This window comes from Streptococcus suis, from assembly GCF_046032535.1.
Lineage (GTDB): Bacteria > Bacillota > Bacilli > Lactobacillales > Streptococcaceae > Streptococcus > Streptococcus suis_AK.
In genome coordinates, this window is the sequence record NZ_JARQPL010000004.1 from 1 (window position 1) to 109,384 (window position 109,384).

A 109,384-nucleotide genomic window follows, 5' to 3' on the forward strand; every position below is an offset into this window, starting at 1 on the left:
TCATTTGAACGCATCGTCATTGGTATGGAAGCCACCAGTCTCTACAGCTTTCACCCTGCCATGTTCTTTCATGAAGACAGCGACTTGAAAGCTCTAAAGGTTGAGGTCATGGTCGAACAGCCCAATAAGATTAAGAAATACCGGGAAGCCTTTGAAGAAAACAAGAATGATACCCTTGATGCCTTCTATATTGCCGATTATTTCCGTATCGAGCGATTCTCACCTGCTTTTCTCAAGGAAGAGAAATACATGGCGCTCCAGCACTTGACCAGAACCAGGCTTCAACTCATTGAGCAGTTGACCAAGACCAAGCAGCACTTTATTGAGAATATCTACTACAAGTGCAATACCTTATCAACTGAAATCAAGAATGAGAACCTCTCAACCAATCTCTGGTCTAGCACAATCATCTCTCTTATGACAGAAGACTACTCCCTAGACGAATTAGCCACTATTGCTCTCGAAGATCTGGCAGAATTTCTCCAGAAACTAGGAAGAGGACGATTCAAAGCTCCTGAAAAGCTAGCGAAAGCTATTCAAGCGGCCATTCGTGGTTCTTATCGTCTCTCTAAACTCCAACAGGATTCTGTCAATGTCATTCTTGGGCTATTAGCTCGAGAAATCAGAAATCTGGAACAAATGATTAAGGATATTGATAAAGCTATTGAAGACATGGTAGAAGTCATTCCCGAATACCAGTGTTTAACTTCTGTGCCTGGTGTTGGTAAAGTTTACGCTGCAGGAATTATCGCTGAAATTGGACAGATTGAGCGATTTAAAGATCATCCTCAAGTCGCTAAATATGCAGGATTGAATTGGAAACAGTATCAATCTGGGAACACTAACTCTCAAAATACGGAACTTGTAAAACGAGGCAATCGCTATCTTCGCTATTACTTGGTTGAAGCCGCCAACTCGGTGAGGCGACATGATAGTGAGTATCAAACCTTTTACATGAAGAAGTATCAAGAAGTTCCTAAACATCAACACAAACGAGCCATCGTCTTAACCGCTAGAAAATTTGTGCGTCTGGTGGATGCGCTACTACGCAACCGCCAACTCTATACGCCACCAAGGAGGCTTATGGAAGATAAGTGATTATCGGCACAAGTCCTTGGATAAGCTGGCGAAAAAAGCGTTTTTCGCTAGGTGTTTTTAGTGCACCCTTTTGTCTAGAAAATCATCTAAAAATTAATCAACTTTCTATTGACTTTTTACCACTAGACTTATACTTCTGACGCAAGCGCATCAAGCCGATAGAACAATAAAGTAAAACTGGTATATCCACCATAGCCATACCAATCATAACAGCTGGTAACTTCAAGATATAAAATAACAAGATAAAGAAAACAAACAAGGAAGTGGCCAGTAGAAACTGTCTGGTAATAATTCTGTCAATCATCTCGAACTTACTTTGACAGTCACTATAAAGCTCAACTTCTCCCAAACTCTCATTCTTTCTAAAGTATGAAAAATGATTGCAGTCACCGACATATTCCCAGCCATAATCTGCAAACATCTGGAGATATTCCTCCTTATCCTGACCATTGGGCTTAAAATCCAGTTGATAGATAACTTCTTCAGGCTGACATTTCTCAAAGATATAGAAAAAACCAAATTTATTTTTTTGAAATTTCCATCCCTGACGGTGATGCTCTGCCAGATAGACTTCTTCCGTTTCAAAATCAGGCAAGAAGAAGAAATGAATTTCTGTCCTAGTCTCCATAACTTTCCCCCTTACTATTTCGATAGAGCCGTTCAATCCGAGCCAATTCTATGTCTAGGATTTCTCGACCTGTTTCTGTTATCCGATAAAACTTCCGCTTGTCTTCTTCTCTGACAAAGGCAATCAAGCCGTCTTTCTCCATTTTCGACAGAGTTCCGTACATGGTTCCAGGGCTAATCACAACTTGCCCTGCCGTAACTTCCTTGGTCTTCTGGGTAATATCATAGCCATGCCGTTCTTCCTGTAAATGAAAGAGAATATAGAAGGCAGTCTCTGTCATGGGAACATAGACGCGTTTTAACTTATCGTTCATAAAACTCCTTTCGCACTACGATACATCGAAATTCGATGTATTTGTTATATCGCAGCTCGATATACTTGTCAAGAAAAAAATCAGAGAATATCCCTGATTTCATTTCTTGATTGTTTTAGAAAATGGTGTTTTATGTGTCGTGATAAAGTTTTCAAGCCAGCTAGCATCATCGTTCTCCGTCGCTACTTCTTCCCTTTCCTCATCCGTGTCCTGTTCTTCATCGTCTGAAAAATCAACTTTTCCAAACAGAACTACCTTGCCCTCCGTTTCAGCACTTGCTGAACTGCTATTAGTTGTTAGAAGCTCAAAAGTTACAAAACCTAGCATTGCAAGAGCACCTAAAACAAGTAATTTCTTCATCATTATTTCCTCCAAGATAATTAAGAACCTGTATTCATAGTTCAGCACTTCTAGCTAAGGCTAGTTTTTCAGCTACTCACCGCTCGTTTTTTTCAAAATACAGTTAGTATTCCCTCAAAAAACTGCCTTGGTTAGCAAAAAAACATCTCTTCTCTAAAAGCACTTTTCTTGTGAATACAGTTTCTAAACATTGTTTTGTAAAGTTGTAAAACTTACAAGTATTATCTTACAGGAAATGACGAGCCGCTTTAAATTCATTACATATCTGTAACTTTCTCAATTTCCTTATTGATCTGGTGGATTAAATCATAGCAATCTAAAAATTTGGCGATATGCAGGCATTCCTTCATTATTTCTAGGCCACCATCATTTCCATTCATGTAGGACAAGCGTGCTTTTAGGAGCTTAAGCAGCAAGCGATCCCGCATATTCTTTTCCATGATATTGACAGAGTCAAGAATTTTGAGAAAACGAATCGCAGCAATCTCCTCTCCCCTATCTAACAAACTACTCGAAATATTGATGAGTACCTTATAGACATTGTCTCTGTTTTCTGTGATGTCCATATAAAACTTTGTTCGATTGAGAACTTCCATTCCCAGAACTTCCAACATCTTGCTAGGAAGACCTCTGCTACAATTTCCGAAAATCCAGAGTTCAAATTTCCCCCAATCATCTATGGACATTAAATAGTCCGATAGAATAGCTTTTTCATCCTCAGAAACATCATAATCAGGATCGCACCATTGTTGCTTGAATATATGAAAGGCTGCGACCATTACCCTGTCAAACTGACGACCATCTCTATCATACTCTGCTTGATGGTACAAAATTCTATCATCCATATACTGAGCATTGTGACTATAAACTGCACGGACAAATTCCTCTGATGAAAACAAATTATCTATCTGAAAGTAGGACTGGTAGAGGGTAGAAAATTCGCCCTCTACCACATTCATCCGTCTCAAGCAATTAAAAAATGTATCTACAGAAAGATTACTCTTTCCATTTTCAAAGCGTGATAACTGAGCAGGTGTCACGAAATCCCCTGCCACTTCTTTTAGAGACATATTTTTTGATTCACGAATGAGTTTAAAAATTTTTCCGTAAGTTCCCATTATATTCTCCACGCGTTACATTTATGTAACAAAATTCGCTAACTTTTGAATCTAGTATATCATAGATTTATCATTTTTTTATAGAAAGGCAGGTAGTTATGTCATCTCTCTTATCTACCCAAGAATTATCAAAGCAATATGGGAAACAAAAGGCCGTTCAGCAGGTTTCCTTGACTATTAATAAAGGAGAAATCTGTGGCTTAGTCGGTGAAAATGGTGCTGGGAAAACAACGCTTCTCAGAATGTTATCGGGCCTCATTTCCCAAACTTCAGGTACCATTACTAGTTCAAAAGATTGTCGTATTGGAGCTTTAATTGAATCCCCTGCTCTACAACCTAATTTATCTGCGATCGATAATCTTCGTTACATGGCTCTGCAATTAAATCTCAAGCAAGCGGATGAAAAAATCTTAGAGACATTAGCAATTGTCGGTTTAGAGGAGGTGGATCCTAAGAAAAAATCCAAAGATTTTTCATTGGGAATGCGTCAACGTTTAGCCATTGCCTTAGCTATCTTAGATGACCCTGACTTTTTAATTCTAGACGAACCGATTAATGGTCTTGACCCTGTTGGAATCAAAGAAATGAGAAGTATTATTTTAAATCTTCGCAATCAATATGGGATGACCATCCTTATCTCCAGTCATATCCTATCAGAGCTTGAGATGGTGGTTGATCGATACATTATTATGCATAAGGGCCTTATCGTCAAAGAATTCTCAAAGCAAGAGCTTGAACAAAGCCTAGAAGAACAACTCTATCTACAAACGAACAACCATCCTATGACCTTGACTATCCTTGAAGAACAGGGCATCGCTTACAAAATAGATAAGGATTATATCAGTCTGTCATCAGATACGAATGTTATGAACCTCATTCATCTCTTGATAAACCATGAGATTGAGGTCAACGAAATTTTTAAACAACAAATGTCATTTGAAGACTATTACCTGACATTGATTCAAGAAGGAGAAGAGCATGATACATTACTTTAAAGCTGATTTATTTAAGATTCAAAAAGAACAGAGATTAACGATTTCATTGGGAATATTGACTTTACTGTCCTTTTTATCCGCTTTTTTGTTGCATGGCAACGAAGACTTCACTAGCTCTCTGATTCAATTGCTTTCTCAATTTATCACACTATTTTTTATCGTTCCAGCCAACCTATTCTTTGGAGAAGATTTTACTTACCGTACCATCAATAATATTATTATCAAGCAACAAACAAGAAAAGGGGTATTTTTCTATAAAGTCTTAGCAACCCTTGTACTAGATCTCGCTTATATCCTTCTAGCCTATTTATTGAGTAGCAGTGTTGGCTTACTTCTAGGTGATCGTATTGATGTTGCAGTGATAATACAAAGTTTCATTGTGCAAACACCTTTATTTATCTGTATCTCTCTGTTATCCATCCTGATATTTGTCAAGTCCAATAAGGTCAATCAAGCCTATCTTGCCTTTGGTTTAATGAGCCTTCTTTTTGACAATATCTCCAACCTCATTACTAGTAACCTACTCCATATGAAATTACCAACAGATTATTTTCTATTCCTTTCCCTCCAACAAGGGGAACATATTTCAAGGCTATCCATGGGTGTTAGCTTTATGGCTACCCTCATCTACCTTTATCTGAGTTACTTTATCTTTAGTAGGAAAGAGTTAAAATGATGTAGCTTAGATTTCATATATAAAAAACATGTATGTCACACATCAGAAAAAACGTATGACATACATGTTTTCATTTCGCATTTATTTCCCTTGGGCAATCAATTCTGCTCCGCGTTTGCGGTAGGATAGGTCGCCAACAGCTTCAATTAAGAGCTTGCCATTTTCGTATTTGAGGACGGTAATTGAACCGTTATCGAGGAAGACATTGGCTCCACGCTCTGGCTCCAATAGATGGGCCAGGGTGGCAATGGTCATACCATGACTGACCACAAGGGCATTGCCGCCGCCTTGCTTTTCCAAGTCTTGGGCAATGGCCTCAAAACCTGTCAGGATACGATTGCTCAAAACTTCCCATGATTCCGCCCAGTCAGCTGTATCTGCTTCTTGAATACCTGCTGCGATTTCCGCAAAGGACATGCCTGTCGCATCAACTGTCCCTTTCAAACGAGGCAGGACACCTTGGAAAAGCTCGGCATCATACATGCCCTCAAAACTACCAAAGCACCATTCACGGATACGCTTATCTTGGTAATATGGGATTTTGCCTAAAATTCCCAACTCACGCTGGGCGATGGTCATGGTCTGAACGGTCCGCCCCAGGTCACTGGATACGGCTAGTTTAAAATCAATACCTGCATCCTTGAGCCCCAAGCCCAGTTCACGAATTCCTTCCTCACCAGCCTTGGTCAGCGGTGTATCACACCAGCCCTGCACGCGCCCGATGGTATTAAACATGGTTTTCCCATGTCGAGAAATATATAATCTTACGTCTGCCATAGTGTTCTCCTTGTCTTTTCTTACAATTAGTATAGCAAAAAAACGACTGCTTGTCGCAATCGGTTTGGAGAAAAATTGGAGTCCCATTTATTTTATTCTATTGAATTATGAGCTTATTATAATATATAAAGATGTTTTTTAGGTGAATTTTTGTTCATATATTCAGAGTATCGACTCTAAATATGAAAAAAAGTTCATATAATTCTTGCAAAAAAGAATTAAATGAATTATAATTCATGTGTGGAAATAAAAAATTATGTTGAGGTAACAACTATGGCAAAAGATGATAATAAACAAAAATTAATAAAGGCTACAGACGCTCTCTTAAAGGATAGAAGCATAACTTCTATTACAACAAAAGAGATTACAAAGGCTGCAGGAGTTTCTGTGGGAGTTTTTTATAATTATTTTAGTAGTAAGGAAGATGTCTTTAAAGAATTAATCAAGACATTTTTCAACTATTCTTTAAAGCAAATGGAAGTCTTACGAAAAGAAGTTACAGGAAAAAATATTCGTTCAGAAATTAAATTCAAAGAATTTCTAATTAATGGAATAGATAATAATTGGGAAAATCGTTTTTTAAATAGTGATATTCTGTTACTTTCAAGAAAAGATGAAGAGTTTCAAGAATTAATGATGTATTTTAATCAAAAAATGGTTTCCATTGTTGTAGAGATACTTACAGTTATTAATCCAGAACTACAAGAAAATCCACCTTTTCTAGAAGCAAAAATGATTATGAATTTAATTCAGAATTCCTACCCTAGCTTTTCAAAATTTGGTAGTGAGGATGAAAAAGAGAGGTATATAGAAAAATTAGTAAATATTATTTTTAGTATTAGTTTCAATGAGTAAGAATTAGTTCTGATAATTTTAAAATGGATGGTTTAGAAATTCAAACTGAATTGATAAGAAAACAAGGTATGTTTAATATTAAAAAGGAATTATTAAAGAATGAGGGAAGAAATAATGGAAAATCTTTTAGAAGTCAAAAAACTATCAAAAACGTATAAAAACGGAAGAAAAGCATTAGATAATTTAAATTTTAATGTTACAAAAGGTGAGATTCTTGGTTTCCTAGGACCAAATGGTGCGGGAAAAAGCACGACAATAAATATTTTATCTACCTTATTACAATCTGATGAAGGCGAAATAATATATTTTAATAATGAAAATTTGTCCATCAAGGATGTAAAGAAACAACTCGGAATTGTTCCCCAAGAATTAGCGATTTATGAAGATATCTCAGCCTCACAGAATGTCAAATTCTTTGCTTCTTTATATGGAGTTAAAAAAAGTGAAATCAATGAAAAAGTTGAAAATGCATTAAAAAAAGTAGGACTTGAAGACAGAAAAGATGATAAACCGTCAACTTTTTCTGGTGGTATGAAAAGACGTCTGAATATTGCATGTGCAATAGCACACAGCCCTAAATTGATTATTTTTGATGAACCAACTGTGGGTATTGATCCACAATCTAGGAATCATATTCTAGATTCAATTAAGAATTTAAGGGATGAGGGAGCTACTATCATTTACACAACTCATTATATGGAAGAAGTACAACAAATTTGTGACCGTGTCATTATCATGGATGGAGGGGTAGTACTTTTGAATGATTCACTTGATGATATTTTAGAACATTATAGTAATTCTAATTATCAAGTTAGAGTAGATCAGCAGTTCTCTCCAGCAGTGTTAGATGAAATTCGTGAATTAACAAATGTTGAAGAGGTGAATCAAAACGGTGAGTTTGAGATAATCTTTAGTATAGGTGAGGAGGCCATGCCGATTAATGCTGTACTGGAGGTTTTAATCAAGTTCAATCTAAATATTACTAGTATTACAATGGTCAAGAAAAATTTAGAAGATGTTTTCTTGCTACTAACTGGGAAAAAATTAAGAGATTAATAGTGGGGTCTGTAATGTTAACAATAATGAAACAAGATACGATAAATCTTTTAAAGAATAAACCAATCATGATGTATCTACTAATTTATCCGGTTGTCCTGATATTAGTAACAGGGTTTGTATTCGGTTCGATTTTTAGTGACGATATTTTAACATCATATGATTATTATGGTGTTACGATGATGATTTATTTATCAATGGCAACTGTAATTATATTACCCGAATTATTATTTGGAAGTAACGTGAAGTATGCAAATTACAGGATTGTATATTCGCCGATTCCACGTTACAAGATTTATTTATCCAAATTAATCGTTTCTATTTCTATTTCGTATTTTATCCTAGCAATTTATATGCTTGTTTTTAATAGCACAGGGTTAGTAAACTATGGTAAAACTAATATCGCCTATAGTTTATTACTTGACTTAGCTTTGGTAACCTTTTCTATCACATTTGGAGGTGCTTTCTGTGTGTTACTAAAAAGCGAAGATATTGCAACAAAAATTTTAAATTTAGCTATTAATGTTTTAGCAATTCTATCTGGTTTATTCTTTCCGATGTATATATTTGGGAAAAAAGTTGCTAATTTGTCTACCTTATCTCCAATTTCAAAAGTGATGTCAACATTTTTTAGTATCATTTACGATAAAAATTATAGTTCATATTTTAATACGTTATCAATTTTGTTACTATGTTCAGTACTATTTTTAATTATCATTCACTTTAAATATCGGCCTGAAAATTTTGGAGAGTAAAATGAAATTTATTATCTTAAGAAATAACTTGCAACGTTTTTTGAAAGAAAAATCATATATTCTTATATCTTTTTTGCTAGTTTTTGTAACTATTGCAGCAACATCGTTTGTTGTAACAATGGAAAGCCAAAAGGTAAAAATCGGTGTAACAAAAACTGCAATTGAACTATTAGAAATGAGCAATACCAACATTTCTGTCGAGGAAGTAGAAAGGGACAAGGATTACTATGTTAATTTAATAACTGGTAAGTACGACGCATATATTAGTAAAGAGGATGGAAAATATAAAGTAACTACAGTAAGAAATTCAACTTTAGGCAAGAAATTAAGTCAGTATTTAAATAAAGGAAAATCATTAACTGCTTCTACTTCTAGCGGTAATAATCATTATAAAATTATTATTACTGTTATGGCTATGAGTTCTATGATACTATCATTAATACTGTATAGATTCTATTTTGATGATAGAAATGGTCTAGATAAACGAATCTATCTAAGCGGAGTATCAAACTTTTCTTATGTTCTACAGCAGGTAATGTTTAATTTTTTAATTTTATCTATTACGAATTTATTAAGCAGCTTAATTTTATTCCCATTGTTTGATCTTGATATATCGTGGAACTTAGTACTATATATCCTCCTAATTGAGGTATTTTCAGCAAACTTTGGAATGGTTTTATCCACCTGGACTAAAAAAAATCAAGGGGCGCTATTAATAGGAACAATGGTATCTGTTCTGACTATGCTTCTTTCGGGTGCATTATTCTCTGTAAAAAAAGGTTCTATACAAGATAAGATACATTATATTTTTCCTCAGTATTATATTTCAAATTTAGGAAAAAATATTGATGGCCACTCAACTAATTTGACTCAATCGATTACAGTCATTGTAGGATATACACTTTTGTTTTTCCTAATTGCAAATTATATGCAAAATCAAAAAGTAGGTGAATGATATATTTTAAATTGATAGTTCTCCCTTTTATCTGACTTTCGAGGAATAAACTAAATTCAATTTCTAGACTCAAATATCAAGAATCGCTTACCTGACAATATGCCCCCTCCTAATGTGAGTCTAACTACATCATCTTGTAAGTTACCTGAGACATTTGCCTCTATTCAAATAGGCTCCCTAAGCTTAGTAATGGTTTTACCCACCACTGTCTTAGAGAGCCTATTTTTCTTGCATTTCACTTTATAAAACGAGTACTAATAATCGGTCTTCTTTATTTATGACTTGTAACATGCCAGGCATGACAAGCTGGACAAAGATAAGATCGCACTAGGTTTCTTTCTCCGATTTCCTTTTTTAATCGTTGGCATTTTATAACAATAGTTCAGCTTTAATTCTATCAGGAAAACGAGCCCTCCCAGAATAACACTCTTAAGCCGTTCTTTTTTAAAAGCCTTCAAAGATTTCTGACGACGACTTCTTGTCATTTCGCTTCCCATCTCAAATCGACCTAAACAATCAATTTAGTTCTTAAAGCTATGAATTGGGGCTGGAATTTGTCCGCCACGATTAATAAAGTCAGCAGACGAAGCTTGGTTGACCTTCATGACAGGGGCTGTTCCCAACAGACCACCGAATTCAATCATGTCCCCTTCTTTTCCAAGCGGAATGATACGGACCGCAGTGGTTTTCTGATTGATAACCCCAATGGCTGCCTCATCCGCAATCATAGCCGCGATAGTTTCAGCAGGCGTTGTTTCTGGAATGGCAATCATATCCAAACCAACTGAACAGATAGCCGTCATGGCCTCCAATTTTTCAAGGTTAAGTGAGCCATTTTGCACCGCAGCAATCATGCCCTCGTCCTCAGACACAGGGATAAAGGCACCTGATAAACCGCCGACTTGATTGCAGGCCATGACACCACCCTTTTTGACTGCGTCATTGAGCAAAGCCAGGGCAGCAGTCGTTCCGTGCGTACCTACGGTTTCCAAGCCCATTTCCTCCAAGACCCGAGCCACTGAGTCTCCAACAGCTGGCGTTGGAGCAAGGGACAGGTCCACGATACCGAACTTAACACCCAGGCGTTCGCTGGCCATATTGCCGACCAACTGACCGATACGGGTAATCTTGAAGGCCGTCTTTTTGACGGTTTCTGCCACCACATCAAAGCTCTCGCCACGCACTTTTTCAAGGGCACGCTTGACCACACCAGGCCCAGACACACCGACGTTGATGACCACATCTGCCTCGCCGACACCATGGAAGGCACCCGCCATGAAAGGATTGTCCTCGACCGCATTGGCAAAGACCACCAGCTTGGCCGCCCCCATATCAGAAGCTTCCGCCGTCTCCTTGATGATCCGCCCCATATCCCGCACGGCAGTCATATTGATGCCCGTCTTGGTCGAGCCGATGTTGACCGAAGAGCAGACTTTGGTCGTTTGGGCCAATGCCTGCGGTATGGAGTTGATGAGGATTTCATCACCTTTTTGGTAACCCTTTTGAACCAGAGCTGAAAAACCTCCGATAAAATCGATACCGATCTCATGAGCCGCCTTGTCCAAGGCATGAGCCAAGGGAAGATAATCCGTGGAATCCGTCGCCGCACCAATCAAAGCAATTGGAGTTACCGACACCCGTTTGTTGACAATGGGAATCCCCAGCTCCGCCGCAATCTCATCACCGACCGCTACCAAGTTCTTAGCCTTGGTTACAATTTTGTTGTACACTTTCTCCGCAGCCTTATCAATGTCCGAGTCGATACAGTCCAAAAGGGAAATCCCCATGGTAATGGTCCGAATATCGAAGTGCTGCTCCTCAATCATCTCAATAGTTTCTCTAACCTGTCTAATATCCATGACCGCTCTCCTTACAAGTTGTGCATAGCATCAAAAATCGCCGCACTTTGAATGTTGATTTTCACGTTCAAGGATTGACCAAAGGCATCCAATTCTGAACGAAGTTGCGTGAAATCTTGCTTCTCATCTGATGACACCACCGCCATCATGGTAAAATACTCATCCAAAACTGTCTGAGAAATGTCATCAATATTGAGTCCCAATTCCGCAATCTTAGTCGCAACACCTGCAACGATTCCTGACTTGTCCTTACCGACAACTGTAACAATAGCTTTCATCTGAACACCTCTTCTAAATTTTCATTTATTTTAACATAAATATGCAGAAAAAGGTAGAAATCGTCTAGTTTCTACCTCTAACGTACGTGTTTATAAGCCCTGCTTTTTCTTGTAATCGGTCACGGTCATGTCAGTCCATTTCTTGAAGGCACAGCTGAAGGCATTGACCTCGCTGTAGCCAATCTGACTGGAAATCTCCTCTGCTGGTAATTTCATCTTGAGATAGGAGAAGGTCATAGCCTTTTGAACAGCTTGCTGTTCCTGTTTGAAGCTGGTATTTTCAGCCTGACCAAGTTCTTCGCCGTAAGTACGCATGTTTTCTTGAATAGCTGCCAAGATTTCCAAGCGTTCTGCGATTGAAACTTGTGTCCAAGCTTGTGGGTCTAAGTGGTTAAATGCTTCTTGATCTGTGAGTACCATATTGCGTTCCTCTATTTCTTAATTTGTTTTACAAGAATGATTATAGACCTCTGACAGAAAAATCTGAATGACAGTTGGCGACTCGTGTTTACCAATTTACGCCAAAGATAAAAACTCCCCAATCCGAAGATGAGAGAGTCCAATCTACTAGTATGGCACTGGAATGACAACTAATACAATAAATTGATTTGATTTAACACTAATATTTAGATGTCCTTTCAATTTCGTAACCCTATCATAAATACTTTTTATTCCTATACCTTGTCTATCTGGCGATTTGATAGATTTCATACCATCATAATGAATAGCCACATTAGTTTCTTTGATAGAATTAGCTATTTTAAAAACCAATTTGTTATGCTTAAAGCGTAATACTATGTCAATTGGGGTCTTTAAGCCGTTACGTCCAATTTCTTCTATAGCATTATCAAGAATATTCCCAAGAATAGCACACAAATCAATAGCAATAGTACTTAAATCTAAATTATACGGAACTTGTAAATCTAAATTATATAGGATATCATCTTTTTTCATCTTAGATATTTTTTGATTTAATATTGCATCAATAGGGATACATCCTGTAATTTTACGATTAAATACTTCCTGTCCCAATATCTCTTGAGTTATTGTTTGGATGGTCTCACAATCGTTATTATCAGCATAAAAATCAATTGAAGAAATAATATTTTTCAAATCGTGTCTAAGGATGGCTAACTCATTTTCTTGCTTTATAATCTCACTCGTCATGTTATTTTCATCAGAAGCTATTTTGTTTTTGATAATATTGTAGTTTTTTTCACTCAAGTAATTATAAAGTACAATTATAACAATATTAATTAACCACAAACAGCTGTCAAATAAGAGAACTTTACCTAGAGATAGCGGTACTTTATATAATAGTAAGGCAATCGAAATAAAAGGAGTGACTGAAAGAATACCATATTCTATTTTGTTCAGACCTATTAAATTGTCTACTTTGAATCGTCTCAATCCTAATACAAATAGCAGAGTCAGCACCATCAGGAAAAATTGAACAAAGAAGATAGCAAATGTTTTAGTTTGTGGTGCATGGTTAAATAGTAAAACAACAATATCTTCTTGAATCAATAACCAAAAAATCAGAAATAAGAAATGAAATATTTTTTTTACTATATCTCCAGATAAAAAGAAGAAGAGAATCAAAAAAGTGAAGAACAGGGAAAAAATTTTCAAATCAATAAAGGTATTCTGATTAACAATTATTGACGTCCTGCCAATAAAATAGATGAATACAATAAAGCAATAGAATCTCAGTTTAGGAATTCTGATAACAAAAAAATGCTGTAAATAGATCCAAATTATAAAGCTTTGAAATAAAAAAAGAGAGAGGAGACCAGTCGTTTTAAATAAACCAATCATAATCCAAAACTCCTCTCAATAAACTGATTATAGGCTGTAACTACCACTTTCTTTCGACTCCTACTGATAGCGATACAATTACCATTTACCATTGTTACTTCATTTCTATTAAAAGATGCAACATAATCTAAATTAATTATTGTGCCACTATTAACTCTAACGAAATGTGTTTGAGGCAACCCTTCTTCAATTGCCGATATCTTCCCATAAAATGACACACCACTATCATCAGCCAATTCAAGGTGGATTTTTCGACCAAATTCAGAATATAAGCAGACAATATTATCTAAAATCACTTGAAAATGTTCCTTACCTACTTGATAAAATAAGAATTTTTGTTTAGCAGTCAATTCTACAAGAACATCCTTAAGAACAGCTCTCAGTTTCTCAATAGATACAGGTTTTATTAGATAACGAAAAGGAGAGACTTCAAAACTTTCTAAGGCATATTGTTCATAACTTGTAACATAGATTAAGATAAAATTCCGATCAATATCCCTCAATAGTTTTGCAGTCTCAATCCCATCAATTCCTTCCATTTCAATATCCAAAAACACCAAGTGATAACTATCCTTCTGAGTCCTCATCGCTTTCACTAGACGCTCCCCTTTATAATAACCATCAATCTCATATTGAATGTGGCTCTCATCAAAACACTTCGAAATTTGAGTCTCCAAATGACTAACCTGTAAGCTATCATCATCACAAATTGCTATTCTATACATCTATTTCTATAAATTCCTTTTTGGAATATTATATCACTCACAATGCTTTCTTTTCAAATCCTTTCATGGTAGCAATCAATAATAATATACACATCAAAAAATAACTTAACAAATGAGCAATAGACAAACTAATTGTAAATTGATAATTAGGTACAACAAAAAAATATCCAGGAATAAATTTAGAAATAACAGTAACATACGACAACAGTTGACATAAAAAATAGACACCTAAACTTATAAATGCAGCTACTATCGCTGAAACATGTAGTGATAAATAAAAAGCAACGCTAGCAAGCAAAATAATAAAACCTAAATTTACCAAACTAATGACTATTGACTGTACATTCGTAGCATGTAATTCCAAAAAATTCTCATAGCCATATTCACTTCTAGATACAAAACAAATATAAGTGGCTAGTGATGATAAGCAGTTCAGTACATACAAAAATAAGATTGATAAGATGACAACTATATATTTAGAAATAATCAATGTTTTCCTACTAGATACTCGGTTTACTTCTAGTAAAATTTGCCCACCTTGGATTTCTCCTCCTAAAATAAAGGAAGAAGTATACAAAATTAACAATAAGGGAATGGTTAAGATTAGTAAGAACGTCCACATCGTCGTGATAAAGGTAACTAAATCTAATTTAGCACCGATTTTCACAAAATCCCAATGTAAGAAAACACCCAATCCGTAAACTAAGGACCATAAGGATAACACTGCTAATACGATAAAATTTTTCCGTTTCAGTAATTTATAGAGTTCTGCTAAAATAATAGATTTCATGATTTTACCCCCTAAATAATTCCTCGATAGAATCTTTTATTGTGATATCTTTGATTTCACCGTTATACTTGTAAATAAGTTTTAAAATTGAATTTAGCGTTGACACATCCTGCGGTAGAATTATCTGATTTTCTTTTATATCGACTAAAACTTTCAAACATTCCTCTAGCTCTGGCACTACATGATCCAAGGTTATAATCATTTTATTTTCTCCCAGTTTAGAATGCATTTCAACACGCTTTTCATTTATAAATAAGAAATAATCACAAATTTCTTCAATTTCGTGTAACTGATGTGATGAGATTAGTATTGTAACCCCCTTTTCTTGACGTAGCTTTACAATATAATCTAGAAGAATCCTAACTCCTGCGGGATCCAAACCAACAAATGGTTCATCTAAAATCAAAAATTCAGGATCATCCAACAATGCTAAAGCCAAACCCAATCTCTGTTTCATACCAAATGAATAAGATTTTACTGGTTTTTTACTATTATCTAAACCAACAAATTTTAACAACCCATCAATTCGGTCATCTAAATCTTTTTCACTGAATGTTGAAGAGTACATAGAGAACAATTTTAAATTATCATATGCAGAGAAATCTTCAAACAACCTACAATCTAGGAGGAAACCAATTTTATTCAATGCCTTTCTTTTAGTATGATAATTCGAATCCCCTTCAAATTGAATATCACCTTCAGTTCGTGATGTGAGACCCAATATCATCTTCATAAGAGTAGTCTTCCCACATCCATTTTTTCCAATCAAGCCAACTATATCTCCTGATTGGATGTCAAAATTGATATTAGTTAACACTTCTTGTGAACCAAACGATTTACTTAAATGACATGCACTTAGTATCTTATCCATAAGTAATACCTCCGCTAGTTTCAGTATGCACTAAATAATTATCGAACTAAATCTTTTCAAAAGAGATTCATCTAAATTATAAGAAATCATTATGATATTTTTTGAATACAAAAATTTATAATCTATTACTTTTGAAGATTGTTCATCTAAAGTAAGCTCAACTTCATCAAGTTGATGTTTCTAGTATAGCCCAAATAAGCAAAACAAAAGCTCTTTTGTACTAATTTGTATGTTTACTTGTAGTATCTGGTAATTCATTCTTTTACTCACATTATTGATTATTTGATTGGGGATTCTCCCCAATCAAATCAAAAAACTCGCTTTCGCGAGTTTGATTGTTTATTTTACCAATTGCGACCGATTGGCATAGGCTTTCCAGTCAATCCCACGCGCTTCGCACCAGTTTTGTACATTTGGAGCCAAGACCAAATCTTTCTGACGGAGTTCCGCAATGTTTTTAGCCCCCAACATGGTCATGATTTCAGCCATCTGCCATTGATAAGTCTTAATAGCCTGCAAGCCGTCGTCAAAACGATGCCCCTTACCATCCTTGACATACTGGAGGAAATGGTTGGACATACCAACAAGGTCTGCACCGAGGGCCAATGATTTGACAATATCTAGTGGCGTCTTAATACCACCAGATGCAATCAGACTTGGACGAACTTCTTCAGGGACAGACATGGCTTCCACCAAGGATGTCACAGTTGACTGCCCCCAACCCTCTAAATAGGCATAATCATTAAAGGTACGACGGGCATTTTCAATCTTGGCGAAATCCGTCCCCCCAGTACCAGACACATCAATGGTCTTGACACCGACAGAAGCCAGTTGGGCCACTGTTTCACGGCTCATACCAAAACCAACTTCCTTGACAATGACAGGTACTTCCATCTCCCGCACCAAGGTTTCAATATTCTTCAACCACATGGTAAAGTCACGGTCTCCCTCAGGCATGACAATCTCCTGGGGTGCATTGACATGGATTTGGATGGCATTGGCCTCCAACAAATCCACCGCCCGTTTGGCGTTCTCAACACTATGATGGGCACCTAGATTGGCAAAAATAATGCCATAAGGATTTTCCCGACGCATAACAGAGAAGGTTTCCGCAACAGACGGATCCTTGATCGCCGCACTTACCGAACCTGAAGCCAGAGCAATCTTCCCAAAATGCCCCATAATTCCCAACAGACGATTGATTTCCCGCGTCTTCTTGCTTCCACCGGTCATGGCATTGATAAAGAAAGGAAAGGCAAAGTCCAAACCAGCTACACTGGTCGAAATATCCACTTCATCTACCTTGGTCTGAGGTAGGGAATGATGGACAAACAAGGTCTCCGTAAAGTCCTTGGCCGGTGTGGCACTGTATTGCTGGTTGGCCAAGCCAACGTGTTGATCCTTGCGGTCTAAACCAAATTCTCCTAGATAAAACATAGGGTTCTCCTTATTCTCTACTTGTGATCTTTAGTTGGAGTGGAAGAATGCCGGCTTGTTGCCAAGCCTTCTCAATCGCTACTTTTTGTTCCGTACTGTCTACCAAGCAAATGCCGCAGTCACCACCACCTGCACCAGATGATTTGGCCACCGCTCCATAAGTCTGGGCCAGGTCACAGAGTTGGCTCAGTTGAGGCGTTTCAATGACCAAGCCCATTCCTCTCGCAAAGTCTCGTAAGAGCTTGCGGTTCTGAGAAATGGCCTGTCTTACTGACGCTGAGTCATTTGTCTGGCAAGCTAATATCATCTGCTCTACACAGGTCTTGGAGTCGGCTAGAAACTGGCTATGAATGTGCTCTTTTTCTGCCTGACTTTTTTGGCTTTCCATCTGGGAAACCAATCGGTCTGTCGAAGCCGCCGACCCTGTCCAGCCAACCAAGAGTTCTAAGCCTTCTGGTAGCTGGATAGGGCTGATGGACAAACCCTGCCAATCACTTTCCACCAAATCAAGCAGAGACAGCTCTGCCATTTTCCCTAAAAGCCAAGAACGGTCCAAGGAATGATAGGCGATCAAGCCACCAAAACTGGAAGCCGCCAAGTCACCGAAGGAACCCGTCATGCCTAGCTTGGCCTGAACCAAGGCTGCCAGCTTGTAGGTCAGCAGGGCATCTGGTCGGTGACCGTAGTAGGTCAGCAGGGCCTTGACCGTCGCTACCGTCACTGCCCCTGACGAGCCCAAGCCATACTTGGCACCTGAAGTCTGGTCATCCAAATCAGATTGGACCACTAAGCTGTAGGTTGCTTGACAGGACTGACCTTTGGCTATCAAATAGGCTTCTGTTACCTGCATGGCAGTCTCAATCAGAGCATAAGGATGGTTCCCTTGGACATGAACGACACCTTCCTGACGTTCCCAGGTCAGATAGAGGTCTGCTTGCTGGCTGGAATGAAGAAGACCGTGGTCACTTGGTTCAATGGTGACAGTCAGGTATTGGTCAAGGGCCGCAATCACTGCGGGATAGCCTGCCTCGACGACTGCATATTCCCCTGCTAGAAAGAGTTTTCCAGGTATCTTTACTTGTACTTTCATGCTACAAGCCCTTTTCAAACGCTACTTGCGAGACCTGCCACTCGTCTTCGCTGAGGACGTAGGCCGCAGGACCAGGCTTGCTGGTAATGATTTTCTCTCTTGGGAAGACTTTGGCCAATGCAGCTACTAGCTCATCCATTTGACTTGCTCGGCAGAGGACCTTGACATTTGGTCCTGCATCCATGGTCATGTAGGCTGATAAGCCACTTGCCTCACGAACCTGACGGACTGCCTCTTGAGCCACTAGGCTATCGGCTGACCAGTAGGTAAATGGCGGATTGGCAGACAAAGTCGTTGCGTGCATTTTCATACCATTGTGCTCTGTGATTTGACCAAGTTTTTCAAAATCACGGTTGCCAATGGCTGCCTTGATGTCCACCAAGTCTTGTTTGGCGGTTTCTACCCAGGCTGTGTAAAATGGTGAGGTAGCAACCGTGTGGTCCATTCCCTCTCGACTGGCAATCTTCTTCGGTCCAGTATTGACAGCTAAGACGACCATGGCAATATCCCAATCGGCATCGTCAATGGGATGGGCCATAGAATCTTCCGAACCCGTTCCCATATCCCACTCGACAAATCCACCGAATAGGCTACGAGTGCTTGAGCCAGAACCCCTGCGTGCAAGGGTGGATAGGGTGGCAGGCGACAAATCTAAATCCAAGGCAGTTGCGGTTGCAAGTGCAAGTGCTGCGAAGGCTGATGCTGAGCTGGCCAAACCAGCCGCAGTCGGAACAAAATTTAGACTTTCCACTCGGGCAAATGCCCTTTCACCTATATATTCGCAAAACAAATCCAAAAATCGAGAAATTTTTAAAATTTCTTTTTCTTTTTGTAAGATTCCGTTGAGATAGAACTCATCCGCAGTTAATTCTGGGTCAAAAACGACCTTGGTATCGGTATAAAATGCGTCAAGGGTCAGGGATAAACTGGAATTCATAGGTAGGAATAATTCCTTATCGCGTTTTCCCCAGTATTTAATCAAGGCAATATTGGTATGGGCACGGGCAATGCCTGTTTGTTTAGTCATTGGTTTCTCCTAAGTACTGTATCCAGGTTTGGCGGGCGCCAGCTTGGTCAAGGATCTGTGCAAGTTTTTGGGCATCCTGGGCTGTTCTGGCTAGGGCAATCATGCAACCGCCTCGGCCACCACCGGTTAATTTGGCTCCGAGGGCTCCATTTTCTTGGGCAAGGCTGACTAGCTTATCCAGGCTGGGATCAGACACGCCTAATTCTTGCAGGAGGGCATGAGCTTGGTTCATTCTGCTGCCTAGAAGCTCTGCCTGGTCTGTGGCTAAATCTTCCTTGGCCTGTCGGGTCAAGTTACCCAGTTCTTCTACTAGCTTGATAGCCTCTGGCTTTTTCTCCAACAAATCCGCCACGTCTGAAATGGCTTCTAGGGTATTTCCCGTCACGCCTGTATCTGCCACTACCAAGTGGGCACGGAGTTTCAGCTCCAAGGGTTCGATGGGCTGGTGCTTGATAAAGAAGACGGGGGACTTGCCGCTGGTGGTCGCCGCATCAATGCCTGATGGATTGCCGTGAGCAATTTTTTCCGAAGACTGGACGATGTCCCAGAGTTCGCTGTCGGTCAGTTCTTTTTCATAGTAGGCAAAGAGGGCGCGTGCCACTGCAACTGCCACGGCTGCACTGGAGCCCATGCCGCGCTCGGCGGGAATGGTGGAACTAATCTCAATATGAATAGCTGGATCTGTCGGTGCACCAATACGATAGAGCGAAAAGCGAATGGCATGCTTGAGGCTTTCCCAGATTTTGGGCATCTTGTGAACCAGTCCTTCATAGAAGTCACAGGCTACACTAAGTGCCTGACCTTGGGCAGTCACCTGGGCTGTAATTTCCACAGCAGAAAATGGCATGGCAATTGCAGGCTGGCCATAAACCACCGCATGTTCACCCATCAAAATGATTTTCCCATTTGCTTTTCCTACTACCGACATACTTTTCTCCTTATACAATCACTACCATTATACCATTTTTGCCCGAGAATAGAAGACACGAAAACAGCCGACCACAGCCGACTGTCCTCTAGGAGATTATATGAAAAAGAAATTCGCTATTTCTAGCTTGGATATAGTATAAATCTTTGAACTTAAACAAAACTGAAAGTTTTCTTAGACTTTTCTAAAACGATTTCTCATACTTATTTACTTAAAACTTAACACGAAAACAGCCGACCGCAAAATGAGGCTGGATATTCCTCTTTACTTAAAGTTTCAAGGCTCAAATTTCTTATAGTCCACTGAACTGTAAAATTCATACAATTTTTATATTATCGAATCTAAAAAGTTGAATACAACCTAGAAACTCGGAACTGTTAGTACTTCTCATCTTTTTATACCAATCAAAAACACCTAATTCCGAATTATTCTGAGGAATTTAGGTGTTTTATCATTATCTAAACTGATTCCAAATTTTAACTTAGTATTACTGGTGGAATCTTATCTCCAAATAAAATCACATATGTAAGCAATAATACACTAAATTTAATTAATTTCTTTTTCATCTTGCGACTCCTGTTCCAATAAATCTATAAAGAATGACTGAGCTAAATTTTTTAAGAGCTCATCGCCTTCTAAGTCATAAACAACTATTGATTTTTTGACCATATCAATTGCTTCTGAAATAATGGAGCGTTTTGCTAATATGTTGGCTCTCATTAACAAAGTATTGCCTAACATAAATAAAGTATTTCGGCTCTTTAATATTTCTAGTGATTCTGCATTATAAACCAAGGCTTTTTCAAACTTGTTACACAGGTACAAAATTCTAGAATATCCGTATTGAAATAATACTTTCAACTCCCAATCATTTGACTCATGATAGTGATGAATAAGACTTTCATATTGGTTCATTGATGCTACATACTCTTCTAACTCCGAATATATTCCTGCAATAGCAATACCAACTCGTAAAAATAGATTAGCATTTTCAACCAAAGTAGGCAGCAACCCTTCCAAAATCTCTAAAGCCTCATTTGACTTTTTGTATTTCCCAAATAACAATACCCCATTAAGGTATTGTATATATGGCATTTGAATCGGAGATACAGAATCTTTTGAAATAAATTGTAAAAAGTATTCCAATGTATCATACTCTCTTCGGTAAAGAATGGATTTCAATTCATCCGTAAGAATAGATTCTTCTGTACTCTTCTTTAGTTGAAACAATTCCAATATCACACTAGAATCAATGTCTAATTTTTTGACGAGCTTAAAAAATAATTCGACTGATGGAGAAACTTCAGCTTTTTCAATTTTACTAATAACTGCTTGAGCACAAATACCCTCAGACAGTTCTTTTTGACTAAATCCTTTCTCCAAACGCGTCCGCTTAATAAGACTAGCAATTTTTTCTTTCACAATTCACATTCCAATTCATAGTATTTTCTCTATTGTACCACTATTCGGTTGAATTTCCCATATTTCATCGTATAGGCCTAAATCCGACTCTGAATAGTGATGAGCAACCTCAAAGATTGTAATTGGTAAATTGGCAAGTTTTTTACGAATGAGGGCTGAGGATTTTTTATCAATTGCCGACGTCCCCTCATCAACCAATAAAATTTTCTTATTATGAAGAAGGGCTCTGGCAATCTCAATACGTTGTTTTTGTCCTCCTGATAACTGCGCCCCATTTTCACCATAATATTTCTCTAAACAATCCTCACCTAGCTCTTCTACCAACCCCAGTTCTGAAAGCAAAGCTAACAACTCCTCCTCACGGACTAACTCAAGCTCCATTAGGAGATTCTCTTTTAAGCTTGCCTCAAAATAGTAGGGTGATTGTTGGATTCTTGCCATTTGAATGCTAGGATTACTTATTTTTTTCTGATGATTTAATACAGATATTTCCCCTTCCAACGGTTGCAGTACACCCTGTATGCTATCTAGTAAGGTCGTTTTTCCACTTCCTGAAGCTCCTCTAATAAGTATTTTACGACCATACGGGACTGTAGCATTAAAATTTTTGATAATTGCTGCTCCATGTCCAATGGCTACTCCTGAAAAATGAATCTCAGGCGTCAATATTGATTCATCAATATGATTTTCAGACACTTCCTGTTGCTGAGAATCCTGTAACATTTTCTCTAATTTTTTTCGAGTTGGCTCCGTTGATTGTATCATTCGTAAATAGTTCGAAACATTTCTAAATGGATAGATAACACGGTCACTGGCTAAAAATAAAGCGATAACAATACTAGCATCTAGTTTCCCTTGGGTTACAAATACTAGTGCAACAGTTATTGGAACAATATAACTTAACCACGATAGCATGGAAGAAACGAGATTAACTATGCTGTGTTTATTATTTAATGCCTCATTACTATTTTCTAAGTCATTGACAACTGTTTCAGCCATCCCTAAAAATTTACGATTCGCACTATATGTCCATAGAACCGAAAAACCTTGAAAAATATCTTTTATGCTACGAATAAATTTCTCATTCGACTTTGTAAAGTGCTCTGTTGCTGTTCCTAGATATTTGCTAAATAGTATTGCTGGCAACATTGGAAGAAATGAGAAAATAATAAATAATACAGAAATTGCAGGACTTAGATAGATAAGATATATCAATGAAACTGCCCCTAGAAGACTGTAGTATAAGCAATCAAAAAGGACGGAAAAATATTTATCTTCTACTAATTTTAAATCTACTGTTAATACCGCAAGAGACTCTGTAACATCTAATGCATTTCCCTTATTTCCAAGATAGTTTAACAGTTCCATCTTATACTTTTTATGCAGATTTTTTAGTAAATCGTTTTTTATTATTGAAACAAATAAATCTGATAATTGAATCAATAAATAGAACAATATACTGCAACCGGCGAATAGTAAAACATCTTTTACAGTTGATTCCGAGCTAAATTGGCTAACTCTCGAAATAACCTGAGACATAATAATCCCGTCAAAACTCGCTCCTACCAACGCAAGTAAGAGTAAACATATTTTAAACTTAGGCAATATTCTCCATACCTGTTTTAATCTCATAACCCATTCTCCATTTTCTAAAGATTTCATCAAGTAAATATAAAGCAAATTCTGAGGGTGCTGTTTGCACACCTTGCTTATATTTTACGTATCTATATAAGACGAGTATAGAATACTTTTCCAGAAAAATCAATTACTTTTTTGTTTATTTTATAATTTTTATAATATTTTTGAATTATATTCTGTTTTAGAGTGTCTTTTTACTAAAAATCTATCTAAAGAGAAAAATTCACTTTACAGATTTAACTAGATATAAAAAGTCTGAAAATGATTTTAGTTGAAAAAGTCTGTTAACAAAGATAGGGACACCTTTAGGTGAAAATATGGACGAATATAACTAAGCAAACTTCCAAAATGCGCCGAAACACGAAAACAGTCGACTGCAGTCGACTGTTCTCTAGAGATTATGTGATACCTAGCTCTTTGCCGCTTGCGACTTAGAGATGGGGACACCTTTAGGTGAAAAGATGGACGAATATAAACTAAACAAACTTCCAAAATATGCCGAAACACGAAAACAGCCGACCACAGCCGACTGTCCTCTGGAGATTATATGATACCTAGCTCTTTGTCGCTTGCGACTTAGAGATAGGGACACCTTTAGGTGAAAAGAATTTCGCTATTTCTAGCTTGAATATAGTATATAGCTACAAACTTAAAAGAAACTAAAAGTTTTCTTAGCCTTATCTTAAATTGATTCTTGTTTTGAATACCTATACTGAAAAAATAGCACCCCTGCTCGGAAGGCATTATCTAAAATCGTTGCAATCCAAATGGCTGACAAACCGATTTTAAAAAATGTTACAAGTAAATAAGCTATGCCAATCCGCACTAGCCACATATCGATAGTTGTGGCATAAAAGGGTAATCTAGCATTTCCCAAACCTTGCCAAAGAGCTGTCATAATAAGAGTGCCTGCTGTAAAGGGAACTCCCAACATGGCATAAAATAATACTGTTTGACTAGCTTGTACCGCTTGAATATCCTTAGTATAAAGACTGATTAGGAAAGGCCCCGCAAAATAAGTCACACCAGCCACCAAAAACATAAACAGCAAAGAGAGGCCAAAGCTTGTTCGAAAAATATGTCGAACCATAGCCTTATCCTGTCTGTGTTTTGCTGTAAGGATGATTGTAGCGGTAGCAATCCCTAAAGCCGGCATATAGTTAAACTGTGTCAGGGTTTCTCCAATCGCATTTCCAGCTACCATCGCTGTTCCTAAGCTGGTAATCAAAGCCACGACTATCACATCTCCCACCCGCATCATCAACCGTTCACCAGTTGCTGGCAGGGCAAGTCTAAGCAGTTCTTTATCAAAGGACCAGGTCCATGGTTTTAAAGAAATTGGTAAGCGAGACCAAAGCAGGCTACAACCAATCAACCGCGATAATACCGTGCCAATCGCAACTCCAGCTACACCTGCATGAAGCACAAAGACTGCAAATGCTGAAAATAGTGCATTTAGAACGTTTGAGAGCAGGCTGATATACATAGGAAAACGTGGTTCCCCCAAGGTTCGTAAGATTGCACTCAAACTTGTCATGAGTCCCAAAAAAGGTGCTCCCCCACCAACCAATATCAAATAAAGACCTCCAGCCTGTACCACTTCTGACTCTGCCCCCAAGCTAGTAAGTACTATTGGACCTGCCAGAACTGAAAAAATTCCTAAAAGGAGACCGATAAAAACTGTAAACTTGACACTTTCACTAGCAGTTCCTCCAATGCCTTCTGAACCCCCTTCACCCAAAGACTGAGCCAAACGAGAAGACACCGCTGCTGCTAGGGCAATAAAAACCGCCTGATAGACGGCTAAAATATTATTAGCAAGGGAAACTCCAGACAAAGCTACGATGCCAATACTGGCTACTAGATAAGAGTCTACTACTCCCATTAACATCTGGAGAAGGTTTTCCCCCATGGCTGGAAAGGCAATGGTTAAAATTTCTTTATAGGTTTGTTTGTTCATAATCACTATTTCAACTGTTTAATATCTACTATTTTATCACAAACCAGATTCAATAGCTCTTCATCGTGAGAAATTAACAAAACCAACTTATTCTTCATTTTTAAGTCTACTAAAGCGGAAGCAACTTGCTGCATTCGTCTCAAATCCAAACCGCTCGTCGGTTCATCAAAAATGAAAATTTCCTTATCTGCCAGTAAGCTGGCCACTATCATCACGCGCTGTTGTTCACCACCCGATAAACTAACCGGATGCCTCTCCAACAACTCCGATAGACCAAAACGAGCTACCAAATGTTCATCGACAGCTCTATTTTTCCTTCCAAGAGTAAGTTCTCGCTTAACATTTTCCGCAAATAGTTGGAGTCGAACATCCTGCATAACAAAAGCTGTTTTTTCCAATCTCTGGCGACCAGACAAGGTTTGACCTTGCCAAGAAATCCTACTCTTCTTATCTTCCGCTAAACCGACCAGATAACGAGCAAGGCTTGTTTTTCCAGAACCATTCGATCCAACCAAACCCACCACCTGTCCTGGTGCCAAGCAAAGTTTTTCAATCTCATAGAGAGTATTCTCTTTCTGACTTACCGATAAATTTTCAACAAGTAACCCCTCTTTATCATTAACAAACTGGTCCGCCAGCTCCGCTATTGCCCGCCCATAAGGCTCCGAGTCATAACAACGCAGTCCCATATCCTGACGGCATTCTTCTGTCCGACTTAAAAACTCATCTGCTAGATAATCCGTCACCACTTGCCCATCTTGAAAATATAAATAGCGATCTGCCAACTGACTGAGATAAGACAGTCTATGCTCGGCAATAATGATGGTCTTTCCTTGGCTTTTTAAAGTTTTCAAGATGTCCTGTACAATCGCAATCCCTTCCTGATCTAGGTTGGCAGTCGGCTCATCTAAAACCAAGACACCTGTCCCTTGCATAGCTGCAACGGCCAAGGCTAGACGTTGTTGCTGACCACCTGATAGACTGGAAATCGTTCGCTGGCTAAGAGAAGCCAAACCAAATAATTCCATAACCCAAGCCAGGCGATTCTCGATTTCTTCTCTTGACAAACCCTGATTTTCACAAGGGAAAACCAATTCCTGCAAGACCTGACTATGAAAAAATTGAGTAGACGGATGCTGAAAGACTGAAGCAATGTGCCGAGATGTTTCTTCCAGACTAGATTTTTGTAAATCCAAGTCCCCTAAGAAAATTTGTCCCGAAAGCTGAGCAGGATAATATTCTGGCGTCAAACCATTCAGTACCTTGAGAAAACTAGACTTCCCAGAGCCACTCTGCCCACATAAAACAACACACTGGCCTTCTGGAATGGTCAAATCCTCTATCTGCAAGGCTGGTTTATCTGCCCCTGAATAAGTTAATGCTACATTTTTTACCGTCACAGCCGGACGAGAATCAGAAAACCGAGACAACATAAGCAAAGACTCCAATCTAGCACGGTCCAAGACGACCGAATATATGCAGGTGATTTTGTAGATACAGCCAAACCTTTTGTCAGACTGGCTACTGTCAATTCCTGAGCTGTTCGCAAGAGAGACATCATCAAGGGAACCAAGAAAAACTCCATGTACTGGAGTGGCTTACAAACCACATCTCTCTTCCGTAAAAAAATTCCTCTAACCTTCAAAGAGGCACAAATCGTACGAGCATCCTGTTTAATGGCAGGTAGGAAACGAAACATTACTCCCAACGTCAAAAGAAATACCTCTGGCAGGTGCCATTTCCGTAAGCCATGAATGAGTTCGTAACCACTTGTCGTCATCAGCAATAGATGTCCTGCCAAAAGCGGAGGCCATGTATAGGTCAATACAAGCAACAAATGCGTCAGCCATGCTGGAAAAAATGTAATATAGGATAACAGACAAAAAATAGAATAGGCTATCGGACTCATTATAGCCATTTTCCGCTTTCCAGAAAACCAGAAAAGCAGGCTCAGTCCACAGACCAAGACTGCATTTTCCAGTCCGCTCAGCCGCATTCCATAAGTCAGACTGGTGAACACGACCAAGAGAATTTTACTGCGTGCATCTAATTTCATCAGACCAAACCTGAACGGTCAAAATAGCGTTTGACCATATATTGTCCAAAAAGGCCGCTCAGACTAGCTGCCAAGATAATGGTAAAAGATAACCAGAGGACATTTCCCGGTGTAAAGTCTAGCATAACACGAGCCACATATTCAGCCGACTTACCACGCGCCAAGAGATTGGCCTCATAAGCATCTCGCATGAGCCACATGAGAATAATGGGCCCCAAATTGCCAAAAGAGAAGACCGCAAAACTCAGGAGGTTGCTCCATTTGTTCTTATAAGCACCCAGCTTGGCCACCCAATCCCCCAGCAAGCCAAAGGTTAAACTAGGCAGAAAGGCCGCTGTCATATAGCCTGACAGGAAAAAGAAGCAGGCCATGACAGCACCGACCAGACTGATAGAGCCAAACTTGCCAACCTTGGCAATCAAGAGCATATAAACCGGACCAGCCAAGAGTGCCGCAAAAGCCGGAGCGTACATCATATTGCCTGACCGGTCAAAAAAGACACCAATCAAGGTCCCCAGACCCACACACAGAAAATACAAACCAGCAAAAGCCCCCGTCACCATGAGGTCCTTCATTTTTAATTGTTTCATTTATCGTTCCTTTACTAATTGTCCGTCTTCCAAGCGGAAGATTCTATCCGCACAAGCCATGGTTGAGCTTCTATGGGAAATCAAGAAGACCATGCCCTGACAGTGTGCCTTGACCAGCTGGATAAAACGAGCTTCATTGAGCGAATCCAAGTTACTGGTCGGCTCATCAAAGATATAGCAGTCTGCATTTTTGAGCAGGGCCCGCATGAGTTCCAAGCGTTGTCCTTCTCCTGCTGAAAAGTCACTGGCTTCTACAATCGTATCCAAGCCCTGCGGTGCTGCTAAAATCCGTTCTTTCATATGGCATTTTTCTGCCAAGTCCATAATGGTTTCATCCGACACATCCGTCCGACCCAAGAGGAGATTTTCTCGAATGGTCTGGCGGAAGATTTGCGGTACCTGAGGCACATAGGCAAAGGAGCCTTGTAAATGTGCCTTGTCCACCTTCCGACTATCCAAGCCAGACAGGTTGATTTGACCTTGCTGCCAGTCATACCACCGCATAATTAGTTTCATCAAAGTGGATTTTCCTGCACCAGACTCACCGACCAGACCGATGATGCCTCCCTGTTCAAACTGAACAGACAGGTTGCGATAAAGCCCTGTTTCTCGCTCATCATAGTCGAAGTCAACTTGCTCAATAGCAATATCCGTCACGCTGACCTCAACCAAGTCACCTGTTCGCTCTGCTTCTTTTTCATCCAAAAGAGCATAGATGTTCCGACCAGCATTCATAGCCCGCTTGAAACCAAGAGGCAGACGGCTGAGCTCCAAGAAGGGAGCAAAGGAACTGGTAAAGGACACCAGAAGGGCTACTCCCGTCGCTAAGTCCAAGCTCTGACTGCCGACCAAGTCAAAAGTCAGCCAGGCAAAGCCCATGATAGACAGGCCTACCACCAAAAAGGAAACAGCATACTGCATAAAGTTGGTCTGGGCAACCTTTCGCTCCTGACCATTGACCTCTTGACTTTTCTGTGTCAGATTGGCAAACCGAGCATCTGTCTGCTGGAACTGCATCAGGTCCTTCATGCTTTTGAGACTTTCGATAAAGTAGAAAACATAGCCCTTACGGCTAGCATTTTGTTCCTTGAGCAAGGGTTCCAGCTGCTTGGCAAACTGATTTGGAATAGCAATTGCCAACAGAGCATAGGTCACTAGAGCCAAGAGGGACAAGCCCCAGCTGGATAGCGCAAAATAGACCGTCAAACCAAGAGCCACTAGAATCCCTGTACAAATGGGAGCAATGGTATGGGCAAAGAAAACCTCCAAGGCCTCAATGTCCTCCCCAATCATCTTAAGCAGGCTACCACTGTCCTGTCGGTCCAATTTCCCAGGAGCCAAGGCCCGCAGTTTTGCGAAAATCAAACGACGATAGGCCGCCAGCGTATGAAAGGCCACATAATGACCAAAGTAATGCTCACCGTAGCGGAAGGCACCACGGAAAAGCGCTAGGAGAATGAGTATTCCCAAGGTCCATAGCGGAGCAGGATTGCCAGTAAGGGCATCAAAAGCCAGATAGACCAGCGTAACTGGAATAGCAATGGTCACCACCTGTCCCAAGACCGCAAAGCAAACCGCCACCGCAATCCGTGGCAAGAGGTGCTTCATGGACTGCAAGAGTCTCGGAATCAGCACACTTGTTGGCATTTCTTTCTTATCCATAAACTGCTTCCTCCAATTCTCTTTGTTGATCGACCAGCTGACCATAGGCCCAGCTAGTCTGATAAAGCGTAGCATGATTGCCTGTCACAGCCCCCTCCGCAGACAGGAAGAGGATGTCATCTGCCTGCTCCACTTGTTTCATCTTATGTGTAATAATAATCACAATCGCATCCTTGGCCACCAAGTTAATGAGGTCGTAAATCAAGCCTTCATTGTCCTGATCGACGCTGGACGTCACCTCGTCAAAGATATAGAGCGAGCGTTTGGCCAAGACCGCACGGGCACAGATAACCTGCTGGCGTTGACCAGGCGACAAGAAAGCACCGTCATCACCCACAATCGTATCCAAACCGTCTGGCAAATTCTTGACAAACCGCAAGACCCCATGCTGATCTGCCCAAGCCAAGATGTCCTCCTTGGACCAGTCACAAGCCATCCGCAAGTTATCATAGATAGACTGGTTGAGTAGGGTTGACTGGCCCGATACATAGAGGACCTGCTCATTCAGAGACAACTGGCTAACAGTCGAAATCTCCTGCTCACCCAAGAAAATAGCTCCCTTATCCGCCCGCAAGCGTCCCAAGAGCAGCTGGGCCAAGGTCGTTTTCCCCTGCCCTGACTCACCGGCCAAGGCATAGACCTTTCCAGCCGTCATGGTCATGGAAATATCTTCTAGGACTGGCTTTTCTCCGTAGGCAAAGGCCAGATTTTCCAGTTTCAGACTGTCAAAAGCAGGCACATGGGCAGCATCGATTTCCTGCTCCGCTGTCATGCTGTCCAAGAAACCAAAAATGCGATCCGCCATCTTGGTATTCATCATAACCAAGTGCATACCGTAGCCCTGCTCCCGTATGGGTGCAAAAAACTCCGTCGCAATGAGGACAAAGAAAAGCATACTAAAGAGGGAGAGATTACCTGCCGCTAGGCTATTAACCGCCACAAAACCAGACAAGCCAATCCCCAGATACATGACCGCATCCATGTAGCCCACCGCTTGCAACTGAAAGCTGAGTAGCTCCATGGTCGCATCGCGGAAGTCTTCAGCCTGCTCATTAAAGGTCTTTTCATAAGTCGCATCTGCCTGATAGGAATAGAGGGTGTTGAGACCATTGAGGTCATCCAGGAAAAGATTGCCCACATCCATGTAGGAACCCCAATAGCGATTCATGATCCGCTTGGACCGCTTCTGCATAGCGATAATGGAAATGGGAATTAGGGGCAAGGCCAAGATGAAAATGACCGCACCCAGCGGGAAAATCAGAAAAACCAGCAAAAGAACCGTCGCACAGTTGAACTGGGTCCGCAAGGAAGAAGCCATGTAATAAGAATAGTAGGTATCCAGACTATCAATCCCCTGGGAAGCGATGTTAAAGACATCCGCCGCTGTCGCTTTTGACTCAAACTGACCGTCCTTGGCCAAGAGAGCCTCGAAGAAGGACTGTTTGAGCGAATCCCGAGCAAACTGGGAACCCAAGCCCTGCAAACGCTTAGCAATCAAAGCCGCACCATAACCAAAGGCATTGAGACCTAGCAAGATGAGGACAAACCGTACTAAATCAACCTGTCCGCCCTCATAGTAGGTCACAAAACCCTTAGCAATCAGGTAGAAGGAAATAATCCGCATCAAAAATTGCACCCAGGATAGAAAGGCCGCCAAATAGACCAGCTTCATCTTGGGCTTGATGCGTTCTTTGAGCCGCTTCAAGAGGGCTTTTTTCTTTTCACGAGAAATTTTTTCTTCTTGTGCCATTGTTTACCTCTCTAAAACATATTCCATTATAGTATATCATTCTTTGAATTATCTGTAAATTTTAATTTAAACAACAAAAAGAAAACAAACTGTTCAAAATGAGCAGTTTGTCATAAAATGAATCGAAATTAAACACCCAAATAGCGTTCTACCTCAGCCTGCATAGCTGCTGCTGCAACAACGGTAGTGTGGCGGACAGGTGCTGTTTCCAAGCCGTCCACAGCTGGTGGCAGGGCTACACCTGAAATCTCATGCAGTTTGGCAAGGGCTTCAAAGTCAGTCAAGCCTGACTGGCCTGTCACCGCTTCAACCGCAACTACTGGGAACTTGTACGGACTTGCTGTAGAAGCAATCACAGTCGGAGTTTGGTCCCCCGTTTGCTCCACATACTGTTTATAGACAGCTGAGGCAACAGCCGTATGTGGATCTTCAATGTAGTCTGACTCGTCATAGACACGCTTGATTTCCGCAGCAGTTTCTTCTTCTGTCGCAAAGGCGGCAGCAAAGAGAGAGAGGATATCCGCGTCAGCCCCTTGAATGTCATACTGACCAGATGTGTTCAAGGCTTCCATCAACTCAGCTGTTTTTGCAGCGTCATTGCCAAAGAGGTGGAAAATCAACCGCTCCAAGTTCGAGGACACCAAGATGTCCATGGACGGACTGGTGGTCACGCGGAAGGTACGGTTCTTGTCGTAAACGCCTGTCGAGAAGAAGTCGGTTAGGACATTGTTGTCGTTGGACGCACAGATGAGCTTGCCAACTGGCAAGCCAATCTGCTTAGCGTAGTAAGCCGCCAAGATGTTACCGAAGTTACCTGTCGGAACGGTGAAGTTGACCTTGTCTCCTGCCTTAATCTCGCCAGTCTTAACCAGCTGAGCGTAGGCATAGACATAATAAACAATCTGTGGCACCAAGCGGCCGATGTTCATGGAGTTGGCTGATGAAAACTGGAGCTTCTTCGCCGCCAACTTGGCACGAAGAGCCTCATCGTTGAACATGTGCTTGACGTTGGTTTGGGCGTCGTCAAAGTTTCCGTCAATGGCCACCACGTGGGTATTAGCCCCCGTCTGCGTAGTCATCTGCAATTCCTGGACCTTAGACACCCCGTCGCGTGGATAGAAGACAATGATTTGCGTGCCAGGAACGTCTGCAAAACCAGCCATGGCTGCCTTGCCCGTATCGCCTGAAGTCGCAGTCAAGATGACAATCTCATTTTCCAAACCGTGCTTTTTAGCCGCAGTCGTCATCAGGTAAGGCAGGATAGACAGTGCCATATCCTTAAAGGCAATGGTTGAACCTCGGAAGAGCTCTAGGTTGTATTGACCTTTTAGCTTAACCACTGGGGCAATAGCTGGTGTGTCAAACTTGCTATCGTAGGCATTGTTGATACAGTAGTCCAGTTCATCTGCCGTGAAATCATCCAAGAAAGCTGACAAAATCAGTTTGGCAACTTCTTGATAAGAAGCGTCTTTGAGAACTGAAAAATCCAAGTCAACTGTTGGAATAGAAATCGGTGTAAACAAGCCACCGTCAGTCGCCAAGCCCTGCAAAATCGCCTGACTAGCCGATACGGTATTTTTGGCATCGCGTGTTGATTGATATACTAATGTCATGGTATCCCTCATAAAAAATCTATTTTTTCTATTTTACCATAAATTGACAGAAAATTGTGAAAGATAGATAGAAAAGTCTCTTTTTCTCGGCTAAACCCTAACTTTCCAACCACTTTCACTTTTTACAGAATCTCCACCATTATTTCTAAACAAACAATCCCCTATTTTTCAATAGAGGATTGTCTTACGATATTTGGAGGCAATTTACCTATAAATCGTACTCCATTCAACTGAGTAGGATACGATTTGCTACTCCTACCTAGACTTTTTCTAGTCCTAAGTCTTTCTAGGCAGATTGACGAAACTACCCAAACCATCAAGAGATGATTTTCTAAACGAGACAAGACGAACGACCGAAATAATTCTAGTCCTAAGTCTTTCTAGGCAGATTGACGAAACTACCCAAACCATCAAGGAATGATTTTCTAAACGAGACAAGGCAAAGCGACGTAGGCATAACTAAAGTTAGGCAAGGAGCTTTAACGATGTATCGTGACGAAAATCCTTACTTGATGCGACCTGGACGTTCTTTGTAACCGTAGTAAGCATCTTCGATGATTTCTTGCATGTGGTCAACCATTGCTAGACGTGGGTTAGCTGGGGTACATTGATCTTCGTAGGCAAGAAGAGCCAATTCGCGAGAGTGTTCTTTGAGTTCTTTCTCGTCGATACCTTGTGCTTTCAAGTTCATTTGGATACCGATGCGTTCACCGAGGTCGTAAACTGCTTGTGCGTATGCTGCAACAGCTTCTTCTGGTGTTGAGCATGGCAAGCCTAGAAGACGAGCGATGTCTTGGTATTTTTCATCTGCTTTATAGTAGTTGTACTTAGGCCATGTAGCTGTCTTAGCTGGACGAGTACCGTTGTAGCGGATAACGTATGGAAGCAAGATAGCGTTTGTACGACCGTGAACAGTATGGAAACGTCCACCAATCTTATGAGCCATTGAGTGAGAAATACCTAGGAATGCGTTGGCGAAGGCCATACCTGCCATAGTGGATGCGTTGTGCATTTTCTCACGTGATACAAAGTCAGCATTCTTCACTGAGCTTTCAAGGTTTTCAAATACTAGTTTGATAGCTTGAAGTGCTAAACCATCTGTAAAGTCGTTTGCTACTGTTGAAACGTATGCTTCTGTAGCGTGAGTCAATACGTCCATACCAGTATCTGCTGTAACGTGTGCAGGTACTGTCAATACGAGTGCTGGGTCAACGATTGCCACAGTTGGTGTCAATGAGTAGTCAGCGATCGGGTATTTACGGTTGTTTGCTTTATCAGAGATTACGGCGAACGGTGTTACTTCTGAACCTGTACCTGATGTTGTTGGAATCGCGATAAACTTAGATTTCTTACCAAGTTCTGGGAACTTGAAGGCACGTTTACGGATATCCATGAATTTTTGAACTAGGTCATGGAAATCAACTGTTGGTTGTTCGTAGAAGAGCCACATAACTTTGGCAGCATCCATTGGTGAACCACCACCGAGTGCGATGATTGTATCTGGTTTGAAGGTACGCATCAATTCTGTACCTTTATAAACCGTTGTGATGTCTGGATCTGGCTCAACGTCTGAGAAGATTTGATAAACAACTTTATTACGACGAAGGTCCAATTGTTCGATGATACGATCTAGGAATCCAAGTTCTACCATGGCACGGTCTGTAACGATCATGACACGTTCAACGTCACGGCATTTTTGGAGATATTGGATAGAGTCACGTTCGAAGTATGTTTTAGAAGGAACTTTAAACCATTGCATATTATTTCTACGTCTTCCTACTTTCTTGATGTTGAGCAAGTTCATAGCACTTACGTTATCACTGATTGAGTTGCGTCCGTAAGAACCACAACCAAGTGTCAATGATGGCAAGAATGCGTTGTAAACATCACCGATACCACCGAAAGTAGATGGAGAGTTCCAAATAACACGGATAGCACGTACGATTGTACCAAACTCTTTCGCCAATTCTGCGTCTTCCGTATGAATAGCTGCAGAGTGACCGAGACCGTGGAATTCAACCATTTGGCGAGCTGCTTCAAGACCTTCTGCACGACCATCAACTTTCAAGACGGCAATAACAGGTGACAATTTCTCACGAGTCAATGGTTCTTTTTCACCGATTTCAGCAACCTCAGCTGCCAAGATGTTTGTACCTTCTGGTACTGAGAAACCAGCTTGTTCAGCAATCCATGCAGCTGGACGACCAACGATGTCTGCGTTCAATTTACCTTCAGCACAGTTTTTGCTGTTAGCTTTCACACCGAAGCAGTATTCTTCAAGAAGAGCTTTTTCTTTCTTATTAACGAAATAAGTTTTGTAAGATTTGAATTCTGCTACAAACTCATCGTAAACTTCTTTATCAATGATAACTGCTTGTTCTGACGCACAGACCATACCGTTGTCAAATGACTTAGACATAACGATGTCATGTGCTGCCTGACGAATATTTGCTGATTTTTCAACATAGGCTGGAACGTTACCTGCACCTACACCAAGGGCAGGTTTACCACAAGAGTAAGCTGCACGCACCATTGCGTTACCACCAGTTGCAAGGATTGTTGCAATACCATCATGTTTCATCAACTCAGACGTTGCTTCCATAGATGGTTTTGTAATCCACTGGATACAGTTTTCAGGGGCACCAGCTGCCACAGCTGCTTCATAGACAACACGAGCTGCGTGTGCTGATGATTCCTGTGCAGATGGGTGGAAGGCAAAGACAATTGGATTACGTGTTTTAAGTGCAATCAATGATTTAAAGATTGCTGTAGAAGTTGGGTTTGTTGTTGGTGTGATACCACAAACAACACCGACCGGCTCAGCAATCAAAGTCAAACCTGTCACTTCATCTTCTTCGATAACACCAACAGTTTTCGTGTGGCGCATGTTATTGACAACGTGCTCACAGGCAAACAAGTTCTTAGTAGCCTTGTCTTCGAATACACCACGCTTGGTTTCTTCAAAGGCGTGCATTGCCAATTCACCGTGTTTATCAAGGGCTGCAACCGAAGCTTTCGCTACAATATAGTCTACTTCTTCTTGACCAAGTTTACGGAACTCATCAAGAGCAACCAAACCTTTTTGAACAAGCTCATCGACGTGCTTGCGCGCTTCTACCAACTTTTCTTCTGGTGATACTACTTTTTTATCAGCCATTGTGTTCCTCCAAATATACTCGCTAACTATTTGTTAACTTTTTCACAATGTTATTCTACTATTTTTTATTTTATTTGTAAAGAGAAATTGTTAATTTTTTCACATTTTTTCTGTTTTGTTTTGGAAAGCGCTTACTTTTTCCTGCTTTCAGAAAACATTCAGATTTGTTTCTGCTTTGTTTGGTCGAAAAATACATAAAGTAAGACAAATCTTTATCATTTATTCTTTCTCTAACATTTACGATACTAGTTTATCAAGAAAACGCTTCCATGTAAATAGATTTTTTTGAAAAAGTTTGGATAAATTTCTGGTTTTTTCCATTTATAGATATTAATTTAAATCTATTGATATACTTGCTTTATTTTTGTTTTTGTGATATTATTAACAAGAAAATATCTATATTAACACATTCAAAAAATGTGCTACAATAAATAGGAGGTCTGCCATGAAAGCAGTTGTTGTTAATCCAGAATCTACTGGTGTTGTCGTTGTTGAAAAAGAACTTCGTCCACTTGAAGCTGGCGAAGCTTTGGTCCAAATTGAGTACTGTGGTGTTTGTCATACTGACCTCCACGTTGCCAATGGTGATTTTGGTAAGGTTCCTGGTCGCGTTCTTGGTCACGAAGGTATCGGTATCGTGACTGAAATTGCTCCTGATGTGACCAGCTTGAAGGTCGGCGACCGTGTCAGCGTTGCTTGGTTCTTCCAAGGCTGTGGTATGTGTGAATATTGTACAACCGGTCGCGAAACTCTCTGCCGTACTGTAAAAAATGCAGGCTACTCTGTTGACGGTGGTATGGCTGAGCAATGTATTGTAACAGCAGACTATGCAGTAAAAGTTCCAGAAGGTCTTGATCCAGCTCAAGCAAGTTCTATCACTTGTGCTGGCGTTACTTGCTACAAAGCGATTAAAGAAGCTCACTTGGAACCAGGTCAATGGATCGCTATCTATGGTGCTGGCGGACTCGGAAACCTTGCTGTACAATACGCTAAAAAAGTGTTCAATGCCCACGTTATTGCTGTAGATATCAATAATGATAAATTGGAATTAGCCAAGGAAGTCGGTGCAGATGTCATCATCAATGGTCTTGAAGTGGAAGACGTGCCTGGCTATATCAAGGAAGTAACTGGTGGCGGTGCTCACTCAACTGTCGTAACGGCTGTTTCTAAGGTTGCCTTCAACCAGGCTATTGACAGCGTTCGTGCAGGTGGCTACGTAGTTGCAGTCGGCCTTCCATCTGAATATATGGATCTCAGCATTGTGAAAACTGTACTAGATGGTATCAAGGTTGTCGGCTCTCTGGTTGGTACTCGTAAAGACCTAGAAGAGGCCTTCCACTTCGGTGCTATGGGACTAGTTGTTCCAGTCGTTCAAAAACGTCCAGTCGAAGATGCCGAAGCAGTCTTTGATGAAATGGCTGCAGGTACTATCCAAGGCCGTATGGTACTTGACTTCTGCCACTCACACTAATGCGTTCTCCACTATTTTCAAGAAGTGATTATCCAATCGCTTCTTTTTTTGATTTCTAAAATAAAAAAGAAGCAGCCTAAACTACTGCTTCTCCAATTCTTCTAAAATACTTGCAAAATCTGTTTTGAGTGCTTCCAAGCTTGTTTCAACTTGACTTCTTGTCTGGTTATTTTTAACCACAACCTGTCCGGTTTCAATCTCACTTCCACCAAGTGTGATAATGGTCTTAGCTCCAAAGACATCTGCTGACTTAAACTGGGCCTTAAGCTTGCGGTCAAGGTAATCTCGCTCTGCTCGGAAGCCTTGCTTGCGGATGGCTTGAATCAACTCGAGTGCTCCGCCATTGGCCTCCTGACCTAAAACTGCGATGTAGACATCTAGCTGGGTGTCGAGAGGGAGCTCGATGCCTTGCTTTTCAAGGACTAGAATGAGGCGCTCAATCCCCATGCCAAAGCCAAAAGCTGGTGTTTCAGGTCCGTCAAAGTAGGTCACCAAACCATCATAACGACCGCCGGCACAGATGGTCAGGTCGTTGCCACCTATCTCTGTCATAAACTCAAAAATAGTATGGTTATAGTAGTCCAAACCACGCACCATGTTGGTGTCGATGGTGTAGGCAATTCCTAAACTATCCAACATAGTCTTGACCGCTTCAAAATGAGCTGTACTTTCCTCATCCAGATAGTCCAAGATGGACGGTGCATTTTCCACTGCAGCCTTGTCTTCTTTTTCCTTGGAATCCAACACACGCAAAGGATTTTCTTCTAAACGGCGCTGGCTATCTTTAGACAACTGTTCCTTGAGCGGCGTCAAATAGTCAATCAAAGCCTGGCGATAAGCGGCACGGCTCTCTGGATTGCCCAGACTGTTGAGGTGGAGGCGGATGTCCTTGATCCCCAACTCCTCAAAGAAGTGATAGGCCATAGCAATGGTTTCTACGTCTGTCGCTGGGTTATTGGAACCAAAGCACTCCACACCAATCTGGTGGAACTGACGGAGACGACCTGCCTGCGGACGCTCATAGCGAAACATTGGGCCCATGTAATAGAACTTAGCTGGCTTTTGCACTTCTGGAGCAAAGAGCTTATTTTCTACATAAGAACGAACAACGGGTGCTGTCCCTTCTGGACGGAGGGTGATATGACGCTCTCCCTTGTCATAGAAATCGTACATCTCCTTAGTCACAATGTCTGTCGTATCGCCAACCGAACGGCTGATCACCTCATAATGTTCGAAAATCGGTGTGCGAATCTCAGCGTAATTGTACTGTTTGAAAATGTTGCGGGTAAAATTTTCCACATACTGCCATTTGGCAGAATCCTGCGGTAGTAAATCCTGTGTTCCTTTAGGTTTTTGAAGTTTCATGGAATTTCTCATTTCTCTAAATCTTGTCCTTTATTTTATCATATTTTGGGCTTTTTTGGAAATGGCAGGGCAGACAAAAAGCCGTGCCTACTGACACGACCTTGTTTAAAAAGCTATTTCTTGTCTACAATCTGGAAATTCAAGTCAGCCACTTCGATTTCAACCTCAAGTTTTTCTTCTGAATTGAGATTGAGGAGGTTTTCTAAGGCTATTTCTGCAAAGACCGCTACTTTTTCTTGGCGTTCCACATCATTCAACACCTCCTCACTTGTCTTGTAAATGGCTTCTTGGGATTTATCATTTAGAAATTCCTGGGCCTTTTGTCCAGAAGTGAAGACATCGACCGCCTTGTCTAGCAGGCCATTGCTATTATTGCTGATTTTGATTTCTCCGTGTTGCTGAGAATCAACTTCGACAAGCACAGGTTTCTTGAAGGTCAAGGTATTATTTTGAATCTGAACATCTGACTGACCAATCCCTTCCAAGACCAACTTGAACTCCGTCTGCACAGGAATATCAACAGTCATCTCACGTCCTACAAAGAGCTTGGTAATCGGTTCTGTCCAGTCTGGCCATTCCTTTAATTTATTGTTTTCAAAGGTCTGGTTGGCAGTCGTGTCCACCTCAGCACCTGCTACAACCAGCTTGCTTTCCGCTTCAAACTTCTTAATGACAAACTCATATTGAACCTTATGGGTCCCCTGGAACCATACCAGAATACTATTTCTAAACCAGAAAATACCTATACCTAAAACCAGCAGCAAGACTAAGAGGCTAGCCAACTTTTTCGCAAAAAACTTTCCAACTGTTTTCATACAGTTCTCCTTTATATTGAATAATTGGAACTTGTCCTATAACCATTATATATATATGCTGTCAAGTATTTTCTTTTTTGACTATTTTAGCAAAGTCCTAGATTTTTTTCTATTTTAACCCTTCTCAATAAACATCACCATTCCAATTAACGGTAAAAGAAATCATTAAAAATTCCCCAAAACTGTCGGAATAGAACAAGCTTTTCAATAATTTTGGCAATCCAAAAAATCTTCCTACTATCCTTAGTAAGAAGATTTTTTCATTATAGCCATCTATCCTTGTTTGCGTCTTCTTGCACTTGCAAGACCAAGGCTAGACAATACTGACACACCTGCGAGTGCCAACAGACTTGTTTGCTCCCCTGTGTTTGGCAAGGTCTTAGCACGTTCTACACGTGAGTAAGTAATACCTTGTGGTGTGACGGTGACACCTGCTTGTGGGTTTGTCACCACAACCTTACCGTCAACAACCTTCACATCTTGACCTTTAGTAATAGCGTCTTTGACTGCATCAATGTTGATAGCTGGTCTTTCAACAGCAGTTGGTGCATCTTTTGGTACTGCAATCACTGTTCCGTCTGGAAGTGTTGCAATTACATTATCTTTTGCTTTGTCTTCAAGGTCTTTGAGTTTGTTGTACTCAGCTTGAAGTTCAGCCAATTTGCTTTCTTCTGCTGCAAGTTTAGCAGTAACAGTTTCAAGTTTGTTTTGTGCTGTTTCAGCTTTAGCTTGTGCTTCAGTTAGAGCCGCTTGCTTTTCAGTAAGTGTTGCTTGAGCGTTAGCAAGAATAGCTGGTGCTTCAAGATAACCTTTCAACTCAGTAGCAAGTGCTTTAGCTTCTTCAACCAAGCGGTCTTTTTCTGCAAGAAGAGCGTTTTTATCTTTATTCAAGCTATCAAGTGTAGCTTGTTGTTTAACAAGTTCAGTCTTAGCTGTTTCAAGAGCTTCAGCTTTTGCAGTAGCAGTAGCTTGTGCTTGAGCAAGGTCAGCCTTAGCTGTATCAAGTGCGGCTTTCTTAGTTGCCAAATCAGCTGAGAAATTGTCAACTGCTTTTTGTGCATCTGCCTTGCGAACTTCAGCATTTTGAAGAGCAATTGTTGCAAGACGTAGGTTATTTTCTGCTACCTGTGTTTGAAGCGGTGTTGCAGTAGCATCAGCAAGAGCTTTTTCTGCTGCGGTTTTTGCTTCAAGTGCGGTAGCGTAATCGGAACTTGCTTTTACAAGATTTGCTTGAGCAGTATCGGATGCGGCTTGTGCTGCTGATTGTTCAGCTTGTGCTTTAGTAAGAGCTGCTTGAAGTGTAGCTGGGTTGTTTGGATTGGTGATTGGGGTGCCTGTGTAGATACCAAATACGCTGATTGAGTATAACTCACCAGCAATGATACCAAATGATGCACCAAAATCAGATGCTCCTGTTTGGAGATTCTTTGAGTGACCCCAGTTCGATGGCGCATCCATAAAGGCTTGAACCATTACAAATTCGTAAATTGCTTGTTTCACATCGTACATAGTCATTGATGTGCCATATTTAGCCAGTGCAATTGGGCCACCGTTTTCGCCAAAGTAATCGCCTGGTAAATGACCAAATGTTAAGATATTTTTGTTGCGAGCTACGTACTTGTCCATTTGGTCTTGAGCCGCTTTTATTGAACCTGTATTTAATTCGAGTTTAGGCAAATCAAGTTGTTCACGAACAGCGTTTACGACTTGTAGATTATAAAGTGCAAGTTCTTGTATTTGTTCATCTGTTAAGGCATTAAAGTTGACAATTTTGTTTTTGTCAGCTGGACTAATAGTTGTGTTAAAACCTTGTGCCATTTTGACACCATCGCCGATCAATGTGTTTTTCCACAATTGGTCGGTTTTGTTTTGGTTCCACATATTGAGTGATTCTTTAAAATTGTCAATGTCTTGTTTAGTTCCTGTGAACGTAACAGTATCAACATTTGCAAGAGCAAGAGCATCTTGTGCTGATTTGACAGCATCATTTGTTTTATTGAGTGCGTCAGTTGTTGTTTTAGACTCATCTTGAGCAGCTGTCAATTTTGCTTTTGCTGTATCAACAGCGTCTGATTTTACAGCAACCTCAGTTTCAGCAGCTTTGATTTTTGCATCACGGTCTGCGTCAGCTTTCTTAGCGTCTTCAACGGCTTGGGTTGCAGTATTAACGTTAGCTTTAGCATCTGTAACAGCTTTGCTTGCATTATCAAGGTTAGCTTGAGCTTCAGCAAGTCCAGTTCCTGAGAGTGCATCTTGTGCTGCTTTTACGTTAGCTTCTTTAGCAGTGACAGTAGCATCAGCTGCGTCTTTTTCTGCTTGGGCAGTATCAACAGCAGTTTGAGCGTCTGCGACTTTACCAGTTTGGTCAGCAATTTCAGCGTTAACTTCATCTGTTTCTGTAGCGTTTGCTTGTTGGTCTGCAAGGTTAGCTGTTTGGTCAGCTTGGTTTGCAGCAATGTTTTCTGGTGTTGCGTTTACGGTATTTGCTTCAGCGTCTTTGACTGCTTGTGTTGCAGTATCAACGTCTGCTTGAGCAGTTGCAACCGCTTGGTTAGCGGTGTCTGCATCAGCTTGAGCGTTAGTTGCATCTTGAGCAGTAGCATCAACAACAGCTTGTTGTGCGTCAAGAGCTGGTTTAACATCAGCTGATGTTTTAGGTGTTTCTGCAACAGGTGTTTCCGCTGTTGGTGTTTCAGTTGTAACTGGAGCCTCAACAGTTGATGTTGTCAATGATGCTTGAGCTTCTTCATAAGAAGAGTAAGTTCCATTTGGTTCAGATTTTACAATTTCGCCTGTGGCGTGGTTAACAGTTTGCCACTCACCAGTCACACGGTTTAAGAAAATATCATATTGTGTGTCTGCTGATACGGTAGACGCACCAACGGTTGCAAGAGTGATAGCAGTAGTTGCCGCGATTGTGCCATATATATACTTGTTCTTTTTCATTATTTCCTCCTGTTTAAGCTAATAGGAAGGGCTTGGCCGAAGTGTCAAGCCCTGCTATACTAGTATAGCAGGGCTTTTGTCAAGTTTTTTGCATGATTTTTGAGAAGTTTGTCAAAAAATTTGGGGGGAAGAAAAATTAAGTGCAATACTTAAATAAAAATAGGAAAATACAATTGAACAAATTTTTTTCAAAAAATCTGTCAAGTAACTTTACTTTACAAAAAACTTTTGTTATACTGTTAAAGTTGGCGAAAGTCATACGCACTATTTTTAGATTTAAAAGGGGCTTGGCCCTGACATTTAATGGAGGAAGAAAGAAATGGCAGTACCTGCACGTCGCACTTCAAAAGCGAAGAAAAACAAACGTCGTACTCACTATAAAGTAGCAGCTCCAACTGTGAAATTTGATGAAAATACTGGAGATTACTCACGTTCACACCGTGTATCTTTGAAAGGATACTACAAAGGACGTAAAATCGCTAAGGCTGCTTCAGCTGAATAATAGAAGGGAGATACCATGCGCGTAAATATTACACTTGAACACAAAGAATCTGGTGAGCGTTTGTACCTTACTTCAAAAAACAAACGTAACACTCCAGACCGTCTTCAATTGAAAAAATACTCACCAAAATTGCGTAAACACGTTATTTTTACTGAAGTTAAGTAAGGGGTTCACTACACGTCATTAGACGTCAAAACATTGATTTAAAGCGATTTTTGATTTTTTGAATTTCAATAAATAGTGCTACAAATCAATTAAAACTCTACCTTTTACTCTACCTTTTTTAGATAAACATATCATTTGGATATTGAAGTTAAGCCCTGCTATCATTTCGATGGCAGGGCTTTTTAATATTTGGTACACTAACTTCTTATCTATATTTTGGTGGATTTTAAGTTGACATCTACAAAGTTTAATGTTAAAATTCATTCAAAAATATATTTGAATGAGGTGTTTCATGATTCAAAATGTTGTTACTTCAATAATCCTTTATTCTGGGACAGCCGTAGACTTACTTATTATCCTAATGTTATTTTTTGCCAAAAGAAAAAGCAGAAAAGACATCATTAACATCTATTTAGGACAATTTCTAGGCTCTGTTAGTCTAATATTGCTAAGTTTACTTTTTACATTTGTCTTAGATTATATTCCTAGTAAAGAGATTTTAGGTTTGCTCGGTTTGATTCCAATTTTCCTAGGCCTCAAAGTTTTACTTTTAGGAGATTCTGATGGAGAAGCTATTGCCAAAGAAGGTTTGAGCAAAGATAATAAAAACCTGATTTTTCTAGTCGCTATGATTACTTTTGCAAGTTGTGGTGCTGACAATATTGGTGTCTTTGTCCCATATTTTACTACCTTAAATTTAGCAAATTTGATAGTGGCTTTACTTACCTTTCTAGTCATGATTTATCTCTTGGTTTTCTCTGCCCAAAAATTGGCACAAGTCCCTTCTGTTGGAGAAACTTTGGAAAAATATAGCAGATGGTTTATTGCCGTTGTCTATTTAGGATTGGGGATATATATCCTGATTGAAAACAACAGCTTTGACATGCTATGGGCTGTGTTAGGCTAGGAGAAAAAATTATGAAAAAAGATAGTATCTGTCAAGTGGATGTTATTAATCAACAAAATGTTACAACCGCAACGAACTACCTTGAAAAGGAAAAAGTCCAAAAATCACTTCGCATTTTATCAAAGTTTACTGATAATAAACAGATAAATATCATCTTTTATCTCCTTGCTGTTGAAGAACTCTGTGTCTGCGATATAGCCTGTTTACTAAATCTCAGTATGGCATCTGCCTCCCACCATCTTCGTAAACTAGCCAATCAAAACATCTTGGACACTAGAAGAGAGGGGAAAATTATATATTATTTTATAAAAGATGAGGAAATCAGAGATTTTTTTAATCAACTAGGATAACAATGGATACTTACGCTGAATTAGCACCTCAACGAATGTTAGAAGCTGTGGGTATTTATCTTGAAAAGATTGCTGAACTAACGCAATAACTACTCTACCATTCACTCTACCTTTTACTAAGGAACATTACAAAAACGTTGATATATAAACGTTTCTAACAGCTAAAATAGACAATACTTAATCTTTACTGATGTGAAATAGGGATTCACTACACGTCAATTGGCGGTAGAAACCTTGATTTTAAGCGATTTTTGAAAGATGCACTTTCATTACATTGCAGTACAAATCAGTCGAATCACTACCTTTTTCACTACCTTTTTTGAAATAAGATTTTGATTCGGATAAGTAATAAACCCCACTGGCTAATTAAAGTCAGTGGGGTTTTTGAGTGATTGGAAAAGAGCAAAATTACTGATTAACAAGATCTACAACGATAATTTCTGGGCGATTAAAAAATCTTGGTACTCGTGTAGATTCTTTGGCCAGACCCCTGCTTACAATAAAATGCGAGTTTTCAAATTCATATAAACCACCTGCATATTTCGGAAAAAATCCTTGATTAGGTGCAAATACACCATTAACCAAATAAGGTATTCTCCATTGTCCTCCATGTGCATGACCTGATAATACTAAATCAAATCCATACTTTTGATACGTATCAACTAGTTCTGGGCGGTGCGCTAGTAAAATTTGAAAGTCGGTACTTATTTGCTTCCCTTTTATGTCTTCAAGTTGGTCTAGCAAATTCACACCAGTATCATACTTTTGAAAATATTCAGGATCGTCAATGCCTGAAATAGTGATTGACTGCCCCCTTATATCAACTCTACTAGTATTTCCAGATAATATGGCTACATTCTGTTGTCGCAGATGTTCTAGCATCTGTTCATATCGATTACTCCATATTTCATGATTACCTGACACATAGTAAGTATGATTAAATTTACTTAGCCCACTCAACAGTTCTAGTGTTTTTCTGTCCGAAAGTTCATCATCAAAAATATCTCCACCTAATAAAATGATATCTGGGCCTTCTTTCTCTAATACTTCCAAGATTTGTATCTGGTTTTTACCGTAATTTGATGAGTGTAAATCAGTAATTAGAGCAAGTCTGACTGGTCGAGATATTTTGGGACTAACAAGCCTGTAATGAGTTACTTGAAGCCGACTGTCAAAACCTAAAGCAAGAAAAATTAGGATACAAATAAGAATAAACCATCGTGGCTTACTATTTTTTAGTTTTTTCATCATATGAACTATTTTACCAAATTTCTGTAACGAGCAAACATTTTCAAAAGTTTACTCAATAATAATATCAAAATGTTTTGTATCAACTTCTTTAGGAGCGACGTAACTAATATTTCGTTTGGCATTGAATATGTCAGATTCTTCCAGTGATGTAGAGAGTCCGCTCCATGGTTCTAAAGCGATAAAAGGACTCTGATTTGTAGTTGACCAAATCACTAAATACGGAAAATCATCAAATGCAATCGAAAGAGTCTTCTGATGATTTTTGGATTTCAAAGTTACCTTTCGTGATACTAATTGATCCAATGTTATGGCATCGTGCTCAAACAGTTGATAGGACAAGTCCAAGATCTTTTGATTTTCCAAGAATGGACGGCGATCTCGCAGATCAAGTAAGCCAGTTTCTGGAAAACTTCTTGGAACTGTACAGGATTCTACTTTTTCAAATTCTAAATAATAGTCTTCATAACTCTCACCATCCAACAAAGGACAATTAAAACCTGGATGACCCCCAATAAAGTAAGGTAGCTTTCTATATCCTTCAAGATTTTTAACCCGATATTCAGTTCGGATTGTATTGCCAAGTAGTGAGTAGTTAATGGAAAGTTCAAATTCAAATGGGTAATTTTTTATGGTTTCCTCATTTGATGAAATAGAAAATTCCAAAGAATTTTCAGTTCTTCTTACATTTTTGGACATCATTTTTCGTACAAGTCCATGCCTTGGAATTGTACCTGTAAATGTCGGTCTTTCTGCAGGTTCAAAAATAGCCCAATCATTTCGTAAACTTCCACAAATCGGAAATAGAACTGGTGCTTGACCGCTCCAATAGGTCGGATCTCCTTGCCAAAGATACTCGACACCATCAGTATCTTTTATTGAAATAATTTGCCCACCTAATTCAGAAAATTGTACTGTTACGTTCTCATTTTTTAATTCGAACATAAAAACTGCCTCCCTTATATGAAAACAAGGATACTAACTTGAGCTAGGCATCCTTGTATTATTTTTATTCAATAACCTGTGTTTCCGCTACTTTTTTATACCAATAAGCACTTTTCTTTGGATAGCGTTCTTGGGTTTCAAAATCAACATAGAACAAGCCGTATCGTTTCTCGTATCCATTTGACCAAGAAAATACATCCATCAAGGACCAGATGAAATAGCCTTTAACATTGGCACCATCTGAGATAGCGTCTGAAATCACTTCTAAATGCTTTTTCACATAATCAATTCGACCATCGTCATAGACTGTACCATCTACAAATTCATCTTTATAACCTAGACCATTTTCAGTGATGTAGATTTTCTTATAGTTTGGATAGTCATTTTTCACACGCATAATTTGGTCATAAAGACCTTGTGGATAGATAATCCAATCCCAGTCCGTTTTTGGAATATCAACTGGGGACTCTCTACGACCAACTCCTTTGATTTGATACTTAGAACTTCCCTTTTCACCTTTGCCATTATGGATAATTTCAGTTTCTCCATCATGAGCTCTCATCCAATCACTCATATAGTAATTGATGCCCAAGAAGTCGTTCAAATCTTTTGCGGCATCTAAGGCAGCAAAGTCTTCATCACGAAGGTCTAATTCCCCACCATTTACTTTCAGAATATGGCGAACACCTTCAAGTGTTTTTTCAGAATAGTAACCCAAGTATGTTGCATCTAGGATAAATTTATTGTGAATAATATCTTCAAGTTCCGCTGCACGGACATCGTCTGGATTGGTTGGATCATAAGGATATTTCGTTGGCAATGCATGTACAACACCAATTTCTCCACTATAACCAGCATCCTTGTAGAGCTTAACTGCCTTGGCATGTGAGACCATCATATTGTGATGAGATTGGAATACTTTAGCTAAGTCATACTGAATACCTGGCGGGAACTTCCCAACAAGATACTGACCGTCACCAATTGGGCCAATTTCATTAAAGGTTGTCCAGTAATTAACTTCAGGGAATTCTTTGAAGCAAAACGCTGCATAATTGACAAAGTGTTCAATGTTATCTCGATTTAGAAAGTCACCATTAGAATGTAGTGTCTCTGGTGTATCAAAATGATGAAGCGTTACAAATGGTTCTACGTGACGTTTATGGCATTCCGCAAATAATTTATGGTAAAACTCTACTCCCTTTGGATTCACTTCTCCAAAGCCTGTTGGGAAGATACGAGACCAAGCAATTGAAATACGAATGCCGTTTACCCCAAATTGTTCACTTAGTTCTAAATCAACTGGATAACGATTATAAAAATCAGAAGCTGGTTCTGCAGTGTACCAGTAATTATCTTCTAGATACTTATCCCATGCAACACGACCTTTTCCATCTGTCTTTGTGGCACCCTCTGCTTGATATGCAGCAGTTGCTCCACCAAATATAAAATCTTTTGGTAATGTTTTAACCATATGCCTACCTTCTTCTATCAAAAATAAATAAAGGGGGAGGAGTTGGAGATTTATTACTCCCTCCCCTTTTGATTAAGAACCTGTATTCACAAGTGAAGTGCTTGTATATAAGAGATTGTTTTTCGCTAATCAAGGCAGTTTTTTGAGGGAATACTGACTGTATTTTGAAAAAAACGAACGATGAGTAGCTGAAAAACTAACCTTAGATGGGAGTGCTGAACTGTGAATACAGGTTCTAGAACTGTTGTTTGACAAAGTCAAGAGCACCTTGACCATCACGTGTGAGTTTAATGTATTGAGCCCCTTCAGTTTTGGCGAGTTTAATGCCCAATGCATCGGTTTCTTGTTTGATATCATCATAGTTCGATGCTACTTGTGGTGCAAGGATGACTAATTGATACTCTGGCAAAATCTCACGGTGCGCCCCATAACTTCCTGCTGTAGCTGTAACTGGAACTCCATATTCTTTTGCAGCTTTAGTTAGAGCGTTGGCAAGCAATCCGCTTGTACCACCCCCTGCACAAAGTACCAGAACGTTGGTTTGTTCAGAAATTTCGGTATCGACTGCAGCCTTTTCAAGAATAGCATCCGCTTTGGCGGTATTAAAGTTAGCCGCCACTTTCTCTTTCAAGCTATTTTCAACTTTCCCTGATTGTTCTTCAGCAAGAATTTGCTCATCGTAAACTTTCAAGAATGGATAATAGATAAGTACATCGACAACGACCAATAAGATAGCTAGTGCAAAGGCAAGTGGAGCAAAGTTTGTCCCCATTACAATCCCCAATGGTCCTGGAGTTGTCCATGGCAAGTTAACGCTGAAACTGTTCATTTTTAGCGTATCAACAAAGAATTTGAAAATCCATACGTTAGCAATTGGAGCTAAGATGAATGGAACAAAGAATACTGGGTTGAGTACAAGTGGTGCACCGAACAAGATTGGTTCGTTTACACCAAAGAAAGTTGGAACAACTGAAGCACGTCCAATTGCTTTATTTCGTTTAGACTTAGTCAACCACATAAACATGAATGGCACAACCAAGGTAGCACCTGTACCACCCATTGTCACGATAAACATTTGAGTACCTGAAGTCAGGATTTTATCCGCGTGTTGACCCGCCTGCAAAAGTTGGAAGTTGGTTTCAATATTGGCATAGGTAATGGCTGCAATTGCTGGCTCAACAATTGATGGACCATGAATCCCTACAAACCAGAACAAGGCATAGGCACCAAAGATAATGGTAATACCCACATAACCGTCTGCTGCTGTAAATAGTGGCTCAAATAATTTCAGAATAGCCTCAGCAACGTTTGTTCCAAGGAATTGACGTGTTACAAGATCGATTCCATACAAGACAAAGATAGACAATGCATATGGAATCACATCTTTAAACGCCTGGGATACGTTCGGTGGAACTTCGTCTGGCATACGAATGGTGACATTGTTTTTCACGCAGACCTTATAGATATTAACTGTAATGAAGGCGGCTAGAAAGGCTGTCAAAAGACCCTTAGTTCCCATGTAACCATTAGCAAACCCACCTTCAATACCGTCAGAAGCCAGTAATAGGAAACCTGAAATTGAGGCAATCATGGTTGAAATGAAGTTGATTTGATTGGTTTTTGGCAATTGACGGTTAAAAGCATCTGTCAAAGATTTTGCGGTCGTTCCTGCAACTAGGACAGCTACAATCCCCATTGTGTAACCGTAAGGTTTCATGATAGCCGCAACTGCTTCATCAGACCAAGTAAATCCAAAGATATTCGGCACGAAAGCTACCAATAGGAAGATACTTGAGAACAAAATAACTGGCATGGCTGCGATAAAACCATCACGGATAGCCCTTAAATAAGGGTTTCTCGAAATCTTTTCAAAGAAAGGCTTCCCTTTCTCAATGAATTCAATCAATTTATTCATTACTTATCACCTCGTTTGTACAGTTCAATCATATGACTCATCATATCTTTCAATAATAATGTTGTCATGAGATGGTCTTGACCATGCATAAGTGTCACACTAAAGGCTAAATCCTCACCAGCCGCTTCTTTTTGCAACAAGCTAGTCTGAGCATGATGGGCTTCAACAATACAAGCATTGGCAGCTTCAACTAGTTCTTCTGCTTTTGCATAATCACCTTTTTGAGCAGCAGCCAGTGCCTCCATCAAACGAGAACGAGCATCACCAGCGAACGCAACAATCTCAAAACCTAATAACGTAATTTCTTCTCTGTTCATAATATGAACCTCCTATTTTTTATGTACTCAATGTAAATTCAATTCAGACTAGCTTCAACAGTCTAGGAATAGACTGTTGAAGGTTGGAAATAAGACGAACGAGTTCGTATCGATATAACGCAGATAGAACTCTGTTCCCCTCTCATCTCAATGGAACAGGCTGAAAACCTCCACTGGAGCTTTTCACTCATCAAGTTGAGACAACAACGTCTGAATTGGATTTACGAAGAGTATGATTTACAATAACCGTTGAATATGTAATACAATATAGAACCTTTCACTGTCGTTTACAGGTTCATCAACCAATGATGTAATCATCTCAAAAATCTGACTACCTATTTGGTAAGCTCTTGGATTCTGGAGCTTGATATATTGTTCCAAACTAGCAATCGATTCATTTGACTGATGGGATCTATCTAAGTAATTCAGAAAATAGGACAGATGAATCATAAAGCGATCATAAAAATTGCTATTTTCTTTTGTGCGTTTAATCCCATTCTCTATCAAAATTTGTTCAACCTCAGCAATAATTTTCTTACTGATGTCATGTTCTTCACTAGTTGGATGAATTGTTTCACCTTTTGCATTGATTAAGTGAAGTGCAATTTTACCAATCTCATCATTTGGAAAATCATTTAGCAACTTTTCACGAAACATAGCTAAGGCTTCACGCGCCATTTTATATTCCAATGGATATTCGGCTGAAATATTGGGTAGCCTACTTTCTTGATAGGTATTCTTTAAAACCGCCTGATATGTACAACAGATATGATCTGTCAGTGTCACATAGAGATATTCTTGTACAGGGTAATGATAGGTTGCTACGAGATGATTGATAACCGTGTAGGTTGCCGAAATAAAATCTAAGGGAATATCTTTTAATAAGGTTAGAAAATTTTCTTTGGCTTCGTCATTTTTTAGCGAAAAGATGTTTTCTATCTTATCCTTAACAATTAAATCTCCTTTTTTCTTTTGAAAGGTTATACCTAATCCCATCACGACTGCCTGTTCCCCATGTTCATTTTTCACCAGAGCAGCGTTATTATTTAGTGACTGTATAATCCTAAACATATATTCCTCCTATATTTTTAAGCAAAAAAAGACTACAAACAAACCGAGAATATCCTACTCTCAAATCCATTTGTAGTCTTGCCTAATCGAATTAGTTACAATCCACTCTATTCTTGCTGATGAGATTATTATAGCATATTCTCAGAAAATGTAAACCCTTTCTTTAAGAAAAATGGTTATTTTTTCAATTATTTTTCTAACCAAGAAGTAGCTGTTTGAGACAAGACGGCATCAAGTCCCTCAATATTTTCACGACCAATAGTTCGTAACCATTCACGTGCTGCTTCTTCTCCTTGTTCGATGTAAACTGGCACAACACCAGCCCAAGTCGCACGACCACAGAGAACACCGTTAAATTTAGCACCTGCTTCATGTGCAAATACTAGAGTATCTTGGAAGAGTTTTGCAGAAACACCTGCGCTTAGATAAATGTATGGCAAATGAGTTGATGCTTCTTGTTGACGGAAATATTCGGCTGCTTCTTCTTTTGTATAAACGACTTCCCCTGTTCCAAAGCCTTCTACAAAATTCATGTTCACAGGTACTTCTACCTTAAGAACATCTACTCCAAAACGCTCAGCCGAAAATACTTTCATGGCTTCATTTACTTTTCTAGGTTTAACTTTGGCAAACTCAACGCTAGCATTATCTTCAATCGTTTCATCATAACTCAAAATCTCCAAGAAGAATGGCAAACCTTCTGCCTGACATTCTGAACCTAAGCGTTCAATATAAGCATGTTTTTGAAGATTAACGTATGGATTACCATCAACGTCATAGTAGAGTAGAAACTTAATGGCATCTGCCCCTTCTTCTTTTAATCGTTTGACAGACCACTCTACCAGGCAATCTGGCAAACGACTGGTGGAGCTGGTGTCATAGCCAGTTTTTTCATAAGCCAAAAGTAATCCACATTGTTCATCGCGGGCGCGTGAAGCTGGTAAGCCAAATTCAGGATCTAAAAGTATAGAAGAAGAAAACTGTGTTAGTTCTTCAGAAACTAGCGTTTTTAGCTCTTCCATCTGCTCCACTGTAGGTTCTTCTGCCTGATGTTTTGCCATCATTTTTTTCAAGGCTCCACGTTGGTCGAAGGCAAGAGCTGAAATGACTCCTGCTTCATTGCTGACTTTTTCCATATATTTTCTTTTTTCTGCTGTTACTACCATCTTAAACCTCCTCGACTTCAATTTGAGAATACAATACTTCTGAATGTTCTAAGTTAACATAACCTGTCTGTTCTTCCTGAGCATTTAACATGCCCAAAACGTTTGCTTTTTTTAGTAGTTCTACATCAGGTAATGCATGTTTCAAACTAGCTGCAATACCTGCAACAGTTGAGTCACCCGAACCTACTGGATTGACGACATTTATTTTTGGAATTTTCACACGATAGAACTTATCATTGTGTTTGGCAAAAGCCCCCTTGGCCCCCAAGGATACAACTATCCAATCAATTCCTTGGAATAATTGACCAGACAGAACTGCTTTCAATTCTTGAATATCATCTGTGACATTTTTGCCAATTAACTGTGATAACTCCTCTGTATTTGGCTTGATAGCCGTCGGCTTCTGCTGGCTTTCTAAAACGTTTTTCAGCGCCCCACCAGAACAATCCAGAACAACAGCAACACCACATTTTTTACAAAGTTCAATTACCTTAACATAGTAGTTGCTAGCAAGTCCCTTAGGCAAACTTCCTGAAATAACAACAACATCTACATTGTTCAGGATGATTTCAAGATGTTCGATAAAATTCAAGGCTTCATGTTCTTGAATAGTTGGTCCTTGTTCTAAAATCTCTGTCTGTTGGCCATCATGAAGGATCGCAATACAGTTACGTGTTTCGTTCCCAATTTCCACAAAGGAATTTTTAATATCATTTCGAGTGAGTTGTTTCTTTACATAACTTCCAATCTCACCACCAATGAAACCAGTAGCCACAACATCTTCACCGATTTGTTTCAAAACCCGTGTCACATTGAGCCCCTTACCACCAGCTGTTTTTTGAACTTTTTCTACTCGATTGACCGTATCCAAATGAAAGGTATCCAATTGATAGGCAATATCAACCGACGGATTTAAAGTGATCGTCAAAATCATGTGAGCCTCCTAGTCGTGGTATTCTCCACGATCCCACTTTTCAAGAAATTCCGTAAAGAACTCTGGATTAGCTTGCTCTTGATTGAGCGTTTCAACTGCAGCAATCTTTTCAATCAAACGTTTGTTTTCTTCAGTTGGTTTGTATTCTGCTTTAATAAAGGCTTCAATGATGTCGCACATGAGCAACTCACCCGTAATTTTGCCTCCAAAACCAATGACGTTGGCATTTAACTCTTCCTTAGCGTAGAGTGCGGAGGTCATATCACGAACCAGGGCTGATCGAACACCAGGAACCTTGTTTACAGCATTGTTGATTCCAACACCTGTTCCACAGATACAAATGCCCAAATCTGCTTGTCCGTTTGCAACAGCTTCACCAACTTTTTTACCAAAGATTGGGTAATGAGTGCGGACATTGTCATAAGTCCCAAAGTCCAAAACTTCATATCCTTGATTTTTCAAATAATCTACCACAGCGATTTTTTCATAGGTTACAATGTGGTCACAACCGATTGCAATTTTCATCTCTTATTCTCCTTTGTTTACAACAATTAGCACATTTTATTTAGCATATCGACACGAATTTGGTGACGACCGCCATCATACTCACCTTCAACAAATCCTTTAACGATATTTTTAGCAATTCCTTCTCCTACAATCTCACTACCGATTGTAATAATACGCGAATTGTTGTGTCCTCTTGTCATATAGGCAGAACGTTCGTCTGAAACTTCTGCAGCGATCATACCTTTGACTTTAGTTGCGGTCATAAATGGACCAACACCATAAGCATCAATCACAATACCAAGATTTCCTTCCTCTTGATTGACTGCTGCAACTACCGCCAAAGTAGTATCAACAAAATCACTTCCATCACTGACATCTTTAAAGTCATATGATTTTTCTAGCAAATAATCTTTAATAACGTCTTTTAGTTTTGAACCCGCTGGATCAGCACCGATAATGATTGTCATAACTTATCTCCTAACAAAAATAGAAAGTTGTAGCCATATTTGGCAGAAAATCTTTGTTTTGCAAAACTTAGAAAAAGCGTTTTCGCTTTTTTATGTTTAAATTATACAACCAAATAAACACAAAGTCAACATATTTTGTTTAATTTTTGTTTATTTTTTTCATATACAAACAAAAAACCAACATTTCGCTGTTGGTTTTGATAACTTTATGATTTTGTAGTGATAATTTCGATGTGCTTACTTAATGATTGGTAATTTTCATCCTTTGCAGTCATATCAGTCACTAGAGCAGTTATATCATTCAAATCACAAAAGGAAGTAAAATCATCTTTTCCAATTTTCGAGGCATCCAGCAGTAGATATTTTTCTAAAGAATGCTTAATGGCAATATTTTGCGTATAGGCTTCCGCTAAGGTTGAGGTCATGACATCAGTTCCCTTAAGTCCGTTACCTGAAAAGAAAATCTTGCTGAATCGCATTTTTTCTAAACTTGTATTGGTAATTTCTCCTACAAACGATTCTGTCACTTGGCGATATTCTCCCCCCAGAAGAAAGACCTGAAAATCCTCTGTCTTCTTTTGTGATAAGATGGTAAAAACAGGCATACAGTTTGTGATGACAGTTAGACGAGGATTTTTAATGGCTTCAGCCAGAAAGGCCACTGTTGTTCCTGGACCTAAAAACACCGTGTCTCCATCTTCTATCAGTTGTGCCGCCCTTTCTGCTATCTCTTGCTTGGCTTCCTTATTTTGAATGTGTTTCTCAGAATGAGAATATTCCCGATATTGAAAAGCCTTATTACTTCTAGCACCGCCATGGATTTTGGTTAAGACTCCCTGCTCTTCCAACTCTATAAAATCACGTCGAACAGTCATATCAGTAACATTTAGCAATTCAACAATCTCAGAAATTCGAACGGTGCCTTTTTTGTTTACCAATCGTGTAATTTCTTCTAGTCGTTCTCGTTTATTCATGTTTAATCCTTTGTTGTTTTTTTACATTATATCAAAAATAAACAAGAATATGTTGGAATTTTGAACAGTTGTTCAATATTATTTTTTAGTTGTATTTTTGTATAAACGAGAAGACTTCAGAATATAATGACTTTCATTTTGGGAATCATTTTTAAATACAATAACTCCTTGTTTGGTGTATTCTCCAACTACATCAGCATTACTATCTAAAATTTGCATTGTTACATTATTTACTTTATATCTTTGCTTATTAAATAAAATCTCATTATCTTTAAACTGAATTTTTTTAGATTCATCAACATTTTTTATACTTCTATTTTCCACATTGGCTAATACATAATCTCCTCTAAAATTTTTATGAACAAAAAGGGCAACGGAAAAATTGCAGGTCTTGTTATTGGCTTGACTTTAACTTCGCTCATCTAGGCGAAGTTTTTTGATTTATGATTTCCGTAAAACGATGGGTAAATTGGGCAGTCATTCCCCAGATATTTTCTGGTAGATTTTCATAAAAGGGGACGGAGCGTTTATGATGACTGAAAGGATAGTCAACCCCACCTCTCAAACGTTCAAAGGGAAAGTCACAATCTGGGACAATCTGTGAATCCAGTTGATAATAGACAGGGGCCGTTTTCAGCAAGGTTTCTAGTGGAACTGTAAAGAATCGAGCCACTTCATCATTGGGTTGAAGGGTCTGCCAGTCCAAGTGAAGTCGACCGACAAAACAGCGAATCGTTGAGCGACCGAAAACGAGATAATCGATTTCTCCCAGCAACTCAATTTGTTCCTGTTGAATGTCAAGTTCTTCGATAACCTCACGAATGGCAGCTTCTTCTGCTGTCTCGCCTTCATCAATTCCGCCACCTGGAAAGGAAACTTCTCCTGGTTGAGAAATGGACTCGCTCCGAATCTCATATAAGACCTGCCACTGATTGTCTGACCAGACTAAGGGCAAGAAGACTGCATAAGAACGTTTTTCACCTAATGGCTGGGGCTGATAGTCTTTCAATAATACCTGCAATTGATCAGTCATGGCAACTCCTTACTAACTAGTGATTTACGTTTATTTTAACGAATTTTGTGGCATCTGGCAAGAACTTTGTCTAGATATAGCCGAACGAATTTGCTTTCATACCCGGAACCGAGGTACAGACAGTATAAGAATAGGAATACCCGCGTCACTCAACTGATCCGCCAAGACCTTCAAGGTCACCGTCTTTCCTGTACCTGTCGCACCTGCGATGATCCCATGGCGATTGAGCTGCATCTCCGCTTGACTGCTTCCATAACCAAAAGCAATAACCTCTGACATATACTTGCCTCTTTTCCGATTTTTTCTAGCTTTACTGTAGCATAACTTTTAGGAAAATAGCAGAGCAGACAACTGAATCACCTCAATATCCATAAAACAAAAAAGAAAAACCCGATAGCAATCGAGCTTAAAATTAAGATAACATCTACTTTTTTTTAAAGCAATTCACATATCGAGTTTATTCTATATATTATAAGTACAAGTATTTAAACAAAGCGATCGCAAGGACTGATGCGAGGATTGGAGCAACCACTGGCACCCAAGCATACCACCATTTTGAATCAGATTTTGATTCACCAAGTACTGTTTTTGGCAGGAAGTGGTGAAGAAGACGCGGACCAAGGTCACGAGCAGGGTTAAGAGCTGGACCAGTTGGACCACCGACACAGGCTACCAAGGCCATAACTAGGAAACCAATGCCTAAGTGAGCAACTGCAATTGAACCTGAAGTATATGGAGCAGTCATTGTCTCAGCGACTGTTTTATCATAGCCTTGTTCAATCAATTTACCAACCAACTCTGAACCAAAGAAATGTTTGGTCAAAGCAAGTGCTCCGAAGAACAATACAAATGAACCAGCGAACTCATTTAAGAAGCCATTAATAGTTGCAGCTTTACGACTTTCTTTTGTACCATTGTCAAGCGCGCTGATTGTTGAGAACGAACCAAGGATGTGATTTGGATTTTCAGTTTTCAAGAAGTAAGGTTTGTATACTGCTACAACCACTAACTGACCAAACATTGCACCTAACAATTGCGCAACAATGTATTGAGCAACGTGAGCCCAAGGGAAGAGACCTGAAACAGCCAAACCAAGTGTAAAGGCTGGGTTGATATGGTTACCAGAAACGTTACCAAACATCAATGCTGGCATCATAACTGCCAAACCATAGCCAATCGCAATGAGAATCCAACCAGAGTTGTTTCCTTTTGTACCTTTTAAATCAACGTTTGCAACTGTACCATTACCAATGATAATAAGGAGTGCAGTCGCTAAAAATTCAGTGATATATTTCACTGTCCATGTAACATCCATATTTTTCTTATATTTCCTTTCAAAAGTTAAATTTTTTTGGACAACAACCATTTTATCAAGTATAATAAACAAAGTAAAGCCATTCGACAAAAAGAAAACGTTTACTCAAAAAAGTAGTAGATTCAGTAAGGAGATTAGAATGGGAGCTAACCAAGAGACTTTAATGTATACACTTGAAAAGAGTATACAGAAAAAAGCAGATTTATTTGAACACAGTTTTTCTGCCTACGCTGTACGATCGATACTTGCTAGTCTTTATTTAGGATTGGGGATTGTCATTTCTCTTTATACAGCAGACAAACTCAACCATGTCGCAGAAGGACTCGGGAAATTTAGCTATGGGTTGATGTTTGGTTGGGGGCTACTCATGATTTTATATATGAATGCCGAACTTGGAACATCCAACATGATGTATATGACAGTAGCCAGCCATCGAAAAACGATTCCTACGAAAACAGCCCTCAAGATGTTGGCAACCTGTATCCTTTTCAATTTTGTCGGTGCTGTCCTTGTTTGTTACTTGGTTTCATTGACACTGCCTTATCAGCACGTTGATGCTCACAGCTACCTATTTGAAGCAACGGTGGCCAAGCTTTCAAAGACACCTTTGACTCAATTTATTGAAGGAATTTTTGCTAATATTGTCGTGAATATCGGCGTATTTACCTTCTTACGCATCAAAGATGACGCTGGACGTCTCATTTCCGTTATTTTCATCATCTTTATCTTTGCTTTCTTGGGATATGAGCACGTCATTGCGAACTTTTCACTCTTCTCCCTGTCCTTTTTTGCAAATGGTGGACCAGTTGAGGGAATGACTCTATTAAGTGTACTAAGCAATTTCCTCTTTTCTGGATTAGGAAACTACGTGGGGGGCGGTCTCTTTATCGGACTTCTTTATAGTTGGTTGAATCATCAATCCAGACTTTATGTAGACTAAAAAAACTACGGTTGGAATTCCTACCGTAGTTTTTTTATTGTAAGATAATCTGCGCAACTATAGGACTAATCACCACATACATAATTCCTGTAATCCCAATAGCTAAGCCAGCCATCGCCCCTTGCGTATGCCCATATTTTATCGCTGTACCCGTTCCAATGGCATGCCCTGTTCCTCCCAAAGCAAGACCAACAGCTACCGGATCTTCAATTTTTAGTAGCTTTAAAAAGATTGGGCCAAGAACACTTGTCAGAATCCCTGTTGCAACAACGACTACAAGAGTAATAGTTGCTATCCCTTGCATTTTATCAGTAATACCAACAGCCATAGCAGTGGTGACTGATTTTGGAAAAAGAGATATTGCTAGAAAAAAATCCATCCCAAACCATTTGGCAATTAGGGCAGTAAAGACAGTATTGACAATACAGGCAACAAAAATTCCCAAAAGAATACTTCGAATGTGATGTTTCATTAGATGGAAAGAACGATACAAAGGAATACCCAGAGCTACTGTTGAAGGCACAATAAGCATATTTAGATAGGACCCTCCTGCATAATATTCCTTATAGGAAATACCTGTCATTTTTAAAAAGACAATAATCAATCCTGTAGCTACCAACAGTGGGGTTGTGATTGGATGAGGAAATCTCCGATAGATCAGCATTCCAATTAAATATGCTGCAATTGATAACATAATACCAAAAATAGGATTCGAAAAAAGTTCAGTCATGAATTCCCTCCGCATCAATGTAGTCACCTTCAAACTTTTGCTTCACAAATTGAACAACAAGACCAATTACTAAGATATTTAAAAAAATGGCGCCTAAAATGACGACGATAATAGGAAGTAAATAATCTTTAATTGCATCAAATCTCTCCATAATGCCCACTGCTGCAGGCAAAAAAAGAATGGTCATGTTAGCCAGCAAAAAATTTCCAACCGAATGAATATGGCGAAGACGAATCAATTTGAACTCTAGGGCTAAAAATAGGAGGATTAAGCCAATAATACTTCCCGGAATAGGAAGATGAAAAATAGTCGAAATAGCTTCCCCTAAAAATGAAAATACTAGAATAATCATAAACTGAACATATAGCTTCATCTTTACACCACCTTAAATACTACTAATCCATCTGAGGTCATTCTCTTTTAGTCCAGAAAATCCCTTAATGTTAGTACTGTTATTAAGTTTACTACTCTGAAATTATTTTTCAAGGCTATAAAACGCTTACACCTTAAAAATTTGTCCTAAGCTATTTTATTTATTTTGCACATAATCACTTGACAATTTATTTTTGTAGGTGTATATTTAATATATAACAAGATTTGATATATACAACTGAACGCCATATATCAAAACCGAACCTAACTAACAACAAAGGAAAGGAGCGTCCTATGCATTTTCCAGTCCCCGCAGTGCTGACAGAATTTCTCATCATGGCTATTTTGGAATCCGATGATTCTTATGGCTATGAAATCTGTCAGACCATTAAATTAATTGCCAACATCAAGGAGTCCGCCCTCTATCCCATCCTAAAACGATTGGAGCAAAATGACTTTTTGACTACTTATTCCCAAGAATATCAGGGTCGTATGCGCAAGTATTATAGCCTAACTCAGTTAGGTCACGAAGAATTGGTCCGACTCAAAGATGACTGGGATACCTATACAAACACGATAAACGGCATCATAGAAGGGAGCGTCCGCCATGACAAGAACTGAATACATGGAGCAGTTAGAAAAATATCTCAAAAAACTGCCCCACAAAGAATACTTTGAAGCCATCAGCTTCTTTAATGAGTATTTTGACGAGGCTGGACCAGAGCATGAAACAGAAATTATAGAAGAACTTGGTTCACCAAAAGAAGCTGCCAGCGAACTCATTAACAACATGCTCAACAAGCAAATCCAGGAGGAGAAGGATCAACAAGAGCCTGTTCAACTCAACTGGAAACTCTGGGTTGGTCTGGGAGCCTTAAGTATGACAGGTCTCTTCTCTTTCTTCCTACTCTTTATCATGGGAGAGTTTATCGGAGTCATTCCTCTGTTTGCGACTCTTATCCTCGGCGCCTTTTTCCTCGGTCGCTACTTCCGTAATTTTAGCCAAACAAAACGAACGCTCTGGTTGGCTATCCTAGCTGTCATTTCCCTGCCTATCGCCATTCCACTTTTGCTCATTCTCCTAGCTAGTCTATTAGGATTGGTGGCGCTCATCTTGGCCCTCATTGTCGGTGCCTTTGTTTTGGGTGTCGGACTTCTCACCAGCGGTGGCTATCTGATTTGGGAAGCCTTTAGCCTTATGTCAGAAGGATTCAATATCTTCCTCATGGGGTTTGGCTCAGGTTTGTCTTTGATTGGCGGAGCTATTCTCATCTACATCTTGACTGGATTTTTTGCCTACTGGTCTTGGCGACTGGTCAAGGCTTGCTTCAAATGGATCTTGAAACGAGGTAAACGAGCATGAAAAAGAAACTTACCATCGCCATTATTATCGGCTTTGTCAGCCTGATTGCAGGCTTAATTCTAGCTGGCATTGGATTTTTCACCGGAGGCATAACCCGCTTAGAAGAGGTTGCTGCTCCAACGGAAGTCCATAAGACCTTCACAGATTTGAATACCATTAAAATTGATTTTATCCCCCACAGCGTCTATATCAAGGAGTCTAGTGATAACAACTATCATGTGACCTATGCCAACTCCGACAACAATATCCAAAACCCTCTAAACCTCAGTGAGAAAGACGGCGTCTTAACCCTCTCTGCACAAGAACTAGAATTTGCCATTGAGGGAATCATGCAGTATTTAGGAGAAAGCCTAGCCCAACGTCGTATCAATGTCTTCTCAGTCACCATTGAAGTGCCTAAAGGGAAGACACTGAATAAATTAGAGGGAGATCACTTCTATAAGTCTGCTAGTTTCGTGATTGAAAATGTCCATATCAAAGAGGCGAATCTGTCTGGTGGTGTCGATCTTAATAAGGTGACCATTGATAGCGGTCAGATTGAAACAGGCTACTTCCAAGCGACACAATCCACTCTAAAAGATATGCACATCAACCTACAGGGAAGCAGCGTCCGCCTATCTGAAACTAGCTTGGAAGCAGTAACCATTGAGGGCTATAGTCAACTGGATAGCAGACAACTAACTCTTCTTGGCGATAATCGCTTCACCCCCTCTGACACCTATTCTTCTACAACAAACTTAGACCTGACAGACAAGAGTCTGGCAAACAGCAACCTGCTCATCAACCTCCAGATTGACAAGAAAAAATTGGCAGAAGCCCTAGGTTATTACTATGAAGATGAATCTGATTTGGAAGAGATGTTCAACCAAGACCCTTACTTAAAAGAGCAGCTGAAGGCAGTCGGCATTTTCACTAGTGATAAGTACACCAAACTCCCTGTCAAGACAGAGGGTGACAAACAAACCCTGACCTTAGAAAACAAAGGTAGCAAGAACAAACTGACCATTGAAGCCACCAATGCGACAATCAATTTAGGGACACCAAAATAACCACATCAACCAAAAACCAACTGTTCACACATGGAGCAGTTGGTTTTATTATTATTCATCTTTTTGATTATAAATCAAGAGACCAAGTCCCATAAAGCCTACTAAGAAGAGGCTCAGCATCCAAACTTGATGACTACTATTTCCAACCATTGAAATGGTTTGACGAAGACCTGAAACAGAATAGGTCATTGGAAGATAAGGCTGAATGACTTGGAAGAAGCGTGGGCTAAGTTCGATCGGATAGGTACCTGCACTTGAACCCAGTTGCAATAACAAGATAATTAAACTTGCAAAGGAACCGAACCGATTATTCCAACCCACCAAGGCTGTAACGAGGGCCATGAAGGTCCAAGAGGCTAAGAGGATTAATCCCAAGGTTGCCATTGGATGAGCCGGATCGATTCCAATCAAGCGAAGAACACCGTACAGAATCACTGCTGCTAGGCTGGCTATCGTACCATTCAGTAACAATTTCCCTTTAGCCCAATCCCAACGATTTTTGTAGGAACGATTATCAATGTGTTTGACAAAAATAACATTCGCAGATAAGGCTGCAACCATCAATGCGACAGATACCATGTAAGGAGCCATTCCGACACCGTTGGTCTTCACATCATCTTGGTCACTGTGTTCCAAGGTGACTGGTTGAGAAACTGCTTGTGCATTTTTGTCTTCTACAGAGATGACTGATAGTTGTTGACTGGCTGAGCTGAGTGAATTTGTTAATGTTTCACTACCTGTACGAAGACTGGAGATACCGCTTGTCAAGGTTTGACCGCCACTAGCTAATTGATCAGCACCAGCAATCAATTGCTGACTGCCAGAAGCCAATTGTCCTGAACCACTGACAAGTTGACTGGAGTTGGATGCCAAGGTTGCCAATCCTGATGTTAACTGGCTACCTCCTGATTGGATGCTACTATTATTCGCAACCAACTGAGCTCCACCCTCTGCTAATTGAGCAACACCTGCGGTATAGGCTGTTACTCCTGACATGAGTTGACTCGCTCCATTTGATAATTGCGTTTGAAGTTGACTCACACCACTCGTCAAGGTTTGAGTGCCTGGTAGAACTTGCTGGTTCAAGGCGGTGTTGACCTGACTCAAACCACTTGATAGGTTTTCAATGGCTGTTGTAGCTCCTGGCAATGCTTGATTGGCAGCCGTGTTGATCTGACCGACAGCTGATTGCAGCTGGCTCATTTGTGTGGCCATGCCAGAAAGACTTTGTAGGCTAGATAAGGCTTGACTGAGTTGAGACAATTGACCCAAAATCGCTTGGGCTGCTGTCGCTGTTGTCGAAGGTGAATTTTGGAGAGCTCCAACCAATTCAGCTTGCTGATCAGCTGTCAAGTTTTGATAGGTAGCCGTTGCTTGCAAGGCTTCAATGCTTGCTGTTTTATCAGCTTGTGCTGCTGTCAACAATCCTTGAGCTTGAGCCCCCATCTCTGTCAAGAGGCTAGATAGAGTAGAGGTATCTACTGCAAGTCCTCCGATACTTGATAGGCTACCATTTAATTGATTGATGGCCGCTTGCAACTGAGGAAGCCCTGTCAATAAGGCCTGGATCTGACTAGACTGGTCCGCAGACAAACTAGTTGAACCAGCGAGTTGCTCCAAGCCTGCCTGCAATTGATTGGCTCCTGTTACCAGTTGTTCAACCTGACTAGCTCCTGATTGCAATTGTCCCACCCCAGCAATGAGCTGAGAGGAATTGGCATTTAATTGCTCCGCACCTGAAGCAAGACTAGCTACCCCATTTGTATAGGTTGTTAAGCCACTGGAAAGTGTTTGACTGCCTGTCGCAGCCTGATTGACTCCATCTGTATAAGACACAACCCCAGTAGCCAATTGGTTTGCTCCTGTCACCAGTGATTGGCCTGATGAAGATAAGGTAGATAAGCCTGATGATAGAGTCTGACTTCCGGTTTCTAATTGACTAGCTCCATCTGTCAATTGTTGACTTCCATCTGCTGCCTCAACCATGCCGTTTTGAATCTCTCCCATGCTATCAAAAACGGCAGAGGTATATGTTTCAGTAATCGTCTCTGAAACAGATGTCTTTAATTTCTCCATAGCTGATTCGCCCATCTTAGAAGCGACAAAGCTGTGACCCTTAGATGTTTGATAGGAAATTGTTAGTGGTTTAGGCTGTTCCGTCAAGAGACTGGATGCTTTTTCTGATAAATCTTCTGGTAGGGTGATGACCATGTAATAGTCCCCTTCTTCCAAACCTTTTTTCGCATCCGTTTCTGATACGAAGTGGAAATCCAGACTCTTGCTCTCTTTCATATTATCCACCATATCATCACCAATGGTGAGGGTTTTATCTTGAAAGCTCGCCGACTGGTCTTGATTGACAACTGCCACAGGCAACTGATCTAGTCGGCCGTAAGGGTCCCACATAGAGGTTAGGAAACTAATGTTATATAAGGCTGGGACACAGGCAACACCGAGAATGGTGATCAAGGTCATTGGTTTTTTGAAAAAATTCTTTACTTTTTCCGACATAAGAACCTCCTTTAGACATCCTGTCCAAAAACTGATAAAATACATTATACAAGTATCATTTTCAAAATCAAGTAGGAAGAATCGTTTTTAGACAATGTGTCTAAAAATGTATAAATGGAGCAAAAAATGGGAACAGATAATCGGAAAGAACGGACACGACAGGCTATTTTAGAAGCAATGGTGACTTGCCTAGAAACTCAAGGATTTAACGAAATTACAACCACCCACCTCGCTCAAACAGCAGGAATTAGTCGCTCTAGTTTTTATACCCATTATAAGGATAAATATGAATTGATCGACTCCTACCAACAGGGACTTTTTCACAAATTAGAGGCTATATTTGACCGTTATGATGGCAATCGCCAATCATCATTTTTAGAAATTTTCGAATTGCTCTATCGTGAAAAATTGCTTTCTGCCCTACTGACCCATAACGGAACTCAAGAAATCCAAAATTTCTTGATTAACAAAGTCAGATTGCTGGTCGCAAATGATTTGGCTGAGCGTTTGGGGAAAGAAGATTTATCACCACTTGAAAAAGAATACAGCAGCATCTATTTTTCGCATGCCTTCTTCGGTATCATGCAGGTTTGGATAAAAAATGGGAAGCAAGAATCACCTCAATATATGACCGATTTTCTAATCAAAATGTTACCGTAATCATTATTTTCTACCTTTACCCCCTTAAGAAATATGGTATAATAGCTTTATCGTGCAAACGTTTTCTTAAAGGAGATGATGAAATGATTCAAGCTGAACATCTATCAAAAACCTATTCCATCATAGATAAGGAAGTCGGTCTCAAAGGTTCTATTAAGGCCTTTTTCAAACCCAAGAAAAAGAAAATCCCTGCCGTCCAAGATATTTCCTTACAGGTAGGAAAAGGAGAAATCATCGGCTATATCGGCTCCAACGGTTCTGGTAAATCCACCACCATCAAAATGCTTACCGGAGTCCTCTATCCAGACCAGGGCTCAGTCCGAATCAACGGACTCAATCCGCAAGAAAATCGCAAGGCTGTCAATAAGCAAATCGGGGTACTCTTTGGACAAAAATCCCATTTGGATTGGAACTTGCCTGTCCAGGAATCTTTTATCCTTCACGCAAAAATTTATGATGTTCCAGATAAGGTATTCAAAGAGCGATTAGCTGTCTTGATTGATCTATTGGACTTGGCTGATATTATGAAGCAACCAATCCGTAATCTGTCACTCGGCCAACGGGTTCGTTGTGAATTTGCAGCTATCTTTATCCACCAGCCTGCCGTTGTCTTTTTGGACGAGCCAACCATCGGTTTGGATGCCAGCGTCAAGGAGACCATTCGCTCCTTCATCCGCTATATGAATCAGCAATACCAGACCACCTTTTTGATTACTTCCCATGATATGAAGGACATCGAGAGCCTCTGTGAGCGGATTTTTATCATTGATAAGGGTAAGAAGGTCTATGATGGTTCACTGACCGTCCTCAAAGAGCGCTTTTCCACAGTGAAGACCATTCTATTTTCCACAGAAAAGCCGATTGAAAAAGACTTGCAACTAGAAGGCTGGGAATTTGAACGAATAGATGACTTTCACTTTGAAATCCACTACCAAAGCAAGTTTTGGACCAGTGCTCAAGTGATCGAGCAAATCTTTAATCATTATTCGGTTGAAGATGTCACCATGAAGGAATTGGAAATTGAAACCATGGTCCGCCAAATTTATGAGGAGGGTATCCATGCGTAAATATCTCTACATGACCCGCCTGACCATGATGAATGCCATGCAGTACAAGGCTTTCTTTCTAGCGACCTTCGTTTCACTGGCAGTGAAGATTTTAGTAGCTCTCTATGTCTGGAAAACCATTTTCTTCACTCAATCAGAAGTCAATGGCTTTACCCTGCAAACCTTTACTACATATATCATCTTTGCTAATTTATTAGCCAGTTTAAATTCTTTCTCACTTGGTGAAGATTTGTCTTATAGCATTTTGAAAGGAAGTATTGCTGGAGAATTTCTCAGACCCTATTCCTTTATCCTAGCCCTCTTTTTCAAGGACCTTGGAAACAAGCTCTTGGAACTGATAAAATTTGCCATCGTATTTATTGGTATTCTACTTGTTCATCAAGATTTCTACCTGCCTGATGGCCAGACCATTTTGCTCTTTCTAGTCAGTTCGATTCTAGGGATGTTTATCGTTCAATTGCTGGATATGGCTTTTGGCTTCTTAGCATTTTTTACGGTCAATGCCTGGGGAGTTATGCTCCTACGGATGGGGCTTTTCAATTTGGCTTCTGGAGCACTCTTGCCACTCAGTTTTTATCCACAGTCTGTGGAAAACTTTTTGAAACTCCTTCCCTATAATTATGCAGTTAACGTTCCTGTTTCCATTTTATTAGGACAGGAAAGCGATCTAAGGGCTTTGGGGTTGCAAGTTCTCTGGATACCATTCCTCGCTCTCTTCATCGCTGCTCTTTGGTCCCAAGCCAAGCGTCGTATTGTCATTTTTGGAGGTTAACATGAAGAAATATATCAGCCTCTATCTATATAACATCAAGGTCTACATGATGGCCCAGATGTCCTTTCGGGTGGACTTCTTCATCGGGCTTTTCTCCTCTTTGATTGAACAAATTGTCTACCTGATTTTCCTCAACATCCTCTTTGGAAATATCAAGGAAATCGCTGGTTTCAACTACGGTCAAATGCTTTTCATCTATGGAATAGCCACCGTCGGACGCTCCATTCACTTGATTTTCTTTGATAATCTCTGGATGTTTGGCAGTCGCTATATCCGACAAGGCGAATTTGAACGCCTCCTCCTCATGCCTGTCAATCCTCTTTTTCAGCTAATTTGCGAACGAATCCAGCCACAAGGAATCGGAACAACGCTTATCGGTTCCCTTGCACTAGCCCAGGCTTCCAAGGAACTGGGTATGGAATGGAGTCTTGGAAAACTAGCCTTACTAATCTTTATTGCCATTTGTATCGGGCTACTCTATGCAGCCATTCAACTCGGTCCAACCGCTCTAGCATTTTGGATTGTGGAATCATTTCCTTTGACTATGGGAATTTTCGCCCTCAATCAGATGGCTCAATACCCACTCAATATCTATCCAAAAATCATTCAAATCCTGCTGATATTTGTTTTCCCTTATGCTTTTACAGCCTATTTCCCAGCCCTCTACTTCTTAGACTTGTCTATGTGGGGACTGGCTCTGCCACTGGTTGTCCTAGTCTTATTTACCATCAATTACAAACTCTTTCGCTATGGTATGACCAAATTCACCAGTGTTGGAAATTAAAAAAAGCTAGCATTCTCTGGATTGAGAGCACTAGCTTTTTTCTATATACTTATAAAATATATTCTTCAATGACCTGAAGCACACCTGCTTCCAAATGGCTTGGAGCCATGTATTTGGCAACTGCCTTGACCTTGTCTGTCGCATTTTCCATGGCATAGGAATACCCAACATAGGACAATAACTCAATATCATTGTCTGAATCACCGAAGGCCATGACTTGATCAGGTTGTATTACCAGATCCTTCAAAACCTGTTCCAATCCCCATGCCTTATGAATCCCTTCTGGCAATATATCAATAGAGCCATAGCCACTGGTGACTGCAACCAGCTGACCTTGAAAAGCCTGGTTAAACTCTTCCGTTATCGATTCTACACGCGCTTCCGGAACCCAAAGACCAACCTTGTATATCGAATCTGAAACTGGATAGGCACTGAGGTCGTCTAGGTAGATCACACGATTTTGGAAGGCAGTCATTTGTTCGGGTTCAATGGGCAAATCCGTCCCTGCAAATGGCATCCCTGCCCCAGCCTGCATATAAATGTTTTCTTCATTCGACAACATCAAACACACATCTGCCCAACGCCCTTTGAAAAATTCTAATATGGCTTTGGTTTCTTCTTGCTGAATGGTTCGCTGAATGATGGTTTTGCCAGCCTGATAGACATGGGCACCATTATCTGCTACAAAGATTAATCTGTCTTCAAATCCTTGGAATAACTGAAGTAATCTACCTATTCCATTACCACTAGCGATAACAAAAGGAATCTTTTTCTGATCTAGTTGATCCAAAACCCGTGAAAATCGCTCTCTATCAAAACTCCCCTGACCATCTAAAAAGGTCCCATCCATGTCTGTTGCGATTAATCGAACTGTCATCTTCTCTCTCCTCACCATACCAAATTGACAAAGTCTTTCATTTCTTGATAGGCTGCATCCACACGCGCCTGTGTATCTAGATCCAATTGTCCATAGTATCGACCACCAGCGACCCAGTCTTCCAATACATAAGTCTGATAGCTAAAACGCTCATAACCATCCAGTGAATACATTCCCTGAGAGATACGATTCACCCAGGTTGGATGGGCTTGAGCAGTTTGAATACTTGTCTGCCCATTCTCTTTTTGAATCCTTATATCCATCAAGACACCCCGCTCGGTCCATTGGGAATTTGGTGTATCATCCATACTCTCAATACGCTGATTGGACAGGAAATTCCCCATCGAATAGATAATCAATTTTCTCTGGCCATCTTTTTCAATAATCTCTGCGGGCTCGACTACATGCGGATGCCCACCAAGAACGATGTCTGCTCCCCAATCAATCATTTGATGGTACAAACTGGTCTGTTCCTCCGTAGGCTCCAACTGGTATTCCACACCCGTCTGAGGCATGACGATGGTAATATCCGCCTCTTTCTCAGCTCGCTCAATCTCTGCCCGCATCTTTTCTTTATCAAAATCCGATAAATAGGCATCATATTCCTCCTGACTCAGCAAAGCCTCCATCCCGTTGAAACCGTAAGCATAGGCTAGGACAGCTATACGGATACCATTGACTTCTCGAATGTAGAGTGGTGCAGTTGCCCGATTGCCTTCGGCGTAGACACCGACTGTATCCACACCTGCATCTCTAAATGTATTGACAGTGGAAATCAGCCCTGATAGATGTGAGTCCAAGATATGATTATGGGCTAAGTCCACCAAATCGTAGCCTGCATCATGGATATTGTTGGCGACAATGGCAGGCGCATTAAAAAGTGGGTAACCTGCTAACTCGACATCTGGGGAAATGGTCCCTTCAAAGTCTGCGATAGCGAAATCAGCCTGTTCTATCCAGGGCTTTACGTAGGTAAAATTCTCAGAAAAATCGTAACTTCCATCTGGCTGTTCTGCTCCTCGAAGAATAGGCAAGTGATAGAGCAAATCCCCATGAGCCATGATGCGAACAGAATTATCTGAGTGCATTGATTCTGAGGGCTGATTCAGCCTAGGAACTAGGTGCTCGCTTACAATAATAATCACCAAGATAATAGTCGCTAAGCCACAGATAAAAAACAAATGCAGCTTTGTCCGATAGGACGCATATCGTTTTCTGCGAATATAGTTCGCTCTTTTCTCCATACCTATCCCCTCATACTCCCTACTTAAGAACCTTTGTTCAAAATACAGTCAGTAGTCCCTCAAAAAAATATTTCTTCCATAAAAGTACATCACTTATAAATAGAGGTTCTAATATTAGTATACGACATTTTTGCTAAAAAATCTAAATAAAATCAGAATTCCATCTCACAAATATATGTTTCTGACTATGTATTCCATTCCTCAAACGATTATCAAACCGATCTTCACAGACCATTTAAAAAGAGCTAACATTATCCCCTCGCGACTCCCTAAAAGACTATCTGGGCGAACGGTACAATGTTAGCTTCTTTTTATGTCTTCAACAGATGATTTTAATCATCTAAGTGCTGTAGCTTGCCACGAAAATCTTCAATGGTCTCGTAGCCTTTTTCAGCCATAATGGCCTGCAATTCAGCCGTAATGCGTTCAAAGGCTGCCACACCTTCCTTTTGCAGGGTTGTTCCAACTTGAACCATGCTGGCTCCACAGAGAATGTGTTCGAAGGCATCACGACCGGTCAAAATGCCACCTGTTCCGACAATCTGAATTTCAGGATTCAAGCGTTGGTAGAAGGCATGGACATTTGCCAAAGCTGTCGGTTTGATATATTCACCGCCTATACCCCCAAAACCATTTTTAGGCTTAATGACCACCTGCTCGTCTTCAATATATAGACCATTTCCAATAGAGTTGACACAGTTGACAAACTTGAGCGGGAATTGATTGAAGATGGCGGCTGCCTGGTCAAAATGCACAATATCGAAATAAGGTGGTAACTTAATACCGAGTGGTTTGGTAAAGTAAGTGAAGACTTCCTGCAAGATGGTTTCTGTCGTTTCAAAATCATAGGCAATCTGCGGTTTTCCAGGGACATTGGGACAAGAAAGATTTAACTCTGTCAACCCCTTAAAATCACTGGCTTCTACAGTTCTCAAAATCTCGTGAGTTTCATCAGGCGACATTCCAACTAAAGATAAAACAAATGTGCGTTCTGGCTCCGTTTCCTGCAATTCTAGTAGATAATCCAAATAGTAAGCCAAGCCCTGATTTGGCAAGCCCATCGAATTGATAGAACCAAGCGGAACATTCTGATAACGTGGTTCTGGATTACCCGCGCGGTAGTCCAAGGTTGCTGTTTTTGTTACAAAAGTACCCGCTTTCGAGTTCTTAACCGCATCCAATTCTTCCTTGGTCATGCACCAAACCCCTGCCGCATTCATCAAACAATTATCAAAGGTAAATCCACCGAGTGTCGTTGCTGTTGAAACCATATTATCCTCCATATAGGTCATTCTTTCTTGATTATATCATAAGAAACAAACGGATTTTCTTCATTTACTACTAAGGTTCGGATTTTGCAATAAAAATTTATTAATTTTTTTTAAAATTCTTACATTTTCTTCTTTACATTTAAAAATCATGGTGCTATAATAATTATCAGATAAATTAAATTGTCAGACAATTTAATAAATAAAAAAGAAATCAGGTGACCCTATGTCAAATGCCAAAGCTTACATCCAAGCTTCTTTTGAAGCAGTCAAAGCCCGCAACCCACATGAAACAGAATTCCTCCAAGCTGTAGAAGAGCTCTTCTCTACACTTGAGCCTGTTTTTGAAGCACACCCAGAATACATCAAAGAAAACATCTTGGCCCGTATTGTTGAGCCTGAGCGTATCATCAGCTTCCGTGTTCCATGGACAGATAAAGATGGAAATGTTCAAGTCAACCGTGGCTACCGTGTTCAGTTCAACTCAGCTGTAGGTCCTTATAAAGGCGGTCTTCGCTTCCACCCAACTGTAAACCAATCCATCTTGAAGTTCCTCGGTTTTGAACAAATCTTCAAAAACGTCTTGACTGGTCTTCCAATCGGCGGTGGTAAAGGTGGTTCAGACTTTGATCCAAAAGGAAAAACTGATGCTGAAATCATGCGCTTCTGCCAAAGCTTCATGACTGAATTGCAAAAACACATCGGACCTTCACTTGACGTCCCTGCTGGTGACATCGGTGTCGGTGGTCGCGAGATTGGTTATATGTACGGTCAATACAAACGCCTCCGCCAGTTTGATGCAGGTGTCTTGACTGGTAAACCTCTTGGCTTCGGTGGTTCATTGATTCGCCCAGAAGCAACTGGTTACGGTTTGGTTTACTTCACTGATAACATGTTGGCAGCAAACGGTAAATCCTTCAAAGACCAAACTGTCCTTATCTCTGGTTCTGGTAACGTTGCCCAGTATGCCGTTCAAAAAGCGACTGAACTTGGTGCAAAAGTTATTTCTGTTTCAGACTCAAATGGTTATATCATTGACGAAACTGGTATCGACTTCGACCTCTTGGTGGACATCAAAGAAAAACGCCGTGCTCGTTTGACAGAATACGCTGCAGAAAAAGCAACTGCTAAGTACTTCGAAGGTTCTGTATGGAACTACGATGGCAAGGCTGACATTGCCCTTCCATGTGCGACTCAAAACGAAATCAACGGCGAGCAAGCTGCTGCCCTTGTGAAAAATGGCGTTTACTGTGTGGCTGAAGGTGCCAACATGCCATCTGACCTTGATGCTATCAAAGTTTATAAAGAAAACGGCGTTCTTTACGGTTTGGCAAAAGCTGCCAACGCTGGTGGTGTAGCCGTATCTGCCCTTGAAATGAGCCAAAACAGCCTCCGCCTGTCATGGACTCGCGAAGAAGTGGACGGCCGCCTCAAAGACATCATGGCTAACATCTTCAACACTGCCAAAGAAACTGCTGAGAAATATGACCTCGGCAAAGACTACCTTGCTGGTGCTAACATCGCAGCCTTCGAACAAATCGCTGACGCTATGATCGCACAAGGTATCGTGTAAGCCTTACTATAGTCTTTTAGTTTGCTTTTAGTACTCGCTTCAACAACCTAGGAATAGGTTGTTGAAGGTTGGAGATATTGCGAACGAAGTTCGTGTCAAAAGTCGCAGGCTGTACTAAAGTACGGCAAGACGAGCTCCAACAGTCTGGGAGACTGTTGGAGATTGGAGATAAGGGAACTCAGTTCCCTCATTAGTCGACGTAATAAAAGATAAACTAAATGACGATATAAGCTTACTTTCAGAAAATAGCTTTATACTTAGGGTGTATTCACACACTGGTGCATCCTTCCTTTTCGGGAAATCCCCAAGGTGAATACACTCTAACCGCCTCCAAGCTGACGTGCCAGTTTGGAGGTTTTTCTTACCAAAACAGGCATCATTCATTGAGCCTGGGCTCAAGTCCAGGCTCAATTTTCAGAATTCGTGTCAACATCTCAGCGCAGGGGTTGATTGGCAGATTTGTTCGTGTTATACACTCCAAATCTGACCCATACGAATGATGCGAACTTTGTTCGCTCTATTTCCAACCTCCAAAGGTTTCCCAAACCTTTGGAGCTGTGCGGGGGTGGGACTGAAACAGTTTGGGGAGTGAAATAGCTCGGGGAACTGTTTCAGCTGGTCGCCTAGAAACTAGGAAGCGACCATAGGTACCCGAGCCTTGAAATGCAAAAGTGAGGTTGGAGGTTGGAGATAAGGAAACTTATTCCCTCATTCGTCGACGTAATAAAAGATAAACTAAATGACGATATCAAGACGAAAAAATACCCAGACCAACGGCCTGAGTATGTAACATTATAAGCCTTGGGTGATCAATTCTGACCACATGGCATCTTCATAAATAAAGGCAAAATTGGTTTCATCTTCCACACCATAAATCAATTTGACAGTCATCTTCTCACCTGGTTTGAGTTTTTCTAGGAGGTTGACATCATAGGTCCGAAGATCCAGTGTAAAGGGAATTTCTGTGGTTGGGTCAATCAAACTACAGTAGTATTCATCAAAGAAGACATCCTCAGAAGTCGTATTTTCCAGCTCCAACTCGACCACGTAGGCATGGCTGTAATAAGTGTCCACTAGCTCCACCTGGTCATCAATCCCCATACTTTTGACCGTCATAGACAGGCCATCATAAAAGACAGACCCTTCACCGACCTGGTACTCAACATAGTCATAGCTAGCATCATAGGTAGAATAATCATCGACCGAAGTGGTTCCCAGACTTAGACCGATAAAAAGCAAAAAACAGGTAACCGCTAGGACAAAGGTCATAACCGCTCCGATGATGGTAGTCCAAAACAAGGGCTGACGGTAAAGCGGCTTCTTAGGGTAGTACATCTGCCCATCTTCAATGACAAATTCTTTCTTTTCCATTGTAACTCCTTGATAACTTTACTTACTGATGGCTAGGCTGGTCGTCGGCAAATCAATTCCTGCCTGACGCAAGGCTTCTTGGTAAAAGCCGAAAAACTGATGATAAATCTTGCTCTGCTGACCATGGGCAACAATGAGATTGACCCGGAAGACGAATTGGCCAGAGGCAACTTGTTGGGGGCCCAGAACTGTAACCCCTGTAATCTGGTCAAACTTATTAACCTCTCTCAAGTTGACTTCCTCGATGACCTTATAGACCTCTTCTAAGTCAGTATTAAACTTGAGTGGAATGTCAATCTGAGCCCGCATATCTCCGCGCGACTGGTTGCTGACGACTAGAATATTTCGGTTGGGAATGAAATGCAAGGTCCCGTCAGCATCCCTGACCTGAGTGGTCCGAATTCCCATGCTGACAATGATTCCTGAAATGGTAATAGGACCGTTGGTTAATTTTACCACATCTCCCACGTCAAACTGACGTTCTATCAAGATAAAGAAACCGTTGACTAAGTCCGATAGAAAGCCCTGGGCTCCCAGACCGATGACTACACCCGCCAGTCCCGCGCCAGCTATTAAACTAGAAATAGGCAGACCCAAAATGGTCAAGACGCAGTAGATGAGGATGAAATACAGCAGGTAGCTGAGGATGCTGTCCACTAGACGACTGATGGTTTTCTGCCGGCCGATGTCTTGGGTCGAGATTTTCAGTGAGGGCACCAGAACCTTTTTGACCGACATTTTGGCGAATTTTTTGACGATGTAGAAGGCGACAAAGAGCAAGAGCAGGGATAACCCCTTGTTCAACAACTCCGTCAAAATCGCCTCCGCGTTGAATTGAGACAAATAAGTGTTGATAAATTGATTCATAGTGATATTATAACAGAAATCATATAGAATGACCGAAAAGACCGTCAATCGACGGCCTTTTAAGTTATTTTTCTACAATATTAATCAGTAATTGTAAAACTGTTTCAACATGAAATCCTTATCTTTAGACTGAGAATGAACACTTCCATCTACATATAAGACGTAAGAAATTCCACCTAAAAATCCAGATTCCTCTTTTAACACAATGTATTTACCATATTTAGTTTTTGATTCAATAACAGTTGACATAAAATTCACCTTTACTTTCTATTTTCACAACAATATTTTTCTATAAAATTGTTCAAATTAAACATATATAAACAGGTTTGATGAAAAATGTTTAGTACTATTTTTACCTCAGTATATACACTCCTTTAAAAAGAAGCATCAACATAATACGAGATGGTGGTTGCGCATCAGTTTTAACAATCTTACCTCCTAGATATACATTCATCTAGATATTCTGAAATACTTGACCTTATCTTCTTCTCAACTCCATCTCTCCAAAGAAAGACTCTGCCTTCACTATCAGCTAAAACCAACAACTCGTCTACATGCAACGACTCTAGAACGAACTTATCTTTTGGAAAATCAACATAGGTATCCCTTGCATCTAGAGTCGATTCCACTACATCCATCCATGCATTCGTATTAAAGCCGTTCCACTCAGTTGCGTAGAAACTAACCGCTCCGAACTCCTTTACAAGAATTACATACTCTCTTGGAAATTCCAATCCTAATCGTCTCTCTGCTTCTGTCACTTGAAATTCCGTAGCAGGATCAAACTCTTCGATCGTATCAATTTTTCTGTATTTTTCCACAATTTGGTCCATTAATCTACCTCTTCTCTTCCAAGTAATTCTATGATAGCACGTTTATCTCTCAAAAAAATGGAGTGGTGTTCAACATCCGATCGTCCAGGTTTATGTAACATTTGTTTTGTATATCGCCCTCTATGTTCTTCAAAAGTCAACAAAGCGTAGTGCCCTTCATTTTTTTGACCTATATGATGAACCTCAAGAACTTGTCCATCCTTAATTGGTAGTTTCCCTTCTTTAAGTCTATCCCTATTACTCTTACCTTTGATATCTACTATTTGATCTAGATCTAAAGTTTCAGGAGTGAGAACAAAGCGTTTCTCACCATTTTCTTTAATAGCAAAGGGCTTTGCTTTTAATCCCTTATCTATATAGTGGCGCAATTCGTGCGTATTATATATATCCTTCAGAACTTCTCTAGGATAGAAAGCTCTACCCAACAATTCTGGAAGGGTTTTGAGTCCTTCATGGGAATAGACTGCTTTCTTTTCTGATGAATCTAAATTCGACCGCTCAACATCTGAACCTGCCGACTCGATTTCTACATTTTTAGGTAAAATAGAATGGACTTTTAAATCAAACGACCTCTTCAAATCTTTGATTTTTAATTCATCAAGCATATCTACCTCACTAACCTAAAAACAAGGTCTCTAACAATTACATACTCACTGATACATCACAGCATGATCACTTGGTTTTATCCAAAAAGTACGTTTAATGTTAACTTGATCTTCTTGCTTGACTTCAACAATCAATTGCTTCCCTTGAACTGGTATGGTTTCCTCCTCTTTATCCAGAGGGTGTTCAATGACTACTTCCTCAGACCAAATATACTTTACTGTTGTGCCTAATATTTTTTCAGCTTCAAGATCAACTACATTCATTGTAACTTTTACCTCTTGCCCTTTTTGGATAGCATTCAGCACTACACTAGGCGTAAAAGGTTTGGAGATTAACAACATGCTTGCAAGTAGTATGAAACAAGTCCAATGGCTGGATACTCCGTAGAGATTTTGTCTTTGATGATTGAGTATACATATAAATAAAGATGTTATTCCTATAAGAATCCCTAACTTCAGCAACTCGTACGGATACTGACCATTATAAAAGATCCAAGTTAAGCTCTTTAAGACAACTGGTAAGAGAAGCAAGATTTGCAAAATAGTCTTTTTATACAGAAGAGCTTTATCCACTATAATGTCATATATAAGCATACCAATGAACAACAATAGTACCAAACTAATATAATAACTGTTTGCGATCAGGTAGAGTCCAACTAGTAATAAGTACAATTTTTTCTGATAGGTCAGCAAGGTATTGTAATACTTAATGATGACCGCATAAGATAAAAGAAATAGAATACTACTTACCAACTGCCCAGCTGCAAATAGATTAGCAAGAACTAAATAAAGCAAAAGATTACCAGCATCTGTCATCTTTTCCGTCAGAGATAGATTATGCCGTTCAACTAAACCTTTCAGAAACTCAAAAAGAAGATAGAGCAGAAATAGTGCCCAATTGTAAGGGAAAAAGTTAGTAAGAAAAATTTTCAAACCGATGATAAAATAAATTAATTCTAAGAAAGCAAGCTCCTCATTTGAGTAGTAAGCGACAAATCCAAGTACTAAAGCAAGCAAAAGAACAACTGTCCAAGAAAAATTTGTGCTCACTAAGTAATTCATATATTGTTCCATCTTGCTGTTAATAAATGGATAACAAGTAATCATGAGATAGGAAAGTGATAGGAAAATACTACCCAAACCAAGAGATTTCTTTAGATTACTAAGTCCTAATCTTTCAAAAAGATATACAATATAGGTGACTAACAATGCATAAAAAACGGAAAACAATTTCCCTTGTCCAACAAAAACCAACTGATTCGGATCGGAATTACTCCATAATTGAAAGATTACGCCTAAACCAATAGAATTATATATTAATAACTGAATAAGAGCTGGAACATTAACCATCAAACTTACAACAAACCCCAGTCCACCCAAAATTAACAAGCCAATAGATAAGTTACTAGGCGATGCAAAAAACTCATTAAAAGCCGTAGATGAATAAGAGGATTTTAAATCTGTAATTTGACTTATTAGATAAAATAGGAATAGCGATAACAAAACTCTTGGATACACAAGCTTCCTATCTCCCTCTACTTCTGAGTCTTGTCCTTCCGATTGAGAGCCCTTCTCATTGTTCCAAATGGTATATAAGAGGAATGATTGCAATGAGGCAAAGCAAATTAAATTTCCCAGAGTCATGTTTTGAAAGAGTATAACTAGAAACAGGCAAAGACCAATTAGGTATACAGGGAACTCTTTTGATAGATAAATTGACTTAAACATCCTATCCTCCTAAAAGAACAATTGTATGAAGTAGTAAAAAGACCAAATAATAAAGATTGATATCGGAAACATCTGTAAATTACAATATGGTCTCTTTTTGAAATAGAGAATAAACCCAGCAGAACACAAAATCAAAAGAACAATTGAAAAATATTGAAAAAAATGATTCGCCGTAGCGTATTCTCTAATCGGTACATAAACTATCGTTAATCCTATCAACACTGCCATAAACAAGGTCATTAACAGCAACTTCCTATTGTTCGCTTCCTGTTTTCGAATCTCTAATAAATTCTCTAGACTCTGATCACTCAACTCCATGGAACCATAGCTTGTATAGTATTCATGAGATTTCTGTAAGTCCTGTAGGGGGCCACTCTTAAAATGTAAATCTCCCAGTCGTGCCAAGGCAAAGCTATCGCCCATTTCAGCAGCTTCCAGATATTGTGCGCGAGCCAGTTCCATATCCTCAAATTTATGCTCAGCTATCCAACCTAAGTAAGCTTTTGCTTTTGGAAGCCCCATACTAGACAATTCATTCAAACGACGGATAGTTTCTTCCGAAGCTGTTTCAGCATCTGATATTGTAGAAATACTCTGGAGTTCCTTTTCATAACAACTATAGGGTATAACATAGGCAACTTGGGACTCCAATTCATCTTTCCTAAAGTCATAATAGGATAGATCTGCATCAAAATTCTTCACTTGATGACTAGCCAATATGGCAGCAAGAAGTTGGAGAATCGTTGAACGACGTAGACCAGACATCTCTACTGCATTTCGAACAAAACGATCAATATCCACTTGATGAATCTCATTCCCACTAAGAATTTCCTTATATCCATCAACCTTGCTTAGCAAAATCATACTAGAAGCGGTAATCTCATCTACCCCAGCTGCTATTAATTCATCATAAAGACTGGGTTCCAAAAAAATACCAAATCCACGTTCACTTACTATCTGTTGTAAAGCTGATTCCAATTCGTTTTTTCTAGGAAACACCCATTCTAGATATGAATTTAACGATTTCTTGTACAGAGAAATATCTAAAAAATTATCTTCAATATACTTCATCTACAACCTCCTACCCCATTGATAAAAAGTCTAGCCACATGGACGGATTAGGTGCACAATAGTCTTCCAACCTCTCTGCCTTAGCTTTTGACAGAGCTGATAAAAACATTTCCTGTGCCTGTTTGCCAACCTCTCCCCACATGTGAATGACATGTTGCTCATCTTCCAAAATACCAAACCTAGTCGATTCACTATCCTCAAAGACAAATATAGGATTTTCAAAATAGCGATACATTGAGCTATAGTATCTAATTAAATCTTCTTCATCATCATTTATAGTCCGATAGGAGTCTGCGTATGGATAATGTGAAAAGAGTAAGTAGAACAAGAGGGCTGTTATAGAATAATTTTGGCTCTGTACATCTAAACGTTCTACCCTGCCACGAATATAGGCCGGTTCAGCAAACTCTAAAGGATACTCTCCTTTTTTAGGTGCAATAGGCTCTACAAACTCTCCACTATTTTCCATCTCATCATTCATATAGAGTAAATCAGTAAATTCAAATTGAACATTCAGCTCATCGTCTAATAAAATTCGAGATAGATGAATATCCCCTAAAAGATAACCTGATAGATTCAGTGCAATGACTGAACTCAATAGATGTAGAATAACTTGCCTTAGCTCCGGGTTCGTCCAACCATTCAAGTAGATTCCACTATTGCTAGCCACGAACTTTTTCTCCTGAAGCCAGCTCTTTAAGGTTTGACGCTTTCTTCCATGTAAGTGTTCTAATGGAAAAACGATACCGTATAAATTATTATCATTTTCAATATTAAAATTACTATCCTCATAGTGGTAATTTAACCTTGAATCCTTGTAGACTTTGATATCTTCCCCATCATAAGGTATATCAACAATGTCCACTGGAAAAACCATCTGACCTGTTGTATTAGGATGCTGTATGTAGTACTTTAATCGCAACACCTTCATGTAGCTTCCCTGAAAAAAACGAATATAAAACCGCTCTCCAGTAAGAATATTGGTCAAAACTGGTAGCTCTAAATTTTCATCATAGGGATAAAGAACAGTTTCCCCTTTAAGCCACTGATAGAGCCCCCTACCAAAAATAGCACTTCTAAAAACATTTTTATTGGATTCAGTTTTCATAAAAAAGTGATAATTTCTCATTTTACTTCTTACCTCTACCAAAGATGCGATCTAGAAGTCCCTTGCCTTCCTTTTTCGGAGAATCTGACAAGTCTTTCGGTTTCTTCTTATCTTTCAAAACGGCTTTAAAATACTTCTTGTAATTTCCCTTACTGTCGATATACTTCTCCACAAAGCGACGAACGACTTTTTCGTCTCTCAGTCGACTTATAGCAAAATCCTCCTCTAGATTTTGACTAAGAGTTTCCGCTCCCAAAGCATCTAAAAACAAAGGATCGTCCTGTAAATAAGCCGCTACAAATAACCATACGTCAAATGGTATTTGGATACGATTGCTAAAATCGTTAAGTTTTCTAACAATAGTATTGGCCAAGTCTACTTTCAATTCTCTATATTCAGATGAATAAGCAAATTTTTCATCCAACAGAAGCCCTTCATCAATCAACTCATCAAATTCTTTAGCATACAGTCTATCCCTGATCTTTAAAAGAATATCCATCAGTTCAATATCAGTAGCAGAGAACACCAACCTTATCCATTCCTTATCTTCAATACTAGTTGTCTGAAGATCATTTAGTGCGATATGTAAAGCATCTTTTTGGTTCAATTCTATTTCTCTAAGAATATGGTGATTCGACAAGAAGTGAACCAATTCCTCAACAACTTCTTTAAAAGTAGATCGAGTATTAACATGATCAATCAGTTGGAAACGAGAGCGATAGAATTCCCACTTAGGCGACTTAACTTCCAATTCTCTCGCAATTTCTCTCAAAATTTGCGAATCATTAAAGCTATTCACATCAAGTCTATGCCAGAATTCTTCCTTAGCCATTTCTTGACATGCGGCAAATTCGTTAGGATTTCCACTTTTAACACATTCAATAGTTTTTACATAAATTTTATAACTTCGGATAGTCGTTTCTAAACGAGAAATATTATTCAGATAATTTCTCCACGCTGCATCTTTTATCATTTTTCTAAGCTTTGGCGAGGATAGAAGGTATTGTTTGTTTACTTCTAAGAAGGCAATAATTTCTTGCGGATTTTCTGCATTTATATGAATAAATAACTGACAGAGATAGGCATCTAGAAGAGACGCTTTGGTAGCATCTCTACTTAGATGAACAATAAAACGCTCTCTCTGTTCTTCATCCATATCAATGAGGTAGGAGATTGCTTCGTCTTCAGGGAGATTTGACAATACTTGTAATAGATAAGTTCTAATAGAGGTCGCTACAGTTCCATCTGTTACTCTCTCTAACCAAAACAATCTTTTTTCACTGGATTTCCCAATAGTCATTCCTCGGCGAAGGAATTCATCAAAGGGTTGCTGTAAATGTTCTTGTAACACCCTAGCCTGATTGGTAAAGTTTAGTACATGATACAGATAGGCAGACAACTGTTCATTAGTATAGTCACCTAGATTCTTTTTTATCAGAAATTGATGAGCAACTTCTAACTGAGACTCAATCTCGCAGTCTTCGGAATAAGTAGACGCCATCATTCTGTTCAATTCTCTAAAGTAATCCATCAGCCCTTGACTATTATAATTCTCTAGAACATAAGAGATCCATGTCAAGCGACGATAAAAATTTTTTTGATGTTCAGTGACAAAATTAGTTTCACCAGTCTTGGGATTAAGATAATGTTTTTTATCATGGACTTGTCTTGTAAAGACAAATTTTTTATTTGTCGTATTACAAGAAGGAGTTTGCGCTATTGAAATCTGCTTCCTTAAACTAAATGGTAGAAGAGAGTAAATCAGATATTGGATAAAAGGAATTTCTTCTTTCTGCTCATACTGTATATATAGAGGCTCATTATAACGGCGCGATGACAGTCGTAAATAAACAGAATAAAGAAAAGTCTCCACCTGTTCTCTTGACATCCCTAATGTAGAAATGGATGATTCAAGTGTTATTCCTTGATAAAAAACGGGTCTTTTATGGGTAGATAGTTCTTCCTCTGCTCGATAGAAAGATTCTTTGGCAATACTTGAAATGATATTCGTCGCATCTAGCATATCAACATCATTCCATCCCCAGGAATAGGTATGAGCGAACATATTTTCACGACCATGATAATCCTTAGACCCATACTGATAGCTAGTTATGTAGAATCTTTCAGACCTTGATTCTATCTCAAGTAAGTGCAGAGGTTTTCCATCATCATCCACCATTCCCCCGGACATTCTGGAGTGAACAGCCATCATACTTTTGGCTTCTTCATAGATAGTAGAGGCATCTGCTCCTTCGATTAAAAGGGCATCCCATCCAGTCTTAATCTGACCAGATTCCATCTTAGTCACATTGGTATAACACAGCTCTTGATAATTACTCATATTCCCTCCAACTAGTCAACGTGGTACCATTGGTGCTGACATGTATTACACTTATAGTTGACTTCTTCAACCTTTCTTAATACTTTTGCCAAAATTCCCTTAGCAGGAATCACTTCAACTTTTTCTTCCGTATCATCTTTTCCACAGACAGGACAGGAAACAAAGACCCTGGCTGGACTAAACACATTCTCATTGCTGCCGATATAGCCAAATCTATAGAATAACCAAAGCAAGGGTTCAACAATCCGTCTTGGTTGGACGATAGAAGCTGGGTATTGTTTTCCATCCTCACGAACCTCAACATCACACCCCAAGGCAGTAAAGGCGAAATAATTAAAGTTGATGAAATTGCCATACATGTATTGGTGAAGTCCATCAGCACGATTGTTCATTACCGCAGTCAAGCCCTCAGATATCTTATTGTAGTCTACTGCATTAAATAATGCCTGATTAATCCCTTTGTTGTCTTTGATGGGCTGAACATCCTTATTCAGTGCACGGATCAAGTCGCCATTTGGTACGTCTTGTGCAAACATGTCCTGCACCACTGACATGTCAGATTTAGGAAGACAAACTGCAATATTGGTCTCAACCATCTGTCCAGGATTATTTTCAGATAAGATAGCATGAATACTATGTATAGCTTCCTCTGCTGCACCACGATGTTTCCCACCTGTAGTATTGGCTTGAACAATATCTTCGATTTGCATCGGATCCACTAAGAAGATGATGCCATCTGCATGGCGGATATAGCGAACGTAATTAGCTATCTGACCCTTGTTAGATTCTTCAAAGTTCTCACCCGCAATATCATAAATAACAAAGGTCTCTTTTTGGATGCTCTTACCTTCTAAACGAGAGTCTACTTCAAAATAAAGTGGAGGCTGAAAACTTTTAAATGGTGTAGACTGAGGTATAGATGAATCAATATGAACCCTATTACGACTGACAAAATCAGCGGTTAAATTAGCATTATCATAGGCTGTCAATCCGCACTTTCTAACCAAGGAACGCATGTTACTCAGTAGAGTGGACAGATAGACCGTTTTCCCAGATGCTGTAATCCCAATAACAGCTATGATCTTAATAGACTGACTGCCATAACCATCTGGTAAGGGATTGTGGCAATGAGGACAAACCCTGTCTGTACACTGTGACCGATGTATGTCAATGGTATCTTTCAAGCGCACACCTTGACAAAAACCACTTGTATTACGGAGATAGTAGTCTTGACCTTGTTTCTCAAGGAAAACTTGATAGTTCGGATCTTTAGGGTCAATAATTGGATTGTTCCGCTTGGTATCCATCTCATGCGGGACCCCTCCGTAGCGTTCCCACCAGGTTTCATAGATGTCATTCCTCTTAGGAAGCCATTGGCTAAGTTCTTCCTTCTTATTCAAAATACTCTGCCTATCTGAACCTGTGTAGTCATCTTCAAATTGCTGCCAACTAAGGATCTGTAGACCATTACTGTCCACCTTGGATCCAAAAATCTGATTTTCAAATTGAAGAAAGTCATTCTCGAGCTTCTTCAATATATTCTCATCATTTAATCGAAATAAAACCTCATTGTCTTCGAGTTCCACAAAGCAATATGGACATTTAAATTTCATTATCTCTTCACCTACTTCTCACTCATTTCAATTTCTATACCAGGATTATCTGTCAGTATCTCCGGTCGACTATCCGATTTCACACAAAACATACCCTTTTCTAAAATCTTAGCTCCTAGAGGAATCTTGATAGTGTTCACCATATAATACAATTGGCCCAGGTAATGGCTGATATCTGATTCATTTTTCAAACAGATTTCAAAGTAATCAGTTTCTTCCGACTTATTAAAAAGAAAAAATGATTTGGACGTTTTAATTACACGTTGAGAAGATACCCTCAAGACTGAACGCACATCCACTCGAGCACTCCCTAAGCGATTAGCATTCATCTCAAAGGGACGATAAACTGCTATATCTTCGTCAGATTTCTCATAAGCCAAAACCATATAAGAACTTGCAGATGGCGTGATATTACAGCCCTGAGCTAAGGCATTTTGTGCAGATGTAACTGCTCTGATAGCATAGCCAGACATAACCTCCTGAAAGTCAGCCTTGTTAAAATCAAAATTCATTTGATCTAACAAGGTAAAAATTGAATCTAGTTGCCCTGCAATATTCAAACCAAACTGCGCCTTGATAATGAAAACATCTAACCCCTGTCTAGAAGACCAACTCAAACGATGCTGATGGGCATGATAGGTCAAATCACGAACATCATAATGGGCATGATAGTTATGAAGTCTATACATAATCTTCCTCCCCTGCGATCAAGTGGTAGTTTTCCACATTATAGATTATCATCGATACGATACTACTACCGTCACCAGTATTATAGTATGTTTTGCTATTAGTGAACTGTTCTTTAAGATAGTTGGCAACCGCTGTATCTTCCTTCATCAAGAGGGCTGAACAAGCCATTTGATAAGTACCTGCCGCCCCTGACATCATAATAGGAGTAACCTGATTACCAAATTGTTGGTAGACACTATTATGAACATCTGCGATTTGATAGTCCGGCCTATCCTGCCAACGACTAGCCAATTCCTCTTCGAAGGATTTTATGAATATCTCATTGTTGCTGAAAAGACATGATATAAATGACTGCATAAAGGCTAGATACTCTTCCATGCTTTTCACTTTTCTGAAGCCTGCATTATTATCTTCGCTATTTCTAGACCAATCATTTTCTACTAGTTTTTTATAATACTGTTCAACATCCAAATCCTTTACAGCATGTAGCTGGTATTGGCTATTCAACAGAGTATCGAACTCCTCCTGAAACTGCAATATCTGATCAGTCCAAGAAGTGAGAGCATCTATAACTTGAGTTTTAACTAAGGTAGAATTGGAAAGTTGATACCAGAATAAATTCTGTAAATAAGTCAAAATATCCAGATCCATACTCGGCTTAATAATCTCCTTCTCGAGCTCCTGATGAACAAGAGTAGGATCCATCATTCTACTGAACGCTAACAACTGCTGACTAGTTAAAGTTGGATAATGTTCCTTATAGTAGGATTGTCCGTAAGCTTCAAGTTGGTCTTTTCCAAGTTTGTCAACAATAAGCTCCTCTATATAGGCACGGCCTGAACCCATACAGAGGCTTTCAAACTCCCTTGCCGTAAAACGACTCAGAGGATCGTAATCTTCGACATCCATCCTTGGAAAGTATTCCAGTTGCTCAGGAGTTGGTAACAGATTGCTAATTGAGCCTATTTGATTTTCTATATGACGGAAGGCCCCCTTCTGTAAGCCAAATAATTCCGCCCAATCTAAGTTTCCATCCGTTTTAAGTTTTTTCCATACCGGACTAACCAATTCTAAGAACGAAACAAGAATTGACTGGGCAATAGCTGCAAACGGCTTCTCTAATTTGAGATGAGACAAGGTTTTTACTTTTCGCTGAGTAATTTGGGAAATTCCTAGTTGACTATTGGTAAAAACAATCAAAGAAGATAGTGCACTATAAATCTGAAGTAGATCCGTTATGATGGTCCCATTATCACAGACATTACTGAGCAGATAAACAGATGAAAAATCTACTAAGCTTGGCTGGTTGTCAACGTAGGCAACCAATTCATTCCGAATGGAGTTGGTCAATTGAGTTGGTTGATGAATGGGTTCTGTAAGCAAAAATAAAGATGTCGTTAATTGATTGCTAACAACAAAACGAAAATCATTCTTTACCTCCCCCATAATGTGCATCCATGTTTGAAACTCAGAGAAATTGTGTAATTGCCTTGTTTCTAAAAAGACATAGAGTAAGAGATTGTTAAAACTCGAAAAGTGGGCTTGACGAGTATCAAAAGATGAGCCAATCAAGTCTCGTAATTCAGTTTTGGAGATTGACAACATCTCACCATTGACATAATGATAATAACTATAGCCCTCCCCCTCAATCTTTATCTGCAAGAAATGTAGCTCCTCACGAAAGGCTGGCCACACTGTCAATAGGTCCTGGCGGACAGATTCATAGCGATTTTCAAGTCCTTCACCCAAAAACAATAGGTAGAGAGGGAATTCTGGATTCTCACCTCTGCCTAGATTGGCCTTATAGCTTTCCTGACGGAGTTGCTGTTCCAAACCTTCTTTTAATTCCAATATACTTGTCATGTATAAACTCCTCTCCTTTAAATATTTAACCCTGCTCCTTTTACTAAGCAATCTGGGATAACTTGTTCATCACTATGGATTCCAACAAGCTCCCAGACTATGCGACTAGTAAAAGCAAATCATAAGACCATATAGCCAAAACTAAACCAGTACCCTACAAGTTCAGTTTTGACAGATGTATGCCATTCCCTTATATGTCATAGGAATGGTATATATAAGCTAGGACAGGGTTACTGAAGATTGTTAATCTGCTTATGGGTCAGGTAAAGTTTATTAATTTCTATTAAGAAATTGATAATGTCATTAGACTGAGTATACTGTGCTGCCAGCATAAACCACCCCTGTACTCTATTCTGGGACATGAAGACATCTAATTTTGTGGCAGCAAATTGCAGTTCAGGTGCCAAGACTTGAAGACGTTGGCGTGCTGTTTCTGTCATTTGCTCAACCAAGTCCTTATCAATTTCTTTATAGGATAAGAAGGCCTGATAGAGTGGAATGCTACCAAATTCCATGGTAAAATCTGACAGAGTATGAACAGTCTGCAAACCAAATTCATCTTGCGTATAGCTGACAAGGTTCCCCTCAACATCTATCACACCTGTAAACAAGGCATCTGCAAAGTTTTTCAATTGGCGAACGCCTACAGTCAACTGTTCAATCTTAGCTTCCACCTGTTTGGTCAATTCCTCAACTTCTAAGCCAACTCCCTTAAGCTGGTCAATCGTTTCTCTAAGTGGTTGATGGAAGGCTGGCGAGCTGATAAAGTAATCTCGACGCAGTGACTCTATTTGGGAGTGATCTCCATCTGTCCTTAGGACCATGCCACTGGCTACCAATGGTGGAGTTTGTAAATCTGATAATTCTTCGATAGCTGCTTGAAGCTGTGCTACTTGAGCCGGGCTATTCGCGTTTTCAACGGTTTCACGTACGCTGTCAAATACCCCTTGAATCTTTTGAGAGGCAGAAGGGTCAAGGGTCAGGATATTGCCTGTTCGATCAATCAATCCGTAATTTTGGACTTCAGCATAGAGATCTAGTGATTCATCCAAAATTTCTTGTAGTTTTGGATGTCGAGTTGTATCTTCTAAGACAGAATAAGGGGTCAAGCTAGGTAATTTATCCCAGTTGCTAAAGGCAGGCTCTTGTATCTTCTCCCCTTTAAAGTTGACACCCTCAAAGTAATGACAGCCTGGAGATTGTTGGGTAAAGTATGCGTGCTGATATTGACCTAGTTTAAAGTAGGCAGATAGAGGAAGACCGCAAGCATTTCGCATGAGATAGATACGGTCTGACAGGTTAGAGGACTTGATGGTCCAATCATTACCACCTCCACCTTGATTGAGAGTTTTGCTTGCAGCTTCAATAGCTGTTGAGGTTATTGGAATAGAGATAGACTTTATCTCAGCGATATCTGTCCTTGACCAGACCGCACTATCGAATGGAAAGAGAGGTTCAGCCTTTTGTTCCAATGGTACAATAAAGTTGTTGTAAACATTATTGGCCAGAACTGCAGCATTCGTAGTCCCATACTTATCCTCTAAGAAGCTATCGATACTTCGACTCGCATATTTACTAAAAACTCCATCGACAAAGAAGTCAGTGACAAATTTAGCAATCTTATGCTCGTCCCTATCTTTCCAAATCTCCCTATCTCCAATCAAAGCCTTTACAAAATCTTTCAAAGTATTCGGTATATCTACTGCATTCAACTCTGCATTTAGAGTTGGTTGCAAGTCTTGAATCGTCATTAGTGGCATGATAAAGGAATGATTTTTACTCCACTGTTGCATCGCTGCCAAGGTAGTATGATTGAGTCTAAAGGTTTCTAAGAGCTCCTCCATCACTTGAGCTAGAACCTGATAGTGGATTTTGCTAAGCTCTCTAACCTGCATCTCCAACGTGTCTAAGAGTTCTCTCATTTCTTGTAAGACTGCGATTTCAAACTTAGCTTTGTGGAGTTCTTTCATATAAAAGTTATAGGCCTGATAAGCTTTTTTAAGGGTAAGTTTGCCGAGAAGTTTATGTTTCGTTTCCTCAAAATGAACACGAGCACCGTCAAACTCTGATTTGCGTTGCCCCAGCTGTCCCAACTTGTACTGCAGGCGCTGATCATTGGTTTCTTTCAATTCAGAAATGACATTTTGAATATTGTAACTAGTTGCTGCGTTGAAAAGATTAGCCACAAAAATCGGTCCAGCATTAATATCATTCAACGGGTCATCTAGTTCTTTAACTATTTTCGAAAGCAAGGAGTTTGAATTGCCAGCTCCACCTGTCAAAATAGGATGGCTAGAAGTAAGGTGATTCTTATTTTTGACAAGTGTCCCACTCTTATTAGCAATCTGGGTGGCATAGTGGTCATCCATCTCTTTATCCCCCATGGTAGCAACATAGTTATGGTCATAAGGATAATCGTCTAAACTTTCAGGGAGAGTAGAGTCCGTCAAAAGCTCTAGAAGTCCATCATATAAGTTGTCATAGCCCCTACCATTTGACCAAGCTAAAGCTACAAGTGCATTAACATCCTGCTGCAATGGAGAGTTGCTCTGAATCTTTGCAAATCCTTGAAAAACTGCAGATGCAAGATAGGTATTGATTTCTCTCATGGGCACACTAGCACAGGAAGCACCGATGACAGTATAGTTCATCTCAGTTCCAGCTATTTTTACACTGTCAGCTAGAGTCACTTTCTGAGTGAAGTTGCTTTGCTGTTGCTTTAAATCGAAAACTTTGCCCTGAGCATCATTAGCCTTTGTAATCAGGTCCATAACATACTCAGCTGTGATGTTCATGGCATAGTTATAGGCATCTGGAATGACATTATTATTCGCATCCGTACCTGAAATCAAGTGACACATGTCAACCGGGGCCTTGTCCCACTTGACAGAGAATCCCCCCTTATAATACTGGGTGAAAGCTCCACCATTTTTTCCAATCTGCATACAATAGTCCAGCTCCTGCATAGAAGCATAGCCGTTAGACTGGATATATTCTTGCGTCCTGTTATCTGAGGCTGGGATTTTCGTAATATTCACATCCGGAAGGAAGAAATAACCAAAGATAGTCGCCTGTTGACCAATTTCTCTTGCGACATGACGAACCAGGTAGCAAACGTCTAGGAAGGCCCCTGCTCCTGTACCCCCAGAAATGCCAGAAAAGATATGTATTCCTATTTTGGGATTGTTCAAACCACTCATTGCTGCATTTATCTCAGCCTTGACTTTAGTTACAAAACTATCCGCTTGGTCCATCATCAAGAGGCGACCAACCTGACGAACTCCCCCTGCTCCAGGCAAAGACAAATCTGGTATAGGCATATTTTTTTTACCCTTAAACCATTCCATCTCTTTTCTTAGAGCTAGTGCTTTTTCTTTTTCACAAATGGCATTTCCATTAGCGGTATTGATCCCGAAAAATTCTCGATTGGTCAGCGAGAGCCACTCATCTGCTGTTCCTTGACCAGATATCGTTCCCGCTCCTTGAGTATCTGTAGCACTATCTACACCTAGGAAGCGGAGATGTTCATAGGTAGGAACCACGCTGTTCGGATTATCTGGCTTGAGACGAGCATGAACCTGGGTTTTTAGGTTTCGAATACAGTCTACACCTGTACCACCTAGACCGATAAAAAGCTGAGCAACATTATCTGCCTGGTCTGCCTGTTGAACAGTAGAGACGATACCCCCACCTGCACTAAGAAGTAATTTATTATAAACCATTGGTTTTCTCCTTTATAAATATTAAATTTTTGTATCTGGATGAAGTCTAACTGACTTCAACTATTGAAGTATGAACTATATAACGCTGACTAACTAGCTTAACTTTTCTTGGAAGCTGGTTAGCTCGGACTGAAAAGCCTTGACTTCTTCTACATTCCATCCCATATATAAAGTAGCGAAATTCATCTAATTGTAATCAAAATTAACCTGCTACATCATCTAATAGGTGGACGTTTGACTGGCTTGACTTTAGGTATTTTAGGCTTGCCAGGTTTGAAAGGCATTGATGGTCTTGTTTTTGTTTCATAAACAATCTCCAGTCTCTTAGTACCTTCTTTATCTATCGTAATAGCAGCGCGATTTTTCACTGTAACCTTTTTAGTGGATTGACCTTCATACCAGACTGGTTGGCTAGTAATAAAATATACATACCCCTTACCAGTTGCTTGGAAGTAGGTTTTGTTTAAAGGTAGACCAAGCTCCCCTGAGTTAATAAAACTACCAAGATAGGCTCTGCCTCTAAATAAATCCGAACGATTGCCAGAAATAGCTGGTTGATTAGGGAGATAGGCAGTTACTCGAATAGTGCCATTGAATGTTTTCATGGTTAACAGATAAGCAGAAATCGAGAAGAACAAAGCTCCTGCTAAAATGAGAGCCAGGAGAGCCCAACCGACATTAAAAGTAGAAACAACTACTTCAATTTCTGTCGACAAACCTCCTGAGTCTATTGCCTGAATAGTAAAGGCACCCTTAGAAAGACTGAAATTCTTCATCTCTAAGAGGTTATCTTTTGAAATCGTGTAATCGTCTTCCATAAAAGAAGAGGATATAATTTGGTAATGAAGAACTTTATCTTCCTTATCTTTGGCTAAGGTATTCAAATCTAAACTATAATCGCCACCTTTAAATGGAAATGTAATAACCAAATCTTTTACAACTTTTTCCACAGGTGTAGGTGCCGTGTTGTTTTTTTGCTTTTCAGTTAAAGCCTGACTGGAGACAGTTATTGGTCCAACTTTACTAGAGTATTTTTCTAACCCATTACCAGTTACTAAAACTTGATAATGATAGATACCTTCTGGTAGTTTTTCATCTAATGTAAAGCCTTCATCCGCAACAGTCATTTGGGAGCGTTTAAGTTCTTTTCCATAAGAATCAAAGAAGATCGTATTGGCTGTATAGCCTTGATAATCCTCTTTTTTACTAGCTACTTTATCACCATCTTTTAACTTAGCGTGAATAGAAATTGGATCTTCAGGATTGACTAATAAATCACTAGGTTCTGTCGTCACTTCAATACCAAGTTGACTATTGTAAATCATATTGATTTTTACTTGCTCACCAGGTGTTCCTACTGTAATTAACTTCCAATTACCTGGTTGGACATCCTTAATTTTCAAAAGAGTTACCTGATCTGAGACTATTGGTTGGATTGATTGTTGATTTTTTTGAGGATCAAAGAGTTCTAATTGACTAGGCTTCCCATTAATGAGAATATTAACTTCCTCAACACCTAGTCCTGGTACTGTGAAATCTGTTTCTAATCGCCCATTTGCAGGGAAAACACTGTCCACTAATGATACGCTCGAAGTCCCATAAATTAAACTATAAAAGGACTGGAAGACTTGTTGTAAATCCTGAGCAGTTTGAATCTCTTTAAACTCTCCTCCAGTAGCTTGAGCAATCTGCTTCATCTCAGTAGTTTCAGCATCACCATTAGCATTCAAGGCAATAGAATAAATCTTCACTTTTCTTTCCCTAGCGGTCTGAATAGCCTCAGCTTTTTGCTCAAGAGATGTCTTTAACTCACTGTCAGAAGGCATGGCCGACTCACCATCACTTAAAAACATAATAACACTTGGTAAATTTTTATCCCCCTGACTTTCCAACATGTTCAGAGCAGTTTGCAAGCCCTCCCCAATATTGGTAAAACCGTGAGGAGCAATGCTTTTAATATCTCCAATCACAGCATTTTTTACATCAATTGAATCTGCTAATGCAAGATTGCTTTGCTTATCGATGTGGGTTGAAAACACTACGCTTCCTAATAAATTCCCTTCTTCTGTAAGCAAGTGAGAAAATTGATGAATAGCTTCATATCTCATCCCAGAAGGATCAGTCTCTTCCATGGATTTGCTGGCATCTGTAACCAAAACAATATTGAAACGATTGCGATTATTCACAAGCTCCTCAGCATAACTAGAAATTGTATGAGCAAATTGGCTACAAATTACAATTACTAGAAATAGTATCCTCATTATCTTTTTCATATATTTGTCCTCTCAATCTATATCACCAGTATCGATCATACTCTTTTAAGATATAGTCTTTGTCAGCTGATTGTTGCTTAATATGCCCATTCACCAGTAATTGGTATTCAACACCACCAAAGAAGCTTGTAGCCTCAATAACTTCAATACATTCACCTCGAACTATTTTCGATGCAATAGATATTTTCATATTCAGTACCTCTATATCATTATTTATTTGTGAAATTCTATTTTTGATTCGTATAACCATACATTTGTCATCAGGTCCTGCTATAATTCCCCCTTTCTCCATATAAGTCCGAAGACGTTTATCAGATCAAAAAGTCTTAAAATCCCAGTAAATTAATTTTATATTGTAGCTAGCTATTTCTCTTTTTCCATACGACCATATACCTTAAATAGTTCTGCACGCGCCTCCTCAATTTTTTGCTGCCGTTCTTTCTCATAATCTTCAGATGTTTCTTTATTATTTACCTCTGAAATTTTTGGTAAATCTTCTTCTGTAACATCCCAATTCTTTTGATCTAAAGGCCACTTAGCTTTTAGGTTATCATTTGTATCAGCTGTAAATATATCTTTTTCAAACTTTATCATGTTTCAGTTTCCTATATTTTTTATAAAGCGCAAGCCTTTCATATCTGGGTAGACTACAATTCATTATCAAGTAAGAAGCAATAGTTTCCTTAAGTGACTTTTGTTCAACTTGACCTTCAAGTCCTAACTCTTTTGAGAATAGATCTTCCAGAATATCTAAATCATATTCTTTCAAAATGACTGATATATCGAAATTAGATAATAATTCATCCAACAAGACCTTATAAGTTTCATCTATGCTAATAAGTTCCTCGCCAGGATATAAAGATTTTACTTTTTCAAAAGATTTAGCTAGTATATCCTCACGGCACCATCCCCCTGTCGATTCAACCAAAGGCATATATACCAACTTAGGTCTAAAATCCCCCTCAGAATAAACCGTAGCATAGCCTTTACGCAGATTACTTAAGTAAGCTTTTTGTTCCTCCGTCATATTCATGGAATCTCCAATACAATCCCTATCTTCTTTCATGACTGTCCTATGAACTATTTTTAAGTTAGTATTTTTTAAACAATCGCTTGCTAGCTTAGTCGGGATTTGATCTGCAATCACAATTGCTTGACCATAACTTCGTATTTCTGCAAGTAAATTAGTAAAAAATTCAACTGCTTTTGCCTTGGGTGAGTCTGAATCTGTTTCATATTTTAATAAACGGTGGGCCTCCTCGATTAATAAGAGATGTTGAATATCATGGTGTCCAACAGAAAGATTGAAAGATTGTCGATATTCATATAATTGGGTTAAAAGTAAACCTATCACAAATGATTTAGTCTCATCATCACCTAAATCTTCCAATTCAAAGACAACTGGATATTTAAGTAATTTTTCAATGGGAAAACTTTTTTCGACATCTAGCATCATTCCCTTGCCACCTAAACGCAGCGAATTAACTCGAGCTTTCAAACTTGCTTGTATGTTAGATCGTATTTCTCCGGTATACCCCGACTGATTCGTTATTTCATCAATCTTTATAACTAAATCTGTAAGTGTGGGATAACTTGTTATCCCCTTGATATTAGTATTACTTACAATATCCCAACCACAATCCTCATAAACAGAATAGAGAGCTTGTTCTAGAATGAAAGGAGTCGGAGCCACCATATCAAAACTTGCCTTAAAGGTTGCAAAAAGACGATCGATGTGGGACTGCAATGAAACTGTTCCTATCACCTCCATCGGATTTAACCTAAAAGGAACGCCTCTGCTGACTGACTCTTCACCAAGTGTAAATACTAAAACTTTTGGAGTACCGCTTTCAACTAAACTATTCCCCAAATCCCAATATTCCCGTTTAGCTGATTCAATAACCCAAAATGGAACACCATAACTACGATGCAACTCTGTAACTAAAGACTTACTTGTATTAGTCTTTCCGCTACCAGTCATACCGACAATAAGAGCATGTCGCGTCAAATCATCAATGTCTATTTTATAAGTATTGTTAAGCTGGTTTCCGGGATTACATATCCTACCTAAGGAGACCATATCTTTTTTTCGTTCTAACCTATTAGCTACATCATAAGAAACACTAGCATTGATGAAAAAGTTCGGTACCTCTTCTTCGGGATATTGAAAATAGGTAGCTAATTGTTCTGTTGTCAAAAAGGTCGAACTTAAATCTGAATACAGTTCAGATGAGTCCAATTCAGAATTATACATATGTTCCCACTTGAAAGGGTCTTGATATGTGATCCAACTATTTGTAACAGAGTAAGACTGATCAGAAAAATGTAAAGGAAGGATTCGAATTGGCTCAATAATCTGCTCAGATTCTGAAAAATAGGCCTTGATTAATGAAGATAATAAGGACAAATCTTCAATTTTCTTAGTTCCGATAACAATCTGAGTTTCCCAGATACCTCTGGATATACCATTCTCTAAATTCGAAGCTGTTACTTGCAATTTTTCATAATAACGTTTTGCAAATAAATCCTCTGTAGTTAGATTAATTGTCGTTCCAGCCTGTACATAGCTATCTGATTTATTAAGGTATGAACTAACCTGACCTTGTTCTTTCAAAATCAACTGTTGCATCCTAGAGATATTAGAGACAGGAACGCGCTTACATTTTGTAGAAATAAAAAAATCTTTTCCCACCATTCCTTGAACCAAGGAAACAATTCCAAGTTTATCCTTATCTTTTAAAACACGAGGAATTCCAATAACTAAACTGAGAAAGGGATAATTGGCATCTAATTTAACATCTCCAATATCACTTATTGAGTATTCATAGAAATTTGCTGAAAAAAGATCTCTTACTTGATGCAAATAGGGTACTTCACATCCTAAATATATACCTACCTCTCTTCTTTCACCTACAATTAGAAAAGAGAGCATGTCATTGTTTAAACCTAACCCTAATAAAGAATTTAGTTGACTAGCATAAAAATATCCTATTTCCTCTTGGGGCCGACTCAAGCCGTTCACTCTAAAATACTGCAAGTCAGAATTGTAAGATACATCTTGATTAGAGAGATCAATCCCTCTCAATTCGTAAGGAACTAATTTTCGCCTAGAAAAAGAATTGCTTCGAGAATGAATATCCATCAATACTAACGCCTCCCCATTAATAATTTATAAGCAATGAAAAGTATAAAGACAACTAAAAATAGATACCAGTATGTTTCTAATAATGAAATGATGACCATTAATAAAACAAGAATGATAACTAACTTAAAAATACATCCTGCCACTTCAACACCTCCTACTTAATAGTGAATCAAGAGACTAGTCATGATATTGCTTGGCAAATAATAAAGCAATAATAATACATACAAATACAGCAAGTGTAACAGGAAGATTTTTCAAATATTTATGGACAAGTAATGCCGCAGATGTAGCTGTTACTATACAAAACAACAACATAAAGCCCGCAACCCGATAATCCACAGATTTTGATCTATATACTACACCATTTGATACATCTTTAATCGTTCTAGCCACAAGTTGGTGATTATGATTAAAATAACCTGTGACTTCGATCATATTATTCACCTGTACCTGATAATTTCCTCTCAAATTTCCAAAAAACAAAACGTAAAGTGTCTCATTCTTATCAACACTTAGTTGAATATGATGAACCCTTCCAGTCATTGAAAAATTCTCACGTCTTAAAAAAGCATTAAACAATCTGATACCAATTCTAGCTTGATCAACATGACACTCTGAAGATATCACTCTACCGCATGGAACTGTATTAACACGAGTACTGATTAAATTCAGTTGCTCACTTGGCCTAATACTTGATTCAACTGTTGTATCTCTGTGGGCAATAAACTCACTCTTAGGAGTACCTCTTGAATCAGTACTTATCGGCTGTCTATTTTCTTTTACACTTGATTTTCTAGAACAACCTGAACAAAGCTCCCCTTCCGAATCAACGAAAGCAACTTCACATCGTTTACATAAGTTCATATATTCCTCCTATTTTAACATTACTATATTAACAATAAACAAAGTGAATTTCATTAATTTTAGAACATAGGAATTTTTTATTAATTTATGATAATTTAAGAATAATTCGATAAAAATTAAGCACATTATTTTCTAAATTCTGATAAAAATATAATTTTTTGACCATTACAACCATGTAGAAAGAACACTGACCAATTTTTTACTTAAATATTCAATAAATAAATAGAAATATTCATTTTATAATTGATAATTTGGGAATCCTAAACAAAAAATTATACCCTAGAAAGCTTATCCGTCAACAGAACAAAAAATGTACATCATTCAAACCAAACTTTATTAATTTAATTTTATAAAATATTAATATTTTCATTGTGATTGTTGCCGATAATTACTTTTAATTTTTCTAAAAATAAACTATAATATTTTCGAACGAAAAAGAACCATATATTTATTTAAGCAAGAATATTACTTTCTTCGCAATGAAATATATATTATAAGTGGTTATAGGAGGTTAGCATGGTGCAATTACTTCTTGGAGATGTATTTTCTAGCATATTAGAAACCAGTAAAGAACAAAAAATTACATCTGGTTGGCTGACTCAAGAATACGTGGTCAATACTATTTATCAATATTTTCAACTAAAAAAGAATATCAATGGTGAGGAAGTAGACTACTATGTTTCAGCACCCTCTTGCTCGCTCTATTTCCAATCAAAGAAAACACTTCCACCTTGGTACAGAAATGCTATTTTATCCTCTAATATGGATGAGCTATTTCTATCAATTACTGCAAAATTTGAAAACGATCACACCTTACCTTTAAAAGCTATCGTAAAAAAGCTAAGAAAAATCTATCTGCATGAAAATTTCCAACAGACTCAAATCTTCGAAAATGTAAAAACGAATAGAAATTTTTTTAATATTAATGAGTTAGAAATATGGAATAAGAAAAAGCAATATTCCTACATACTAACCGCCATCTTGTTCCACTGTTTACTTTTCATTCCCAATGATCGCTATTGCAAATACTATGAACATGATATAGCAAGTCTACACTTTAATGAAGATGTCGGTGAGCTAGTAACTAATGGACAATACTATAATTACTTCGAAAAAGACATCAGCATCAGACCCAGTATCGAGGATAGGACCTATCGAATCCTTACAAAAAGAAAGTACGAGTCCCCATTTCCAAATCCAGAATATTTTGATAAAAATACCTACTATATCAACTTCTATTTTGCTACAGAGGAGCTTTGTAATCAGCACTCTATTACCTCTCTCATTATTAACGGTAAGGACTATACTGAAAATAAATTAGAAACCATTTCGGACCTAAGCGACCAATTTTATCCATTTCCAATTAGAAAAGCTATTCTAATCGAGAATATTCCAAAAGCTCCACTTTATACTGTCAATTTAGATACTGAGTATGCTGCAGCTTTTCCTATTCGTTATGAATCATATAAGTTAACATCACCCACCAAACGATTAAAAGTCAGCGTCTCTATCTTCTCAAGAGAAAAACGTAAACTCTCACTATCATTAAAAACCTTCGGAGACTTTAATAGTCGAATTAAACCGATTGAACGAATCGAGCCCAATACGACAATGGCCTATTTTGAATTCCTTGATTGGACCATGCCTGGATCGGGTTATTCCTATCTAGTAAAGCCTTGGGGACCATTTTGGAAAGAGTTCATTCCAAATATAGACTAATCAAACTTTTTATATCTCCCTGTTTTACTCTCTAAGCACTCTCTTGGCAAATCATTTTTACATAACACAAAAAGTGCAGAATTGGTTTTCTGCACTTTCTTCTATTTCTTCCTAAAATACTGGCGTGTCTCCTTGATGATGACAGGAGAGAGAGCTAGTAAGGCGATCAAGTTTGGTAGGGCCATGAGACCATTTACAATATCAGCAATGGTCCAAATCAAGTCCAGCTTGAGGAAGCCACCAAGGGCTACCATTGCCACAAATAACAGACGATAAGGCAAGATGGATTTGGTACCAAATAGAAACTCAATACAGCGTTCACCATAGTAAGACCATCCGAGAATAGTTGTAAAAGCAAAAAGTACCAAACTAATCGTCAAGGCAATAGATCCTGTATTGCCAAAAACTGTTGCAAAAGCTGCCTGAGTCAGAGGTGCACCAGCTAATCCTTCTGTCGTCCACTGATCCGTCACCAAAATCGAAAGCCCTGTCAGACTGCAGATAATCAGCGTGTCGATAAAGGTACCCGTCATGGAAATCAATCCCTGCTCCACAGGGTTATCCGACTTGGCTGCCGCAGCAGCAATAGGCGCCGAACCCAAACCAGATTCATTTGAGAAGACTCCGCGAGCAATTCCGCGTTGAATGGCTTCTTTTACCGTTGCCCCTACAAAACCACCCATCGCAGCTGCTGGAGTGAAGGCAGATTTGAAAACTAAGGCAAGGGTTGGCAAGAGTTGATCCCAATGCACGGCCAAGACAGTAATACTTGCTAAGATATACAAAATCGCCATGAAAGGAACAACTTTGGTCGAAACGTCAGAGATTTTTTCAATCCCTCCAAAGATAAAGAAAGCAATTAAAATGGCTGTTAATATGCTGATCAGTTGTGGAGCCAAGCCAAAACTCATCTCCAGTGAAGCTGTGATGGAATTAACTTGCGAAAAGGTTCCGATTCCCAAAAGTGCCACCAAAACTCCTGAAATAGCAAAGAAAATCGCCAAAGGTTTCCACTTTTGTCCCATCCCCAAGGTAATGTAGTGCATAGGACCACCAGCCGCTTGTCCGTTGGCATCCTTTGTTCTATATTTGATCGCTAAAAATCCTTCTGCATACTTGGTTGCCATCCCGAAAAAGGCCGCAACCCACATCCAGAAAAGAGCACCCGGACCACCCGTGGTAATGGCTGTCGCAACACCAACAATATTGCCTGTTCCAACTGTTGCAGCTAGAGCGGTACAAAGGGCCGCAAAGCTGGACACATCCCCTTGACCAGACTGGTCACTGGAGAAAATCAGACGAAAAGCCGTCGGCAATTTGCCAATCTGAAACACTCCCAAACGAAGAGTGAGATAAACACCCGTTCCGACCAATAGTAACAAGAGGGGCGGTCCCCAAACAAGATTGTTGATAGCCTTAAATAGTTCTAACATAGTTCCTCCTAAGCGTTTCTAATCAGATAAAGCTGCCGGAAAAACAAAAAGAGGCTGAACACTTCAACCTCTAGAATCAACGTGAAAATATAGAAAAAGCCTATTTTTCAACGCTCTGTCCTTTTACCTGAGAGTTTCAGTAGCTCTACTTTTCCAAGCAGAACTACCTTGCCCCTTCGGTGCCAAAATGGTCTCTCCAGAGTTCCGTCCATTGAACAGTCAGTTTCCCTTCTACCCAATATCAACCGGTTATTCAGTTTTATCTAGTCTTATTTTAATCTAATTTCACGAAAAAATCAAGAATATTTTCTGATACTCAATGAAAATCAAAAGTAGCCTAGGAAACGAATCCGAAGATAGAACTGGAGTTCATCAAGGTAAGTTGATAACGGATAATTTTGATTTTCGAAGAGTATGAATTTTTACAAGTCTTCCATTTTTATGATAAGGTCTGCTCGCTCCCAAATCAAAGGATTGTGGGTGGCAATCACAATTAACCGATCTGGGCTCTTCAAGGATAACAAAATATCCATAATTTCTTGGGAGCTCTTAGGATCTAAGGCAGCCGTCGGCTCATCTGCTAAAATCAATGGAGGATTTTTCAGGATGACTTTAGCAAGAGCTACCCGCTGGGCTTCCCCTCCTGAAAGTTCATAGATAGGCTGGGACAGGTTCAGATAAGACAGCCCCACTGCATCAAGTGCCGCTTCCTGCCTCGATTTCCTTTGGTCTTTGGACAATTTCTGACCAATCAGTCCCAAATCCAGATTTTCTCTGATTGTCTGACTTTCTAAAAGACCAAAATTCTGAAAGAGATAGCCTAATTCCTCCCTAAAAAAGAGATGGGGCTTCAACTTTTTCAATTCCTTTCCCTTGTAGAGAATGTCACCTGCATCATAGGACTCCAACTTGGCTAAAATATTCAGCAAGGTCGTTTTTCCACTACCACTGGCACCTATCAAAGCATAGACCTTTCCAGCCTGCAAGTCTAGCGTTACATCAGAAAACAAGCTGCGCTTCCCAAATTTCTTTTGAATTGATTGAATAGAAAACATACTAGGCTCCTTTCAAAATACGGATATTCCAAGCTCCTTCTTTCCTCGCCTGCCACCTCAATAAGTAAAGGGCATTGATTATAAACAAGACAAAACTGATACTACTTATGAATATGTGACCTGTTACTACTACGCTCGCTCCCAAGGCTAATAAAAGGGCCAGTAGCTGAACCGTTAGGTATTTCTGATGAATGCCCAAAAAATCCATCCCTGCAATTTCCTTGATGAAAATCTCACGTTTAAATTCTTCAAAGTATAGAAGATTCATGGTATTAAACAGGACAATTGATGTCACAATCCCTAAAATGGCACCCATAGATGTTGAAATGGTCTCTATCCGAATACGATCTAAAAGTTCCGTAAAGAGGGAGGAACTACTTTTCACTTCATTGACAAACTGAAACAGATTTCTTGCCTTCAATTCGCGCAAAAGTTTATCTCTATTTTTAAATAAGATACTGCTATCTACTTCATTCAACCAAAAGTCAGCAGATTCTTTTCCCAGACTTGACGGTGCCAGCACAACTAAAATAGAGTCTGTCAGGTATTGCACATGTTGACCAGAACGATGATTGTAGATAAACTGCTTCTGCCCATCTTTTAGATAAGCAACTTTTCCCTTAATGGTAGCTGAGCGTGCTTGATTAGCAGGTCTAACCATACGATTGATATAATCTTGGTAAAGATGGAGATAAGTATCACTTTGAGGGTGCAATTTTTCAGGTAATAGAAGTTGAAATTCTCCTTCTTGTAGAGGGTGCACTGCTTCTCCTTCTGCTAAGTTTACATCCTGTATCTGCAAATAATTTGGACTAACGTAGAGGGTGTTGCCTGCTGGATGGTAGCTGTCAAGGCGTGTCCCATCTTCCAGTTGGGAACCCATTAAATAGGCATTCAAATTACTTTTGACAAAGAGCGCGCCGTCTTCCTCCAAAGCTTGCTTTAGTAAAGGATACCAATTTTCAGGCGAATTTAGTCCTGAGCGACCATCCGCAGAAATGTTCCAAGCTAAACTATAGTAATCCCCTTCATTCTCCCACTGCTGGGCACCTACTTGGTATTCCTGCCAAATCCCTGAATAATAGGCGGTTTGAGTCACACCCAATGACACCACCAGTAGAGCCAGCATTTGCCCCATAACCATAATGGTCAGGATTCCTTGCAGGGGCATCTTCCCTTTTAACAAGGGTAAAAAGTGATAGGTCCGAATGGCCAAGGTAAATGTAGCAACGAAAAAAAGGACAATCAAACCAAGCAAGAAATGATAGCCCACTAGAGCTGCGACCAGATAGTAGACAGAATAGCCATCTAATCCAACGAGGTAGGCCAGTCCAACTGCTGGAAGAACCGCAAATGGGATAGTTAGAGCTATCTCTTTCGCATTTTCTTGTAGAGATAGTAGAAATAAATGCCAACGTGAATCTCCTGCGATCAAACGGATACCTGCTGTACGCAACTGCCTTACATTGGCAATCACGACCAAAGCCATATAGGTAATGAGAAAGACCAGTATGGCTAAGAATTGACCACCTTGTGTCAGAAATGCTAGTAAAGTAGCAATAGTCGATGGCTTCCGAATCTGAACTTCATCAAATCCAAGCGAAACAAGAAGAGAACAAAGCTCCTCTACCGTCGCTTTCCCTTGGAAAATAAAATATTTGGTTAAAAGTGTAGACTCCACTTTTTCTGATGACTGAAATTCCTCTAGTCCTCTTGGTAGGGGAGATTGACTAAAATTATCATAAGAAAAGGTACGTCCGCCTGATGTACTTGGCTCAATCACTCGTCTGGCAATGACACTATCCGTCTGTTGAGAATATTCCTCTAATCGCTGTCGTACATCTGAGTAAGTCACGTCCTCAGATATCGACAAGGTAGTCACAGAAGGATAATAATGAACTAGCATAGTCTCCTTTTGGCTAACCCCCAACCAAATCATAAAGACGGCTAGAATGATCGTCGATACAAGTACAAATTTTCCTTTCATCACAATCACCTGTCTTCCTATTCTCTAAAATGTAAGAAATAGGCTAGGAAAAAATTCCAATGTCTCTGCTAAGAGTTCGCTTTAATATCTCAGCTAACTGGTTGATTGACAGCAAAATAGCCACTTCTTAAACTAGAATATTATCTATGTATAAATCATTATATCAAAATTATCTTTTCTAACATACTATTTCGACACAAAAAGCCTATTCTTGGCGAATAGACTTTCTACGTTCCTAAATTTATTTAAGCAAATCCAAAAACAGGCCATATCCTGCTGCTTCCATTTCCTCTCTCGGTATGAAGCGAAGGGCTGCTGAGTTGATACAGTAACGGAGACCGCCTTTATCACGTGGTCCGTCGTCAAAGACGTGACCAAGATGAGCATGTCCAGCCCGACTGCGGACTTCGATGCGGTTCATGCCGTGGGAAAGATCTTGGAAATAAGTCGCAACTTCCTTGCTGATTGGTTTGGTAAAGGAGGGCCAGCCGCAGCCTGAGTCAAATTTGTCTGTCGAGAGAAAGAGGGGCTCGCCAGTCGTAATATCGACGTAAATGCCAGCTTGGTCGCTATTCCAAAACTCATTTTCGAAGGGTCTTTCCGTCGCAGCTTCTTGAGTGACTTGGTACTGGAGTTCAGTCAAGCTGTCTTTTAAGACTTGCTGGTCTGGCTTTTGGTAGTCTGCAACATCAATCAGAGGGATTTTTGCCTGCCCAAGATCGATATGGCAGTACCCTTGGGGATTTTTCTTGAGATAAGCCTGATGGTAGTCTTCGGCGGGGATGTAATGCGCGAGTGGCTCCACTTCAACGGCTAGGGGGCGTCCGCCAAAGAGCCGGGACTGCTCCGTCATGACCTGCTCGATGGTCGGCAAATCAGCCTCATCAGTGTAATAGATACCAGTCCGATACTGGCGCCCCTTGTCAGGTCCCTGCTGATTGACAGAGAAGGGATCAATGACGCGGAAATAGTAGAGGAGAATTTCCCGCAAGCTAATGTGGACTTCATCATAGGCTAGATAGAGCGTCTCTGCGTGGTCTGTTTGTTTGAGGAGTTGATAATTGGTCGTCTCCACCTGTCCATTGGCATAGCCAACGCTGGTGTCAAGAATACCATCTATCTGGGAAAAGTAGCCTTCCATCCCCCAGAAACAACCGCCTGCTAGGTAGATTTCTTTCATGTGAACTCCTTCTTATCTGCAAGCGTGGTTTCGTCACCCTTACAGATTTTTTTCTTTCATTTCTGCTTCCATTTTGAGGCGTTGAACCTTCATGGTCGCAGTACGTGGAATGTCGTCATAAGCCATCAAGATAGGCTCTTTCAATAGTGGTAGGTCTGCAACCATGGCCCACCAAGCTTCCCAATTCATCTCAGCATCTTCTGCCAAAGCGATAATCGGCTGCGGTGCACCATTGACATCTCGGATAATCACAACTTCTGATAAAAAGTCCAATTTATCCAGCAATAAATCTTCCAAGGCAAGGTTGCTGTCGATGTGCTCAATGAGGTCAACCTGACGGTCTTTTAGAAGAAGTGTCCCCTCTGGAGTCATACAGCCGTAGTCACCACTATCCCACCAAGCACCGTACACATTATCTTGGAAGCGGGCATCTTCTTTGTAGTAGGTCACAGCACGGCCTTTTGACAGGAATTGGATATGGCCATTTTCTCCAGCTGGGAGAGGATTCCCTTGGGCATCTGTGATGCGTGCTTCTGTGTAACCTTCCAGACCAATCCCCATATCTCGTCCGCTAACTGTTCCTAGGTTTTCCAAGCGATGGTAACGTAAAATCATTGGACCACATTCACTTTGACCATAAACCTGCATAAAGACTGGACCTTGCTCTTTAGAAGCCTCCAAGAAGGCGCGAAGTGTACCAATATTGATAGCATCAAAGGTTGAATGGTAATAACGAATGCTACTAAAGACCTCTGGTTTTTCCTTGGCCAATCTTGCCCATTGGACAAAGTTATTCGGATGGGTTTCCAGAGCACTTGGACGATGAAGAGCAAGCGCCCGTTCAACATCATCTTTTCTTGCAGAAGAAAGCGGGTAGAGGGGGAATCCTAGCCCAATCGCCGACGACACGCCGATATTATAGCGTGAATGTACAGGGGAGATATGGAAGGTCAGCAAGCCTCTCTCCGTCATCTTGTCAAAAATAGTCTGTTGCCAAGCTACTCGCCAGCCCATGGTCTGTGCTGTATGGCAGATTAGTTTTGGAACACCTGTCGTTCCTGAAGTATGAGTCATGTATTGAATGACATCTTCCGGCAGGAGATTTTCTTCAAAAGCAACTGCTTCATGCACTAGGACTTGGGGTAAAAATACCTTTGTGACCAGGTCAGTTCGAGCCATTCCTGCTACACGTTCTTCCGTTTCTTGGTCGTAGACAATGAAAGACTTTTCCAATCGCTCCGCAAACACATCTAAATTCGAAGATGGCAAATGGTAGGAAATCATAACAGGAACAGCACCCAATGCCGTTACCGCTACTGCTAACAAATAGGTGTCGAAAGCTGGGCTCTTATACAGAACCACCTTGTCCCCATAGCCAATACCTGCCGCTGCAAATTGGGCGGCTCTTTTTTGAATGGCCTCATGAACTGTTTGATAGGTATTTTCCAATCCTAATTCAGGGAAGGATGCGTAGGGTTTGTCAAAATAAATGGCAACATTTGGAAACTCTCGAGCTGCTGTTTTAAACTGACGATAGAGATTTAATGGTTTGTAACTAATAGTTGACATATCTAACCTTTCTAAAATGACAATGATAAGGTTATTATAACATCTTGTGCCAACCTTCACAATCTTATATCTTTGTATGACTCACAGTTGTAAAAAAGCAAGTAGTCAATCCACCACTTGCTTTCATTTTCAATTAGCCAATCTCTGCCAAGATAGCTTTGATTTGGTCTTTGGTGTGAACACCGGCAACCTGTTTCACAACCTGTCCATCTTTTTTGAACAAAAGAGTTGGGATAGACATGATACCAAACTGACGAGCTGTGTTTGGGTTTTCATCAACATCCATTTTGTAGATGCGCAATTCATCTTCGTCCACTTCGCCTGCTAATTGCTCTAAGATTGGTGCCTGCATACGGCATGGACCACACCAAGGTGCCCAAAAGTCAACAAGGACTACACCTTCTTGTGTTTCAACTTCAAAGTTTGCATCTGTAATAACTTGAACCATAATTTTCTCCGTTTCTGTTTTTCTACTATCATTCTACACCAAATGAAAAGAGAATGCGAATATTTGCTACGGACCAATAAATTGAATAGACATACTTTAGAAATCTTAATTTGAAAAGCAGACTGATCAAGTTAAACAAGACCGCAGGGTGACGAGGGGGAACTGAGAAATTGTTTTACTTATAAAGTCCAGTTGTAGTAACGAGACAGGGTGACGCTACGGAAGAGAAATGAGATAGACATGCTTAAACAATTGTGATTTGAAAGCATGTTGATCATTCTAAACTAGACTGCAGGAAGACAAAGGGGGGAATGGGAGACTGTTTTGCTTGTCAAATCCAGTTGTAGCCAAAAACAAGCTCACTCTTAAAAGGTCTTCCCTACATAGCCTGCTAAGGCTTCAATGGTTTGGGCTTGGTGGTGATCAGCAAAGACTGTCGTATCTGTATTTAGAGCTTGGATAGCCACCATGTCTTCTTCCGTCAGTCCAAAGTCAAATATGTCAAAATTCTGACGGACACGCTCTGGATTGGCAGATTTCGATAAGGAAACAATGCCTGACTGGAGTTGGAAGCGGAGCATGACCTGAGCAGTTGTTTTTCCATATTTGCTAGCAATAGCTGTCAAAACAGGATTGGTAAAAACATCGAATTTCCCTTCTGCAAAGGCTCCCCAACTCTGAACTTGAATTCCCTTGCTAGCCAGATAGGCCCGCTCTTCTGGTTTTTGGTGGAACACATGTAGTTCAATCTGGTTGACCATCGGCTTCACAGTATTAAAAAGAGATAGGTTAGCAATCTGGTCTGGTTTAAAATTGGACACGCCAATGGCACGGATTTTTCCTTCTTGATAAAGTTCCTCCAAAGCTCGCCAAGCTCCAAAGGTATCACCTACTGGCTGATGGAGCAGATAGAGGTCCAGATAGTCCAAACCTAACTTCTCCATAGAGGTCGCGAAAGCTTCTTTGGCTCCTTGGTAGCTCATATCTGAAATCCACAATTTAGTTGTAATAAACAGTTCTTCTCGTGGCACACCAGCATTACGAATGGCATGACCAACTGCTTCCTCATTTCCATAAGCCTGAGCTGTGTCAATCAGGCGATAACCTGTCCGAATAGCTTCTTCGACAACCTGCTGGCAGGTTTCTGGATCTGGGATTTGGAAGACCCCAAATCCAACTGTAGGCATCTCAACTCCATTGTGTAGTGTAACTGTCTGCATCTTTATTCTCCTTTGTCTAATCGTTCCTGTTCAAAGCGTAACAACTGACTATCATAGGTCGCTACCTTATGACTCAGCATCTCCAACACGGCTTCTTGCTTGGGCTATTTGATCCTTCAATCGCTCTTCCTGCTCCTGTAAAATAGCCTTTCGAGCAGCAATAGTACGATCACCCTGTCGCACAAGGTCAACATAATCCACCAAACTTTCAATAGACATCCCAGACTTACGAAGCATTTTGACCAAGAAGAGCCAGTCAATCGCCTGTTGGTCAAACTGCCGATAACCGTTTTTGTCTCGCGGCACCTGTAAAAGCCCGATTCGTTCATAATAGCGAATAGTATCATGGGATAAACCCAATTCCTCCGCCACTTCTTTCATCGTTTTCAAGAGATCACTTCCTTTCCAGCCCCTGATGATATTATGATTATAAACTATGGAGTCCACTCCATAGCAAGAGAAAAATAAAAAAAGTTGAAAACTTCAACTTTTTTCTGTTAAATCCACCACATAGGTTAATTCTTGATAGACATCTTCTATGTCAAAGAGATCCAAGCCAGCTTCTTCGCTGACTACATAAACACCTTCTCTCAAATAGTAGGGAACTGGCTGACCTTCCATATCTGAAAAGGACAATCTGCCTCGCTCTAAATCAATTCCAAAGCGGAAGGTTGGAACATCTTGTGGCGCTCCGACCACTAGATAATCCGAACAGACTACCTCACCACCCCATTTCTGATATAAATGGTTGGCTGCGTCATCCTCACGAGTAAAGATGGCTAGTTTCTCTACACCTTGCTCTCTCAACTCCCGCTCTGCTTTTTCAAAAAGCGCCTGGGCAATACCCTGCCCTTGAAAGTCAGGGTGGACTGCTAGGTTAGTAAAATAAGCAGTACGCTTACTCGGTGCGTAAATATAAGACTGGCTGCACTCTTCCGTGTAAATATCGATGTCGATTAGACCAACGATTTGTCCGTTTACTTCAGCCACCCATTCCACACGGTAGTCATAAACGTCTGTCATTAGTTCGGGCTTCTCTGTTTCTCTATCATCAAAGAAGGGAGAGAAGAGGTAGCTGAGTGCCTTACAGTAAACCCATCCTTTTTCATCACTGGTTTGATATTTTCTGATAATCATATAGACCTCCTAACTTTATATTACTATTTTTTTTGAGTTTTGCAACTGTATTCAAAAGCACCTGCAACCTGCAGGTGCTTCAGATTGCAGACAAACATCGTTTTGGTGTTTGTCTTTTTACTGTTTTTAGAGAAAAATGGCTGTTTTAATGCTGAAACCACCCCATCTGGACAAAATAAAAAGGCCTTCTT

General features: G+C 39.7%; 99 protein-coding genes, 1 pseudogene and 1 riboswitch. Of the genes and pseudogenes, 22 read left to right on the plus strand and 78 right to left on the minus strand.

Going from position 1 to position 109,384, the window contains the following annotated elements:
* Nucleotides 1-1,098, plus strand: a 1,098-nt coding sequence (locus tag P7J58_RS02130; RefSeq protein ID WP_408555586.1) for an IS110 family transposase, incomplete at its 5' end; no start/stop codon positions are given.
* Between the two features lie 97 nt (nucleotides 1,099-1,195).
* Here P7J58_RS02130 and P7J58_RS02135 read toward each other — a convergent pair.
* From P7J58_RS02135 to P7J58_RS02150, 4 genes are all read right to left on the minus strand, one after another.
* Nucleotides 1,196-1,726, minus strand: a complete 531-nt coding sequence (locus P7J58_RS02135) for a DUF2812 domain-containing protein (RefSeq protein ID WP_408555585.1) — start codon at nucleotides 1,724-1,726, stop codon at nucleotides 1,196-1,198.
* Entirely contained in the window at nucleotides 1,716-2,039 is a 324-nt protein-coding gene (locus P7J58_RS02140) for a PadR family transcriptional regulator (RefSeq protein ID WP_024380109.1), read from the minus strand. The genes P7J58_RS02135 and P7J58_RS02140 overlap by 11 nt, the downstream gene beginning before the upstream one ends.
* A gap of 99 nt (nucleotides 2,040-2,138) precedes the next feature.
* The gene (locus P7J58_RS02145; protein WP_408555584.1) at nucleotides 2,139-2,402 is read right to left on the minus strand and encodes a hypothetical protein; all 264 of its coding nucleotides are present in this window, start codon (nucleotides 2,400-2,402) and stop codon (nucleotides 2,139-2,141) included.
* 254 nt (nucleotides 2,403-2,656) lie between these two features.
* Nucleotides 2,657-3,517, minus strand: coding sequence for an Rgg/GadR/MutR family transcriptional regulator (locus P7J58_RS02150; protein WP_222375580.1), 861 nt, complete (start codon nucleotides 3,515-3,517; stop codon nucleotides 2,657-2,659).
* 98 nt (nucleotides 3,518-3,615) lie between these two features.
* On the opposite strand from P7J58_RS02150, the gene P7J58_RS02155 reads away from it, so the two are divergent.
* Complete coding sequence (locus P7J58_RS02155) at nucleotides 3,616-4,512, plus strand: ATP-binding cassette domain-containing protein (protein ID WP_408555583.1); 897 nt, start codon at nucleotides 3,616-3,618, stop codon at nucleotides 4,510-4,512.
* Nucleotides 4,496-5,188 carry an ABC transporter permease gene (locus tag P7J58_RS02160; protein WP_408555582.1) on the plus strand — a complete coding sequence of 231 codons (693 nt, stop codon included), beginning with the start codon at nucleotides 4,496-4,498 and terminating at the stop codon, nucleotides 5,186-5,188. Before P7J58_RS02155 ends, P7J58_RS02160 begins: the two co-directional genes overlap by 17 nt.
* Nucleotides 5,189-5,269: 81 nt before the next feature.
* Here P7J58_RS02160 and P7J58_RS02165 read toward each other — a convergent pair whose 3' ends face one another.
* Complete coding sequence (locus P7J58_RS02165) at nucleotides 5,270-5,965, minus strand: histidine phosphatase family protein (protein WP_398582078.1); 696 nt, start codon at nucleotides 5,963-5,965, stop codon at nucleotides 5,270-5,272.
* A 273-nt stretch (nucleotides 5,966-6,238) separates the two neighbouring features.
* Between P7J58_RS02165 and P7J58_RS02170 the strand changes: the two genes are divergently transcribed.
* The 4 genes from P7J58_RS02170 (at nucleotide 6,239) to P7J58_RS02185 (ending at nucleotide 9,586) form a co-directional block, all read left to right on the plus strand.
* A complete protein-coding gene (locus tag P7J58_RS02170; protein WP_029187027.1) occupies nucleotides 6,239-6,820 on the plus strand; it encodes a TetR/AcrR family transcriptional regulator in 582 nt (193 codons plus the stop codon).
* A gap of 114 nt (nucleotides 6,821-6,934) precedes the next feature.
* The gene (locus tag P7J58_RS02175; protein WP_029187026.1) at nucleotides 6,935-7,876 is read left to right on the plus strand and encodes an ABC transporter ATP-binding protein; all 942 of its coding nucleotides are present in this window, start codon (nucleotides 6,935-6,937) and stop codon (nucleotides 7,874-7,876) included.
* Between the two features lie 14 nt (nucleotides 7,877-7,890).
* Nucleotides 7,891-8,631, plus strand: a complete 741-nt coding sequence (locus P7J58_RS02180) for an ABC transporter permease (protein ID WP_029187025.1) — start codon at nucleotides 7,891-7,893, stop codon at nucleotides 8,629-8,631.
* A gap of 1 nt (nucleotide 8,632) precedes the next feature.
* Nucleotides 8,633-9,586 (plus strand): ABC transporter permease, encoded by a 954-nt coding sequence (locus tag P7J58_RS02185; RefSeq protein WP_408555581.1) that lies wholly within the window; start codon nucleotides 8,633-8,635, stop codon nucleotides 9,584-9,586.
* Nucleotides 9,587-10,107: 521 nt separating this feature from the next.
* Here the strand turns inward: P7J58_RS02185 and P7J58_RS02190 are convergent.
* The 21 genes from P7J58_RS02190 to adhE form a co-directional block, all read right to left on the minus strand.
* Nucleotides 10,108-11,445, minus strand: a complete 1,338-nt coding sequence (locus P7J58_RS02190) for a PFL family protein (RefSeq protein WP_408555580.1) — start codon at nucleotides 11,443-11,445, stop codon at nucleotides 10,108-10,110.
* 11 nt (nucleotides 11,446-11,456) lie between these two features.
* Entirely contained in the window at nucleotides 11,457-11,723 is a 267-nt protein-coding gene (locus P7J58_RS02195) for an ACT domain-containing protein (protein WP_024384707.1), read from the minus strand.
* Nucleotides 11,724-11,813: 90 nt separating this feature from the next.
* On the minus strand, nucleotides 11,814-12,143 hold the full coding sequence (locus P7J58_RS02200) for a helix-turn-helix domain-containing protein (RefSeq protein ID WP_408555579.1): 330 nt from the start codon (nucleotides 12,141-12,143) through the stop codon (nucleotides 11,814-11,816).
* 147 nt (nucleotides 12,144-12,290) lie between these two features.
* Nucleotides 12,291-13,541 carry a GHKL domain-containing protein gene (locus P7J58_RS02205; RefSeq protein ID WP_408555578.1) on the minus strand — a complete coding sequence of 417 codons (1,251 nt, stop codon included), beginning with the start codon at nucleotides 13,539-13,541 and terminating at the stop codon, nucleotides 12,291-12,293.
* Entirely contained in the window at nucleotides 13,538-14,266 is a 729-nt protein-coding gene (locus tag P7J58_RS02210) for a LytR/AlgR family response regulator transcription factor (protein WP_408555577.1), read from the minus strand. The genes P7J58_RS02205 and P7J58_RS02210 overlap by 4 nt, the downstream gene beginning before the upstream one ends.
* A 37-nt stretch (nucleotides 14,267-14,303) precedes the next feature.
* Nucleotides 14,304-15,056 carry a hypothetical protein gene (locus P7J58_RS02215; RefSeq protein WP_408555576.1) on the minus strand — a complete coding sequence of 251 codons (753 nt, stop codon included), beginning with the start codon at nucleotides 15,054-15,056 and terminating at the stop codon, nucleotides 14,304-14,306.
* A 4-nt stretch (nucleotides 15,057-15,060) separates the two neighbouring features.
* Nucleotides 15,061-15,927 carry an ABC transporter ATP-binding protein gene (locus P7J58_RS02220; protein WP_408555575.1) on the minus strand — a complete coding sequence of 289 codons (867 nt, stop codon included), beginning with the start codon at nucleotides 15,925-15,927 and terminating at the stop codon, nucleotides 15,061-15,063.
* 339 nt (nucleotides 15,928-16,266) lie between these two features.
* A complete protein-coding gene (gene fni, locus P7J58_RS02225; protein WP_408555574.1) occupies nucleotides 16,267-17,364 on the minus strand; it encodes a type 2 isopentenyl-diphosphate Delta-isomerase in 1,098 nt (365 codons plus the stop codon).
* 10 nt (nucleotides 17,365-17,374) lie between these two features.
* Nucleotides 17,375-18,454, minus strand: a complete 1,080-nt coding sequence (locus P7J58_RS02230) for a phosphomevalonate kinase (RefSeq protein WP_408555573.1) — start codon at nucleotides 18,452-18,454, stop codon at nucleotides 17,375-17,377.
* Nucleotide 18,455: 1 nt separating this feature from the next.
* A complete protein-coding gene (gene mvaD / locus P7J58_RS02235) occupies nucleotides 18,456-19,481 on the minus strand; it encodes a diphosphomevalonate decarboxylase (RefSeq protein WP_408555572.1) in 1,026 nt (341 codons plus the stop codon).
* A complete protein-coding gene (mvk, locus tag P7J58_RS02240; protein WP_408555571.1) occupies nucleotides 19,474-20,409 on the minus strand; it encodes a mevalonate kinase in 936 nt (311 codons plus the stop codon). Before mvk ends, mvaD begins: the two co-directional genes overlap by 8 nt.
* Before the next feature lie 546 nt (nucleotides 20,410-20,955).
* Nucleotides 20,956-21,831: a helix-turn-helix transcriptional regulator gene (locus tag P7J58_RS02245; RefSeq protein ID WP_408555570.1), complete on the minus strand. Its 876-nt coding sequence runs from the start codon at nucleotides 21,829-21,831 to the stop codon at nucleotides 20,956-20,958.
* Between the two features lie 15 nt (nucleotides 21,832-21,846).
* Nucleotides 21,847-23,493 (minus strand): ATP-binding cassette domain-containing protein, encoded by a 1,647-nt coding sequence (locus P7J58_RS02250; RefSeq protein WP_408555569.1) that lies wholly within the window; start codon nucleotides 23,491-23,493, stop codon nucleotides 21,847-21,849.
* Nucleotides 23,494-24,151: 658 nt separating this feature from the next.
* The gene (locus tag P7J58_RS02255) at nucleotides 24,152-25,429 is read right to left on the minus strand and encodes an MATE family efflux transporter (RefSeq protein ID WP_408555568.1); all 1,278 of its coding nucleotides are present in this window, start codon (nucleotides 25,427-25,429) and stop codon (nucleotides 24,152-24,154) included.
* A 5-nt stretch (nucleotides 25,430-25,434) separates the two neighbouring features.
* Nucleotides 25,435-26,862, minus strand: a complete 1,428-nt coding sequence (locus tag P7J58_RS02260; RefSeq protein WP_029187017.1) for an ABC transporter ATP-binding protein — start codon at nucleotides 26,860-26,862, stop codon at nucleotides 25,435-25,437.
* Complete coding sequence (locus P7J58_RS02265) at nucleotides 26,826-27,485, minus strand: energy-coupling factor transporter transmembrane component T (RefSeq protein WP_408555567.1); 660 nt, start codon at nucleotides 27,483-27,485, stop codon at nucleotides 26,826-26,828. The genes P7J58_RS02260 and P7J58_RS02265 overlap by 37 nt, the downstream gene beginning before the upstream one ends.
* The gene (locus tag P7J58_RS02270; RefSeq protein ID WP_205031357.1) at nucleotides 27,485-28,075 is read right to left on the minus strand and encodes an MptD family putative ECF transporter S component; all 591 of its coding nucleotides are present in this window, start codon (nucleotides 28,073-28,075) and stop codon (nucleotides 27,485-27,487) included. Before P7J58_RS02270 ends, P7J58_RS02265 begins: the two co-directional genes overlap by 1 nt.
* Entirely contained in the window at nucleotides 28,076-29,737 is a 1,662-nt protein-coding gene (locus P7J58_RS02275; protein WP_408555566.1) for an ABC transporter ATP-binding protein, read from the minus strand.
* A complete protein-coding gene (locus P7J58_RS02280; protein WP_408555565.1) occupies nucleotides 29,730-31,487 on the minus strand; it encodes an ABC transporter ATP-binding protein/permease in 1,758 nt (585 codons plus the stop codon). Before P7J58_RS02280 ends, P7J58_RS02275 begins: the two co-directional genes overlap by 8 nt.
* 128 nt (nucleotides 31,488-31,615) lie before the next feature.
* Nucleotides 31,616-33,100, minus strand: a complete 1,485-nt coding sequence (gene thrC / locus P7J58_RS02285; protein WP_408555564.1) for a threonine synthase — start codon at nucleotides 33,098-33,100, stop codon at nucleotides 31,616-31,618.
* Nucleotides 33,101-33,605: 505 nt separating this feature from the next.
* Nucleotides 33,606-36,257, minus strand: a complete 2,652-nt coding sequence (gene adhE, locus P7J58_RS02290; RefSeq protein ID WP_014637416.1) for a bifunctional acetaldehyde-CoA/alcohol dehydrogenase — start codon at nucleotides 36,255-36,257, stop codon at nucleotides 33,606-33,608.
* Nucleotides 36,258-36,702: 445 nt separating this feature from the next.
* On the opposite strand from adhE, the gene adhP reads away from it, so the two are divergent.
* Nucleotides 36,703-37,728: an alcohol dehydrogenase AdhP gene (adhP, locus tag P7J58_RS02295; RefSeq protein WP_024380130.1), complete on the plus strand. Its 1,026-nt coding sequence runs from the start codon at nucleotides 36,703-36,705 to the stop codon at nucleotides 37,726-37,728.
* An 81-nt stretch (nucleotides 37,729-37,809) separates the two neighbouring features.
* Here adhP and hisS read toward each other — a convergent pair whose 3' ends face one another.
* The 3 genes from hisS to P7J58_RS02310 all read right to left on the minus strand — a co-directional run bounded on the left by hisS (nucleotide 37,810) and on the right by P7J58_RS02310 (nucleotide 42,854).
* The gene (gene hisS, locus P7J58_RS02300; RefSeq protein WP_222336588.1) at nucleotides 37,810-39,093 is read right to left on the minus strand and encodes a histidine--tRNA ligase; all 1,284 of its coding nucleotides are present in this window, start codon (nucleotides 39,091-39,093) and stop codon (nucleotides 37,810-37,812) included.
* Nucleotides 39,094-39,206: 113 nt separating this feature from the next.
* Nucleotides 39,207-39,908: a hypothetical protein gene (locus tag P7J58_RS02305; protein ID WP_408555563.1), complete on the minus strand. Its 702-nt coding sequence runs from the start codon at nucleotides 39,906-39,908 to the stop codon at nucleotides 39,207-39,209.
* A 273-nt stretch (nucleotides 39,909-40,181) separates the two neighbouring features.
* On the minus strand, nucleotides 40,182-42,854 hold the full coding sequence (locus tag P7J58_RS02310; RefSeq protein ID WP_408555562.1) for an SEC10/PgrA surface exclusion domain-containing protein: 2,673 nt from the start codon (nucleotides 42,852-42,854) through the stop codon (nucleotides 40,182-40,184).
* A gap of 319 nt (nucleotides 42,855-43,173) precedes the next feature.
* Between P7J58_RS02310 and rpmF the strand changes: the two genes are divergently transcribed.
* On the plus strand, nucleotides 43,174-43,356 hold the full coding sequence (gene rpmF / locus P7J58_RS02315; RefSeq protein WP_408555561.1) for a 50S ribosomal protein L32: 183 nt from the start codon (nucleotides 43,174-43,176) through the stop codon (nucleotides 43,354-43,356).
* A 15-nt stretch (nucleotides 43,357-43,371) separates the two neighbouring features.
* The gene (rpmG, locus tag P7J58_RS02320) at nucleotides 43,372-43,521 is read left to right on the plus strand and encodes a 50S ribosomal protein L33 (RefSeq protein ID WP_002262412.1); all 150 of its coding nucleotides are present in this window, start codon (nucleotides 43,372-43,374) and stop codon (nucleotides 43,519-43,521) included.
* A 78-nt stretch (nucleotides 43,522-43,599) separates the two neighbouring features.
* On the opposite strand, the gene P7J58_RS02325 is transcribed toward rpmG, so the two are convergent.
* Nucleotides 43,600-43,785: a FanG protein gene (locus P7J58_RS02325; protein ID WP_408555560.1), complete on the minus strand. Its 186-nt coding sequence runs from the start codon at nucleotides 43,783-43,785 to the stop codon at nucleotides 43,600-43,602.
* A gap of 28 nt (nucleotides 43,786-43,813) precedes the next feature.
* Here P7J58_RS02325 and P7J58_RS02330 point away from each other — a divergent pair, with 28 nt between their 5' ends.
* Together P7J58_RS02330 and cadX are read left to right on the plus strand one after the other, a co-directional pair.
* Nucleotides 43,814-44,428, plus strand: a complete 615-nt coding sequence (locus tag P7J58_RS02330) for a CadD family cadmium resistance transporter (protein WP_408555559.1) — start codon at nucleotides 43,814-43,816, stop codon at nucleotides 44,426-44,428.
* A gap of 11 nt (nucleotides 44,429-44,439) precedes the next feature.
* Complete coding sequence (cadX, locus tag P7J58_RS02335) at nucleotides 44,440-44,778, plus strand: Cd(II)/Zn(II)-sensing metalloregulatory transcriptional regulator CadX (RefSeq protein WP_000711078.1); 339 nt, start codon at nucleotides 44,440-44,442, stop codon at nucleotides 44,776-44,778.
* A gap of 408 nt (nucleotides 44,779-45,186) precedes the next feature.
* Here the strand turns inward: cadX and P7J58_RS02340 are convergent, their stop codons facing one another.
* The 15 genes and pseudogenes from P7J58_RS02340 to gla all read right to left on the minus strand — a co-directional run bounded on the left by P7J58_RS02340 (nucleotide 45,187) and on the right by gla (nucleotide 58,141).
* Nucleotides 45,187-46,029 (minus strand): metallophosphoesterase, encoded by an 843-nt coding sequence (locus tag P7J58_RS02340; protein WP_408555558.1) that lies wholly within the window; start codon nucleotides 46,027-46,029, stop codon nucleotides 45,187-45,189.
* A 48-nt stretch (nucleotides 46,030-46,077) separates the two neighbouring features.
* Nucleotides 46,078-46,971, minus strand: coding sequence for an aldose 1-epimerase family protein (locus P7J58_RS02345; protein ID WP_408555557.1), 894 nt, complete (start codon nucleotides 46,969-46,971; stop codon nucleotides 46,078-46,080).
* 64 nt (nucleotides 46,972-47,035) lie between these two features.
* A complete protein-coding gene (gene lacG, locus P7J58_RS02350) occupies nucleotides 47,036-48,442 on the minus strand; it encodes a 6-phospho-beta-galactosidase (RefSeq protein WP_105212242.1) in 1,407 nt (468 codons plus the stop codon).
* Between the two features lie 235 nt (nucleotides 48,443-48,677).
* A complete protein-coding gene (locus P7J58_RS02355; RefSeq protein ID WP_002941140.1) occupies nucleotides 48,678-50,357 on the minus strand; it encodes a lactose-specific PTS transporter subunit EIIC in 1,680 nt (559 codons plus the stop codon).
* Nucleotides 50,357-50,674 (minus strand): PTS lactose/cellobiose transporter subunit IIA, encoded by a 318-nt coding sequence (locus P7J58_RS02360; protein ID WP_003048451.1) that lies wholly within the window; start codon nucleotides 50,672-50,674, stop codon nucleotides 50,357-50,359. Before P7J58_RS02360 ends, P7J58_RS02355 begins: the two co-directional genes overlap by 1 nt.
* A 237-nt stretch (nucleotides 50,675-50,911) precedes the next feature.
* On the minus strand, nucleotides 50,912-51,745 hold the full coding sequence (locus P7J58_RS02365) for a PRD domain-containing protein (protein ID WP_408555556.1): 834 nt from the start codon (nucleotides 51,743-51,745) through the stop codon (nucleotides 50,912-50,914).
* Between the two features lie 188 nt (nucleotides 51,746-51,933).
* Nucleotides 51,934-52,911, minus strand: coding sequence for a tagatose-bisphosphate aldolase (gene lacD, locus P7J58_RS02370; RefSeq protein ID WP_408555555.1), 978 nt, complete (start codon nucleotides 52,909-52,911; stop codon nucleotides 51,934-51,936).
* A 1-nt stretch (nucleotide 52,912) separates the two neighbouring features.
* Nucleotides 52,913-53,845 carry a tagatose-6-phosphate kinase gene (locus tag P7J58_RS02375; RefSeq protein WP_408555554.1) on the minus strand — a complete coding sequence of 311 codons (933 nt, stop codon included), beginning with the start codon at nucleotides 53,843-53,845 and terminating at the stop codon, nucleotides 52,913-52,915.
* A gap of 9 nt (nucleotides 53,846-53,854) precedes the next feature.
* Nucleotides 53,855-54,370: a galactose-6-phosphate isomerase subunit LacB gene (gene lacB / locus P7J58_RS02380; RefSeq protein WP_408555553.1), complete on the minus strand. Its 516-nt coding sequence runs from the start codon at nucleotides 54,368-54,370 to the stop codon at nucleotides 53,855-53,857.
* Nucleotides 54,371-54,396: 26 nt separating this feature from the next.
* Entirely contained in the window at nucleotides 54,397-54,819 is a 423-nt protein-coding gene (lacA, locus tag P7J58_RS02385) for a galactose-6-phosphate isomerase subunit LacA (RefSeq protein WP_018031056.1), read from the minus strand.
* A gap of 206 nt (nucleotides 54,820-55,025) precedes the next feature.
* Nucleotides 55,026-55,793 (minus strand): DeoR/GlpR family DNA-binding transcription regulator, encoded by a 768-nt coding sequence (locus P7J58_RS02390; protein WP_044751929.1) that lies wholly within the window; start codon nucleotides 55,791-55,793, stop codon nucleotides 55,026-55,028.
* Nucleotides 55,794-55,871: 78 nt separating this feature from the next.
* Entirely contained in the window at nucleotides 55,872-56,117 is a 246-nt protein-coding gene (locus tag P7J58_RS02395; protein WP_024377394.1) for a hypothetical protein, read from the minus strand.
* Between the two features lie 94 nt (nucleotides 56,118-56,211).
* Entirely contained in the window at nucleotides 56,212-56,826 is a 615-nt protein-coding gene (locus tag P7J58_RS02400; protein WP_029177735.1) for an NUDIX hydrolase, read from the minus strand.
* Between the two features lie 114 nt (nucleotides 56,827-56,940).
* A pseudogene (locus P7J58_RS02405) lies at nucleotides 56,941-57,105 on the minus strand (helicase HerA-like domain-containing protein); the annotation flags it as partial.
* Nucleotides 57,106-57,295: 190 nt separating this feature from the next.
* On the minus strand, nucleotides 57,296-58,141 hold the full coding sequence (gene gla / locus P7J58_RS02410) for an aquaglyceroporin Gla (RefSeq protein ID WP_024380156.1): 846 nt from the start codon (nucleotides 58,139-58,141) through the stop codon (nucleotides 57,296-57,298).
* A gap of 139 nt (nucleotides 58,142-58,280) precedes the next feature.
* On the opposite strand from gla, the gene P7J58_RS02415 reads away from it, so the two are divergent.
* Complete coding sequence (locus P7J58_RS02415; RefSeq protein WP_408555552.1) at nucleotides 58,281-59,081, plus strand: formate/nitrite transporter family protein; 801 nt, start codon at nucleotides 58,281-58,283, stop codon at nucleotides 59,079-59,081.
* Nucleotides 59,082-59,115: 34 nt separating this feature from the next.
* Here P7J58_RS02415 and P7J58_RS02420 read toward each other — a convergent pair whose 3' ends face one another.
* Together P7J58_RS02420 and P7J58_RS02425 are read right to left on the minus strand one after the other, a co-directional pair.
* Nucleotides 59,116-59,811 carry an LrgB family protein gene (locus P7J58_RS02420; protein ID WP_408555551.1) on the minus strand — a complete coding sequence of 232 codons (696 nt, stop codon included), beginning with the start codon at nucleotides 59,809-59,811 and terminating at the stop codon, nucleotides 59,116-59,118.
* The gene (locus P7J58_RS02425; RefSeq protein ID WP_408555550.1) at nucleotides 59,804-60,184 is read right to left on the minus strand and encodes a CidA/LrgA family protein; all 381 of its coding nucleotides are present in this window, start codon (nucleotides 60,182-60,184) and stop codon (nucleotides 59,804-59,806) included. Before P7J58_RS02425 ends, P7J58_RS02420 begins: the two co-directional genes overlap by 8 nt.
* A gap of 293 nt (nucleotides 60,185-60,477) precedes the next feature.
* Between P7J58_RS02425 and P7J58_RS02430 the strand changes: the two genes are divergently transcribed.
* Genes P7J58_RS02430 through P7J58_RS02440 form a run of 3 tightly spaced genes read left to right on the plus strand, consistent with a single transcriptional unit; the run spans nucleotide 60,478 to nucleotide 62,595 of the window.
* A complete protein-coding gene (locus P7J58_RS02430; protein WP_002937550.1) occupies nucleotides 60,478-60,804 on the plus strand; it encodes a PadR family transcriptional regulator in 327 nt (108 codons plus the stop codon).
* Entirely contained in the window at nucleotides 60,791-61,546 is a 756-nt protein-coding gene (locus tag P7J58_RS02435) for a DUF1700 domain-containing protein (protein WP_014735380.1), read from the plus strand. The genes P7J58_RS02430 and P7J58_RS02435 overlap by 14 nt, the downstream gene beginning before the upstream one ends.
* Nucleotides 61,543-62,595, plus strand: coding sequence for a DUF4097 family beta strand repeat-containing protein (locus P7J58_RS02440; RefSeq protein WP_408555549.1), 1,053 nt, complete (start codon nucleotides 61,543-61,545; stop codon nucleotides 62,593-62,595). The genes P7J58_RS02435 and P7J58_RS02440 overlap by 4 nt, the downstream gene beginning before the upstream one ends.
* A gap of 51 nt (nucleotides 62,596-62,646) precedes the next feature.
* Here the strand turns inward: P7J58_RS02440 and P7J58_RS02445 are convergent, their stop codons facing one another.
* A complete protein-coding gene (locus tag P7J58_RS02445) occupies nucleotides 62,647-65,106 on the minus strand; it encodes a YhgE/Pip family protein (RefSeq protein WP_408555548.1) in 2,460 nt (819 codons plus the stop codon).
* Between the two features lie 126 nt (nucleotides 65,107-65,232).
* On the opposite strand from P7J58_RS02445, the gene P7J58_RS02450 reads away from it, so the two are divergent.
* The 4 genes from P7J58_RS02450 (at nucleotide 65,233) to P7J58_RS02465 (ending at nucleotide 68,389) form a co-directional block, all read left to right on the plus strand.
* Nucleotides 65,233-65,766 carry a TetR/AcrR family transcriptional regulator gene (locus P7J58_RS02450; protein ID WP_029186989.1) on the plus strand — a complete coding sequence of 178 codons (534 nt, stop codon included), beginning with the start codon at nucleotides 65,233-65,235 and terminating at the stop codon, nucleotides 65,764-65,766.
* An 83-nt stretch (nucleotides 65,767-65,849) separates the two neighbouring features.
* Nucleotides 65,850-66,833 carry an ATP-binding cassette domain-containing protein gene (locus P7J58_RS02455; RefSeq protein ID WP_408555547.1) on the plus strand — a complete coding sequence of 328 codons (984 nt, stop codon included), beginning with the start codon at nucleotides 65,850-65,852 and terminating at the stop codon, nucleotides 66,831-66,833.
* On the plus strand, nucleotides 66,826-67,605 hold the full coding sequence (locus tag P7J58_RS02460) for an ABC transporter permease (RefSeq protein WP_024380162.1): 780 nt from the start codon (nucleotides 66,826-66,828) through the stop codon (nucleotides 67,603-67,605). The genes P7J58_RS02455 and P7J58_RS02460 overlap by 8 nt, the downstream gene beginning before the upstream one ends.
* Nucleotide 67,606: 1 nt before the next feature.
* Nucleotides 67,607-68,389: an ABC transporter permease gene (locus P7J58_RS02465; protein WP_024402009.1), complete on the plus strand. Its 783-nt coding sequence runs from the start codon at nucleotides 67,607-67,609 to the stop codon at nucleotides 68,387-68,389.
* 49 nt (nucleotides 68,390-68,438) lie between these two features.
* Here P7J58_RS02465 and P7J58_RS02470 read toward each other — a convergent pair whose 3' ends face one another.
* From P7J58_RS02470 to P7J58_RS02480, 3 genes are all read right to left on the minus strand, one after another.
* Complete coding sequence (locus tag P7J58_RS02470) at nucleotides 68,439-69,266, minus strand: Cof-type HAD-IIB family hydrolase (RefSeq protein WP_105146253.1); 828 nt, start codon at nucleotides 69,264-69,266, stop codon at nucleotides 68,439-68,441.
* 11 nt (nucleotides 69,267-69,277) lie between these two features.
* Nucleotides 69,278-70,510, minus strand: coding sequence for a CapA family protein (locus tag P7J58_RS02475; protein WP_105146254.1), 1,233 nt, complete (start codon nucleotides 70,508-70,510; stop codon nucleotides 69,278-69,280).
* 332 nt (nucleotides 70,511-70,842) lie between these two features.
* Complete coding sequence (locus P7J58_RS02480; protein WP_104929950.1) at nucleotides 70,843-71,781, minus strand: dihydroorotate oxidase; 939 nt, start codon at nucleotides 71,779-71,781, stop codon at nucleotides 70,843-70,845.
* A 223-nt stretch (nucleotides 71,782-72,004) separates the two neighbouring features.
* Between P7J58_RS02480 and gdhA the strand changes: the two genes are divergently transcribed.
* The gene (gene gdhA / locus P7J58_RS02485) at nucleotides 72,005-73,351 is read left to right on the plus strand and encodes an NADP-specific glutamate dehydrogenase (protein WP_408555546.1); all 1,347 of its coding nucleotides are present in this window, start codon (nucleotides 72,005-72,007) and stop codon (nucleotides 73,349-73,351) included.
* Between the two features lie 792 nt (nucleotides 73,352-74,143).
* On the opposite strand, the gene P7J58_RS02490 is transcribed toward gdhA, so the two are convergent.
* The 18 genes from P7J58_RS02490 to P7J58_RS02575 all read right to left on the minus strand — a co-directional run bounded on the left by P7J58_RS02490 (nucleotide 74,144) and on the right by P7J58_RS02575 (nucleotide 97,445).
* Complete coding sequence (locus tag P7J58_RS02490; RefSeq protein WP_105146256.1) at nucleotides 74,144-74,722, minus strand: DUF4352 domain-containing protein; 579 nt, start codon at nucleotides 74,720-74,722, stop codon at nucleotides 74,144-74,146.
* Between the two features lie 18 nt (nucleotides 74,723-74,740).
* A complete protein-coding gene (locus tag P7J58_RS02495) occupies nucleotides 74,741-75,589 on the minus strand; it encodes a mechanosensitive ion channel family protein (protein ID WP_105146288.1) in 849 nt (282 codons plus the stop codon).
* An 84-nt stretch (nucleotides 75,590-75,673) separates the two neighbouring features.
* Nucleotides 75,674-75,838 carry a hypothetical protein gene (locus tag P7J58_RS02500; protein ID WP_161944743.1) on the minus strand — a complete coding sequence of 55 codons (165 nt, stop codon included), beginning with the start codon at nucleotides 75,836-75,838 and terminating at the stop codon, nucleotides 75,674-75,676.
* A gap of 182 nt (nucleotides 75,839-76,020) precedes the next feature.
* A complete protein-coding gene (locus tag P7J58_RS02505) occupies nucleotides 76,021-76,422 on the minus strand; it encodes an SMI1/KNR4 family protein (protein WP_105146257.1) in 402 nt (133 codons plus the stop codon).
* The gene (locus tag P7J58_RS02510; RefSeq protein ID WP_105146258.1) at nucleotides 76,422-77,027 is read right to left on the minus strand and encodes an HNH/ENDO VII family nuclease; all 606 of its coding nucleotides are present in this window, start codon (nucleotides 77,025-77,027) and stop codon (nucleotides 76,422-76,424) included. Before P7J58_RS02510 ends, P7J58_RS02505 begins: the two co-directional genes overlap by 1 nt.
* A 45-nt stretch (nucleotides 77,028-77,072) precedes the next feature.
* Nucleotides 77,073-78,755 (minus strand): hypothetical protein, encoded by a 1,683-nt coding sequence (locus P7J58_RS02515; protein WP_105146259.1) that lies wholly within the window; start codon nucleotides 78,753-78,755, stop codon nucleotides 77,073-77,075.
* A gap of 9 nt (nucleotides 78,756-78,764) precedes the next feature.
* Nucleotides 78,765-79,826 carry a hypothetical protein gene (locus tag P7J58_RS02520; protein WP_105146260.1) on the minus strand — a complete coding sequence of 354 codons (1,062 nt, stop codon included), beginning with the start codon at nucleotides 79,824-79,826 and terminating at the stop codon, nucleotides 78,765-78,767.
* 10 nt (nucleotides 79,827-79,836) lie between these two features.
* The gene (locus P7J58_RS02525) at nucleotides 79,837-80,934 is read right to left on the minus strand and encodes a hypothetical protein (RefSeq protein ID WP_153051911.1); all 1,098 of its coding nucleotides are present in this window, start codon (nucleotides 80,932-80,934) and stop codon (nucleotides 79,837-79,839) included.
* Between the two features lie 22 nt (nucleotides 80,935-80,956).
* A complete protein-coding gene (locus tag P7J58_RS02530; RefSeq protein ID WP_105146262.1) occupies nucleotides 80,957-83,275 on the minus strand; it encodes a hypothetical protein in 2,319 nt (772 codons plus the stop codon).
* Between the two features lie 11 nt (nucleotides 83,276-83,286).
* A complete protein-coding gene (locus tag P7J58_RS02535; RefSeq protein ID WP_105146263.1) occupies nucleotides 83,287-84,888 on the minus strand; it encodes a TRAFAC clade GTPase domain-containing protein in 1,602 nt (533 codons plus the stop codon).
* Between the two features lie 11 nt (nucleotides 84,889-84,899).
* On the minus strand, nucleotides 84,900-85,577 hold the full coding sequence (locus P7J58_RS02540) for a hypothetical protein (protein WP_105146264.1): 678 nt from the start codon (nucleotides 85,575-85,577) through the stop codon (nucleotides 84,900-84,902).
* The gene (locus P7J58_RS02545; protein WP_105146265.1) at nucleotides 85,570-87,441 is read right to left on the minus strand and encodes a hypothetical protein; all 1,872 of its coding nucleotides are present in this window, start codon (nucleotides 87,439-87,441) and stop codon (nucleotides 85,570-85,572) included. Before P7J58_RS02545 ends, P7J58_RS02540 begins: the two co-directional genes overlap by 8 nt.
* Nucleotides 87,442-87,671: 230 nt before the next feature.
* Nucleotides 87,672-91,163: a tubulin-like doman-containing protein gene (locus P7J58_RS02550; protein ID WP_408555545.1), complete on the minus strand. Its 3,492-nt coding sequence runs from the start codon at nucleotides 91,161-91,163 to the stop codon at nucleotides 87,672-87,674.
* Nucleotides 91,164-91,378: 215 nt separating this feature from the next.
* A complete protein-coding gene (locus P7J58_RS02555; protein WP_408555544.1) occupies nucleotides 91,379-93,436 on the minus strand; it encodes a VWA domain-containing protein in 2,058 nt (685 codons plus the stop codon).
* Between the two features lie 22 nt (nucleotides 93,437-93,458).
* Nucleotides 93,459-93,626 (minus strand): hypothetical protein, encoded by a 168-nt coding sequence (locus P7J58_RS02560; protein WP_222330171.1) that lies wholly within the window; start codon nucleotides 93,624-93,626, stop codon nucleotides 93,459-93,461.
* 173 nt (nucleotides 93,627-93,799) lie between these two features.
* A complete protein-coding gene (locus P7J58_RS02565) occupies nucleotides 93,800-94,030 on the minus strand; it encodes a hypothetical protein (RefSeq protein ID WP_105146269.1) in 231 nt (76 codons plus the stop codon).
* A complete protein-coding gene (locus tag P7J58_RS02570) occupies nucleotides 94,017-96,578 on the minus strand; it encodes an ATP-binding protein (protein WP_105146270.1) in 2,562 nt (853 codons plus the stop codon). The genes P7J58_RS02565 and P7J58_RS02570 overlap by 14 nt, the downstream gene beginning before the upstream one ends.
* A gap of 180 nt (nucleotides 96,579-96,758) precedes the next feature.
* Nucleotides 96,759-97,445: a hypothetical protein gene (locus P7J58_RS02575; RefSeq protein WP_105146271.1), complete on the minus strand. Its 687-nt coding sequence runs from the start codon at nucleotides 97,443-97,445 to the stop codon at nucleotides 96,759-96,761.
* A 516-nt stretch (nucleotides 97,446-97,961) separates the two neighbouring features.
* Here P7J58_RS02575 and P7J58_RS02580 point away from each other — a divergent pair.
* Nucleotides 97,962-99,164: a hypothetical protein gene (locus tag P7J58_RS02580; protein WP_105146272.1), complete on the plus strand. Its 1,203-nt coding sequence runs from the start codon at nucleotides 97,962-97,964 to the stop codon at nucleotides 99,162-99,164.
* 101 nt (nucleotides 99,165-99,265) lie between these two features.
* Here P7J58_RS02580 and P7J58_RS02585 read toward each other — a convergent pair whose 3' ends face one another.
* The 9 genes from P7J58_RS02585 to P7J58_RS02625 form a co-directional block, all read right to left on the minus strand.
* The gene (locus P7J58_RS02585) at nucleotides 99,266-100,597 is read right to left on the minus strand and encodes an alanine/glycine:cation symporter family protein (RefSeq protein ID WP_408555543.1); all 1,332 of its coding nucleotides are present in this window, start codon (nucleotides 100,595-100,597) and stop codon (nucleotides 99,266-99,268) included.
* 105 nt (nucleotides 100,598-100,702) lie between these two features.
* A riboswitch (glycine riboswitch) is annotated at nucleotides 100,703-100,807 on the minus strand.
* Nucleotides 100,808-101,019: 212 nt separating this feature from the next.
* Nucleotides 101,020-101,652, minus strand: coding sequence for an ABC transporter ATP-binding protein (locus P7J58_RS02590; RefSeq protein ID WP_408555542.1), 633 nt, complete (start codon nucleotides 101,650-101,652; stop codon nucleotides 101,020-101,022).
* Nucleotide 101,653: 1 nt separating this feature from the next.
* Nucleotides 101,654-103,639: a DUF1430 domain-containing protein gene (locus tag P7J58_RS02595; RefSeq protein ID WP_408555541.1), complete on the minus strand. Its 1,986-nt coding sequence runs from the start codon at nucleotides 103,637-103,639 to the stop codon at nucleotides 101,654-101,656.
* 241 nt (nucleotides 103,640-103,880) lie between these two features.
* Complete coding sequence (msrB, locus tag P7J58_RS02600; protein WP_332443701.1) at nucleotides 103,881-104,819, minus strand: peptide-methionine (R)-S-oxide reductase MsrB; 939 nt, start codon at nucleotides 104,817-104,819, stop codon at nucleotides 103,881-103,883.
* Nucleotides 104,820-104,858: 39 nt separating this feature from the next.
* On the minus strand, nucleotides 104,859-106,388 hold the full coding sequence (locus tag P7J58_RS02605) for an AMP-binding protein (protein WP_408555540.1): 1,530 nt from the start codon (nucleotides 106,386-106,388) through the stop codon (nucleotides 104,859-104,861).
* A gap of 133 nt (nucleotides 106,389-106,521) precedes the next feature.
* The gene (gene trxA, locus P7J58_RS02610; protein ID WP_002941035.1) at nucleotides 106,522-106,836 is read right to left on the minus strand and encodes a thioredoxin; all 315 of its coding nucleotides are present in this window, start codon (nucleotides 106,834-106,836) and stop codon (nucleotides 106,522-106,524) included.
* 365 nt (nucleotides 106,837-107,201) lie between these two features.
* Nucleotides 107,202-108,056: an aldo/keto reductase gene (locus P7J58_RS02615; protein ID WP_105146276.1), complete on the minus strand. Its 855-nt coding sequence runs from the start codon at nucleotides 108,054-108,056 to the stop codon at nucleotides 107,202-107,204.
* 66 nt (nucleotides 108,057-108,122) lie between these two features.
* A complete protein-coding gene (locus P7J58_RS02620; RefSeq protein WP_408555587.1) occupies nucleotides 108,123-108,437 on the minus strand; it encodes a MerR family transcriptional regulator in 315 nt (104 codons plus the stop codon).
* A gap of 102 nt (nucleotides 108,438-108,539) precedes the next feature.
* On the minus strand, nucleotides 108,540-109,193 hold the full coding sequence (locus P7J58_RS02625; protein WP_408555539.1) for a GNAT family N-acetyltransferase: 654 nt from the start codon (nucleotides 109,191-109,193) through the stop codon (nucleotides 108,540-108,542).
* Nucleotides 109,194-109,384 lie beyond the last annotated feature (191 nt).

What these genes read in the sequence shown, in the direction of transcription:
- P7J58_RS02180 (WP_029187025.1), top strand. Translation starts at nt 7,891, where the DNA reads ATGTTAACAATAATGAAACAAGATACGATAAATCTTTTAAAGAATAAA.
- P7J58_RS02155 (WP_408555583.1), top strand. Translation starts at nt 3,616, where the DNA reads ATGTCATCTCTCTTATCTACCCAAGAATTATCAAAGCAATATGGGAAA.
- P7J58_RS02555 (WP_408555544.1), bottom strand. Translation starts at nt 93,436, where the DNA reads ATGAAAAAGATAATGAGGATACTATTTCTAGTAATTGTAATTTGTAGC.
- P7J58_RS02465 (WP_024402009.1), top strand. Translation starts at nt 67,607, where the DNA reads ATGAAGAAATATATCAGCCTCTATCTATATAACATCAAGGTCTACATG.
- P7J58_RS02355 (WP_002941140.1), bottom strand. Translation starts at nt 50,357, where the DNA reads ATGAATAAATTGATTGAATTCATTGAGAAAGGGAAGCCTTTCTTTGAA.
- P7J58_RS02255 (WP_408555568.1), bottom strand. Translation starts at nt 25,429, where the DNA reads ATGAACAAACAAACCTATAAAGAAATTTTAACCATTGCCTTTCCAGCC.
- fni (WP_408555574.1), bottom strand. Translation starts at nt 17,364, where the DNA reads ATGTTTTATCTAGGAGAATTTGGTTTAGACCGCAAGGATCAACACGTT.
- P7J58_RS02185 (WP_408555581.1), top strand. Translation starts at nt 8,633, where the DNA reads ATGAAATTTATTATCTTAAGAAATAACTTGCAACGTTTTTTGAAAGAA.
- P7J58_RS02305 (WP_408555563.1), bottom strand. Translation starts at nt 39,908, where the DNA reads ATGAAAACAGTTGGAAAGTTTTTTGCGAAAAAGTTGGCTAGCCTCTTA.
- P7J58_RS02500 (WP_161944743.1), bottom strand. Translation starts at nt 75,838, where the DNA reads ATGTCAACTGTTATTGAATCAAAAACTAAATATGGTAAATACATTGTG.
- P7J58_RS02360 (WP_003048451.1), bottom strand. Translation starts at nt 50,674, where the DNA reads ATGAACAGAGAAGAAATTACGTTATTAGGTTTTGAGATTGTTGCGTTC.
- thrC (WP_408555564.1), bottom strand. Translation starts at nt 33,100, where the DNA reads ATGACATTAGTATATCAATCAACACGCGATGCCAAAAATACCGTATCG.
- P7J58_RS02585 (WP_408555543.1), bottom strand. Translation starts at nt 100,597, where the DNA reads ATGTTAGAACTATTTAAGGCTATCAACAATCTTGTTTGGGGACCGCCC.
- P7J58_RS02275 (WP_408555566.1), bottom strand. Translation starts at nt 29,737, where the DNA reads ATGGATAAGAAAGAAATGCCAACAAGTGTGCTGATTCCGAGACTCTTG.
- P7J58_RS02530 (WP_105146262.1), bottom strand. Translation starts at nt 83,275, where the DNA reads ATGAGTAATTATCAAGAGCTGTGTTATACCAATGTGACTAAGATGGAA.
- P7J58_RS02605 (WP_408555540.1), bottom strand. Translation starts at nt 106,388, where the DNA reads ATGTCAACTATTAGTTACAAACCATTAAATCTCTATCGTCAGTTTAAA.
- P7J58_RS02450 (WP_029186989.1), top strand. Translation starts at nt 65,233, where the DNA reads ATGGGAACAGATAATCGGAAAGAACGGACACGACAGGCTATTTTAGAA.
- lacB (WP_408555553.1), bottom strand. Translation starts at nt 54,370, where the DNA reads ATGAAAATTGCAATCGGTTGTGACCACATTGTAACCTATGAAAAAATC.
- P7J58_RS02550 (WP_408555545.1), bottom strand. Translation starts at nt 91,163, where the DNA reads ATGGTTTATAATAAATTACTTCTTAGTGCAGGTGGGGGTATCGTCTCT.
- P7J58_RS02325 (WP_408555560.1), bottom strand. Translation starts at nt 43,785, where the DNA reads ATGAATTTTAACATTAAACTTTGTAGATGTCAACTTAAAATCCACCAA.
- P7J58_RS02575 (WP_105146271.1), bottom strand. Translation starts at nt 97,445, where the DNA reads ATGAACTTATGTAAACGATGTGAAGTTGCTTTCGTTGATTCGGAAGGG.
- gla (WP_024380156.1), bottom strand. Translation starts at nt 58,141, where the DNA reads ATGGATGTTACATGGACAGTGAAATATATCACTGAATTTTTAGCGACT.
- P7J58_RS02455 (WP_408555547.1), top strand. Translation starts at nt 65,850, where the DNA reads ATGATTCAAGCTGAACATCTATCAAAAACCTATTCCATCATAGATAAG.
- P7J58_RS02400 (WP_029177735.1), bottom strand. Translation starts at nt 56,826, where the DNA reads ATGACTGATCAATTGCAGGTATTATTGAAAGACTATCAGCCCCAGCCA.
- P7J58_RS02165 (WP_398582078.1), bottom strand. Translation starts at nt 5,965, where the DNA reads ATGGCAGACGTAAGATTATATATTTCTCGACATGGGAAAACCATGTTT.
- P7J58_RS02310 (WP_408555562.1), bottom strand. Translation starts at nt 42,854, where the DNA reads ATGAAAAAGAACAAGTATATATATGGCACAATCGCGGCAACTACTGCT.
- P7J58_RS02415 (WP_408555552.1), top strand. Translation starts at nt 58,281, where the DNA reads ATGGGAGCTAACCAAGAGACTTTAATGTATACACTTGAAAAGAGTATA.
- gdhA (WP_408555546.1), top strand. Translation starts at nt 72,005, where the DNA reads ATGTCAAATGCCAAAGCTTACATCCAAGCTTCTTTTGAAGCAGTCAAA.
- P7J58_RS02460 (WP_024380162.1), top strand. Translation starts at nt 66,826, where the DNA reads ATGCGTAAATATCTCTACATGACCCGCCTGACCATGATGAATGCCATG.
- P7J58_RS02490 (WP_105146256.1), bottom strand. Translation starts at nt 74,722, where the DNA reads ATGGAAAAGAAAGAATTTGTCATTGAAGATGGGCAGATGTACTACCCT.
- P7J58_RS02265 (WP_408555567.1), bottom strand. Translation starts at nt 27,485, where the DNA reads ATGAAATTAGATGCACGCAGTAAAATTCTCTTGGTCGTGTTCACCAGT.
- P7J58_RS02345 (WP_408555557.1), bottom strand. Translation starts at nt 46,971, where the DNA reads ATGTTCGAATTAAAAAATGAGAACGTAACAGTACAATTTTCTGAATTA.
- P7J58_RS02390 (WP_044751929.1), bottom strand. Translation starts at nt 55,793, where the DNA reads ATGAATAAACGAGAACGACTAGAAGAAATTACACGATTGGTAAACAAA.
- P7J58_RS02495 (WP_105146288.1), bottom strand. Translation starts at nt 75,589, where the DNA reads ATGAATCAATTTATCAACACTTATTTGTCTCAATTCAACGCGGAGGCG.
- P7J58_RS02430 (WP_002937550.1), top strand. Translation starts at nt 60,478, where the DNA reads ATGCATTTTCCAGTCCCCGCAGTGCTGACAGAATTTCTCATCATGGCT.
- P7J58_RS02570 (WP_105146270.1), bottom strand. Translation starts at nt 96,578, where the DNA reads ATGGATATTCATTCTCGAAGCAATTCTTTTTCTAGGCGAAAATTAGTT.
- rpmF (WP_408555561.1), top strand. Translation starts at nt 43,174, where the DNA reads ATGGCAGTACCTGCACGTCGCACTTCAAAAGCGAAGAAAAACAAACGT.
- P7J58_RS02205 (WP_408555578.1), bottom strand. Translation starts at nt 13,541, where the DNA reads ATGATTGGTTTATTTAAAACGACTGGTCTCCTCTCTCTTTTTTTATTT.
- lacG (WP_105212242.1), bottom strand. Translation starts at nt 48,442, where the DNA reads ATGGTTAAAACATTACCAAAAGATTTTATATTTGGTGGAGCAACTGCT.
- mvaD (WP_408555572.1), bottom strand. Translation starts at nt 19,481, where the DNA reads ATGACTAAACAAACAGGCATTGCCCGTGCCCATACCAATATTGCCTTG.
- P7J58_RS02625 (WP_408555539.1), bottom strand. Translation starts at nt 109,193, where the DNA reads ATGATTATCAGAAAATATCAAACCAGTGATGAAAAAGGATGGGTTTAC.
- P7J58_RS02440 (WP_408555549.1), top strand. Translation starts at nt 61,543, where the DNA reads ATGAAAAAGAAACTTACCATCGCCATTATTATCGGCTTTGTCAGCCTG.
- P7J58_RS02175 (WP_029187026.1), top strand. Translation starts at nt 6,935, where the DNA reads ATGGAAAATCTTTTAGAAGTCAAAAAACTATCAAAAACGTATAAAAAC.
- adhE (WP_014637416.1), bottom strand. Translation starts at nt 36,257, where the DNA reads ATGGCTGATAAAAAAGTAGTATCACCAGAAGAAAAGTTGGTAGAAGCG.
- hisS (WP_222336588.1), bottom strand. Translation starts at nt 39,093, where the DNA reads ATGAAACTTCAAAAACCTAAAGGAACACAGGATTTACTACCGCAGGAT.
- P7J58_RS02620 (WP_408555587.1), bottom strand. Translation starts at nt 108,437, where the DNA reads ATGAAAGAAGTGGCGGAGGAATTGGGTTTATCCCATGATACTATTCGC.
- P7J58_RS02595 (WP_408555541.1), bottom strand. Translation starts at nt 103,639, where the DNA reads ATGAAAGGAAAATTTGTACTTGTATCGACGATCATTCTAGCCGTCTTT.
- P7J58_RS02525 (WP_153051911.1), bottom strand. Translation starts at nt 80,934, where the DNA reads ATGAAAACTGAATCCAATAAAAATGTTTTTAGAAGTGCTATTTTTGGT.
- P7J58_RS02560 (WP_222330171.1), bottom strand. Translation starts at nt 93,626, where the DNA reads ATGAAAATATCTATTGCATCGAAAATAGTTCGAGGTGAATGTATTGAA.
- trxA (WP_002941035.1), bottom strand. Translation starts at nt 106,836, where the DNA reads ATGGTTCAAGTTATTACAGATGCAAACTTTGAAGTTGAAACACAAGAA.
- P7J58_RS02505 (WP_105146257.1), bottom strand. Translation starts at nt 76,422, where the DNA reads ATGGACCAAATTGTGGAAAAATACAGAAAAATTGATACGATCGAAGAG.
- P7J58_RS02545 (WP_105146265.1), bottom strand. Translation starts at nt 87,441, where the DNA reads ATGACAAGTATATTGGAATTAAAAGAAGGTTTGGAACAGCAACTCCGT.
- msrB (WP_332443701.1), bottom strand. Translation starts at nt 104,819, where the DNA reads ATGAAAGAAATCTACCTAGCAGGCGGTTGTTTCTGGGGGATGGAAGGC.
- adhP (WP_024380130.1), top strand. Translation starts at nt 36,703, where the DNA reads ATGAAAGCAGTTGTTGTTAATCCAGAATCTACTGGTGTTGTCGTTGTT.
- P7J58_RS02470 (WP_105146253.1), bottom strand. Translation starts at nt 69,266, where the DNA reads ATGACAGTTCGATTAATCGCAACAGACATGGATGGGACCTTTTTAGAT.
- P7J58_RS02160 (WP_408555582.1), top strand. Translation starts at nt 4,496, where the DNA reads ATGATACATTACTTTAAAGCTGATTTATTTAAGATTCAAAAAGAACAG.
- P7J58_RS02280 (WP_408555565.1), bottom strand. Translation starts at nt 31,487, where the DNA reads ATGGCACAAGAAGAAAAAATTTCTCGTGAAAAGAAAAAAGCCCTCTTG.
- P7J58_RS02375 (WP_408555554.1), bottom strand. Translation starts at nt 53,845, where the DNA reads ATGATTTTGACGATCACTTTAAATCCGTCGGTTGATATTGCCTATCAA.
- P7J58_RS02200 (WP_408555579.1), bottom strand. Translation starts at nt 12,143, where the DNA reads ATGGTACTCACAGATCAAGAAGCATTTAACCACTTAGACCCACAAGCT.
- lacA (WP_018031056.1), bottom strand. Translation starts at nt 54,819, where the DNA reads ATGACAATCATTATCGGTGCTGATCCAGCGGGTTCAAAACTAAAAGAC.
- P7J58_RS02260 (WP_029187017.1), bottom strand. Translation starts at nt 26,862, where the DNA reads ATGTTGTCTCGGTTTTCTGATTCTCGTCCGGCTGTGACGGTAAAAAAT.
- P7J58_RS02535 (WP_105146263.1), bottom strand. Translation starts at nt 84,888, where the DNA reads ATGAAATTTAAATGTCCATATTGCTTTGTGGAACTCGAAGACAATGAG.
- P7J58_RS02150 (WP_222375580.1), bottom strand. Translation starts at nt 3,517, where the DNA reads ATGGGAACTTACGGAAAAATTTTTAAACTCATTCGTGAATCAAAAAAT.
- P7J58_RS02140 (WP_024380109.1), bottom strand. Translation starts at nt 2,039, where the DNA reads ATGAACGATAAGTTAAAACGCGTCTATGTTCCCATGACAGAGACTGCC.
- P7J58_RS02190 (WP_408555580.1), bottom strand. Translation starts at nt 11,445, where the DNA reads ATGGATATTAGACAGGTTAGAGAAACTATTGAGATGATTGAGGAGCAG.
- P7J58_RS02480 (WP_104929950.1), bottom strand. Translation starts at nt 71,781, where the DNA reads ATGGTTTCAACAGCAACGACACTCGGTGGATTTACCTTTGATAATTGT.
- P7J58_RS02340 (WP_408555558.1), bottom strand. Translation starts at nt 46,029, where the DNA reads ATGATGAAAAAACTAAAAAATAGTAAGCCACGATGGTTTATTCTTATT.
- P7J58_RS02210 (WP_408555577.1), bottom strand. Translation starts at nt 14,266, where the DNA reads ATGTATAGAATAGCAATTTGTGATGATGATAGCTTACAGGTTAGTCAT.
- P7J58_RS02425 (WP_408555550.1), bottom strand. Translation starts at nt 60,184, where the DNA reads ATGAAGCTATATGTTCAGTTTATGATTATTCTAGTATTTTCATTTTTA.
- lacD (WP_408555555.1), bottom strand. Translation starts at nt 52,911, where the DNA reads ATGGTAGTAACAGCAGAAAAAAGAAAATATATGGAAAAAGTCAGCAAT.
- P7J58_RS02250 (WP_408555569.1), bottom strand. Translation starts at nt 23,493, where the DNA reads ATGAAATCTTTAGAAAATGGAGAATGGGTTATGAGATTAAAACAGGTA.
- P7J58_RS02475 (WP_105146254.1), bottom strand. Translation starts at nt 70,510, where the DNA reads ATGGAGAAAAGAGCGAACTATATTCGCAGAAAACGATATGCGTCCTAT.
- P7J58_RS02565 (WP_105146269.1), bottom strand. Translation starts at nt 94,030, where the DNA reads ATGATAAAGTTTGAAAAAGATATATTTACAGCTGATACAAATGATAAC.
- P7J58_RS02145 (WP_408555584.1), bottom strand. Translation starts at nt 2,402, where the DNA reads ATGATGAAGAAATTACTTGTTTTAGGTGCTCTTGCAATGCTAGGTTTT.
- P7J58_RS02170 (WP_029187027.1), top strand. Translation starts at nt 6,239, where the DNA reads ATGGCAAAAGATGATAATAAACAAAAATTAATAAAGGCTACAGACGCT.
- P7J58_RS02590 (WP_408555542.1), bottom strand. Translation starts at nt 101,652, where the DNA reads ATGTTTTCTATTCAATCAATTCAAAAGAAATTTGGGAAGCGCAGCTTG.
- P7J58_RS02515 (WP_105146259.1), bottom strand. Translation starts at nt 78,755, where the DNA reads ATGTTTAAGTCAATTTATCTATCAAAAGAGTTCCCTGTATACCTAATT.
- P7J58_RS02195 (WP_024384707.1), bottom strand. Translation starts at nt 11,723, where the DNA reads ATGAAAGCTATTGTTACAGTTGTCGGTAAGGACAAGTCAGGAATCGTT.
- P7J58_RS02520 (WP_105146260.1), bottom strand. Translation starts at nt 79,826, where the DNA reads ATGAAGTATATTGAAGATAATTTTTTAGATATTTCTCTGTACAAGAAA.
- P7J58_RS02270 (WP_205031357.1), bottom strand. Translation starts at nt 28,075, where the DNA reads ATGAAACAATTAAAAATGAAGGACCTCATGGTGACGGGGGCTTTTGCT.
- P7J58_RS02330 (WP_408555559.1), top strand. Translation starts at nt 43,814, where the DNA reads ATGATTCAAAATGTTGTTACTTCAATAATCCTTTATTCTGGGACAGCC.
- mvk (WP_408555571.1), bottom strand. Translation starts at nt 20,409, where the DNA reads ATGTCGGTAGTAGGAAAAGCAAATGGGAAAATCATTTTGATGGGTGAA.
- cadX (WP_000711078.1), top strand. Translation starts at nt 44,440, where the DNA reads ATGAAAAAAGATAGTATCTGTCAAGTGGATGTTATTAATCAACAAAAT.
- P7J58_RS02135 (WP_408555585.1), bottom strand. Translation starts at nt 1,726, where the DNA reads ATGGAGACTAGGACAGAAATTCATTTCTTCTTCTTGCCTGATTTTGAA.
- P7J58_RS02365 (WP_408555556.1), bottom strand. Translation starts at nt 51,745, where the DNA reads ATGTTTAGGATTATACAGTCACTAAATAATAACGCTGCTCTGGTGAAA.
- P7J58_RS02420 (WP_408555551.1), bottom strand. Translation starts at nt 59,811, where the DNA reads ATGACTGAACTTTTTTCGAATCCTATTTTTGGTATTATGTTATCAATT.
- P7J58_RS02580 (WP_105146272.1), top strand. Translation starts at nt 97,962, where the DNA reads ATGGTGCAATTACTTCTTGGAGATGTATTTTCTAGCATATTAGAAACC.
- P7J58_RS02435 (WP_014735380.1), top strand. Translation starts at nt 60,791, where the DNA reads ATGACAAGAACTGAATACATGGAGCAGTTAGAAAAATATCTCAAAAAA.
- P7J58_RS02540 (WP_105146264.1), bottom strand. Translation starts at nt 85,577, where the DNA reads ATGTATAGACTTCATAACTATCATGCCCATTATGATGTTCGTGATTTG.
- P7J58_RS02445 (WP_408555548.1), bottom strand. Translation starts at nt 65,106, where the DNA reads ATGTCGGAAAAAGTAAAGAATTTTTTCAAAAAACCAATGACCTTGATC.
- P7J58_RS02220 (WP_408555575.1), bottom strand. Translation starts at nt 15,927, where the DNA reads ATGGATAAGATACTAAGTGCATGTCATTTAAGTAAATCGTTTGGTTCA.
- P7J58_RS02230 (WP_408555573.1), bottom strand. Translation starts at nt 18,454, where the DNA reads ATGAAAGTACAAGTAAAGATACCTGGAAAACTCTTTCTAGCAGGGGAA.
- P7J58_RS02615 (WP_105146276.1), bottom strand. Translation starts at nt 108,056, where the DNA reads ATGCAGACAGTTACACTACACAATGGAGTTGAGATGCCTACAGTTGGA.
- P7J58_RS02215 (WP_408555576.1), bottom strand. Translation starts at nt 15,056, where the DNA reads ATGAAATCTATTATTTTAGCAGAACTCTATAAATTACTGAAACGGAAA.
- rpmG (WP_002262412.1), top strand. Translation starts at nt 43,372, where the DNA reads ATGCGCGTAAATATTACACTTGAACACAAAGAATCTGGTGAGCGTTTG.
- P7J58_RS02510 (WP_105146258.1), bottom strand. Translation starts at nt 77,027, where the DNA reads ATGCTTGATGAATTAAAAATCAAAGATTTGAAGAGGTCGTTTGATTTA.